This window comes from Bacillus sp. PK6-026, from assembly GCF_054161455.1.
In genome coordinates this window covers 619,045-734,387 of record NZ_CP096418.1, presented here as the reverse complement: position 1 = coordinate 734,387, position 115,343 = coordinate 619,045, and the positions used below count along the sequence as shown (strand labels likewise).

103 protein-coding genes, 4 tRNA genes, 3 rRNA genes, 5 pseudogenes, 2 riboswitches and 1 other annotated feature (1 of these 118 running past the window's edge) are annotated in these 115,343 nt (G+C 46.2%); of the genes and pseudogenes, 30 read left to right on the top strand and 85 right to left on the bottom strand.

All coding sequences use genetic code 11. The features are described from left to right. Positions 1-25: 25 nt before the first annotated feature. Entirely contained in the window at positions 26-256 is a 231-nt protein-coding gene (locus M1D59_RS03700) for a YgaP family membrane protein (protein ID WP_020450448.1), read from the top strand. Between the two features lie 201 nt (positions 257-457). Here the strand turns inward: M1D59_RS03700 and M1D59_RS03695 are convergent. The 3 genes and pseudogenes from M1D59_RS03695 to M1D59_RS03685 form a co-directional block, all read right to left on the bottom strand. Next, a pseudogene (locus M1D59_RS03695) lies at positions 458-707 on the bottom strand (transposase); the annotation flags it as partial. Positions 708-809: 102 nt separating this feature from the next. Next, complete coding sequence (locus tag M1D59_RS03690) at positions 810-1,256, bottom strand: DUF6376 family protein (RefSeq protein WP_105980772.1); 447 nt, start codon at positions 1,254-1,256, stop codon at positions 810-812. Positions 1,257-2,041: 785 nt separating this feature from the next. Continuing rightward, positions 2,042-3,265: a cytochrome P450 gene (locus M1D59_RS03685; protein ID WP_035337035.1), complete on the bottom strand. Its 1,224-nt coding sequence runs from the start codon at positions 3,263-3,265 to the stop codon at positions 2,042-2,044. 137 nt (positions 3,266-3,402) lie between these two features. Between M1D59_RS03685 and M1D59_RS03680 the strand changes: the two genes are divergently transcribed. Beyond that, complete coding sequence (locus M1D59_RS03680) at positions 3,403-3,981, top strand: TetR/AcrR family transcriptional regulator (RefSeq protein WP_035337038.1); 579 nt, start codon at positions 3,403-3,405, stop codon at positions 3,979-3,981. A gap of 49 nt (positions 3,982-4,030) precedes the next feature. Here M1D59_RS03680 and purD read toward each other — a convergent pair whose 3' ends face one another. From purD to M1D59_RS03565, 23 genes are all read right to left on the bottom strand, one after another. Then, positions 4,031-5,299 carry a phosphoribosylamine--glycine ligase gene (gene purD, locus M1D59_RS03675; RefSeq protein WP_035337040.1) on the bottom strand — a complete coding sequence of 423 codons (1,269 nt, stop codon included), beginning with the start codon at positions 5,297-5,299 and terminating at the stop codon, positions 4,031-4,033. 13 nt (positions 5,300-5,312) lie between these two features. Further along, positions 5,313-6,851 carry a bifunctional phosphoribosylaminoimidazolecarboxamide formyltransferase/IMP cyclohydrolase gene (gene purH, locus M1D59_RS03670; protein ID WP_020450442.1) on the bottom strand — a complete coding sequence of 513 codons (1,539 nt, stop codon included), beginning with the start codon at positions 6,849-6,851 and terminating at the stop codon, positions 5,313-5,315. Then, complete coding sequence (purN, locus tag M1D59_RS03665) at positions 6,848-7,435, bottom strand: phosphoribosylglycinamide formyltransferase (protein ID WP_020450441.1); 588 nt, start codon at positions 7,433-7,435, stop codon at positions 6,848-6,850. Before purN ends, purH begins: the two co-directional genes overlap by 4 nt. Next, positions 7,432-8,472, bottom strand: a complete 1,041-nt coding sequence (gene purM, locus M1D59_RS03660; RefSeq protein WP_035337048.1) for a phosphoribosylformylglycinamidine cyclo-ligase — start codon at positions 8,470-8,472, stop codon at positions 7,432-7,434. The genes purN and purM overlap by 4 nt, the downstream gene beginning before the upstream one ends. Before the next feature lie 124 nt (positions 8,473-8,596). Next, positions 8,597-10,027 (bottom strand): amidophosphoribosyltransferase, encoded by a 1,431-nt coding sequence (gene purF / locus M1D59_RS03655; RefSeq protein WP_023855588.1) that lies wholly within the window; start codon positions 10,025-10,027, stop codon positions 8,597-8,599. Continuing rightward, positions 10,003-12,231 (bottom strand): phosphoribosylformylglycinamidine synthase subunit PurL, encoded by a 2,229-nt coding sequence (gene purL, locus M1D59_RS03650; protein ID WP_043054148.1) that lies wholly within the window; start codon positions 12,229-12,231, stop codon positions 10,003-10,005. Before purL ends, purF begins: the two co-directional genes overlap by 25 nt. Further along, positions 12,215-12,898: a phosphoribosylformylglycinamidine synthase subunit PurQ gene (gene purQ, locus M1D59_RS03645; protein ID WP_043054147.1), complete on the bottom strand. Its 684-nt coding sequence runs from the start codon at positions 12,896-12,898 to the stop codon at positions 12,215-12,217. Before purQ ends, purL begins: the two co-directional genes overlap by 17 nt. After that, positions 12,895-13,149: a phosphoribosylformylglycinamidine synthase subunit PurS gene (purS, locus tag M1D59_RS03640; RefSeq protein ID WP_003179532.1), complete on the bottom strand. Its 255-nt coding sequence runs from the start codon at positions 13,147-13,149 to the stop codon at positions 12,895-12,897. The genes purQ and purS overlap by 4 nt, the downstream gene beginning before the upstream one ends. Before the next feature lies 1 nt (position 13,150). Further along, entirely contained in the window at positions 13,151-13,867 is a 717-nt protein-coding gene (gene purC, locus M1D59_RS03635) for a phosphoribosylaminoimidazolesuccinocarboxamide synthase (protein ID WP_035337053.1), read from the bottom strand. 74 nt (positions 13,868-13,941) lie between these two features. Then, a complete protein-coding gene (gene purB / locus M1D59_RS03630; protein WP_020450435.1) occupies positions 13,942-15,237 on the bottom strand; it encodes an adenylosuccinate lyase in 1,296 nt (431 codons plus the stop codon). After that, a complete protein-coding gene (gene purK / locus M1D59_RS03625; RefSeq protein ID WP_080131558.1) occupies positions 15,234-16,376 on the bottom strand; it encodes a 5-(carboxyamino)imidazole ribonucleotide synthase in 1,143 nt (380 codons plus the stop codon). Before purK ends, purB begins: the two co-directional genes overlap by 4 nt. Further along, the gene (gene purE / locus M1D59_RS03620; RefSeq protein WP_020450433.1) at positions 16,369-16,857 is read right to left on the bottom strand and encodes a 5-(carboxyamino)imidazole ribonucleotide mutase; all 489 of its coding nucleotides are present in this window, start codon (positions 16,855-16,857) and stop codon (positions 16,369-16,371) included. Before purE ends, purK begins: the two co-directional genes overlap by 8 nt. 136 nt (positions 16,858-16,993) lie before the next feature. After that, positions 16,994-17,096: riboswitch (purine riboswitch) on the bottom strand. Positions 17,097-17,174: 78 nt separating this feature from the next. Further along, the gene (locus M1D59_RS03615; RefSeq protein WP_020450432.1) at positions 17,175-17,372 is read right to left on the bottom strand and encodes an NETI motif-containing protein; all 198 of its coding nucleotides are present in this window, start codon (positions 17,370-17,372) and stop codon (positions 17,175-17,177) included. Then, complete coding sequence (locus M1D59_RS03610; protein WP_370510518.1) at positions 17,372-17,959, bottom strand: DUF2179 domain-containing protein; 588 nt, start codon at positions 17,957-17,959, stop codon at positions 17,372-17,374. The genes M1D59_RS03615 and M1D59_RS03610 overlap by 1 nt, the downstream gene beginning before the upstream one ends. 153 nt (positions 17,960-18,112) lie before the next feature. Continuing rightward, the gene (locus tag M1D59_RS03605) at positions 18,113-18,301 is read right to left on the bottom strand and encodes a hypothetical protein (RefSeq protein WP_020450431.1); all 189 of its coding nucleotides are present in this window, start codon (positions 18,299-18,301) and stop codon (positions 18,113-18,115) included. Positions 18,302-18,409: 108 nt separating this feature from the next. Beyond that, positions 18,410-19,165: a BAR domain-containing protein gene (locus M1D59_RS03600; protein WP_020450430.1), complete on the bottom strand. Its 756-nt coding sequence runs from the start codon at positions 19,163-19,165 to the stop codon at positions 18,410-18,412. Positions 19,166-19,382: 217 nt separating this feature from the next. Further along, entirely contained in the window at positions 19,383-20,705 is a 1,323-nt protein-coding gene (locus M1D59_RS03595; RefSeq protein ID WP_020450429.1) for an NCS2 family permease, read from the bottom strand. Between the two features lie 133 nt (positions 20,706-20,838). Continuing rightward, positions 20,839-20,940, bottom strand: a riboswitch (purine riboswitch). Between the two features lie 115 nt (positions 20,941-21,055). Continuing rightward, the gene (locus tag M1D59_RS03590) at positions 21,056-21,607 is read right to left on the bottom strand and encodes a hypothetical protein (protein ID WP_020450428.1); all 552 of its coding nucleotides are present in this window, start codon (positions 21,605-21,607) and stop codon (positions 21,056-21,058) included. A 40-nt stretch (positions 21,608-21,647) separates the two neighbouring features. Next, positions 21,648-23,189, bottom strand: a complete 1,542-nt coding sequence (gene guaA, locus M1D59_RS03585; protein WP_020450427.1) for a glutamine-hydrolyzing GMP synthase — start codon at positions 23,187-23,189, stop codon at positions 21,648-21,650. A 188-nt stretch (positions 23,190-23,377) separates the two neighbouring features. Next, positions 23,378-25,603 (bottom strand): DUF4129 domain-containing transglutaminase family protein, encoded by a 2,226-nt coding sequence (locus tag M1D59_RS03580; protein WP_020450426.1) that lies wholly within the window; start codon positions 25,601-25,603, stop codon positions 23,378-23,380. A gap of 4 nt (positions 25,604-25,607) precedes the next feature. Then, positions 25,608-26,819 carry a DUF58 domain-containing protein gene (locus M1D59_RS03575; RefSeq protein ID WP_458117792.1) on the bottom strand — a complete coding sequence of 404 codons (1,212 nt, stop codon included), beginning with the start codon at positions 26,817-26,819 and terminating at the stop codon, positions 25,608-25,610. Further along, positions 26,819-27,781: an AAA family ATPase gene (locus tag M1D59_RS03570; protein ID WP_020450424.1), complete on the bottom strand. Its 963-nt coding sequence runs from the start codon at positions 27,779-27,781 to the stop codon at positions 26,819-26,821. Before M1D59_RS03570 ends, M1D59_RS03575 begins: the two co-directional genes overlap by 1 nt. Positions 27,782-28,192: 411 nt before the next feature. After that, on the bottom strand, positions 28,193-29,065 hold the full coding sequence (locus M1D59_RS03565) for a cation diffusion facilitator family transporter (RefSeq protein ID WP_075755274.1): 873 nt from the start codon (positions 29,063-29,065) through the stop codon (positions 28,193-28,195). 451 nt (positions 29,066-29,516) lie between these two features. Between M1D59_RS03565 and M1D59_RS03560 the strand changes: the two are divergent. After that, positions 29,517-29,861: pseudogene (locus tag M1D59_RS03560) on the top strand (DUF4064 domain-containing protein); the annotation flags it as partial. A gap of 75 nt (positions 29,862-29,936) precedes the next feature. Then, entirely contained in the window at positions 29,937-30,437 is a 501-nt protein-coding gene (locus M1D59_RS03555; RefSeq protein ID WP_025810309.1) for a DUF4352 domain-containing protein, read from the top strand. A gap of 36 nt (positions 30,438-30,473) precedes the next feature. Here the strand turns inward: M1D59_RS03555 and M1D59_RS03550 are convergent, their stop codons facing one another. Continuing rightward, positions 30,474-31,481: an acyltransferase family protein gene (locus M1D59_RS03550; protein ID WP_445604627.1), complete on the bottom strand. Its 1,008-nt coding sequence runs from the start codon at positions 31,479-31,481 to the stop codon at positions 30,474-30,476. Positions 31,482-31,755: 274 nt separating this feature from the next. Between M1D59_RS03550 and M1D59_RS03545 the strand changes: the two genes are divergently transcribed. Continuing rightward, entirely contained in the window at positions 31,756-33,297 is a 1,542-nt protein-coding gene (locus tag M1D59_RS03545; protein ID WP_035337064.1) for a multicopper oxidase family protein, read from the top strand. Between the two features lie 108 nt (positions 33,298-33,405). Beyond that, on the top strand, positions 33,406-34,278 hold the full coding sequence (locus tag M1D59_RS03540) for an AraC family transcriptional regulator (protein ID WP_268490003.1): 873 nt from the start codon (positions 33,406-33,408) through the stop codon (positions 34,276-34,278). A gap of 43 nt (positions 34,279-34,321) precedes the next feature. Here M1D59_RS03540 and M1D59_RS03535 read toward each other — a convergent pair whose 3' ends face one another. Then, the gene (locus M1D59_RS03535; RefSeq protein ID WP_271725897.1) at positions 34,322-34,966 is read right to left on the bottom strand and encodes an SDR family oxidoreductase; all 645 of its coding nucleotides are present in this window, start codon (positions 34,964-34,966) and stop codon (positions 34,322-34,324) included. Between the two features lie 136 nt (positions 34,967-35,102). Then, a complete protein-coding gene (gene lepB, locus M1D59_RS03530) occupies positions 35,103-35,651 on the bottom strand; it encodes a signal peptidase I (RefSeq protein WP_020450416.1) in 549 nt (182 codons plus the stop codon). A gap of 290 nt (positions 35,652-35,941) precedes the next feature. Between lepB and M1D59_RS03525 the strand changes: the two genes are divergently transcribed. From M1D59_RS03525 to M1D59_RS03515, 3 genes are all read left to right on the top strand, one after another. Next, on the top strand, positions 35,942-36,208 hold the full coding sequence (locus M1D59_RS03525; protein WP_026578947.1) for a hypothetical protein: 267 nt from the start codon (positions 35,942-35,944) through the stop codon (positions 36,206-36,208). A gap of 122 nt (positions 36,209-36,330) precedes the next feature. Beyond that, complete coding sequence (locus M1D59_RS03520; protein WP_023855574.1) at positions 36,331-36,633, top strand: small nuclear ribonucleoprotein; 303 nt, start codon at positions 36,331-36,333, stop codon at positions 36,631-36,633. Between the two features lie 94 nt (positions 36,634-36,727). After that, a complete protein-coding gene (locus M1D59_RS03515; RefSeq protein WP_458117791.1) occupies positions 36,728-37,720 on the top strand; it encodes a DUF4003 domain-containing protein in 993 nt (330 codons plus the stop codon). A 44-nt stretch (positions 37,721-37,764) separates the two neighbouring features. On the opposite strand, the gene M1D59_RS03510 is transcribed toward M1D59_RS03515, so the two are convergent. Further along, positions 37,765-38,784 (bottom strand): hypothetical protein, encoded by a 1,020-nt coding sequence (locus tag M1D59_RS03510; RefSeq protein WP_231006307.1) that lies wholly within the window; start codon positions 38,782-38,784, stop codon positions 37,765-37,767. 56 nt (positions 38,785-38,840) lie between these two features. Next, the gene (locus tag M1D59_RS03505; protein ID WP_020450411.1) at positions 38,841-39,221 is read right to left on the bottom strand and encodes an RlpA-like double-psi beta-barrel domain-containing protein; all 381 of its coding nucleotides are present in this window, start codon (positions 39,219-39,221) and stop codon (positions 38,841-38,843) included. 192 nt (positions 39,222-39,413) lie between these two features. On the opposite strand from M1D59_RS03505, the gene M1D59_RS03500 reads away from it, so the two are divergent. The 4 genes from M1D59_RS03500 to tyrS all read left to right on the top strand — a co-directional run bounded on the left by M1D59_RS03500 (position 39,414) and on the right by tyrS (position 42,530). Further along, positions 39,414-39,815 carry a hypothetical protein gene (locus M1D59_RS03500; RefSeq protein WP_458118038.1) on the top strand — a complete coding sequence of 134 codons (402 nt, stop codon included), beginning with the start codon at positions 39,414-39,416 and terminating at the stop codon, positions 39,813-39,815. Then, a complete protein-coding gene (locus M1D59_RS03495; RefSeq protein ID WP_035337074.1) occupies positions 39,812-40,378 on the top strand; it encodes a hypothetical protein in 567 nt (188 codons plus the stop codon). The genes M1D59_RS03500 and M1D59_RS03495 overlap by 4 nt, the downstream gene beginning before the upstream one ends. 197 nt (positions 40,379-40,575) lie before the next feature. Continuing rightward, positions 40,576-41,022 (top strand): MarR family transcriptional regulator, encoded by a 447-nt coding sequence (locus tag M1D59_RS03490; RefSeq protein ID WP_223254891.1) that lies wholly within the window; start codon positions 40,576-40,578, stop codon positions 41,020-41,022. After that, positions 41,017-41,234: a binding site (T-box leader), on the top strand. Its footprint overlaps the gene before it by 6 nt. A gap of 42 nt (positions 41,235-41,276) precedes the next feature. Beyond that, the gene (gene tyrS / locus M1D59_RS03485; RefSeq protein WP_151253334.1) at positions 41,277-42,530 is read left to right on the top strand and encodes a tyrosine--tRNA ligase; all 1,254 of its coding nucleotides are present in this window, start codon (positions 41,277-41,279) and stop codon (positions 42,528-42,530) included. 215 nt (positions 42,531-42,745) lie between these two features. On the opposite strand, the gene pgmB is transcribed toward tyrS, so the two are convergent. From pgmB to M1D59_RS03420, 13 genes are all read right to left on the bottom strand, one after another. After that, positions 42,746-43,426 carry a beta-phosphoglucomutase gene (pgmB, locus tag M1D59_RS03480; RefSeq protein ID WP_144498007.1) on the bottom strand — a complete coding sequence of 227 codons (681 nt, stop codon included), beginning with the start codon at positions 43,424-43,426 and terminating at the stop codon, positions 42,746-42,748. After that, positions 43,423-45,129 (bottom strand): glycoside hydrolase family 13 protein, encoded by a 1,707-nt coding sequence (locus M1D59_RS03475; protein ID WP_458117790.1) that lies wholly within the window; start codon positions 45,127-45,129, stop codon positions 43,423-43,425. Before M1D59_RS03475 ends, pgmB begins: the two co-directional genes overlap by 4 nt. Then, on the bottom strand, positions 45,071-47,407 hold the full coding sequence (locus M1D59_RS03470; RefSeq protein ID WP_458117789.1) for a glycoside hydrolase family 65 protein: 2,337 nt from the start codon (positions 47,405-47,407) through the stop codon (positions 45,071-45,073). The genes M1D59_RS03475 and M1D59_RS03470 overlap by 59 nt, the downstream gene beginning before the upstream one ends. Continuing rightward, a complete protein-coding gene (locus M1D59_RS03465) occupies positions 47,385-48,269 on the bottom strand; it encodes a DUF1189 domain-containing protein (protein WP_105981350.1) in 885 nt (294 codons plus the stop codon). Before M1D59_RS03465 ends, M1D59_RS03470 begins: the two co-directional genes overlap by 23 nt. Positions 48,270-48,273: 4 nt before the next feature. After that, positions 48,274-49,125, bottom strand: coding sequence for a sugar ABC transporter permease (locus tag M1D59_RS03460; protein ID WP_023855564.1), 852 nt, complete (start codon positions 49,123-49,125; stop codon positions 48,274-48,276). Next, positions 49,126-50,433, bottom strand: a complete 1,308-nt coding sequence (locus M1D59_RS03455) for a carbohydrate ABC transporter permease (RefSeq protein WP_458117788.1) — start codon at positions 50,431-50,433, stop codon at positions 49,126-49,128. Positions 50,434-50,474: 41 nt separating this feature from the next. Further along, entirely contained in the window at positions 50,475-51,728 is a 1,254-nt protein-coding gene (locus tag M1D59_RS03450) for an extracellular solute-binding protein (RefSeq protein ID WP_224146534.1), read from the bottom strand. A 94-nt stretch (positions 51,729-51,822) separates the two neighbouring features. Next, on the bottom strand, positions 51,823-53,586 hold the full coding sequence (locus M1D59_RS03445) for a glycoside hydrolase family 13 protein (RefSeq protein WP_458117787.1): 1,764 nt from the start codon (positions 53,584-53,586) through the stop codon (positions 51,823-51,825). Positions 53,587-53,701: 115 nt separating this feature from the next. After that, complete coding sequence (locus M1D59_RS03440) at positions 53,702-54,652, bottom strand: LacI family DNA-binding transcriptional regulator (protein ID WP_020450398.1); 951 nt, start codon at positions 54,650-54,652, stop codon at positions 53,702-53,704. Positions 54,653-54,819: 167 nt separating this feature from the next. After that, a complete protein-coding gene (gene amyS, locus M1D59_RS03435) occupies positions 54,820-56,358 on the bottom strand; it encodes an alpha-amylase (RefSeq protein WP_101561794.1) in 1,539 nt (512 codons plus the stop codon). Between the two features lie 130 nt (positions 56,359-56,488). Then, positions 56,489-57,868: a polysaccharide deacetylase family protein gene (locus M1D59_RS03430; protein ID WP_105979234.1), complete on the bottom strand. Its 1,380-nt coding sequence runs from the start codon at positions 57,866-57,868 to the stop codon at positions 56,489-56,491. 71 nt (positions 57,869-57,939) lie between these two features. Further along, the gene (locus M1D59_RS03425; protein WP_035337087.1) at positions 57,940-58,617 is read right to left on the bottom strand and encodes a DUF3298 and DUF4163 domain-containing protein; all 678 of its coding nucleotides are present in this window, start codon (positions 58,615-58,617) and stop codon (positions 57,940-57,942) included. Between the two features lie 291 nt (positions 58,618-58,908). Then, positions 58,909-59,856, bottom strand: coding sequence for a helix-turn-helix transcriptional regulator (locus tag M1D59_RS03420; protein WP_023855558.1), 948 nt, complete (start codon positions 59,854-59,856; stop codon positions 58,909-58,911). Between the two features lie 94 nt (positions 59,857-59,950). Between M1D59_RS03420 and M1D59_RS03415 the strand changes: the two genes are divergently transcribed. Further along, positions 59,951-60,376, top strand: coding sequence for a VOC family protein (locus M1D59_RS03415; RefSeq protein WP_023855557.1), 426 nt, complete (start codon positions 59,951-59,953; stop codon positions 60,374-60,376). A gap of 260 nt (positions 60,377-60,636) precedes the next feature. Continuing rightward, positions 60,637-60,723: a putative holin-like toxin gene (locus M1D59_RS03410; RefSeq protein WP_003179417.1), complete on the top strand. Its 87-nt coding sequence runs from the start codon at positions 60,637-60,639 to the stop codon at positions 60,721-60,723. Between the two features lie 318 nt (positions 60,724-61,041). Here M1D59_RS03410 and ftsW read toward each other — a convergent pair whose 3' ends face one another. The 4 genes from ftsW to M1D59_RS03390 form a co-directional block, all read right to left on the bottom strand. Continuing rightward, complete coding sequence (gene ftsW / locus M1D59_RS03405) at positions 61,042-62,184, bottom strand: putative lipid II flippase FtsW (RefSeq protein WP_023855556.1); 1,143 nt, start codon at positions 62,182-62,184, stop codon at positions 61,042-61,044. Then, positions 62,181-63,338, bottom strand: a complete 1,158-nt coding sequence (gene rodA, locus M1D59_RS03400) for a rod shape-determining protein RodA (RefSeq protein WP_458117786.1) — start codon at positions 63,336-63,338, stop codon at positions 62,181-62,183. Before rodA ends, ftsW begins: the two co-directional genes overlap by 4 nt. 15 nt (positions 63,339-63,353) lie before the next feature. Next, positions 63,354-63,998, bottom strand: a complete 645-nt coding sequence (locus M1D59_RS03395) for a helix-turn-helix domain-containing protein (RefSeq protein ID WP_458117785.1) — start codon at positions 63,996-63,998, stop codon at positions 63,354-63,356. Positions 63,999-64,191: 193 nt separating this feature from the next. Further along, positions 64,192-64,824: a homoserine/threonine efflux transporter gene (locus M1D59_RS03390; protein ID WP_020450387.1), complete on the bottom strand. Its 633-nt coding sequence runs from the start codon at positions 64,822-64,824 to the stop codon at positions 64,192-64,194. A gap of 146 nt (positions 64,825-64,970) precedes the next feature. Between M1D59_RS03390 and M1D59_RS03385 the strand changes: the two genes are divergently transcribed. Beyond that, positions 64,971-65,798, top strand: coding sequence for a TrmB family transcriptional regulator (locus M1D59_RS03385; protein ID WP_020450386.1), 828 nt, complete (start codon positions 64,971-64,973; stop codon positions 65,796-65,798). 35 nt (positions 65,799-65,833) lie between these two features. Here M1D59_RS03385 and M1D59_RS03380 read toward each other — a convergent pair whose 3' ends face one another. From M1D59_RS03380 to M1D59_RS03360, 5 genes are all read right to left on the bottom strand, one after another. Next, positions 65,834-66,889, bottom strand: coding sequence for an LLM class flavin-dependent oxidoreductase (locus tag M1D59_RS03380; RefSeq protein WP_065643585.1), 1,056 nt, complete (start codon positions 66,887-66,889; stop codon positions 65,834-65,836). A gap of 235 nt (positions 66,890-67,124) precedes the next feature. Beyond that, on the bottom strand, positions 67,125-68,099 hold the full coding sequence (locus M1D59_RS03375; protein WP_101561712.1) for an SPFH domain-containing protein: 975 nt from the start codon (positions 68,097-68,099) through the stop codon (positions 67,125-67,127). A 21-nt stretch (positions 68,100-68,120) separates the two neighbouring features. Then, on the bottom strand, positions 68,121-68,888 hold the full coding sequence (locus M1D59_RS03370; RefSeq protein WP_080131556.1) for a TPM domain-containing protein: 768 nt from the start codon (positions 68,886-68,888) through the stop codon (positions 68,121-68,123). After that, on the bottom strand, positions 68,888-69,913 hold the full coding sequence (locus M1D59_RS03365; protein WP_458117784.1) for a TFIIB-type zinc ribbon-containing protein: 1,026 nt from the start codon (positions 69,911-69,913) through the stop codon (positions 68,888-68,890). The genes M1D59_RS03370 and M1D59_RS03365 overlap by 1 nt, the downstream gene beginning before the upstream one ends. A 35-nt stretch (positions 69,914-69,948) precedes the next feature. Continuing rightward, positions 69,949-70,629 carry a PspA/IM30 family protein gene (locus M1D59_RS03360; RefSeq protein WP_458117783.1) on the bottom strand — a complete coding sequence of 227 codons (681 nt, stop codon included), beginning with the start codon at positions 70,627-70,629 and terminating at the stop codon, positions 69,949-69,951. A gap of 369 nt (positions 70,630-70,998) precedes the next feature. Between M1D59_RS03360 and M1D59_RS03355 the strand changes: the two genes are divergently transcribed. Continuing rightward, a complete protein-coding gene (locus M1D59_RS03355; RefSeq protein ID WP_020450380.1) occupies positions 70,999-72,276 on the top strand; it encodes an MFS transporter in 1,278 nt (425 codons plus the stop codon). Between the two features lie 20 nt (positions 72,277-72,296). On the opposite strand, the gene M1D59_RS03350 is transcribed toward M1D59_RS03355, so the two are convergent. Then, on the bottom strand, positions 72,297-73,772 hold the full coding sequence (locus tag M1D59_RS03350; RefSeq protein ID WP_101561709.1) for a carboxylesterase/lipase family protein: 1,476 nt from the start codon (positions 73,770-73,772) through the stop codon (positions 72,297-72,299). Between the two features lie 153 nt (positions 73,773-73,925). Here M1D59_RS03350 and M1D59_RS03345 point away from each other — a divergent pair, with 153 nt between their 5' ends. The 3 genes from M1D59_RS03345 (at position 73,926) to M1D59_RS03335 (ending at position 75,486) form a co-directional block, all read left to right on the top strand. After that, complete coding sequence (locus M1D59_RS03345; protein WP_023855545.1) at positions 73,926-74,690, top strand: SDR family oxidoreductase; 765 nt, start codon at positions 73,926-73,928, stop codon at positions 74,688-74,690. An 83-nt stretch (positions 74,691-74,773) separates the two neighbouring features. After that, positions 74,774-75,136, top strand: coding sequence for a DUF488 domain-containing protein (locus M1D59_RS03340; RefSeq protein WP_458117782.1), 363 nt, complete (start codon positions 74,774-74,776; stop codon positions 75,134-75,136). Positions 75,137-75,201: 65 nt separating this feature from the next. After that, positions 75,202-75,486, top strand: a complete 285-nt coding sequence (locus M1D59_RS03335) for a hypothetical protein (RefSeq protein WP_020450376.1) — start codon at positions 75,202-75,204, stop codon at positions 75,484-75,486. A gap of 26 nt (positions 75,487-75,512) precedes the next feature. Here the strand turns inward: M1D59_RS03335 and ppsA are convergent, their stop codons facing one another. Both ppsA and M1D59_RS03325 read right to left on the bottom strand, forming a co-directional pair. Next, on the bottom strand, positions 75,513-78,137 hold the full coding sequence (gene ppsA / locus M1D59_RS03330) for a phosphoenolpyruvate synthase (protein ID WP_458117781.1): 2,625 nt from the start codon (positions 78,135-78,137) through the stop codon (positions 75,513-75,515). A gap of 15 nt (positions 78,138-78,152) precedes the next feature. Further along, positions 78,153-78,767, bottom strand: a complete 615-nt coding sequence (locus M1D59_RS03325) for a TetR/AcrR family transcriptional regulator (protein ID WP_080131258.1) — start codon at positions 78,765-78,767, stop codon at positions 78,153-78,155. 160 nt (positions 78,768-78,927) lie between these two features. Between M1D59_RS03325 and M1D59_RS03320 the strand changes: the two genes are divergently transcribed. Beyond that, positions 78,928-79,158: a hypothetical protein gene (locus M1D59_RS03320; protein ID WP_020450373.1), complete on the top strand. Its 231-nt coding sequence runs from the start codon at positions 78,928-78,930 to the stop codon at positions 79,156-79,158. 39 nt (positions 79,159-79,197) lie between these two features. Beyond that, positions 79,198-79,872 carry an SOS response-associated peptidase gene (locus M1D59_RS03315; protein ID WP_035337105.1) on the top strand — a complete coding sequence of 225 codons (675 nt, stop codon included), beginning with the start codon at positions 79,198-79,200 and terminating at the stop codon, positions 79,870-79,872. A gap of 68 nt (positions 79,873-79,940) precedes the next feature. On the opposite strand, the gene M1D59_RS03310 is transcribed toward M1D59_RS03315, so the two are convergent. Further along, the gene (locus M1D59_RS03310; protein ID WP_103750430.1) at positions 79,941-80,402 is read right to left on the bottom strand and encodes a GNAT family N-acetyltransferase; all 462 of its coding nucleotides are present in this window, start codon (positions 80,400-80,402) and stop codon (positions 79,941-79,943) included. Positions 80,403-80,499: 97 nt separating this feature from the next. On the opposite strand from M1D59_RS03310, the gene M1D59_RS03305 reads away from it, so the two are divergent. Further along, on the top strand, positions 80,500-80,766 hold the full coding sequence (locus M1D59_RS03305; protein ID WP_105980748.1) for a hypothetical protein: 267 nt from the start codon (positions 80,500-80,502) through the stop codon (positions 80,764-80,766). Between the two features lie 25 nt (positions 80,767-80,791). Here M1D59_RS03305 and M1D59_RS03300 read toward each other — a convergent pair whose 3' ends face one another. The 5 genes and pseudogenes from M1D59_RS03300 to M1D59_RS03280 all read right to left on the bottom strand — a co-directional run. After that, positions 80,792-81,241 carry a YfmQ family protein gene (locus M1D59_RS03300; RefSeq protein WP_020450370.1) on the bottom strand — a complete coding sequence of 150 codons (450 nt, stop codon included), beginning with the start codon at positions 81,239-81,241 and terminating at the stop codon, positions 80,792-80,794. Between the two features lie 116 nt (positions 81,242-81,357). After that, positions 81,358-82,275, bottom strand: coding sequence for a VanW family protein (locus M1D59_RS03295; protein ID WP_326455579.1), 918 nt, complete (start codon positions 82,273-82,275; stop codon positions 81,358-81,360). A gap of 141 nt (positions 82,276-82,416) precedes the next feature. Further along, the gene (locus M1D59_RS03290; protein WP_458117780.1) at positions 82,417-82,626 is read right to left on the bottom strand and encodes a hypothetical protein; all 210 of its coding nucleotides are present in this window, start codon (positions 82,624-82,626) and stop codon (positions 82,417-82,419) included. Positions 82,627-83,371: 745 nt separating this feature from the next. Next, the gene (locus M1D59_RS03285; protein WP_145654482.1) at positions 83,372-83,836 is read right to left on the bottom strand and encodes an SMI1/KNR4 family protein; all 465 of its coding nucleotides are present in this window, start codon (positions 83,834-83,836) and stop codon (positions 83,372-83,374) included. Between the two features lie 18 nt (positions 83,837-83,854). Then, positions 83,855-84,067, bottom strand: a pseudogene (locus M1D59_RS03280) (HNH/ENDO VII family nuclease); the annotation flags it as partial. On the opposite strand from M1D59_RS03280, the pseudogene M1D59_RS03275 reads away from it, so the two are divergent. Continuing rightward, a pseudogene (locus tag M1D59_RS03275) lies at positions 84,050-84,244 on the top strand (LysR family transcriptional regulator); the annotation flags it as partial. The pseudogenes M1D59_RS03280 and M1D59_RS03275 overlap by 18 nt on opposite strands. A 609-nt stretch (positions 84,245-84,853) precedes the next feature. Here M1D59_RS03275 and M1D59_RS03270 read toward each other — a convergent pair. Further along, positions 84,854-85,276 carry an antibiotic biosynthesis monooxygenase family protein gene (locus M1D59_RS03270; RefSeq protein WP_257007306.1) on the bottom strand — a complete coding sequence of 141 codons (423 nt, stop codon included), beginning with the start codon at positions 85,274-85,276 and terminating at the stop codon, positions 84,854-84,856. A gap of 430 nt (positions 85,277-85,706) precedes the next feature. Here M1D59_RS03270 and M1D59_RS03265 point away from each other — a divergent pair, with 430 nt between their 5' ends. Next, positions 85,707-86,336 (top strand): hypothetical protein, encoded by a 630-nt coding sequence (locus M1D59_RS03265; protein ID WP_458117779.1) that lies wholly within the window; start codon positions 85,707-85,709, stop codon positions 86,334-86,336. A gap of 238 nt (positions 86,337-86,574) precedes the next feature. Further along, complete coding sequence (locus M1D59_RS03260) at positions 86,575-86,919, top strand: tyrosine-type recombinase/integrase (RefSeq protein WP_328056035.1); 345 nt, start codon at positions 86,575-86,577, stop codon at positions 86,917-86,919. Between the two features lie 77 nt (positions 86,920-86,996). Here M1D59_RS03260 and groL read toward each other — a convergent pair whose 3' ends face one another. Together groL and groES are read right to left on the bottom strand one after the other, a co-directional pair. Then, the gene (gene groL / locus M1D59_RS03255; protein ID WP_020450334.1) at positions 86,997-88,631 is read right to left on the bottom strand and encodes a chaperonin GroEL; all 1,635 of its coding nucleotides are present in this window, start codon (positions 88,629-88,631) and stop codon (positions 86,997-86,999) included. 44 nt (positions 88,632-88,675) lie between these two features. Further along, positions 88,676-88,960, bottom strand: a complete 285-nt coding sequence (groES, locus tag M1D59_RS03250) for a co-chaperone GroES (RefSeq protein WP_003179248.1) — start codon at positions 88,958-88,960, stop codon at positions 88,676-88,678. A 225-nt stretch (positions 88,961-89,185) separates the two neighbouring features. Here groES and M1D59_RS03245 point away from each other — a divergent pair, with 225 nt between their 5' ends. Continuing rightward, complete coding sequence (locus M1D59_RS03245; protein WP_020450333.1) at positions 89,186-89,920, top strand: CPBP family intramembrane glutamic endopeptidase; 735 nt, start codon at positions 89,186-89,188, stop codon at positions 89,918-89,920. Next, a complete protein-coding gene (locus M1D59_RS03240; protein ID WP_023855536.1) occupies positions 89,920-90,111 on the top strand; it encodes a YdiK family protein in 192 nt (63 codons plus the stop codon). The genes M1D59_RS03245 and M1D59_RS03240 overlap by 1 nt, the downstream gene beginning before the upstream one ends. 44 nt (positions 90,112-90,155) lie before the next feature. On the opposite strand, the gene tatC is transcribed toward M1D59_RS03240, so the two are convergent. The 4 genes from tatC to moaC are packed head-to-tail and all read right to left on the bottom strand — an operon-like array spanning position 90,156 to position 92,305. Beyond that, positions 90,156-90,932 carry a twin-arginine translocase subunit TatC gene (gene tatC, locus M1D59_RS03235; RefSeq protein ID WP_095293002.1) on the bottom strand — a complete coding sequence of 259 codons (777 nt, stop codon included), beginning with the start codon at positions 90,930-90,932 and terminating at the stop codon, positions 90,156-90,158. 6 nt (positions 90,933-90,938) lie between these two features. After that, positions 90,939-91,112, bottom strand: coding sequence for a twin-arginine translocase TatA/TatE family subunit (locus M1D59_RS03230; RefSeq protein ID WP_020450330.1), 174 nt, complete (start codon positions 91,110-91,112; stop codon positions 90,939-90,941). A 38-nt stretch (positions 91,113-91,150) separates the two neighbouring features. Next, positions 91,151-91,795 (bottom strand): redox-sensing transcriptional repressor Rex, encoded by a 645-nt coding sequence (locus M1D59_RS03225; protein WP_035337111.1) that lies wholly within the window; start codon positions 91,793-91,795, stop codon positions 91,151-91,153. Positions 91,796-91,798: 3 nt separating this feature from the next. After that, positions 91,799-92,305, bottom strand: coding sequence for a cyclic pyranopterin monophosphate synthase MoaC (moaC, locus tag M1D59_RS03220; RefSeq protein ID WP_026578974.1), 507 nt, complete (start codon positions 92,303-92,305; stop codon positions 91,799-91,801). A gap of 146 nt (positions 92,306-92,451) precedes the next feature. On the opposite strand from moaC, the gene M1D59_RS03215 reads away from it, so the two are divergent. Next, positions 92,452-94,377: an ABC-F family ATP-binding cassette domain-containing protein gene (locus tag M1D59_RS03215; protein ID WP_026578975.1), complete on the top strand. Its 1,926-nt coding sequence runs from the start codon at positions 92,452-92,454 to the stop codon at positions 94,375-94,377. Between the two features lie 239 nt (positions 94,378-94,616). Here the strand turns inward: M1D59_RS03215 and tsaD are convergent, their stop codons facing one another. The 16 genes from tsaD to M1D59_RS03135 form a co-directional block, all read right to left on the bottom strand. Then, a complete protein-coding gene (gene tsaD / locus M1D59_RS03210) occupies positions 94,617-95,642 on the bottom strand; it encodes a tRNA (adenosine(37)-N6)-threonylcarbamoyltransferase complex transferase subunit TsaD (protein WP_020450326.1) in 1,026 nt (341 codons plus the stop codon). Then, positions 95,632-96,090, bottom strand: coding sequence for a ribosomal protein S18-alanine N-acetyltransferase (gene rimI, locus M1D59_RS03205; RefSeq protein WP_023855532.1), 459 nt, complete (start codon positions 96,088-96,090; stop codon positions 95,632-95,634). The genes tsaD and rimI overlap by 11 nt, the downstream gene beginning before the upstream one ends. Before the next feature lie 12 nt (positions 96,091-96,102). Next, entirely contained in the window at positions 96,103-96,792 is a 690-nt protein-coding gene (tsaB, locus tag M1D59_RS03200) for a tRNA (adenosine(37)-N6)-threonylcarbamoyltransferase complex dimerization subunit type 1 TsaB (protein ID WP_020450324.1), read from the bottom strand. Then, complete coding sequence (gene tsaE, locus M1D59_RS03195) at positions 96,773-97,249, bottom strand: tRNA (adenosine(37)-N6)-threonylcarbamoyltransferase complex ATPase subunit type 1 TsaE (protein WP_020450323.1); 477 nt, start codon at positions 97,247-97,249, stop codon at positions 96,773-96,775. The genes tsaB and tsaE overlap by 20 nt, the downstream gene beginning before the upstream one ends. A 17-nt stretch (positions 97,250-97,266) precedes the next feature. Beyond that, positions 97,267-98,241 carry a thiamine-phosphate kinase gene (thiL, locus tag M1D59_RS03190; RefSeq protein WP_020450322.1) on the bottom strand — a complete coding sequence of 325 codons (975 nt, stop codon included), beginning with the start codon at positions 98,239-98,241 and terminating at the stop codon, positions 97,267-97,269. A gap of 196 nt (positions 98,242-98,437) precedes the next feature. Next, positions 98,438-98,514, bottom strand: a tRNA-Asp gene (locus tag M1D59_RS03185). Between the two features lie 36 nt (positions 98,515-98,550). Beyond that, positions 98,551-98,627: transfer RNA gene (locus M1D59_RS03180), tRNA-Met, on the bottom strand. A gap of 12 nt (positions 98,628-98,639) precedes the next feature. Continuing rightward, a 5S ribosomal RNA gene (rrf, locus tag M1D59_RS03175) occupies positions 98,640-98,755 on the bottom strand. Positions 98,756-98,887: 132 nt separating this feature from the next. Next, a 23S ribosomal RNA gene (locus M1D59_RS03170) occupies positions 98,888-101,817 on the bottom strand. Positions 101,818-102,049: 232 nt separating this feature from the next. After that, a 16S ribosomal RNA gene (locus M1D59_RS03165) occupies positions 102,050-103,599 on the bottom strand. Together the 16S, 23S and 5S rRNA genes with 4 tRNA genes alongside form the textbook arrangement of a ribosomal RNA operon. A gap of 98 nt (positions 103,600-103,697) precedes the next feature. Continuing rightward, positions 103,698-103,771 (bottom strand) — tRNA-Gly (locus tag M1D59_RS03160). 12 nt (positions 103,772-103,783) lie between these two features. Then, positions 103,784-103,860 (bottom strand) — tRNA-Arg (locus M1D59_RS03155). Positions 103,861-104,467: 607 nt separating this feature from the next. After that, a complete protein-coding gene (locus tag M1D59_RS03150) occupies positions 104,468-105,889 on the bottom strand; it encodes a sugar porter family MFS transporter (protein ID WP_023857810.1) in 1,422 nt (473 codons plus the stop codon). A gap of 569 nt (positions 105,890-106,458) precedes the next feature. Beyond that, the gene (locus M1D59_RS03145) at positions 106,459-107,091 is read right to left on the bottom strand and encodes a class A sortase (protein ID WP_020450319.1); all 633 of its coding nucleotides are present in this window, start codon (positions 107,089-107,091) and stop codon (positions 106,459-106,461) included. A 98-nt stretch (positions 107,092-107,189) separates the two neighbouring features. After that, positions 107,190-113,102: a SpaA isopeptide-forming pilin-related protein gene (locus tag M1D59_RS03140; protein WP_043054089.1), complete on the bottom strand. Its 5,913-nt coding sequence runs from the start codon at positions 113,100-113,102 to the stop codon at positions 107,190-107,192. Positions 113,103-113,388: 286 nt separating this feature from the next. Further along, the gene (locus tag M1D59_RS03135; protein ID WP_023857813.1) at positions 113,389-114,471 is read right to left on the bottom strand and encodes a response regulator; all 1,083 of its coding nucleotides are present in this window, start codon (positions 114,469-114,471) and stop codon (positions 113,389-113,391) included. A gap of 493 nt (positions 114,472-114,964) precedes the next feature. Between M1D59_RS03135 and M1D59_RS03130 the strand changes: the two are divergent. Continuing rightward, a pseudogene (locus tag M1D59_RS03130) lies at positions 114,965-115,343 on the top strand (sensor histidine kinase); its annotated part runs 1,196 nt beyond the window's last position; the annotation flags it as partial.

Here is a 115,343-nt window from a genome sequence, read left to right as displayed (position 1 = left end):
ATTATTTAAATAGGAGGAATGAAGCATGAAGCAAAACATCGGACTGTTTGACGCCGTTTTTCGCATTGCCTGCGGACTGACGATCCTGTCGGCGGCAGCGGCAAAGTTTACGAGAAAACCGTGGTGCAGAATGACGCTTTTCTGCATGTTTATGGGGGCGATGAAGGCCGCTTCCGGCATCTTGCGATTTTGTCCCATGACATATGTTTGCCAAACTTATATGAAGCAGCAGGGAGAAGCTGGCGAACAATCGTAAAAAGCACCTTTTATAGGTGATTTCAGACCGTTGACAAAATAGGTCGGATTTCTAAGGTCCTGCCTATTTTTTGTCCAGTTTATTTTGTTTTTTCGATGAAAAGGCCGGCGGTTAGGGCCTTTCCATGTCCATTCATCTCAGCGAAAACAAGCATCGCCTGCATGGACAATTTTTTCTTTCCCCACAGGGTTGTCCAGCGCAGGCCATGCCGCAAAAAACCCGTTCGATGGTTTCGCGCATGGAGCGATGCCCAAGCACGTATTGAATCAGAACCATTTTGATCAATACAACGGGATCAATGCTTGGACGTCCTTTTGAAGAATAAAGAAGGGCGACCTGAAAAATCCATGGCTTCTTCCATCTTCCTGACCAGATGATCTTCAGGGACAAGTTCGCTTAAGGCAACGACTTCAAGCTGTTCACGTTGATCTTTTGAGTGCTTGGACAACATAACCTAGATTCCACTCACATTTTTTTAAAAAAGCTTTTCGATGAAGCCACTTTTTATGCTTTGTCGACAAGCTGAAAGCATCCCAAACCGGGATGCTTTTTTCTATTCGGTCAATTTTTCAATCTGGCCCATCACATCGCTGATCTGCTGAGCGCTTTGTACCAATTCTGACTGCTCCAGCTTCTCGACTGTTAATTTTCCTTCCTCAACACTTTTCAAAACATCTTCAGCGCTTTTTTGCAGTGTTTTATTATGCTTCTCGATGGTGTTATGAATCTCGGCTGCGGCATCGGGAGGGGTTAATTCATTAAAATCGGCTGCAGCCTGCTGGATAGACTCAAGCTGAGTTTCCAGCTTTTCTTTTGCACCCGTGTCGTTTACAGCCTGTTCAGCCAAGGAAGGCGCCTCCTCCGCAAATGTCTTCACTTCTTGGATATAGCCGGCCGCTTCATTTGTATAGTTCAATCCGTCATTCACCTGATCAAGCATTCCGCATCCGCCTGCACCTAAAAGGCCCATTCCGGCAAGAACTATAAGAATTCTTTTCATTGTTTGCCTCCTTATCGTTTCTTTTTCATTTTTTCTTTCAAAATCGGAATTAATTTTTCTTTCGCCAAAGGCAGACCTTTCTTCACCAATTCACGCTTCAGCCATTTCCCGAGCTTAGACACGGTCAGTCTCCTTTCCCTTTTGATAAAAATGAAAAAACTCCACCGATTTGGTGAAGTGGATAAACAAAAAGACCTTCACCAAATCAGATTTGGCAAAGGTCTCGCTAACAATTAGATTGCCAGCAAAGCCGAGGATCTAGGACATCCCGTAATGACGACTTTACTGTGACAGCTACTCCCCTTTGGAGTATTCATTTTTATTACTTTCATTTTAAGGCACAAGGCTTATCCAGTCAAATTCCTGCTGGCCGGCTTATGAAAGAAATGCCCTGTCCGTAAAAAAACACCTTCTTGGGAATGAAAGTGGCAGATTGTTGACGAAATCCTAAAACGGTTTAAAGTTTTAGGATTTCGTCATCTTTTATAGGGGCTTTTTTTATATTGAATGAGGTCATTTTTGCAAATGCTCTCTTATACAATCTTCACATAAAATCAAGCCGTTGCTCTCCAGAAACCTTTTGACATGGGTGATTCCTGATAATCCGACGGGCTTGTCTATGTAATAAAATGTCTCGTCTTTTGATATTTGTTTTTTACACCTTTTGCAGGTTACATGACTCATATGCTTTCTCCTTCCCTATCACTGTCTTAATAAAATGGTACTAAAGGTTAGGCGATTTTTCCACCAACAACAAAAAAGCACCACTTCAGGCGCTTTTAAAATTAGTATGGCGCCGTTTTCCCCGCTGACTTCACCCGCAGACGGAATTGTTTCAAGCCGTACATGCTGCTGTCCGCCATCGGCGCGATCGCAAGCTTTTCCATCGAGGAATACTGCTTCAGAAGCCCCTCAAGGGCAATCGTTGCTTCCAGCCTCGCGAGCGGAGCGCCTAAGCAGAAATGGATGCCGTGGCCAAATCCGATATGCGGGTTCGGATGACGGTGAATATCAAATTCGTGCGCCCTCTCAAATTTCGCTTCATCACGGTTGGCAGAAGCAAGAAAAGCGACGACGCCTTCTCCTTTTTTCAAACTTACTCCTCTGATCTCGGTATCCTGTTTAACGAAGCGCACGATCATCGGCGCAGGCGCCCGGAAACGGACGGCTTCCTCGACGGCCTGCGGAATCAGTTCAGGATGCCTGGCGAGCTCGTCATACGCACCCGGTGTTTCGAGAATGCTGTAGACCGCATTTGAAATCAAATTGGTCGTCGTTTCATTCCCCGCCATCAAGAGCAGGTTGCAAAACGGAACCAATTCATCAGGAGAAAGCTTGTCCCCTTCTTGTTCGGCTTTGATCAAGAGCGAAATCAAGTCATTGCCGAGGTTTTGTCTTTTCTCTTCGATCATCTTTTCAAAAAACGCGGTCAGCTCTTCTTCCCCTTGATCCCTGATGTTTTTCCACTCGTTCACATCTTCTTGCCGGTCGCTCTTCGGCAGGCTGACCAACACGTCGGACCATTCTTTGAAATGGTGCTTATACATTGAAGGAACGCCGAGCAATTCCGAAATGACGATGACGGGCAACGGATATGAAAAATTCTGTACAAGGTCGATCTCTTCCCTGCCGCGGATTTGAACGAGCAGTTCATTCGTCAGTTCGCGAATGCGCGGCTCCCACTCATTCATGACACGCGGAGTAAAAGCCTTGTTGACGATCGATCTGATTCTCGTGTGTTTCGGCGGATCCATGCTGATCAACGTTTTCGCAAACGTATTGCCGGTTCCAAGCTGATGGAACTGATTTGAAAAAAAGTCTTTGTCGCTGATCACTCTTTTGACATCGTCATAACGGAACACACTCCACACCTTGCTGTCTTCATCATAGTGAATCGGTGATTCGGTGCGCATTTTTTCATACCATGGAAACGGATCATACGGGTCTTGTCTGTTCTTTCCGTTAAGCAGCGCTTTCTGAATAGGGTTCTGCTGTTTTGTTTGACTCATTCGCTTTCACTCCTTCGGTTCTTGTCAGCTGATTCATGAAGTTCAATATGTTAGTTTAAAATTAAAAGAACCCACCGGATCATTCAACCAACAAGTGGAAAAGAAGTGTCGAAAAAGTGTTTGAGGAGGCGGCTGAAGTGGCTGACAGCTATCGCGGGGACAAGCGGATTACAAAATCGAAAACAAATTTAAAAAAAGCCTTGTTTGAACTGCTGGCTGAAAAAGAATGGGGAAAAATCTCTGTACAGGATATTACGCAACGGGCAAACTTGAATCGAACGACATTTTATCAGCATTATCAAGATAAATACGATTTGCTTCATCAAAATATGAGAGACATGTTTGAAGCGATGAAAGAGGATATTTTTTCGCCGCTTGATATAGATTGCAGCGGGGAAAAGCCTGAAGCGTACTGGTATGTGCTGCGCTTTTATCAGCATTTACAACAGAACTGCGATGATTTTGCGATTATCATCAACAGAAGATATGAGCTGAACATTAAGGAGCTGCTCAATGACTTTTGGAATGACAGCTTTTTGACGGGAATCAAAAAAACGGCAGCTTCCGATACTAATCGCTCAGTGCCTCTTGATATCCAGCGGCGATTTGTGATTTCCGCCTTTGCGGGCACAGCCGCATGGTGGCTTGAAAATGGCATGCCTTATCCGCCCGAATTGATGGCTGAATCGTTGATCAAAATGATCCAAAAAAATTGACGGCAAAAAAAGAGACAAAACGGGTGCTCCCGCTCTGTCTCTTCACCGGTTATTTCTGCGCTGCCTTGAGCGCACGCGCGCCGATATCCGTCCGGTAAAACAGCCCCGGTTTTCTTACTCGTTCCACCGCTTGATAGGCTGCTTCCCTGGCCGCTTCAAACGTCTCGGCAAACGCCGTGACATTGGCGACGCGGCCGCCGTTTGTCACAAACTGACCGCCGCTTTTTTTCGTGCCTGCGTGAAAGACGACGGTCTGTTCCATATCAGGCTCAAGCGTGCTGATCGGCGTGCCTTTTTCATAGCTTTCCGGATAGCCGTCAGATGCTAGAACAACGGTGACTGCCGCCGTATCCTTCCACTTCAGCTCCACTTCTTTGTCGGCGAGGAGGTCAAGCAAGACTTGTACAAGGTCTGATTCAAGACGCGGCAGTACGACCTGGGTTTCCGGATCTCCGAATCTCGCGTTGAATTCGATCACTTTTGTTCCTTTTTCGGTTAGCATTAAGCCAGCATACAAGACTCCCGTAAACGAACGGCCTTCTTTAACCATCGCTTCGGCCGCCGGCTCCAAAATCGTTTTAACGGCGTCTTCAACGACCGCATCCGAAATCTGCGGCACCGGGGAATATGCGCCCATTCCCCCTGTATTCGGGCCTTTGTCTCCGTCAAATGCCCGCTTGTGATCTTGCGCGATCACCATCGGATACACTTTTTCACCTTTGACAAAAGCCATCAGCGAAAATTCTTCACCGCTCAAAAATTCCTCGATAACGACAGAGGCGCTTGCATCGCCGAACTTTTCATCTTCTAAAAAGTCATGCAGACACTGAACCGCATCTTCGGCTGTCATCGCGACTGTGACGCCTTTTCCAGCGGCAAGCCCGTCAGCTTTGATGACGATCGGCGCGCCTTTTTCCTCAACATACGCCTTTGCTTTTTCAAAAGATGTAAACGTTTCGTATTCTGCTGTCGGTATTTGATATTTTTTCATCAGATCTTTGGCAAACTGCTTGCTTCCTTCAATCACCGCTGCTTTTTTCGACGGACCGAACACCGGAAGGCCCGCTTCTTCAAATGCATCCACAAGCCCTTCGATTAAAGGGACCTCAGGACCGACAATCGTCAGTCCGATATTGTTTTCCTTTGCGAAAGCGAGAAGCCCTTCGTGATTGCCTTCGTCAAGATCAACGAGTACGGCGGTCCCGGCCATTCCGTCATTGCCGGGCGCCGCATATACAGTGCCGACAAGAGGGCTTTGCGCCGCTTTCCAGGCGAGCGTGTGCTCCCTGCCGCCTCTGCCGATAATCAATACGTTCACGCTGGTCACTCCCTTAATGTTTGAAATGGCGGATTCCGGTGAACACCATCGCGATCCCGTATTCATCCGCTTTTTGAATCGAATCTTCATCACGAACCGATCCGCCCGGCTGAATGATCGCCGTCACACCGGCTTTAGCCGCTTCTTCGACCGTATCAGGCATCGGGAAGAACGCATCTGATCCGAGCGCGCTTCCTTTCGCTTTCCCGCCGGCTTGCTCAATTGCGATTTTCGCGGAGCCGACTCGGTTCATTTGTCCAGCGCCGACGCCGATCGTCATATCGTCTTTTGCCAGGACAATCGCATTCGATTTGACATGCTTCACAACTTTCCAAGCGAGCTTCAAGTCAGCCCATTCCTGTTCGGTCGGCTCTCTTTTCGTCGGAATTGTGATGTCGGCGTCGTCAAAACCGTGCATATCCAGATCCTGAATCAAAAGCCCGCCTTGAACAGATGTCAGCTGCTTTTCGTTTTTCACAGGCTGATTGACATCAAGGGTCAAGAGGCGAAGGTTTTTCTTGGATGTTAAAATATCAAGCGCTTCTTGGCTGAATGCTGGCGCGATGATGATTTCCAAAAAGATTTTGTGAAGCGTTTCAGCCGTCGCTTTATCCACTTCCCGGTTCAAAGCGATGATGCCGCCGAAAATTGACGTTTCGTCAGCGGCGTATGCTTTGTTAAACGCCTCTTCGATCGTGTTGCCCGTCCCGACGCCGCAAGGGTTCATATGCTTGACGGCAACCGCAGCCGGCTCCGTGAACTCGCGGACGATTTGAAGTGCTGCATCCGCGTCTTTGATATTGTTGTAAGAAAGCTCTTTTCCGTGCAGCTGTTCAGCTGAAGCAATTGACCCTTTGACAGGGAGCGCACTTTGATAAAAGACTGCTTCCTGATGCGGATTTTCGCCGTAGCGGAGCGATTGCTTTTTCTCAAAGGTGACGGTGAACTGTTCAGGCTCTTTTTCGCCGGTTACCTTTGTTAAATAGTCAGCGATCAACGCGTCATACGCTGCCGTGTGGCGGAACACCTTCGCTGCCAACTCGCGTTTTTTCTCAAGAGAGACGCTGCCGTTTTCTTTCAAGTCGTTCAGTACAGGGCTGTAGTCGCGGGGATCGACGATGACCGCCACGTCCTGGTGGTTTTTCGCTGCTGCGCGAAGCATGCCTGGACCGCCGATGTCGATATTCTCAATCGCTTCTTCGAATGTGACGTCTTCTTTAGAAACCGTTTCTTTAAACGGATATAAATTAACAACGACAAGGTCGATCGGCTGAATTCCCTGTTCATTGAGCTGCGCCATGTGTTTTTCGTTGCCGCGGACGGCAAGAAGCCCGCCGTGAATATTCGGATGAAGGGTTTTCAGACGGCCGTCCATGATTTCGGGAAAGCCCGTCACTTCAGAAATGCCGATGACGTCAACGCCGTTTTCCTGAAGAAGTTTGCTTGTGCCGCCTGTTGAAATCACTTCTACGCCAAGCTCTGTCAATTCTTTTACAAAAGGGACAATGTTCGTTTTATCTGATACGCTGATTAATGCGCGTTTGATCGTCATTCCTTTTCACCTCTGCCATTTAGTTCAAGAAGCTCTTTGATTACTTCGGGATAAAGCTCATGCTCCAATTTGTGTATCTTTTCTTCAAGAGATGCGAGTGTTTCGCTTTTTTCAAGCTCGACGGCGCGCTGGGCGATAATCGGACCGGTGTCCATGCCTTCGTCAACATAGTGAACCGTGATGCCCGCCACTTTCACACCCGCTCTGTACGCCTGTCCGATCGCGTCGATGCCGGGAAACGCCGGCAGGAGCGACGGATGGATGTTGATGATTTTATTCCGGTAAGCCGACAGAAGCGTATCGCCGATCAGTCTCATGTACCCCGCCAGGACAATCCATTCTGCTCCGTGGAGGCGGAGCTGTTCAACGATCACTTGTTCAAAAGCTGCTTTATTTTCGAACGATTTCGGCTGGAATGCGAACGATGGAATTCCGGCTTTTTCCGCTCTTTCAAGCACTTTCGCATCGGGCTTGTCACAGACGACAAGGACGATTTCGGCATCCCAGTTCTCTTCTCTCATTCTTCTTGCGATCGCTTCAAAGTTCGTTCCGCTTCCTGATGCAAATACCGCGAATTTTCTCATGAAAGACCGGCACCGCCAAACTCAACGCCGCTTCCGGCTTTCACTCTGCCGATGAGATAGGCTTTTTCACCGTTGTTTTCGAGCGTTTGAATCACGTCTGTCATATCCTCTTCTTTCACCGCAAGGACAAACCCGATTCCCATATTGAAAACATTGAACATTTCCTCGGACTTCAGGCCGCCTTTCTCCTGAATGAACGGAAAGACAGGAGGGACGGGCCAGGAGCCGATGTCGATTTCAACACCGAGACCATCAGGCATCATGCGCGGCAGGTTTTCAATAAAACCGCCGCCGGTCACGTGCGCCATGCCTGCGATTTTACCTGATTTCACCGCTTCAAGGACAGGCTTGACATAAATTTTCGTCGGCTCTAAAAGCTCTTCGCCAAGAGGCCGTTCAAAAGGTGTATACGTCTCATCAAGGTTCAGACCGGCATCTTCAAGAAGAACTTTACGAACGAGAGAGAAGCCGTTGCTGTGAAGTCCGCTTGAAGAAAGTCCGATTAAAAGGTGCCCTTCGCTGATGTTTTCGCCCGTGACGATGCCATCTTTTTCAGCGGCTCCGACCGAGAACCCGGCAATATCGTATTCATCCTCTGTATAAAGACCCGGCATTTCCGCCGTTTCTCCGCCGACTAGCGCTGATCCTGACTGTACACAGCCTTCTGCGACGCCTTTTACAATTTCTTCAATTTTAACGGGGTCGGCTTTTCCGACCGCAAGGTAATCGAGGAAGAACAGCGGCTCCGCTCCTTGAGCGAGCACATCGTTGACACACATAGCGACGGCATCGATGCCGATCGTGTCATGCTTGTCCATCGCAAAAGCGAGCTTCAGCTTTGTGCCGACACCGTCCGTTCCCGAAATCAGAACCGGCTGTTTGTACGGCAGTTCTGACAGGTCAAACATGCCGCCAAATCCGCCAAGACCGCCCATTGCGCCGATTCGCTTCGTTCTTTCCACATGTTTTTTCATTCGTTTTACGGCTTCATATCCGGCTTCAATATCAACCCCGGCGTTTTTATAGCTTTCAGACAACACAATCCACTCCTTATTCCGCGCTTGTCCATTCGTAATATTCAAAATCAAAAGAGCAGCCGCATCGCTTCTGCTGCCCTTTATTCATTTCAGGAGGCGCGGCGCTTCAAGAGCGCCGGCCGGTTTATTTTGTCAAAACGGCTTCTTTCACGTGAGGAAGAACCGTATCCTGATAAATCTCGGTCGGGTATTTTCCTGTAAAGCAGGCCATGCACTGCCCGCAGTTTTCGTCTTCATACTGTCTTCCGATCCCGGAAAGGAGTCCTTCAATGCTCAAGAATGACAATGTATCAGCGCCGATTTCCTGACGGATTTCTTCCACTGAATGGGAGGACGCGATCAGTTCTTCATGCGTTGATGTGTCAATTCCGTAAAAGCACGGATGGGCAATAGGCGGGGAACTGATTCTGACGTGCACTTCCGTCGCTCCGGCTTCGCGCAGCATCGTCACAATTCTGCGGCTTGTCGTGCCTCTCACGATGGAATCGTCCACCATGACGACGCGCTTGCCTTCAACGACCCCGCGGACGGCTGACAGCTTCATTCTCACGCCCTGCTCCCTGAGCGACTGTGACGGCTGAATGAACGTTCTGCCGACATAGCGGTTTTTAATCAGTCCGAGTTCGTAAGGAATTCCCGTCGCTTCGGCATAGCCGATGGCCGCTGAAATGCTTGAATCCGGAACCCCTGTCACCACATCTGCTTCAATGCCTGATTCTTCAGCAAGCTTTTTACCGAGATTTTTTCTCGCGCTGTGGACATTAATGCCGTTAATATTACTGTCAGGCCTTGAGAAATAAATGTACTCCATGCTGCAGATCGAACGGTTGATGTTGATGGAGAACCGCTCAGACTTCATGCCTTCATCATTGATGATCAGCATCTCGCCCGGTTCTACATCTCGCAAATATGTCGCGCCGACCACATCAAACGCGCACGTTTCAGAAGCGACGACGTACGCGTCGCCGAGCATTGCGACAGATAGCGGTCTGAGTCCGTTCGGATCAAGCGCCACGATCATTTCCTTTTCCGTCATGATCAGGAAAGCATAAGCGCCTTTCAGCATGGAAAGAGCGTTTTTGATCTGATCTTTCAGCTCGAAGTGGCCGCTTCTTTTAATTAAATGGGCGAGCACTTCCGTATCAGAAGACGTTTGAAAAATGCTGCCCTGGTTTTCAAGCTGCTGTTTCAGCTGAGTGGCATTCACTAAGTTTCCATTGTGCGCAAGCGCAAGGCTGCCGTTGTTTTGCGAATGGAAAAGGAACGGCTGGACGTTTTCGAAGCCGCCGCCGCCCGCCGTTGCATAGCGGACATGGCCGATCGCTCCTTTTCCTGTCACCTTTTTGAGCTCGCCGTTTTGAAAAACTTCAGTAATCAGCCCCTGGCCTTTGTGGGCGGACATTTTTTCGCCGTCTGTCGCCACGATGCCGGCACCCTCCTGGCCTCTGTGCTGAAGGCTGTGAAGGCCGTAGTACGTAATTTGCGGTGCTTCTTCATGCCCCCAAATCCCAAATACGCCGCATTCTTCATTTAAGCCTTTGATTTCAGCAAGCATGGGATAGCTCCTTTCCATGCGCTTTCGAGCTCTTCTATCTGCGCATGAATCCATTGTTGTCCTTCCTGGCTTTGAACAGACAGCGCGCTGTCTGACGTTACTTCGCCGATGAGCTCGGCGTCTTTGACAAGCTTTTCGAACGCTTCTTGATGCTCTTTTTTCACAGAGACGATAAACCGTGATTGTGTTTCGCTGAATAACAATGCAGATTCGCCTGCAAGCGTTACATTGGCGCCGAGTCCTTGAGAAGATATGACGCTTTCCGCCAGCGCCACGCCGATGCCGCCTTCTGAGACGTCATGCGCGGACTGCACGAGCCCTGTGCGGATCGCTTTCAGAAGCGCTTTTTGACGCGCTTGTTCGACTTCCAAGTCGATGGCAGGCGCTTTGCCGTAAATCTTTCCTTCGGACAGTTTTTGCAGCTCGCTTCCGGCGAACTCAGGGAATGTTTCGCCGATGACATAAATCAAATCGCCCGCTGCTTTAAAGTGCTGGGTCGTAATATGGTCTGTATCTTCGATCAGTCCGACCATTCCGATGACAGGCGTCGGGTAGATCGCGCTTCCGTTTGATTCGTTGTAAAGAGAGACGTTTCCACCGATGACCGGTGTGCTGAGCACGTTGCACGCCTCGCTGATCCCGTCTGCCGCTTTTTCGATCTGCCAGAAAATCTCCGGCTTTTCCGGATTCCCAAAGTTGAGGTTATCCGTAACGGCAAGCGGTTCTGCTCCGGAGCAGACGATATTGCGGGCCGCTTCAGCGACAGCGATTTTCCCGCCTTTTTCCGGATCGAGGTACAAGTAGCGGGCATTGCAGTCCGTTGTCATGGCAAGCGCCTTTTTCGTGCCGCGAATCCGCAGGACGGCTGCATCAGAGCCCGGTGCGACAACTGTGTTCGTCCTGACCATGTAGTCATATTGGTCATAAACCCATTCTTTGCTCGCAATAGTCGGCTGCTTTAACAGCTCGAGAAGCGTTTCTTTCGCATCTTCGACTTTTGGTGCAGGAACGTCTATTTCAAGGAACTCTTTATAATAAGCCGGAACTTTTGACGGCTTATGGTAAACCGGCGCTTCCTCTGCAAGCGCATCAACCGGAAGATCGGCAACCATTTCCCCGTTGTGGAAAAGGCGCAGCATCTTGTCGTCTGTCACGTGACCGACAGCCACAGCTTCAAGATCATACTTGTCAAAAATATCGATGATCTCTTGTTCGCGGCCGCGTTCGATGACTAAAAGCATGCGCTCCTGAGATTCGGAAAGCATCATTTCGTACGGCGTCATCCCTGTTTCGCGCTGCGGGATCAAGTCAAGGTTCATCTCGATGCCCGATCCGGCTTTGGATGCCATTTCCGCGCTTGAACTTGTCAGTCCTGCCGCACCCATGTCCTGAATACCGACCAAGGCGTCTGATTTGATGACTTCCAGACACGCTTCAAGAAGCAGCTTTTCCATGAATGGATCGCCGACTTGCACAGCCGAGCGTTTTTCTTCTGATTGGTCAGACATTTCCTCTGAGGCGAACGTGGCGCCGTGGATGCCGTCGCGCCCCGTTTTCGCACCGACGTACATGACCGTATTGCCGACGCCTTTCGCCTGCCCTTTTTTAATATCTTCATGGTTGATCAAACCGACACACATCGCGTTGACAAGCGGATTGCCTTCATAGCAGCTGTCAAACTGAACTTCACCGCCTACGGTCGGAATGCCGATGCAGTTTCCGTATCCGGCAATGCCCGCGACTACTTCTTCAAACAAGTACTTCACACGCGGTGAAGTGAGTTCACCAAACCGGAGAGAGTTCAAAACAGCGATCGGACGCGCGCCCATTGAAAAGACGTCGCGGATGATGCCGCCCACACCTGTTGCAGCTCCCTGATAAGGCTCAATCGCTGACGGATGGTTATGCGATTCGATTTTGAAGACAACCGCCTGATTGTCGCCGATATCGACGATTCCTGCGCCTTCCCCCGGCCCTTGCAGGACGCGTTCGCCTTTTGTCGGGAACTTTTTCAGGATCGGCTTGGAATTTTTGTAGCTGCAGTGCTCTGACCACATGACCGAAAAAATCCCGATTTCCGTATAGTTTGGAAGCCTTCCGAGAATCGATTCAATCATGGCAAACTCGTCATCGCTGACACCCATTTGCTGATAGAGCTTCTCTTCCTTAATTTGTTCTTGACTTGGTTCAAGCAGTAGCGACATGAGTTTCCCTCCAATTTTTCACGATAGATTGAAACAGTTTAAGACCGTCGGCGCTTCCGAGCAGAGAATCGACTGCGCGTTCAGGGTGAGGCATCATGCCTAATACATTGCCTTTTTCATTGACGACGCCTGCAATGCCGGCGACGCTTCCGTTGATATCCGTTCCGTATGTGAAAGCGATTTGGTTATTTTCTTGTAATCCGGCAAGCGTTTCTTCATCACAGTAGAAGTTTCCTTCGCCGTGCGCGACCGGAATCGTGATGGATTCGCCTTTGCTGTAGGAAGATGTAAAAATCGTTTCATTGTTTTGGACGACAAGTTCAACCGGACGGCAAATAAATTTCAAATCTTTGTTGCGTCTCATCGCGCCCGGCAAAAGACCGAGCTCCTGCAAAATTTGAAAGCCGTTGCAGACGCCGAGCACCGGCTTTCCTTCTTTAGCCGCTTTTTTGACGGCCGGCATAATGTTTGCGAAGCGAGCGATCGCGCCGCATCTTAAATAATCCCCATATGAGAATCCCCCCGGAATGAGGATGCCGTCATATTCATCAAGACTTGTTTCTGTATGCCAGACGTATTCAGCTTCTTCGCCAAGCTCATCCTTGATCGCGTGGAACATATCGATATCGCAGTTTGAGCCCGGCAGCACAATCACCGCAAATTTCACTGTGCGACAACCTCCTCGACTTCGTATCTGTAATCTTCAATCACCGTGTTGGCCAAAAGTTTTTCGCACATTTCTTTGACGAGAACGTCAAGGTCTCGGTCCGATTTTTCGATGGTGAGCTCCATGTATTTGCCGATGCGGACGTCCTGAACTTCTTTGTAGGACATGCTGTGCAAAGCATGCTGAACGGCGCTCCCCTGAGGATCTAAAACACTCTCTTTTAAGCTGACATACACTTTCACTTTGTACATATTACATGCCTCCAAGTCTTTTGAATATTTCTTCGTATGCATCCGTCAATCCGCCCAGGTTTCTTCTGAACACATCTTTATCAAGCTTTTCATTCGTTTCTTTATCCCACAGCCGGCACGTATCCGGGGAAATCTCATCGGCCAGCAGGACCTCGCCGTCTTTATCGCGCCCGAACTCAAGCTTGAAATCTATCAATCTGACACCGCAAGCCGCGAAAATCGTCTGCAACTCTTCGTTTACCTGTCTCGTAATCGATTTGATTTTCTCCACCTGTTCAGGCTCAGCCGCGTTTAAAATCCGGATATGGTCTTCTGTGATCAGCGGATCGCCGAGCGCGTCATCCTTGTAGTAAAACTCGATAATCGGCTGCTCCAGCTCCGTGCCTTCCGAAATGCCGAGCCGTTTGGACATGCTTCCCGCAACGACATTGCGGACAACGACTTCAAGCGGGATGATCGTCACTTTTTTAATGAGCTGCTCCGTTTCTGAAATTCGTTCAACAAAGTGGTTGTTGATTCCCTTCTCGTGAAGCCTTGTGAAAATCAGGCTGGAAATTTCGTTATTTAAACGGCCTTTTCCATCAATCTCGGCTTTTTTTTCTCCGTTAAAAGCCGTCGCCGAGTCTTTGTATTCGACAAACAACGTGTTGTCATCATCCGTCAGGTATATCTTTTTCGCTTTTCCTTCATATAAAAGTTCATTTTTCACAATATTCACAGAAGGCCTCCTAACCCGAATGTTGGAAATATTTCATCTTTTAGACCCCCGCCTGTTAAAGCGGGCGGTCGATTCTACGCTAAGCCTAAACGTTCAAAAATGTAGTCGACGTTTTTCAAGTGGTAATTGTAATCAAAGCAGTCGTTAATTTGTTCCGGAGACAGTCGGGACGTAATTTTTTCCTCAGCCTCGACAAGCTGGCGGAACGGCACTTGTTTCTCCCATGCTTCCATCGCTTTCGGCTGAACGGTGTCATACGCTTCTTCACGCGCCATGCCTGTATCAATGAGAGCGAGAAGAACGCGCTGAGAGTAGATCAATCCGAGTGTACGGTCCATGTTGCGCTTCATGTTTTCAGGGAACACGGTCAAGTTTTTCACAATGTTGCCAAAGCGGTTCAGCATGTAGTTCAGCGCGATCGTCGCATCAGGCAGAATGATGCGCTCTGCTGATGAATGCGAAATGTCGCGTTCATGCCAAAGCGGTACATTTTCATAGGCGGTCAGCATGTAGCCGCGGATGACGCGCGCCATTCCCGTCATGTTTTCCGAACCGATCGGATTGCGTTTATGCGGCATGGCAGAAGAACCTTTTTGGCCTTTTGCGAAAAATTCTTCGACTTCGCGGGTTTCGCTTTTTTGGAGGCCGCGGATCTCAACGGCGAATTTCTCGATGCTTGTCGCAACTAGCGCCAGTGCAGCCATATAATCGGCGTGGCGGTCGCGCTGCAGCGTCTGTGTTGAAATCGGCGCCGGTTTTAAGCCGAGCTTCTCACATACGTACTGCTCGACGAATGGATCGATGTTCGCGTACGTTCCGACGGCGCCTGAAATTTTACCGACTTCGATGCCTTCTTTCGCCTGCTTGAAGCGTTCCAGGTTGCGCTTCATTTCTTCATACCAAAGGGCGAGCTTCAAGCCAAATGTCGTCGGTTCTGCATGCACGCCGTGTGTGCGTCCCATCATGACCGTATATTTATGTTCCTTTGCTTTTTCTTTCAAGATGTCAACAAATCTCTCAATGTCCTTGAGCAAAATATCGTTCGCCTGTTTTAATAGATAGGAAAGAGCGGTATCGACCACATCTGTTGATGTCAGTCCGTAGTGCACCCATTTTTTCTCTTCGCCAAGCGTTTCCGATACGGCGCGGGTAAATGCGACGACATCGTGGCGCGTGTCCTGCTCGATTTCAAAGATGCGGTTGATGTCAAACGACGCTTTTTCCCGCAAAACCTTCACATCTTCTTTCGGAATGACGCCGAGCTCAGCCCAAGCTTCACAAGCCAGTATTTCAACCTCCAGCCATGCTTGGAATCTGTTTTCATCCGTCCAAATCGCAGCCATTTCCGGTCTTGAATAACGTTCGATCATTGTTTTCGTCCTCCATCTCTTTCAATCCACTTTTCTGTCATCTTCCCGATCCATTCATTGTCGGGTGTTCTTAAAAATGTGATATGCCCCATTTTGCGGCCCGGTTTGACTTCATGCTTTCCGTATATATAAAGCTTCGCTTCTTTTAATAGTTCGGGATCTTCTTCAGCCATGTACACTTCATCTCCGAGAAGGTTTACCATCATTCCTTCCTTCAGAAGGTCCGTTTTGCCGAGCGGCAGTCCGCAGACAGCACGGATATGCTGTTCAAACTGACTCGTTTCGCAAAGATCAAGGGTGTAATGGCCAGAATTATGCGGCCGCGGCGCTAGCTCATTGACGAGAAGTTCGCCGTCTTCTTTCAAGAAAAGCTCAACGGCCAGTGTTCCGACAAGCTGAAGTTTTTCGGCAAGCCTGAGGGCAAGTGCTGCCGCTTGTTCCTGAACCGCTTCATCGGCCCGTGCCGGGACGATGCTCTGGAATAAAATATTTTGTTTATGGATGTTCTCTGCCGCCGGAAAAACGGTTGTCTCTCCGTGAACCGATCTCGTCACGATCACGGACAATTCCATTTTGAAAGGAACCCAGCTTTCCAAAATGCATGTGCCGTGCTGTAAAAGTGCTGCGGCTTCCCCGATTTGTGCTTGTTGTTTCAGGACGTACTGCCCTTTTCCGTCATACCCGCCGCGGCAAGTTTTCAGCACCGCCGGAAGACCGAGCTCCGCTACGGACGCTTCCAGTTCCGTCCGGTCGTGAATGATTCGGTACGGGGCGACTTTGCAGCCCGCTGATTCAATCGCTTTTTTCTCGGTTTCCCTGTTTTGCGTAAGGAGCAACAGCTCGCTCCCTTGCGGAAGGTAAGCGTGCTCTTTCAGCCAGTTCAGCGCATCATAATCGATGTTTTCGAATTCATAAGTAATCACATCGCTCGCTTCGGCAAGCTTCCGTATCGCTTCGCGATCATTATAAGCAGCCGTAATTTCAAGGTCTGCGACCTGTCCGCACGGTGATGAAGGGACAGGGTCAACAACAGCGATTTTATAGCCCATTTGTTTGGCCGCGACCGCCATCATTTTGCCAAGCTGTCCGCCTCCGATAATGCCGATTGTCGCTCCCGGAAAAATCGTTTGTTTATACAAGCTGATCACTGCTTTCCAACACGGTTTTTCTGATGCTTTCCCTTCGTTCATCCAATCTTCCGGCAAGCTTTTCGTCAAAAGCTGACAAAATCTGCGCCGCAAGCAGTCCGGCGTTGACCGCTCCCGCTTTGCCGATGGCAACGGTCGCAACGGGTACACCGCCCGGCATTTGAACGATTGAAAGCAACGAATCGAGACCGTTCAGCGCTTTTGACTGAACCGGCACACCGATGACGGGCAGCGTCGTTTTGGCTGCGACCATTCCCGGCAGGTGAGCGGCTCCGCCCGCTCCGGCAATGATGACTTTCAAGCCTCTTTCCCGCGCCGTTTCGGCATATTCGAACATTAAATCAGGCGTCCGATGTGCGGAGACGACCTTTTTTTCGTACGGAATTCCCAGTTCATCGAGGATGCCGCAGGCATGTTTCATCGTTTCCCAGTCAGATGTGCTTCCCATGATAACACCAAGAAGAGGCTGCATATCTTTTTGTCCCACCTTTAGCTGTTATTCTTCGCATATAAAAAGCCCGGCATGTATTGCATTTGTAGGAAGCAACACAAACCGGGCATGGCGCGTGTATCGTCAGTTAGTCCGCTTCTCGCGATCTCCATGTCAGTTTATTGTCCACTTTCCTGCATAGTCCGATGATTTACGGTCATCGGGTAGAGACTTATGGGCCATATTCCCAAGATTATATGAGGATGTGTTTTCATGTCATGTTTATCTTAACAACGGACTGTGATAATGTCAACGACATTATCGAACGATAGTATATTTTGTTGTTCTAATGTTCGGGTTTAGAGTAATTTACCTTCGAATATAATTTTTCTTCCGCACGGAACAACCTGAATCGTTCCATTTTCCTTTGTTTCTTTGAAGACCGGCTCCTCCATTCGACGCACCGGTGTATAGCCTTCTTCCTGCATCTTCGTCAACACGGATTCGATCGTTTCGCCTTCCGTTACTTCAAAGCGCTTTTTTTTCGGCTTTGTCATTATTCTTTAATTCTCCTTTTCTTTACGGCTTTCACCCAGAATCCGCCGTGTATCGTCTTCGGTTCATAGGAAATGATAAATGCTTTTGAATCGATTGATTTAATCGTTTCGTACAGCTGCAGTTCGTATTTTCTCGGCGTCAAAATCTGCATCGCCGTTCTGTCTCCCTCAAGTCCGCCGACGACCCAGTGGGTGACGCCGTAGCCTTTTTCCCTGAGCTGTTTCGGCAAATCCAAATCAAGCTCTTTCGTAATGGCGTTAACGGTAATATAGCCCAAAGCGAGCTTTTCTTCAATTTTCGTGCCGACGATGATTCCGATTCCAAATCCGACCGCGTAAGCAATCACGTTTTGGATTTGATTTAAATTATCTAGAACGAGCCCCAGCCCGACGACGTAGACAAGCATTTCGATTGTCCCGATAAAAGCGGCGAGATACCGCTGGCCTTTAAGAGTCAGTATCATTCGAAGGGTTAAAAACGTTACGTATATAATATTGATAACCAGAATAATTCCAACCATGATCACACCATTCAATAGTGCTGAGTGAAGCAATTGAAATCCCTCCTTTAGATGCAAAGCAATCATATTCTACTAGAGAAATTCTCCATACACAATCCTGTAATGGCCCTGCTTCACCACAAAATTTTTCGACATTGCTCACTCCCATCAGTTTACCCTTTTTCTGCCGGTTTCAAAGCATTGAAACACAATTAAAAAAGACGTTCAAATGAACGTCTTTCAGAGCTGGTGCTTATGATCCCGCTGACGATCTCCAACGGATTCGCTCAGTTTGCGGTGCTCCTTTTCCAAATCGCTCAGCGTGTATGACGAGAGGTCTTTCAAATTGTCCAGCCGCCCTGATTTTGCAAGCTGCCTGATTAAATACTCCTTTTTTTGTTTTACAGCTTTTCGAAGAAAGTTAGCCATCGATCACTCCCCCATCTTATTGGTTAAAATATATATTATTCTTATGAGTCAACTCAGAATTAATGCGGAGAAAAAACCGGTTCTTCAAGAAGAACCGGCAATATCTCCTTAAACAGGAATAAGCGACGACAACAAGTATCCGCCTACCAGCTTCCATGTTGCCGCAACGAATACCAATTCAAGCAAAAAGACGGTAAACACACAGTACATCAGGTCAAACCGCGCTTTTTCGCTTTTTTCATAAATCGATTGAATCAGCGTAAAAGTCCCGAATGTCAATCCCATAAAGATGACGATCGAGAGAATCACCGTCGCGGCCGTGAAGTTGATAATCGCGAATATCATCCACAAAGCGGCGGGGACGATAAACGGAACCAATAGAGAACCGTACTTTGCCGTGATATCGAAAAATGAAACTTTATACCTGAGCATAAAATTCGATACAACCCAGCTCGATGCTGCCATCCAAAACATGAAAGCCATGCAATAGATAAACACAACCAAAAACACTTCCAGGAACGGCACTGACACGCCGAACCCGAGAATTCTCCCCCTGCCCGCAAGCAGCTGATAAAAGTTGCCGAGCGAAAAGAAAACGGCTAAAAGCGTCATTGAAATAACGGAATACTTAAAATAAGACCGGTCAAAATCAAGTGCGCTGCGCACCGGGGATTTTAAAATATCGAGCACAAAGCTGAAATAGCGGAACAAAGCGGCAATCACGCTCTCCATCACCGATTTGACTTTCGCCGCAGACGGATTCGTCTCCTTGCTTTTCTTCGCTTTTTTCCGGGAATTCCTCGACATCCTCGAAGCAGGTTCTTCTATATCATCTTCATTTCGTTTGTGATGTTCTTCAATCATATAAGCAACTCCTATTCTATTCAAAAGCTTTACATAAATGAAAAGCACTTTTATAAATTACATAAGCTGTGTGAAACAGTCAAGACAAACCTCTTTTTATCATAGATGCGGCAGCCCTTATATATGACGAAAAACGAAGGCGGAAGGTTCCGTTTTTAATGATTTGAAAATAAAAAAGGCTTGTCCAAATGAACAAGCCTTTTTCGCACAGCACACCTTATTTCAAGAAAATGAAATAAAGAATGAATACAACAGCCAATCCGTACATAATCGGATGGATCTCTTTTGCTTTGCCTTTAAAGATCATCGTGATCGGGTAGAAAATAAATCCGATCGCGATTCCGGTGGCGATGCTGTATGTCAGCGGCATCGCGATCATCGTGAAGAATGCTGGCACCGCAATCTCAAACTTCGTCCAGTCGATTTTGTTGAGATTCGCCACCATCAGCACGCCGACGATGATTAAAGCAGGCGCCGTCACTTGCGAAGTGATAACGCTGAGGACAGGCGAGAAGAACAGCGACAGCAAGAACAAAGCGCCTGTTACGATCGCCGCAAAACCGCTTCTCGCTCCGGCCGCTACCCCGGCACTTGACTCAACATAAGCGGTCGTAGTCGATGTACCAAGGATCGCTCCGGCAACAGTTGCGGAAGAATCGGCAAGCAAAGCCCTGCCAGCGCGCGGCAGTTTGTTATCCTTCATCAAACCGGCTTGTGATGCAACCCCCACCAATGTACCGGCCGTATCAAAAAAGTCGACGAATAAAAACGTTAAAATAACGACAAGCATCTGCACCGAAAAGATATCGTGAAGGTGGATAAAGGCTTGTCCAAATGTCGGTGCAAGGCTGGGAACAGCACCGACAATTTTGTCAGGAACATCAATCTGACCGAAGATCATGCCGACAATCGCCGTGAGCAGCATACCGAAGAAAATGCCGCCGTTCACGCGCAATACCATTAAAATGACAGTAATGATCAGTCCGAAAACAGTCAAAAGAACGGGACCTGAATGAATATTTCCAAACGACACAATGGTATCCGGGTTGGATACGACGATTTTGGAGCCCTGCAAACCGACGAAAGCGATAAACAGACCAATTCCCGCACCGACAGCCATTTTCAGCTCATAAGGAATCGAATTGATAATTTTTTCCCTCAAACCGGACAGCGAAAGAGCGATAAAAATTAGTCCGGAAACCATAACCCCGGAAAGGGCCGTCTGCCATGGAATCTGCATGTTCAGAATAACGGAGAATGCAAAGAATGCGTTAAGCCCCATTCCGGGCGCAAGGGCGATCGGATACTTCGCAAGCAGCCCCATGATAAAACAGCCGACAGCTGCTGAAACCGCTGTTGCCGTAAAGACCGCGCTTTGATCCATTCTCAATGCATCCGGGAAATTTTCCACCGACGCCAGAGAAAGGGTAAGCGGGTTGACGATCAAAATATATGCCATGGACAAAAATGTGGTAAGTCCGCCGATCATTTCTCTCCGGTAGTTTGTACCCAATTCTTCAAACTGAAAGTAACGCTTCAAAATGGTATACTCCTCTCGTTTGTCTGTCGCTTTTATTGTTTCAAAAACCTTTGCTTTTAAACAAAAAACGCCCCAATTGGCGGGACGCTTGACTACGGCATATTTCATACTGAAAAAATGTTTTTTTCACGGACAAAATATTGTATACAAGCGTAGTCAAGCTATTTACGGTAGCTTGGTAGAAACTTATGGGCCATATCCCCATGATTATACGACAAGTCTTTTTTGAATTACTATACTATTGTAGCAATATCTAACGCTGAACACAATACAAAAAAACGAACATTAATGATTTTAATGTTCGCTTCGTTCGTTGTTTTTTCCAGATTCTGACCGTAGTCTGCAGCGGGTTAATTCCCTGTTTTCTTCAATTCAATCAAGTGCACCTTGTGATCATTGAAATAAAATTCAAGCACCACGTCTCTTTTTTTATCCTGATATTGTATTCCGGTTTCATACCCTTCGACAAACCAAAGCTCTTTATATTCTTTTCCATATACTTCGACCACTGTTTGAAGTGTATCGTTGATTTTGATGCCTTTTGCAATAGTCACGGTTTGAGCGGAAGAAATATTGAACAATAGCACAATTTTCTCCTGTTTATCTATTTCTGCTTTTACGCCTGACATATTTTTGGCTTTATATTCCACAACCCCTGTTCCACTTTTTACAAATCGATGGTCATTTTTAACGCTGTCGCCGATTTTTAAGCCTGCAATACTCTCGTTTTCCAGACTGACGGATGTAAAGTTCACCGTTGCAGCAAAATAAAAAATGAACGCAAGTACGGCGAACAGACAGAGGACGCCTGATAAGGCCATTCGGGAAATTATTTTTTTCTTGAGCAGAAACAGAGCTGTTGCGGTGATGAAAGCAATGAATATAACTGATTCCTCTCCCAATAAAAAACGCCCCAGCCTCATAAAGGCTGGGGCATTTGTCTTATTCCCACTCGATTGTTGCAGGCGGCTTGCTCGTAATGTCGTAAACCACACGGTTAATGTGCTTCACTTCATTGACGATCCGTGTCGAGATTGTCTCAAGGACATCCCAAGGAATTCTCGCCCAGTCGGATGTCATGCCGTCAATCGATGTCACGGCGCGAATGCCGATCGTATAGTCATAAGTTCTTGCGTCTCCCATGACGCCGACGCTGCGGATATCAGGAAGAACAGTGAAGTATTGCCAAATATCTTTTTCAAGATCAGCTTTGGCGATTTCTTCGCGGAGAATCGCATCTGATTCGCGGACGATTTCAAGCTTTTCATCCGTCACTTCTCCAAGAACGCGGATGCCGAGGCCTGGCCCCGGGAACGGCTGGCGCCAAACGATTTCGTCGGGGATGCCGAGCTCGGTACCGAGCGCACGCACTTCGTCTTTGAAGAGCGTATTCAGCGGTTCGATCAGTTCAAACTGCATGTCTTCCGGAAGTCCGCCGACATTGTGATGCGATTTGATCGTCTGAGCTGTCGCTGTTCCGCTCTCGATAATGTCGGTGTAAAGCGTTCCCTGTGCAAGGAAGTCAATACCTTTCAGTTTTTCCGCTTCATCGTCAAACACGTAGATAAACTCATTACCGATGATTTTACGTTTTTGCTCAGGGTCTGAGACGCCTTTAAGCTTGTTCAGGAAGCGGTCTTTCGCATCAACTTTGATCACGTTCATGTTGAAGCCTTCACTGAACGTCTTCATCACGCCTTCCGCTTCGCCTTTTCGAAGGAGCCCGTGGTCTACGAAAATACAAGTGAGCTGGTCGCCGATCGCTTTATGGATCAAGACCGCAACGACAGAGGAGTCAACCCCTCCGCTCAAGGCGCACAGCACTTGCTTATCGCCGACTGTTTCGCGGATTTTCTGCATTTCAATCTCAATAAAGTTTTCCATTGACCATTCGCCGGCACATTCACAAACACCGAAAACGAAGTTTTTCAAAAGGTCGTTTCCGTATTCTGAATGGCGGACTTCCGGATGGAATTGTACGCCGTACCATTTCTTATCCTTCTTGCTCATTGCTGAATTCGGGCAATGATGGCTTGTCGCATCAACGGTAAAGCCTTCTGGAACTTCAACAACTAGATCACCATGACTCATCCAGACGACCTGTTCGTTTGGAAGATCTTTAAACAGATCCGGTTCACCCTCGATATGAATGTTCGCTTTTCCGTATTCGCGCTGGCTCGCAGCTTCTACTTTTCCGCCAAGGTAATGCGTCATCAGCTGCATGCCGTAGCAAATGCCAAGAACAGGGATGTCCAGTTCGAAAATCTTTTCGTCGCAGCGGAAAGATCCTTCGTCATAAACGCTGTTCGGACCGCCGGACAAAATAATTCCTTTCGGATTCATTTCTTTAATTTCCTCTGCCGTCAATGTATGAGGATGCAATTCACTGTATACACCAAACTCACGAATGCGGCGGGTAATCAGCTGGTTGTACTGACTTCCAAAATCCAACACAAGAATCATTTCATTTACTAACTTCGTCATGGTGTCACCTCTTTATCAAATTGTCTTTTTGCACAGAAAAAATGGCGGCAGACACACGGCCGTCCTGCCCCCATTCACGGGACAAGGCCCGGCTTGTCCGATAGATAAGCCGCCGAGCCTGCCAGCAAGAATATATAAGGGTTTTTAATATTCACTTATTCTAACAATACGACTGAAAGCGGTCAAGACTATCTCTTTTTAATTAAATTTTCCCATAACTCCGCCGAATCATTCCACAGCTTTGCGGCGTCTTCCTTTCGATACAAAGCCCGTTCATATTGCCGGGTCAAAGCTGTCATTTCACCGTTTTGAAAGCGTTCATCAACCGTCTTCGCAAACTCGCGCAGCGTCTGTCCTTCTTCTTTTTGCATGCCTTGGCGCTTCAGCTGGCGGAGCAGCTCTTCGTAAGCTTTGAAGAAAACCGCGCCATCACGCCGTTTTTTCAGCCTGTTGATGATGATGTGCGGCATCCATTTTGCCCTTGTAAAGTAAAGCACCGCTGTCAACGCCAGCAACAGACCGAGTACAGCCGCACCAGTCAAAAGGGTACGGTCTGCATCCCCGCTGCCGGCATGAGAACCGCCATTGGCATCACGCTTTGTCTGAGGTTCGGGCTTCTCTTTGTTGTCTTGTTCTTTTACATCCTGCGGACGCTGACCTCCGTCGTTTTTCTTATCATCTTCTTTTTTATCAGAAGCCGCGCCAGATTGCCGGCCGCTGGACTCTTCAACGAGCTGCTCCGGATTTAAAAAGCCTTTCGTCGGTTCAAACGTAACCCAGCCTTGTCCTTCAAAGTACACTTCAACCCAGGAATGGGCATTGTTGTTTGTCACCTCGTAAATCGTCCGTTTCCGGTCTGCCGTCGTTCCTGCATATTCACCGGATGTATAGCCTTTCACCCAGCGGGCCGGTATTCCGGCCGACCGCAGCAGCACGATCATGGCTGTGGAAAAATTGTCGCAGTAGCCGATTTTCGTCTCAAATAAGAACTGATCGACATAATCCTGCTCTCCTTTAGGAACAGCCACATCTTCCGTTTCATAAGAAAACTCGGAAGAACCGAGATACTTCTCAATCGCTTTCGCTTTGTCATATATATTATCTTCGTCTTTCGTTAAATCGTGCGCCAATGTTTTCACGCGGTCGGGAAGGGAAGTGGGAAGCTGCAGATACTTCTCATGGCTTCTGCTCCATTTTCCCTCCGACTCAAAGCTGACCTTCCTCAGCTGATCAACATCAAAGACGGGTGATTTATAGGTGGCCGAATAGCTTTCCAGGTTCTGAATGTCCGCGCCTGTCTTGCCGGCCGGTTTTATTTTCTCTGTGTTTAAGTTCATGCGGAGCGGTACAAAGAAATTGTTGAGCTTGATTTCAGTCGTCCCAATCGGATACAGGACGTGATCGTACCGATAAGCCGGATCGATATCAACGATCGCTTTGCGCGTTTCGGTCTTCACGCCTTCGTCGTACCACTGGTAATCCAGCTCACCCTTGTCAAGCTGGATGGACGCGCCCGTTTTTTCGTCTTCAATCCAGCCTTTACCTGTATAGCGGCTTTTCGTTTCCACCCTGAAATAGCTTCGTTCATTTCCCTGCCACGTAAATACCCATGTATCGTCTTTTGAAAATGGCCCGCCCAATGCCTCATCATTCGTTCCATAGCCGACTTTGCTTTTGCCTGAGGAAGCAAAATCGCCTGTCGCAGCCGTCTGCAGAAACGGCACCGGATCAGGCCAGACGGGATCGGCTTTCGGCGAGACCGCGCCGATGCAAACGGCGGCGGCAGTCATCAATAAGAGCGGTGTAAACCATTTGGCAAACCGCGATCTTGAGGATTTTAACGCTTCTGATTCCCTGATCCGTTCCAAATACAGCAGGCCGAGAAGCAAAAAGCCGATCAGCACGATCCGGACGATCGCATATGATGCGTCAAACGGCGTAAATGTATCGATCACGGCGATATAAACAACGGTCATGATAAAAAAGAATAAAATTCTGCGCTGATAGATCACCCAGTAATGCAGCAAGTATACAAGCAGCCAAAGAAGGACGTAAAAGAGCAGCGTCCGAAACAACGGCGACATATCCCGCCACATGCCGGAGAAAATATAGGAGAAATTTTGATTTAAATCCTGAAAAAGCAGGGCAATCCATGAAGGTGAAAACACCGATCCTTCGTAAAAAATCGTGTGCAGCGCAAACAGAACGAAGCCAAGGCTGACCGGAAATCTGATAAACCAAGGGACCTTAAAAAATGTAAGCAAGAATACTAAGGCAATAAACAAAATAAAAAAGACGGTGTGCCCCGTATCGGTAAAATACTGCAAAGGACGCAGCCATTCCCACAGCAGCAAAAAGGTTAGGACATAAAAAAGCAATAAACCGAAACTGTTTCTTTTTCCCCCGGACAACATTTTCTCACCTCGCTTCAGCAAAACCCCGGGAAAAATGTTCCCCGTAAATGACGTTCACTTCAATCCCCCGCGCTTTTAATTGTTGGACAGCGGCGCTTTCCTCACTTGAGAGAGCTCCGCCTTTTTTCTTCACCAAACAAATGACGGGCAGTCCGCCGGAGAGCGGTTTCTTCAAAACCTGCACCAATTCGTTGGTGATGCGGCTTGTCACAATATATTTAACGGCTTTTCTCATATCGGGATGGCCAAATTCCCCCTCCAGCAGACTGTGAAACGGCTGGACCGCATCGCAATCGGCAAGCGCCAAGTAGTAAAACAGCTTTCTCAGATGCTCCTCCCCTTGCCGAACCGGGAAGACATTCCGCTCTTTTCCTGTGGAAACAAGCCCTGCATTCGTCCCGCTCCTCATGGCAGAACGAATGATAGAAGCGGTAAACGCGACGATCTCTTCAAAAGCATCAGAGGGAGACTGATCCATGAAGACGAGCAGGTCATCCCCTTTCGTCTGCTCAAATTCCTTCGTCATCAGCTGGCTGCGCCGTGCTGACGTCTTCCAGTCGACCCATGCAAACCGGTCGCCCGGCTGGTATTCCCTGATACCTGATGCCAGTGTGCTGTCCTTTCGGCGAAGCTCTGAAACGCGGCCTGCATGTTCATCATAAGAGCTTCCGCTGGCGCGGAAAGTAATCTCTTGATAGGAAGGCAGAACGAGAAAGGAGTCTTCCAATTGAATCTCGCATTCTCTTTCCAGCAGTCCGAGCGGATCACCTGTGCGGACCCTGATTTTTGCTAAACGGTGGTCTCCTCTCGGGACCGAATTGATCGTGTACGTCATCTTAATTTCTTTTTTAAACCAAGGAAAGAGAAACTGTTTGGCTTCTGCCGAACGCCCGTTTCTCCCCAGCGAATCAGGCAGACATTCTTCCACGATCATAAACATGATCGGAAAGGGCCATTTTCTCTTTAGCACGACAAAAGCCTCCAATTGATCACCGGCTTTATACTGCCCGCGGCTCAGCCTCCGCTCCGCTGTCATGTTCTTCAGCGGATAAAAGGCAAGCATGAAAGCATAAAGCACAAAGGGAAGAAATGAGTAGAACAAAAACCAGCTGACAAATCCCCCTTGAAACATCGCATAGCAAAACGTTGAAGCAAACAGAAGAAACACGATACACAGCTTCCATCCGTACTTCACAAGACCGATGCGCTCTCTCATCAGTTGCTCATCGGTCTTCTGACCGGAACTTCCGTTTTTGACATAATGTCCTGAAGAACAGCTTCAGGCCGCTTTCCTTCAAATTTCGCCTCTGACCGTAGAATCATTCTGTGTGCAAGGGTAAAAGGTGCCAAATACTGAATATCATCAGGAATGACATAATCACGGTTATATAAAAATGCAAACGCCTGAGCAGCCTTCATCAAGGCGATTGAGCCGCGCGGACTCACGCCGAGATAAACGGCGGAATGACTCCTCGTTTTTTGGGCGATCTCAACAATGTATTCTTTAATCGCAGCGTCTACATACACCTTTTCAGCCTCTTTTTGAAATGCAGCAAGCTCTTCTTTCTCTATGACAGGCTCAACTTCCTCAATCGGGCTGCGGTTTTCCTGAAGATCGAGCACTTGAAGCTCTTCGCGCACTGTCGGATATCCCATTCTCAGCTTGAATAAAAAGCGGTCAAGCTGAGCTTCCGGCAGCGGATATGTCCCTTCATACTCGACGGGGTTTTGCGTGGCCATTACAAAAAAAGGTTTTGAAAGCGGCATTGTCACGCCGTCTACTGTCACACTTCCTTCTTCCATCGCTTCCAGAAGCGCCGACTGCGTTTTCGGCGACGTTCTGTTGATTTCATCTGCGAGAATGATATCTCCCATAATCGGGCCTGAACGGTATTCAAATTCCAGTGTTTTCGGATTATATATGGAAACGCCTGTTACATCTGAAGGCAGTAAATCTGGCGTAAACTGGATTCTCTTAAATTCAGCGCCGGTTGACTTTGCCAGGGCGCGAACCATCATCGTCTTTCCGACGCCTGGAACGTCTTCCAGCAGGACGTGTCCGTTTGCAAGAATGGCAGTCAGGCTTAAAACGGCAATATCTTTCTTTCCTACCATTACTTTGTCAATATTATCAGCTACTTTTCCCAAAACGGGATGCAGCGTTTCTTCGTATGCCATCCTCTTCCTCCTCATTGCTGACGAATCGAATTTATTTAACTTTACCATAAACGATGTACTCTCAGAAAACAACTAACTGGAGGAAAATAGAGTTTTGTCTTTTTTTATTTCGAATTTCAGAGTGAAAAACAAAAAAAGCGGTCAGTGACCGCTTCCAGATTGTTGACAAAATCCCAAAACGGCATTTAGTTTTGGGATTTTGTCATCCTTTCAGCATGATTGAAAACCCTTGCAGTCTAGGAAGGCCGAGCATCGGAAGTGACTTTCACAGGATGTGATGACGGCGGCGTTCAGGCAGGACGCCTGAGCGGTTAGCCGCCGATCCTTCTCCTATTCGTGAGCACCGACGCGCAGGCCTGACAACGAATGCGAGGGTTTGTCTACACGCTGAAAGCGGTCAGTGACCGCTTCTTATTTTTCTCCAGATGGCTCGATGTGAACATGGGAATGAACGATCGAGTGTTCCTCCTGCATTCTTCTCTCAATTTCATCGGCGATATCATGGCTTTCTGCAATGTTGAGGTCGGATCTCACTTCCACGATGATTTCCACGTGGATGGTGCTGCCCAAATAACGCGCTTTAACATCTTTGATTTTGCCGACGCCGGGAACTTTCCGAATCGTTTCTTTATACGTTGAAATATGTTTAATATCGAATCCGTCCGTCAAAGAATGGGCCGCCTCTTTAAAAATCCCCCAAGCCGTTTTGCAGATGATCAATCCGATGATAAATGCGGCTGCCGTATCGACCCAGGCAAGGTTAAATTGCGAAGCAAAGATGCCTGCGAACGTTCCGATGCTGACATAGGCATCTGATTTATTATCGGCGGCGGCTGCATAGAGGGCATGGCTGTTTACCTTTTTTGCCAGCCTTTTATTGTAGAGGAAAACCAAAAACATCACGATGGCACTGCCTGCCGCCGTCCAGGCCGCAATCATGTCCGGTGTCGTTTCTTTCGGATTAAACAGCATTTCACCCGAGCTGTACAGCACTTCAAGACCGACCACCATCATGATAAATGAAGCGATCATCGAGGCGATCGTCTCAGCGCGGAAATGTCCGTACGGATGGTCTTCATCAGGCGGCTTCTGAGAAATCCTGAGGCCGATCAGCACCGCTACTGAGGCAATAATATCTGTTGTATTGTTCAGTCCGTCGGCTCTGAGGGCTTCGGAGTGAAATAGAAGGCCGACGGCCAATTTAACAGCCGACAGTACAATGTAAGCGATGATGCTGACCCATGCCCCGGTTTCACCTTTTTTTAATTCATCATACCGTTCCATAAAAAGCTTCCTTTCCCATCCGTGTTTTCGCTTTTAATCATACAAAGCAAAACTTGAGTGAGTCTATAGAAACATGATTCACTTCTTGCAGAAATATAGTCAGAGTAGAACTTTTTTTATTTAAGGAAACAAATTTCAGTTGGGTCAAAACCGGTAAAACCCGCTCTGTATAAGGATTTTGCGAAAACCTCAATTTATTCACGCTGCATAGGATTAAAAGGTCGGTATCTTCTTTCTGAATATTTTTTCTTTAGTTCCCCTGCATGATTCTTCTAAAAAACATTAAACAAACCCAAAATTTAAACGATATTAAAAAAAGTCGAAAATAGTCCTTAAAACTCTGACAATATAAAATAATAGTAAAATAGTCACGAAAAATATATGGACTCTTTTCCTTTTTTGGATTAATATGTTTTAGACATTATGACATAGCTTATAAGGGGGACATTACATGTCAGAACAAACGAATTTTCAAGCCCCTGTCAAACGTACAGCAGAATTTGTACTGGGGTTACTAGGCGGTATTTTCGGGATTTTTGCAGGATTTTCAGGTTTATTATTCGGAGGATTAGGCGCCGCTTTAGAAGCGGATGGCGCCGGAGAAGTTATCGGATCATCCTGGGCGGTTATTTTGCTGTCTGCACTGGCCATCGTCGGTGCATGTATCGTAAAAAAACATACTAAATTAGCGGGTACTTTTTATATCGCGGCTGCAATAGGAGGAACTGTCGGCGTCAGCCTGGCATATATCGTTCCGCTTATTCTGCTATTAATCGGCGGATGTAAAGCATTGTTCAGCGGCGAGAATAAAGGCCTTGTCTTTAAAAAATGGTGGTTCTATGTCACGATTATTGGATCCATCGTATTCGTCATGATATTCGCTTCAAGCGGCTCTTCTTCTCAAGAAAGCAAATCGTCCGGTAGCAGTGCAAAGACGACAGCCGCAAAAACTAGCGAAGAAAAAAGCAATGACGATGCCAAAGAAGAAAAAACTGAATTTGGTTTAAATGAAACAGCTGATCTGGATGGCACCCAAATCACAGTGACCAACGTTAAAAAATCGATGGGCAATAAATTTATCAAACCAAAAAAAGGTAATGAATATGTGATTGTAACAGTTAACATAGAAAATAAAAGCGATAAAGATATTTCTTACAACCCGCTTGATTTTCAAATTCAAAACGAAGATGGACAAATTACGCATAATACTTATGCACTTTCAGATGATAACCAATTATCATCTGGAAATCTGACAAAAGACGGTAAGGTTTCTGGAACTATCGCTTTTCAGACAAAAAAGAGCAAAACATATAAAGTTATTTTCACTTCTAATTTTTGGAATGATGAAAAAATCACTTTTAACCTTCAATAATTCAAAAAAACTTGCAAAGTCTCCTTTGCAAGTTTTTTAATTGCATTTCTTCCGCCCAAGCACGATCGGATACCGGTTCAATAAAAAGATGCAAGGCACCATAACAAGTAATGTCATACCGGTGTAAAGCGCGCTCCATAACAGGGAACCGTATGTCTCATCAAGGGAAACCTGGGTAAAGTAGTAGACGACGGCTTTCAGCATCCTGATGACCGGGTAGTGCAGTACGAGAATGATCAGCGAGTTTTTGCCGAGGAATTGGAGTAGCTTCATTTTTTCGAGTTTAAAACTGCTGAAAATGACGCCTGCCGTTCCCAGAAATGAGGTCAGATAAAAGACCGCCATGTTTCCATACTCATTGGCCCTCATATCCACTCTGACGTTCAGGGTCTGTAAAAAGCCGACCGCGATGAATAAGAGAAGCGCTGGCAGCAGCGTTCTTCTGTCTCTCATCTCCCTCAGGCTATTTCTCGACAGAAAACCGGCCGAATAAAATACGATGGCGGTCAAGGCCACTTCAATATTCCACGGCAGCTTGATGCCCACAAATTGATCATTCAAATAGCCCAAGGCGGCCGACACCATTACGGCAATGACGATAAACAGCCTTCCTTTCCCCCATCTCTTCACGATAAAAAAAAGCATTTCAACGAGGAATAAGCATGTTAAAAACCAGAGCGCCGGGTTGTGTGTCAGCATGTAGTCATCAGGCATCGAATAAAAAATGCCTTTAAACGGTACAACCGGATCGACATCCGAACTCCCCGTAAACGTAAAATGCCTCTCAACGAGAACCCAGAATAAATAGGCAAGAACGGAAAAAATGAAGTACGGCAAAAGAAGCGTCTTTATTTTTTTAAGAAGAAATGATTTAAAAGTCATCTTCCCATCATGGTAAACGAGGCCGGACAGAAAGAAAAACAGCGGCATATGAAATGCGAAAATGAACGTTTTCAGCCAATCCGGCGTCGGTGTATGGCCCAACACGACCAATATAATTCCCACGCCCTTCGAAACATCAATCCACTCTATTCTTTTCTGCAATACGGGTATCTCCTTTCAGACCGCTTCGCCCCATAAGAAAGGGTTTACACATAATGTATCATCATCCCCGCCTCTCTTCCTCCGCGAAGCATGCCTTAAGGCGATTTTTAATCGTTAGGAAATATTCTGTTCATCTTCTTGTCATGATCGATTCTTTTTTTTAACATTCTCAGCACAAATTACATTTCTTATTCTCATCATGAGGAACCAGACCATGCAACCCGTCTTATAATGTAATGATCTTTTCATTAGAACAAAAGAGGACAGGTGAAACATGAAACTTGAAAAATTCGTTGACAAACTCCCCATTCCGAAAGTGCTTAAACCCCACAGCAAAAGCAAGGAAATGACCTATTATGAAGTCACGATGAAAGAATTTCAGCAGCAGCTCCACCGCGATCTGCCGCCGACCCGGCTGTTTGGATATAACGGGGTCTATCCCGGCCCCACCTTTGAAGTGCAAAAACACGAAAAAGTCGCGGTCAAATGGTTGAATAAGCTTCCGGATCATCATTTTCTCCCCGTCGACCATACAATTCATGACGACGGCCATCATGAACATGAAGTCAAAACGGTCGTTCATTTGCATGGAGGCCGGACACCGCCTGATAGCGACGGTTACCCGGAAGCCTGGTACACTAAAGATTTTCAAGTCAAAGGCCCTTTTTTTGAAAGGGAGGTGTATGAATATCCGAATGAGCAGGATGCTACGGCTCTCTGGTATCACGATCATGCAATGGCCATCACGAGGCTGAATGTATATGCGGGGCTTGTCGGTTTATATTTTATCCGCGACAGGGAAGAGCGGTCATTGAACTTGCCGAAGGGAGAATATGAAATTCCGCTCTTGATTCAGGATAAGTCCTTTCATGAAGATGGTTCATTGTTTTATCCGCGGCAGCCTGACAACCCTTCGCCGGATCTTCCCGACCCGTCGATTGTTCCGGCTTTTTGCGGTGATACCATTTTAGTCAACGGCAAGGTATGGCCTTATGATGAACTGGAACCTCGAAAATACCGTTTTCGGATACTGAACGCCTCCAATACGAGAATCTTTGAGCTGTATTTCGATCATGACATCACATTTCACCAAATCGGCACTGACGGTGGTCTTCTGCAGCATCCGGTTAAAGTCAATGAACTGGTGATCGCACCGGCTGAAAGATGCGATATCATCGTTGATTTTTCACGAGCTGAAGGAAAAACCGTGACATTGAAAAACCGGATCGGCTGCGGCGGACAAGACGCGGATCCCGATACAGATGCCGACATCATGCAATTCCGCATCTCAAAACCATTGAAGCAAAAAGATACAAGTTCATTGCCGAGAATATTGAGAAAACGCCCATTTTACCGGAGACACAAGATCAATACCCTTAGAAATCTGTCGTTGGGCGCGTCCCTTGACCAATATGGAAGACCTGTTCTGCTTTTAAACAACACAAAATGGCATGAACCGGTAACTGAAACTCCCGCCCTCGGCAGCACTGAGATCTGGTCGATCATCAATGCCGGAAGAGCGATCCATCCGATCCATTTACATCTTGTCCAATTTTTGATTCTCGACCACCGGCCGTTTGATATCGAACGGTATCAGGAAAACGGAGAACTAGTCTTTACAGGTCCGGCAGCTCCACCGGCACAGAATGAAAAGGGGCTGAAAGACACCGTCAAAGTACCTCCTGGCTCGGTGACGCGGATTATCGCAACCTTCGCACCGTACAGCGGCAGATATGTTTGGCACTGCCACATTCTGGAGCACGAAGATTACGATATGATGCGCCCTCTTGAAGTAACGGATATTCGTCATCAATAAGAAAAAGCCTCCGCATTTGGAGGCTTTTAAAAAAGCACAAATCATCAAAAAAACCATCGCTTGATCCTGTACAATAGGATCATCAAATCGTAAAGGCTGTGGATGAATATGGATGATTACGAAAGAATTCAAAACGCGGTTCATTTTATCGAAGAACACCTTCAAAACGATTTAAACATTACGGATATTGCGGCTAAATCATGTTTCTCCCCGTTTCATTTTCAAAGGCTTTTTCAGGCGATCTCCGGTTTTTCCGTTTATCAGTACATTCGCAACCGGCGTCTATCTGAAGCTGCGCTTCTGCTTGAGAAAACGGATCGTTCCATTCTCGAGATCGCAATCGATTTCGGCTATGGCTCTCAGGAAGCTTTCGGCAGGGCATTCTCACAGTATTTCGGCATCACTCCGGCCAAGTACCGCAAAGCAAAGGTCAAGCTTGATTTTCAAACCAAAATGAATTTTCTCGAATATAAAGAAAGGATGACTGGAGATATGAACATCCCAAAGCCGCACATCACTCATTTAAACGATATACATATGATCGGATATGAGTACCGGACAAATTTAAACGAGGAAAAGTATTTCGAAGATATCCCGAAATTCTACAACGATTTCGGCAGAAATGGATACTTTATGCAAATCCCTCAAAAAACAGATCCGAATATGTGTTACGGGCTGTCATGCCGCTTCCAGGATGACGGAGGTTTCTCATTTATCATCGGGGAAGCCGTTCGCGAAACAGCAGCCGGAGAAGTGCCGGAGCCGCTTATGTATATGAAAATTCCCGGCGGCAAATACGCCGTATTTCATGTGAACGGATCGACCGAATCCGTGCAGAACACAAGAAGATACATCTATGGATCATGGCTGATGAATACCAATTACGAGAGAACAGAAGGACCGGACTTTGAAGTGACTGATGTGTGCCGTTCGGTGCCGCCCAACGAGATGAAGATGACCATCTATATTCCGCTTCTGTAAAAACGCCGGGGAACCTTCTGACCACAGGTTCCCCGAATCACTTTCATATCGATTTAAGCGCCTCGGCGGGCGTTTGATCACCCGAAACCAAATCGAATGAACGCCGGAATGTATGCTCTTCAGCGAGCGCCGCCAAGATGGTATCAGCCACATCTTCTCGCGGAATCGTTCTGCGCTCAAGGTTTTCCGCCGCTTTCACCCGGCCTGTACCCGGTTCGTTTAACAGGCCTCCCGGACGGATAATCGTGTAGTTTAATCCGCTGCCTTCAAGAATCCGATCCGCATAATGTTTGGCGACATAATACGGCTTTAACGCTTCACTCCAATTTTCACGGCGGTGTGCCTGCAATGTGCTGACCATAATAAAACGGCGGATGCCCGCTTTTTCGGCAGCTTCGATCGTTTTAACCGCCCCATCCAAATCCACCAAAAGCGTTTTATCAGCGCCCGTTTTGCCGCCTGAGCCGGCGGTAAAGACAATCGCGTCGCAGCCTTTCGCCGCTTCTGCGATGCTTTCCACAGTGCCTTCTAAATTAGCGAGCGCGGTTTCTGTTCCCGATTGTTTCAAAGCCTGCGCCTGTTCTTCGTTTCTCACCATTGCTCTGACTTGATGTTCATCGCTCTCATTCAAGCTTTTCGTCAAACGGCGCCCGATTTGTCCGTTCGCCCCCACTACAAACACTTTCATCTGCTCATCCTCCTTGTTGTCCAGTTTCTTTTTTCATTATTTCACTGTACAGACAATGTTTCAAACCGCCCGCTCTCCAAAATGTGCGAATGCTAAAAAGGCTCCCCATACGTATCATGGGAAGCCTTTTTCGTTTCTATTCTATTCCGCCGATCTCATTGAAAGGAAAATAACGGAACTCAACTTTGCCGACAACGGAGTCCATTGTAATAAATCCGAAAAAGCGGCTGTCCTTGCTGTTTTGACGGTTATCACCCATCACGAACAAGTGGTCTTCCGGCACCTTTTGTTTGCCGGTTAATTTCTCCAGTGTGAAATTATCTGTTAAATGTTCATGAAGCGTCAGCTTTTGTTTGTTTTTCTTTAAATAAGGCTCATCATATACTTTTCCGTTAATATAAAGGACATCGTCCTTCATTTCGATCGTATCCCCCGGGAGGCCGATCACCCTTTTCACATAGTTTTCATCTGAATCAGGCGCGTGAAAAATAATTTTATCAAAGCGCTGAATATCGCTGATTTTACTAACCATGACCATGTTGCCGTCCTCTAAAGTCGGATACATTGAATCTCCCAAAACAGTTGACGGCGTAAACAGAAAATAGCGGCAAACCATGACAAGCGCGGCGGCTATGACAAGTGTTTTCACCCACGATAAGATTTCTTTTTTTCTACTATTTTTCATAAGTACTCTCCTTCACTTTCGGATCGTTTCATTGGCATTCCGCTCCTTCTATCCTATCAGACTGTCCGCCTGAATGCTTTCTCGCAAGCATCGGCAGGCGCAGCCGTAAAAAAATAGTTGATACATAATAATATTAGCGGTTGAAACGAAAAATCCTTTTATTCAATGTTGAATTTTGTCAGTTGATCAGCTTATTTACGGCACAACAAACCATTACATATGCACAGGCAAAACGCCCCTCTTTATAATACATTATCATATCATGACCCAAAGGCGGTGATTGCCTCAAAATGAGCAGCTACGAAGAGTACTATGACAATTACGATCCATACAGCCCTGAGCGGGAAAAAGAAAGACAGTCAAGGAAAGCGCTGCGTTCGGCGGATACCGATAAAACGGATAAAACGGATAAAACGGATAAAACAAATAATACGGATAAAACCGTTAAAACGGATAAAACCCGCAGCTCTGACGATGACCGGTTCAAATGCAGAAAAAGAAAGTGTTTTTCTGATGATGACGACGACCGTTTCAAGTGCCGCAGAAAGAAGTGCTGACCATTGATCTTTAAAGCCGATTCATATCGGCTTTTTTACATATACCACGGCTTCACCGTTCCAAGCCGGAACATTCATCCATTAGATGAATACCATAAATCTAAAAGGAGATGGAAATGAATATGAGTGTTCCGAAAGATGCCGTTTGCTCAATGCCCCATGATCATCAAAGGTCTTTGCACGATTTATGCCGCAAATACATGCACTATCACGTCGTGCTGAAAATGAAGGACGGCCGTTCCGTTCACGGGATCCTTGAAGGGGTGAACCGTCAGGAAGCATCTCTCCTCATTCCCGAAGACGTGACAGATGAAAGGCAGTTTTACGGCGGATACGGATATCCGCGCCGGCGATTCCGACGGTTCAGGAGCAGGATCTTCCCGTTTGTTATTATTGCCGCGCTGTATCCTTTTCCATATTATTAAGCAAAAGCCCGGTATGATGCCAAATCCATGAAACTTATTTTCCTTTGCTTCGTATATACAAAAACGACGCAAACCGAGGAAGGAGACAGATAAAATGGCATCTGCTAAACTGCAGCAGCGATTGGATCAATATAAAGCAATTTACTCTGAGTTAAAAAGCGATTTAAAATGGAAAGTCACAGATCAGCGGACATTGATGATGATTGCTTCCATGTATGTCGTCAACAAGCGGCCTTTTAATAAAGAACGGTTTTTAACGCTTAGTGAGGCCGTCAAACAGGCCGCCGGGACATTTTCGCCGTTAAAGTCGGCCCATCGCTATACATTCGCCGCTATGTTTGACGTGCGCTTTGAAGAACCTGAAACGCATATCAGACCTTTTTTCATTATTTACGAAAAACTGACCGGCAACGGATTCAAAAAAAGCATTTTCACCTACTTGTCCGCACTTATCCTTTTGACAAAATATCCTGATGAGCATGATCATGAAGACAAAATCAATCGGGCTTTGTCTATTTACAAAGGAATGAAGGACAAGCACGTCTTTTTAACATCGGCCGGCGATTACCCGCTCGCCGTGCTTTTGGCCGGTTCAGACATGGAAACAGGTGAACTGATCGACTATATCGAAGCGTTTTACCAAAAGCTGAACCAAGCGGGTTTTCGCAAAGGGAACGATTTGCAGTTTCTCAGCCACATCCTCTCGCTTTTGCCGGAGCGGGATGCCGATCAGCTTGTCGCCCGCTCCCTTCGGATATACGATGAATTGACAAAAAAGCATAGAAGACCGAAGCCTGTCCATTACCCGGAAATCGGACTGCTTGCATTGCTTGAGAACGGTGAAAAAGACATAGATGCCATCACAATCATGGCAGGCGCATTGAACAGCGATAAACTGTTCAGGTGGCAGAAAGACATGAATCTGAAAACGGCTGTCAATTTGTACATGAGCGAAAAAACGGAAGATCCGACGCTTCTGGAAACAGGACTTTATCAAACGCTTGAAGCCGTTATTCAAGCACAACAGACGGCAGCAATCGCCATTATGACGAGCTCGGCTGCGGAGTCTCAGGCAAACGGCTCATGATAAAACATCAGCCGGCACAGACTGTTTGTGCCGGCTGATGCTCATTATTCGTCAATAACGGAAAAGGTGTTGATAATCCCGTTTGTTTTTTCCCAGGCTTTGCTCACTTTATTCGTATCCATATCATACGAATAAATCGTTCTCACCCTTGCTTCGCTCCCCGTTTCATCTTCAAGCAGCTTTGCATCTTTTGCTTCAGCGAGAAAGTAAAGTTTTTTCCCGTCTTTCGAGAATTGCGGCTGTGCTGAGTCGACTAATGAAAATGCCCGCTGATCTGAAATGATCGCTTTATATTTTTTCGTTTCGGCATCCATCGCATAAATCGACTTCTGATCATCAGCCGATTCTGTAAAGACGATCGTTTTGCCATCCGGCGAAATTGCCGTGTCATTGATAAATTTTGCGATCGTTTTCACCTGGTGCTGATCTTTCTCATCCGCCAGGGAAATGTTCATATTCGTCGGTTTGGGCGGCACACCTTTGCTGTTGGCCTCATCTGTTTTTTGATAGTCTTCTTTCAATGAATAATGCAGCATAACGAATTGATTGTTCGCTTTGTTGTACTGATAGTAGCTGACGCTCTCGTCCTTGTTGTTTAACGATGGATAAATGACGTGAAACGCCTTTTGTTTTAAATCAAAGGAAGCGAGGTGAAAATTTCTCTCCTCCGCAAGGTTGTATCGCATGAACAGCTTCGAACCATCCGCCGATAAACTGAGTCCGTCGACATATTCATCCCCTGAATATAGGGTTGTTTTTTCGCCCGACTGCAAATCCAGCCTGATCAAATGCTTCATATTGCTGTTATCGGTGTTCGTATAATAAAGAATGCGTTTTTTCCGGTCTAATGCCGCAGCCGGGTAATCCGTCATCTTTTCTTCATACAGCTTATTTTGATTTTCATAGTAAGCGGTCATCAGCTTCTGATCGGTTATCGATACGAGCAGGTCCGAACCGCCGCCCTTTGCCGGCTCCGCTTTTTCCGGGACGAAATAGCGGAAGGCCGCAAATGCGCCTGCGGCTAAAATGACGGCCGCCAACAAAAACACAAAGACTTTTTTCATATTCGCCCCCGCCAATTGAAAGAAGCAAGAAAACGATTTTCCTTGCTTCTTTTCTCCTATTTTTTATATGTATAATGTCCGGCTACCTTTCCTTTGCTTGTCGGAAATCCCAAAGCTCTAAAAGCTTTCGGGCTTACATCCAACACAGCGCCCGGCATTCTGCCGACATCATATTTATAGACTGTAATGACTTTCTTTGGTTTTGCTTTAGAATAGGCTCTTATTTTTGTGCCTTTTCTCGGAACATCGAAGCCCATCTTTGTGGCGCAGTCCCAATGGCCGAGCCTTTTGCCGTCAGCGCCGACTTTGCCCACGCCGTTGTACCAAGTGATGTAGCCGCTGACTTTTTTCGTTTTAGCACTCGCCTCACCGGCAAAATTGAATGCCAATAGCAAGCTGCCTGCCAAAACAAAAACAGAAAAAAGTATCTTCTTCATATAAAAATATCCTCCGTGAATGGGATTTTTTTCTGACATTCAAATTATACCTTTTTTCATAGAAATGGTATTTTACAGTTTGTTTACGTTTAAAATGCAATTATTACGCCCAGTTTTCTACCAAACTATCAAGAACAGATGACACCTTTGCCAGGATCGTTCGTATATAAAAGAGAAACCGAAATGAATAGGATGATCACAGTGAAAAAATCGAAACTGATCTCGTTATCCGCGGCTGCGATGCTTTTCGCCGTTCCCCTATCTGGATGTTCATCATCCGCTTCAGACCGTTCACAGGAGGTCTCAGAAGACCATTCCATTCAAAAATACGATCTCGTATGGTTTGATTACGTGAATGACAGCGAATCCGACAAAGCACCTTTACTGAAAGCATCATACGTGAAAAATGGGAAAGAAAAGACGGAGACTTTCAAAAAATATGTAGAAAATGTGGAAAATGTCGAACAGCCTTATATTAAAATCCGCGATCATGAAGCCTTCATCTACCGTCCCCCATACATCAAATATAACCAGGAGCCGCTTGAGGGCGTCGTCAAAGATAAAGTGGAACAAAAAAGCAGTGATGAACAATGAAGAAAAAAAGCGCTCCTCTTATTTTGATCATGGCGCTGTCTCTCTTGCTGCCTTTTGCTCAAGCAGAGGCAACAGGCAGCAATGGAACATCCGGAACCAAGGCTTCGAGTTCCTCGGCTAATAACAGCTCTTTAAAAACACGTCCGGGTTCAGTCAACCAGAGAATGCGCAGTTATATGAATCAGTCTGCGAGCCGACAATATTTAAACAAGAGCAGTCAGTTCAACGCCATCCAGCGGACATTGCCGTCCAATGCCCTGTACAAAGGGAGCATCAAGCAAACACTCAATCAAAATCCTGCTGGATCAGCCTTTTTGAATTACTACTTTCCATACTGGATGATCTTCCACGCGGGCGGATATACAGCAGAACAAAAAAGCATGCTCCGCACCGCCGGAATCAAAGAAAAAGCGCTCTCTGAACGAAAAGAAAAAAGATATTGGCTGTTGATTGAAGATCAAAACGGAAAAGAACATGCCGTCCTCGTCTCAAAAAAACAGTATGACAACATTCAAAAAGGGGATCGGGTTGAAGTGCGCCGCAAACAGATCACCAAAAAATAGCTGAAACAAGTGCCGGTCATCATCATGATGCCGGCTTTTCTCGTCATATCAAAAAAGGGCTTGCATGGATGAAAACCATCTGTTAAAATTCGTTTCATAGCTAATGATTCTGAAAATAAAAAGGCAGGCGTCACGATTTGGATAGATCCCCCCATCTTCGACAGGAAGAACACGACACACTCATCAAGCTGAAACGCATGCCGATCGAGTCCTTGAATCTTGAAGCCATTTCGGTTGCCACCAACCTTTACCGGTCAGCGCAAAAGCTCCGCGTCAAAATGGAGACCGAGATCCTTTCCTCATATCAATTGTCATGGACGGCTTTTTCGATTCTTTACGATCTATGGGTATGGGGCAGGCTTGAAACGAGAAAACTCGCTGAACTGTCAGGCATTTCAACAGCCACTGCGAGCAATGTCATTAAAACGCTTGAAAAAAAGAACTTTTGCGGAAAAAGCACGGATCCGAGAGACCGCAGACACGTATACGCCGAGATCACCCCTGAAGGAAAAGCCGCTATTGAAGAGCTCTATCCGGCGTTCCACAAAGGGGAAACAATGCTGATCAAAGGCATGACAAAAGAGGAGCAGAATACATTGATCGAGCTCCTTCGAAAAGTGAACGACAATCTTCATAAACCATAAGCAACGACGGGAACAAGTAGCGGGCTGTCTCCCTGTTCCAGAGAGCCGGCGGCTGGTGCGAGCCGGTACAAAGGCAGACGCGAATTACCTCCCTGAGCTTTCTTTGTGAACCTTCAAGTAGCAAAGAACGGGAAACCGTTATCTGAAATAGAGCGGAAGACGGAGGTCTTCAACCAGGGTGGTACCGCGTGCATTTGAGCCACGTCCCTTATCGGGATGAGGCTCTTTTTTTATACAAAAAAGGAGGAGTTATCATGCAGCAACAACAATTTGATCAACTGACAACTGCCGAGAAGCGGGAAGTCGAAAGGCAGCTTCACTTATATATGAACGGAGCGGAGGAGGTCATTCCCCCGGAAGAACTGCGGGCAAAGCTGGCCAAATCGATTTTGACCGGCGAACCGCTGAAAATTAAGCTTGGTCTCGATCCGTCGGCGCCTGACGTTCATTTAGGCCACACTGTCGTCTTGAATAAGCTGCGCCAATTTCAGGAAAACGGGCATATCGTCCAGCTCCTGATCGGAGATTTCACAGGAAAAATCGGCGATCCGACAGGAAAATCCGCCGCAAGGAAACAGCTGACGGACGAAGAAGTCCGCCGCAATGCCGAAACATACTTTCAACAGTTTGGAAAAGTGCTTGATCAGAACAAAGTCGAGCTTCACTACAACTCAAAATGGCTGAAACGATTAACCTTGGAAGACGTCATTGCGCTCGCGGGCAAAATTACCGTCGCCCGTTTAATGGAACGCGATGATTTTGAAGAAAGAATGGCCATGCAAAAGCCGATTTCGCTTCATGAATTCTTTTACCCGTTGATGCAGGGATATGATTCGGTCGTTCTCGACAGCGATATCGAACTGGGCGGAACGGATCAGCATTTTAACGTGCTCATGGGCAGACACTTTCAGGAAAAGTATGGAAAAGAAAAACAGGTCGTCATTCTCATGCCGCTGCTTGAAGGACTTGACGGGGTTGAAAAAATGTCGAAATCAAAGAACAATTACATCGGCATTGATGAAGACCCTCATGAAATGTTCGGAAAAACGATGTCGCTTCCGGACAGTTTGATGAAAAAATATATCCATCTTGCGACCAACCTGGAGGCGGAAGATAAAAAACGACTTGTCAAAGATTTGGAAACGGGGGCCGTTCATCCGCGAGATGCGAAAATGCTTCTCGGGAAAACCATCGTCAACATGTATCATGGAAGCGAGGCAGCCGAAGCGGCCGAACAGCAGTTTAAAAAGGTTTTTCAGCAAAACAGCGCGCCGGACAATATAACGTCTGTACACTGGCAAGGTGACGGAACGGTGCCTGTCACCGATTTATTGGTGACGCTCGGACTCCTCCCTTCCAAAAGCGAAGCCCGCCGAATGATCCAAAACGGCGGCGTTAAAATCAACGGCATCAAAGCAGAATCGATTCATGCGGATGTGGCGGTCGAACACGGTATGATTATCCAAGTCGGCAAACGGAAGTTTGTCAAATTGCAAATGCCTCAATAAACATTCAGCCTAATCATCCTTTTAAAAGGATCGATTAGGCTGTTTTTCATGAAAAGCGCAGGCGTTAGAATTTGCAACAGGTCGGTATTCAATCGCCTGATGGTTTCGATTCGAAAAGCATATCCGAACGGCCTCCCGAACACCTTGATCTTAATTTTGCCTTCACCTCTCTGATTGCAAATAAGGCCGCCAGCGGCGGCCTGCCATTTTACGATTCATTTTTCTTCTCTTATGCAGCAACAGCGCTGCCATCCTTCCTTCAGCAGCTCAAATGTCAGCTCGTTTGTGTCGGGCACGATCAAATCAGCCCCGCTCAGCGATGTCTCATCACCGACTCCCACCGCAAACATCCCTGCGGATTTGATCGCGGCGATCCCGGCTTCAGCGTCTTCGATTGCTGCACACTGAGACGGAGGCACACCGAGCAGCGCTGCGGCCGTCAAAAAGATTTCGGGGTCGGGCTTTCCGCGAGCAAGCGCAGCCGGGTCAACGACAGCATGAAATTCGTCCATGAGCCCGAGCCGTTGCAAAATAGCGGGCGCGTTTCGGCTTGACGAAGCTAACGCGATGCTTACATTTTCCCTTTTCAATTCGGCAAATAGCCCGGCGATTCCCGGCAACAGGTCATGCGGTGTCAAGTTTTGGATCAGCTGTTGGTAGTATTGGTTTTTCCGGCGCATGATCTCTTGTTTCTCCGCCTCCCGATACGTTCCGGCTGCACCGCCGTGAATCAAAATCGTGTTAAGCGACCGCTCTCTGTCGATGCCTTTCAGTCGTTCATTAAAGCTCCGGTCAATCTCAATGCCGATTTGTTCGGCAGTATGTTTCCAAGCGAGATAATGATGCTCGGCCGTATCCGTGATCACGCCGTCCAAGTCAAAAATGACCGCTTTCATAATGTCGAACCCTTTGCCCGACTGATCATCATAAAAGCTTCATAGGGTTCCATGTCCATGCTGCCGCTTATATCAAGCCGCTCGCTGGCGTAATTGGATAACAGCACATCCCACTTGTCTTCAAGCAATTCCGGCGGAGCATGAAACAGCGCCTTTTCTTCTGACAAATTCACGGCGACTAACAGCTTTTCGCCCCGGTATTCACGGATATACGCAAAGATTTGCGGATCATCCTCAAGCAGCAGCTGGTAATCTCCATGTACGATAACTTTATGTTGTTTGCGCAGCCCGATGAGCTTCTGATAATAATAGAAAATCGAATCTTCATCTGAGAGCGATTCCTTCACATTGATTTCTTGATAGCGGGGATTTACCGCCAGCCAAGGCTCTCCAGCTGTGAAGCCCGCGTGTTTTCCGTCATCCCATTGCATCGGCGTTCTCGCGTGATCCCGCCCTTTTTTCGCCACGGCTTTTCGAAAGTCTTCCTCTGTCATCGTTTGATTTTCAATGACAAGTTCTCGGTATGCGTTTTTGATTTCGAGATCATCATACATCTTGAGCGGCATTTCACTGTTTGTCATGCCGATTTCTTCTCCCTGATAAATGAACGGGGTTCCCTTCATCCCGTGCAAGACCGTTGCAAATGCTTTAGCGCATTGTTTGCGCAGTTCGCGGTCATTGCCCCAGCGGGATATGACCCTCGGCTGATCATGATTTTCGAAATAAAGCGTGTTCCAGCCGACATTCATTAAAGCGGCCTGCCACCTCGTCATCGTCTTTTTTAAAGCGATCGGATCAAACGGCTTCATCTGCCATTTCCCATTCGGCGAATGTTGTTTTGTATCGATGTCCATATGTTCAAATGTAAAAATCATGTTCAGCTCATGTCTGCTTGGATCCGTGTATTTTATCGCTTCTTCAACATCTGAGCCGTTTGCTTCGCCGACCGTCATGCAGTCGTAACGGGACAGCACTTCCCGGTTCATCTCTTGTATAAATTCGTGCAGACGGGGGCCGTTTGAATGATAGCGGCCGACGACATAAGGACGGCTGTCATCTGTTTCATAATCGGGAAAGTCGACGTATTTGGAAATGGAACCGATCACATCCATCCGCCAGCCGTCAACGCCTCTGTCCATCCAAAACGTCATCAAATCGTATACTTCCCGGCGAACCGCTTCATTCTCCCAGTTTAAGTCAGGCTGCTTTTTCGAAAAGTAGTGAAGGTAATATTGCCCTGTCCGCTGATCGAATGTCCACGCCGATCCTGAAAAGATCGATCCCCAATTGTTCGGTTTTGAACCGTCCGCCTTTGGATCTTTCCAAAAATAATAATCACGGTAAGGATTGTCCTTTGACTTGCGGCTTTCGGCAAACCAGGCATGTTCATCAGACGTGTGGTTCACGACAAGATCCATGATGATTTTCATTCCGCGTTTATGCACTTCATCAATCAATTGAAACATATCATCGTTCGTCCCGAACTTTTCGTATATGCTTCTGTAGTCGCTGATGTCGTAGCCGTTGTCATCTTGCGGGGAATCAAACACAGGACACAGCCAGATAACATCGGCTCCGAGGCTTTTAATGTAATCGAGCTTTTGAATCATGCCCTGCAAATCACCGAATCCGTCTCCGTTGGAATCATAAAAACTCCGCGGGTAAATTTGATACACGACTGCCTCTTTCCACCATTGGCTCATCGGGCATCCTCCTTTCATACCGTCCGTTCAGTGCGATTTGCTCTCCATAAACTGTCATGGAAAGCGGTTCTCCTTTTACAAGGTTGAAGGCGACGCTGTTTTCCTCTACCTGCACATTGATTAGCCGGTTCCGATAATTGATGTTGAACGCATAACCGTCCCATTCCTTCGGCAAAAACGGAGCAAACGACAGCGTCTCATCTTGGGTCCGCATGCCGGCAAATCCTTGCACGATCGCGAGCCAGCTTCCGGTCATCGATGTAATATGAAGCCCTTCCTCTGTGTCATGATTGTAATTATCCAGATCAAGCCTCGCTGTACGCTTATACAGTTCAAGCGCTTTCTTTTCCATTTTGAGTTCAGCCGCCAGCACCGCATGGACAGACGGCGAAAGGCTCGATTCATGAACCGTCATCGGTTCATAAAATTCAAAGTTGCGCCGTTTTTCTTCCGTCGTAAATCGATGATTAAAGAAATAAATGCCTTGCAGAACATCCGCCTGCTTAATAAAACTGGAGCGGAGAATTTTGTCCCATGACCAATTCTGATAGAGCGGGCGGTCATCCGGTTCAAGCTCATCCGCTGCCTGAAGCTCTTTATCTAGGAATGTATCATGCTGAATAAAAACATTTAATTCCTCACTGTATGGATAGTACATTTTCGCAATGATATCCTTCCACCTCTCGATTTCGGCTTCCCGTATATCAAGCCGGCGGCGTTTTTCCTCCGGGAGGACAGCGAGGTTTTCGAGCGTGTACTCAAGCGTCCACGACGCAATCAAATTCGTATACCAGTTGTTGTTGACATTGTTTTCATATTCATTCGGCCCTGTAACGCCGTGGATCATATATTTGTTGTTACGTTTTGAGAAGTGGACACGGTCAGCCCAAAATCTGCTGATTTCGATGAGAACGTCTATCCCGTATTCTTTCATATAGTCACGGTCGCCTGTGTAATTGACATAATTGTAGATCGCATAACAGATTGCGCCATTGCGGTGAATTTCTTCGAAGGTGATCTCCCATTCATTGTGGCATTCATCGCCTGTGAAGGTCACCATCGGATAAAGGGCTCCCCTCAGCCCCAGTTTGGCCGCATTCCGTTTAGCTGCCTCCAAATGATGATATCGGTATAAAAGCAGATTCTTTGTCACCTCCGGCTCGGCCGTCGCCAAATACACAGGAACGGCGTACGCCTCAGTATCCCAGTAGGCCGCTCCTCCGTATTTCTCGCCCGTGAACCCTTTCGGCCCGATGTTTAAGCGCGAATCGGTTCCGTAGTATGTCGAGAAAAGCTGAAAGAGGTTGTACCGGATGCCCTGCTGAAGCTCATCATCCCCTTTAATTTCAATGTCAGCCTTTGCCCACCTTTCCATCCAATGTTCGGTATGCCTCCGCTTCGCTTCTTCATATCCCTGCTGAAGAACATCAGCCAAAAGCGCCCTGCCCTTTACTAAAAGCTCTGCTTCTTCAAAGTCCCGGGACGTTGTGACAATGATCAATTTTTTTAAAGAAGCCTTTGTTCCCGGCTTCACTTCGTAACAGAAGCGGTTTTCCGCGTACATCGCATCCGTTTGAAAATGCTCGCTGACATATCCTTCTGTCACATTGCACATTGAAGCAGCCACCGTAAAACGCGGCGTTCCAAACGGATTCTCAATCGTTTTCGTCACAAGATGACCGCGATGAGATTCGGCGCCTTTCACTTCTTCCTGCCAAAACCGCTCTTCGAAATTGGCATCCTCATTTGCGACATGGCCATCAAGATAAGGGACAAGTGTAATAACAGCTTCATCGGTCAGGCATTCCGCTTCATAATGAATCGCGCACAGCTGCTGGACATCAAGACTAAGAAAGCGCTCCGACGAAATTTTGACAGCCTTTTGATTCACACGAACGACAACGCTTCTCCGCAGGATGCCTTCCTTCATATTAAGCTCCAATTCAAACGATTCGATGCCGTTTTGATTGAGGTCGACTTTTTCGTCGTCTACATATACATCAATTCCGATGAAATTCATCGCATTGATCACTTTCCCGAAATATTCGGGATAGCCGTTTTTCCACCAGCCGACACGCGTTTTGTCCGGAAACCAAACCCCTGCAATATATGTGCCTTTGAGACTTTCGCCTGAATAGCTTTCTTCAAAATTCCCCCTGATCCCCATATAGCCGTTCGCCAAGGATGTCAGACTTTCCTGAAGCCGCTTATGTTCTTTTTCAAATTGGTTTGTTTTGATTTTCCACTGGTCGATCTCAAATAGCCGCTGATTTACCATGATTTCCTCCTGACTGAAGATTTTCGTTGTGATGGCGGGTTTTGAATATATGCCTGAAGATGAAAGAGACCATCAAAGCGCTTCCGCACGAATGGATGAGCAGCATCATGATGAAGTCAAAGCGGATCATACCAAAAGCCATTGCAGCCGCTGCCGGAAGCGCTGATCCGCACACCGCCGCTGCGGCCGCTTCCTTAAACGACCTTATCCCGGTCATGTTGGATTTTTTGGAGATCCAGATGCCTCCCGTCAGAACGGCCGTTACAAAAAGCGAAATGATGAAAACCGCGGAACAGGCCAGCATGATGATAAGCGGCTTATATTGGGCAAACCACATGGCACCGATAAAATCCCCTACATGATCGGCATCCAGATCATTCAGCCCGGCCTTTGCCGGATAGCGGACAGAAAACCCCGCTCCGCTTTGATCGCTGATGATCAGATGATCTGACTGAAAGATGAGCGCGTTTTGATAGCCGCCTTCCGCCTTTATCCGGCCGTTCTCACCGCTTGTTTTCAATTCATGCTTCAAATCGACCGCCAGCAAGGTTTTCTCTTTCTCCACACGGTACAGCTCGTCTGCGCCTGTCAATCTCCCGTTTGTCAATTGGTAGCCTTTTAATTGTTTGATGAATTGCGCGTCAGCCTTTTGAACAACGTTTGGGAGCAAATTCCCGGCGTTGAAGCGGTCCATTTTCATCAACGCAATCGACACGGGCGCCGTTAAGCAAGCTGTCAAAAACATAAACAGAAAAGAAATTTCGAGCCAGCTGAATGTATGTTTGCAGCGCATGACGCCCGCCGGTGATGCCGCTGCTTTAAGAAAGCGGACGATCAGCTTTTCGTGTCTCATGTCGTTCATCGGTTTATCCCTTCGTTCCGCCGGATGTCAAACCGGACACAAAGTTCTTTTGGAGAAAGAAGAACAAGATGCAAATCGGCAGAGCCGCAAGAATCGCGCCCGCTGCAAACAGCGCGACTTTTTGCTGCTGCGGATTGGAGATGAATGTCTGCAAACCGACGGCGATGGTCAGGCTTTCCGGCGAGCGAAGCAGAAATTTCGCCAGCAGATAGTCGCCGAACGGCCCCATAAACGCCCACAGCGCCTGGACAGCAAGCATCGGTTTCACAAGCGGCAGAACGACCGAAGCAAAGATCCGCAGGTGCCCCGCTCCGTCAATCCGCGCCGCTTCATCGATTTCTCTAGGTACTGTATCAAAGTAGCCCTTCATCAGCCATGTGTTCATCGGAATTCCGCCGCCGATATAGATTGCAGTTAAAAACCAATATTGGTCCAAAGCTCCGATCAGCATGGCCAGGACGTAAAAAGCGGTCAGCGCCGCCATCGTCGGCACCATTTGAATGATCAAAAAGAAAATGAGACTCTTTTTTCGGCCCGCAAACCGGTAGCGGCTGTACGTATAGCCGGCAAGCGTCACAATCGTCACCTGGAACACCATGACAGACAGCGCGATCACAAGCGTATTCCCGTACCAGTTGAGGTAAAGCGTCTCTTCAAACAGCCGCTTAAAGTGGTCCAATGTCCATTGGCCCGAAAAATCGAGTGTAAAAGCCGCTACATTCCCGACCCGAAATGCGGATGATGCCGTGATCAAAAGCGGATAAATAATCACGATGCTTAAAAACGTCAAAAATATATAGGTCAAAACCTTGTTCAGCATCCCGGTGAACCGCGTATTTTTGAAAATCCCTCTCATCTACATGACCTCCTCATTGCCAAAGGCATTCGATTTCTTAAAAGCAATCAGGGAAACCCCGATGACAATGAAAGAAATGAGCAGTGTGACAGCAGCCGCCACGGAATACTGCGGCGACGTTCCCGTCGTCAGCTTATAGATCCAGGATATTAAGATGTCGGTTGACCCAGCTCCGGCCCCCGCACTCCCCGGACCGCCCTCATTAAATAAATAGATGATCGAGAAGTTATTGAAATTAAACGTATACTGGGTAATCATCACCGGTGCGGTCGCAAATAAAATCATCGGCAGCGTAATGTGTTTAAAGCGCTGAATAAATGTCGCGCCGTCAATTTTTGCCGCTTCATAAAGCTCTCCGGGAATCGCCTGAAGCACCCCTGTCACCATGACATAAATGTATGGAAAACCGAGCCACGTCTGAATCATAATCAAAGCCGTCTTCGTCCAGAACGGATCGGTCTTCCATGCGACAGCCGGGATATCGACGAACGGGAGCTGGTTCAAAAGCGGGATCACTTGGACGTTCATCGCGCCCGCCGAGTCATTAAAAATGTTGGCAAAGCTCATAATCGTAATAAATGCCGGAACGGCCCACGGAAGCAGAAAGATGATCCGGAACATCCGCTTGCCTTTAATAAAGTTTTGATTGACGACCAACGCTGTCACGATGCCGAGAACAATTTGCAGCGTTGTCGCACAGACTGTCCAGATGATCGTCCAGCCCAGTACATCGGCGAATGTTTGCCGATATGAGCCAAGGAAAAAGATATTCATGAAATTTTTAAAGCCGACCCAGTCGATGAGACTGTTAGGCGGAATATGATAAAAATCGTAGTTTGTAAACGCGATAAACAGAGTCACCAGCACCGGAAAAATAATTACAAACACCATCATGAGGTATGCCGGCAGCGTAAATAAATACGGAAACCCTTTGTCACCTGCATTTCTGATCATGTCCCCGGCCGTCTCGCTGATTTTCAAACCCGCCGCTTTCATCGCGGCGGTCTTCCGGGCATCATACAGATTAAAGATGTAAAACATCAGAAAAACGAGCGTCAATATCAATTGCAGCGTGCCCTCTATCAACAGAAACAGCGAGTGATCTTCTCCCGGGACAGTCCCCAGCGTCACGAGGCCGATTAGCGCCTGATAACCGAAAACCGCTAACTCACAAATAAACAAGCCTGTGATGACAAGAAAAAGGATCCCCTTTGAAAACTGCCGGTTTGCAATCTGGCCAGCACCGGGAATAATCGATAACAGCGCTGCCTTCCGGCTCCGTTTTGCAAGTGTTTGGTCTTTGTTCATTTTTTTCGCCCTCTATTCTTCCGGACGCTAAAACCGCCGTTTTATTTCACATACTTTTCTTTAATGTTTTCTTTAATTACACGGACGGCATCATCCGCTGATTGCTGTGCCGATTTTTTCCCTGCTGCCGCGTCAAATATCAGGCTTTCTGCACCTGTCCACACCTCGGCCATCTCCGGAATGTTCGGAGTCGGAGTCGCCGTTTCGTATTGTGTGATGACCGCCGACGTCAGCTCGCTTTTTTGCTCCCCTGCTTTTTTTCGTGCGGCGAGGTTGGCCGGAACTTCGTTCGTATCTTCATAAAAACGGTAAGCATTTTCGTCATTTGCGGCATATTGCAGCCACTTTTCAGCAAGCTCTGCCTCTTTCGTATATTTAGAGGCGACCCAGCCTTTTCCGCCTGCAAACGGGGCATATTCTTTTCCGTTTGGCAATGTCGGGATTTTCGCGGCACCGTAGTTCAAACCGGCTTCTTTATAATTGGAAGCCGACCATGGACCTCCGATAACAGCAGCTGCTTTTCCGTCCATAAAGGTCTGCTGGATAAAATCGTCAGCGCTCGTATTGTCCTGCATGCCTTTCGGCCAATATTCACTGAACCATTTCTCGGCGTATTCCACCGCTTCCACGGCCCCGTTGTTGTTCAGACCGATGTCTCCGGAATCCGTGCCGTCAGCTCCGAATACATATCCCCCGTATCCCGCCATTAAACCGTATGACATGTAAAAGTCCGTCCACTTTGCGAGAAAAGCGGTCGATTTTCCTTTTTCCGAAGAAAAAGCGAACCTCTTGTCTTTTGTTAAATCCTCAAGCTCGTTAAAGGTTTTTGGCGGCGCTTTTAACAGGTCTTTGTTGTAATAGAGTACGAGAGTTTCAATAACAAGCGGGATTCCGTAGACTTTTCCGTCAACTGTTACTTGCTGCATTTCTTTGTCGCCGAAGCTTTTAGTCTCAGACGGTTTGACTTCCAGCAAATGCCCTTGCTGTCCTAAGCCGCCGATACGGTCGTATGCCGCAAGCATGACATCGGGCGCATTGCCTGCCGGGCCGTCAAGAGGAAGCGCTTCAAGCTGATCGAACATTGGCTTTTCAACAATTTTGACTGTCACATCATTCTCTTTTTCAAAACCTTCCTTTATGCTTTCAACGTAAGGTTTATAGACCTCTTCTACAGACACGGTCAGCACTTTTTTCCCGCCGTTGCCCCCCGTTTCCTTTGAACTTGAACAGGCGGCAAGACCGAACAGCAGAACTGTCGCCAGCATCGCTAAAAATCCTTTTTTTAAATGTTGCATCTTTTTTCCCCCTTCTATCTTAGAATCTGAGACAATTGTAATCCTCGATAGAAAGCGGTTACAATAGTTTAAATTCTGTTACCGGTAACAGAATTTAAACCGCCCCCAAAATGAAAAACCCGCCTGGCTGTATGTCGACCGCATCATCATGATGGAGCGCTTCTTCCGACCACGCATCATATATTCTTTTGTCGCTTGCAATCTTCAAATCCCGCAATCTGACACGGCGCACCTCGCTGCCCTGGTGGAAGAAGTAGATCAGCTCTTTTCCTTCATCCGTTCGGGAAAAACTGACAAAATCGTTTTCGTCGTCAACCAGCCTCCATTCGAGCGCTCCATACGTCAATACATCATTTTCTTGTTTTCGCAAAGCGATCAGCCGTTTCATAAATGTGAGCATCTCTTGATTCTGTTTCTCTTCTTCCCAAACCATGCACTTCCGGCACAATGGGTCATCCCCGCCGTCCAGCCCGATTTCGGTTCCGTAATAAATGCACGGCGAGCCTGTCTGAGCAAACATAAATGCCAAAAGAGAGCGTACTTTTTTCTCATCTCCTCCGCATCTTGTCAAAATCCGCTTCGTGTCATGGCTGTCCAGCAAATTAAACATCACCTCATTGACCTGCTTCATCCCGCTCATGAGATGCGAATTGATGCGGCTCGCCATTTGCGAAGCTGAAATCGATCCGTCTGCAAAATAGTCAATCATCGGTTCTGTGAACGGGTAGTTCATAACCGAATGAAATTCGTCTCCTCTAAGCCACGGATCAGCCTGATGCCAGATTTCGCCCAATATAAAAATGTCGGGCTTTTCTGCCGTAACGGCTTGACGGAACTTCTTCCAAAACGCATGATCGACTTCATTCGCCACATCCAAACGCCAGCCGTCGATATCAAATTCGCGTATCCAGTACAGCGCGATATCAAGTAAATAAGCCTGAACTTCCGGGTTGGCGGTATTGAGCTTTGGCATCTCGGGCGTAAACGCAAATGTATCGTAGCCGCCTTCTTTAACAGGGAAAGAATGAACATGAAACCAGTCTTTATAACGGGACTTTTCACCGTTTTTGACGACATCCTGCCACTCTCGCGAAGCGCTGCCGATGTGATTAAAAACAGCGTCAAGCATGATCTTCATTCCCCGCTCGTGAAGCCGGCTGACCAGCGTGCGAAAGAGTTCCTCATCGCCAAAATGCGGATCGATCGAGCAATAGTCCAATGTATCGTATTTATGGTTGGAAGGCGCGGCAAAGATCGGCGTCAAATAAATGCCGCCTACCCCCAAGTCTTCCAGATAGTCCAGTTTGTCTATGATCCCCTGCAAATCCCCTCCGAAAAAATCGTCCACCTCGGGGTCCTTGCTTCCCCACGGCAAAGCGTTTTCCGGAGACAAATCCTCTCGGCCGCTGGCAAAGCGCTCCGGAAAAATTTGATACCAGACGGTTGATTTGACCCAGTCGGGTGCATTAAACGTATCTGCCTCATGAACAAATGGAAATTTAAAACAGTACTTGGCCATATCTGCCGCTTTTCCGGCAAACGGACAGGCACCACTGCTTCCGTAAAAAGTGTCTTGACCATCAGCGCCTGTAAGGATAAACCCGTATTGCAGACGCCTGAATGGAGGCGCCACTTCGGCAAACCAGTAATCATGCGTGCTTGTCGCGGCAATTTTCGCCATCGCAAGCTCGTTCGCTTTCCATGTGCCGCCGGTGTATTCGTAAGGATCTCCCCAAATGAAGCGTACGTGATCGGCATCATTCTTTTTTGTACGGATTTTGATGTGCAATGTCCTTCCATCGTAAGAATAGGCATCAGAGCTGAAAGGCTGATGATGAATCGCTGCATATTCCATCATGTTTCCCCCTTTTTGGTTGTCCGGCTGTGATAAACCGGCTTTTATTCTGAAATTATCATGACGGCATAACAGGAACAATCATTTTCAGCTTGTTACCGGTAACAGAATGAGACCCTTACAAAGTCGATTCCCGGACAATAAGTTCCGGCTCAAAAAATTGATTGCCTTGCGACGCTCCGTCTTCATTGATTTTTTTCAGCAGGATTCTGGCGCAAGCCTCTCCCATTTCAACAACAGGCTGTCTGATCGTTGTCAGGCGAGGCGAAGCGATCCGGTCGAGAAACACCCCGTCATAGCCGGTAACTGCGACATCTTCCGGAATTTTTTTGCCGAGCGATTGCGCCGCGCGGATGACCCCGAGCGCGATGCGGTCGGAAGCGCAAACCACGGCTGCCGGTGCATCAAGGGATGCCAGCACTTCCAGTGCGCGTGCTTCACTTTTTTTCGAACTGTTTTCCATCCGGAAAATCGCCGCTTTTTTCAGACTGCCTTCCATCGCCTGAAGGTAGCCTTTTTCCCTTGACCGTTCAAAGGGTTCATCCAAATCGATTCCAAAAAAGACGACATTGCGGACGCCCAGCCCAATGACGTGGCGTGTTGCCATATAGGTACCTTTTTCATTGTTAACATCAATAAAATCATAGCCCATTTCATTTTGGCCAAATACAACGACAGGCTTTTCAAATACTTTAATCAGCCCTTCAAAATCGGCTTTTCTCAACCCCGTCGCTATAATGCCGTCACACTGGCCGATATTGAGAGATTTCCTTGTGACAAGCTGCAAAGCATAATGGTGACGATCCAGCTCGCGGCTGATTCCCGTTAACAGGTTCATATAATAAGGTTCAGTCGTATCCATTTCTTCCAGTATGAGCAGCTTAACGACCTGTGTTCTGTTTTGAACGAGCGCTCTTGCTGCATAGTTCGGTATATAATTGAGCTCCTTCATTGCGGAATGAACAAGCTTTTTCAATTCATCCGTCACAGTCTCAGGATGATTGATCACCCGCGATACCGTCATTTTCGACACATTTGCTTTCTTTGCTACATCAGATAACGTTGCCATTTCATCCCCGCCTTACCTATACGATTCAAACTGTCAGCTAGTCCTTCCTGAGGGCTGATGACACCTTGTTAAAATTAATTATAAGATGGAATCAAAGAAATTTTATAAGAAGGAGAAAATAAAAAAACGGATTTCCTTTAGGAAATCCGTCCTATCACTCTTTTCTTCTATCTTTGAACATAGATCGAAACCGATCCGCCGTTTACGTGAAACTCCCCCCAGCCTTCTGCATTGATGACAACAGAATCGGAACGGTTTCCGGTGATGTCATGCCATGTCTCACCGGCGTTTTGCCGGCCGACATACATTCGCTTTGTCCCGCTGGGTCCGTCTGTTATTAACGCCGCCAAACCAGAATTTGCAACCGAGCTGTCGCCTTCCCTCGTCCAGCCGACAATGTCATGATGATCGAAATAATCATGCTGTGCTCCGTACGCATATTGTTTTCTCGCTTTTAAGATCGGTTCGATTTTGTGTTTCAGGGCAGGAATTTCGCGCTGCGAGGCTCCTTTCGTCCCGTACATATCCCCGTAGAAAATCTGCGGGTAGCCTGCTTCTCTTGTCAAAATAAAAGCGTAAGCCAGCGGCTTAAACCATGTTTGGACAGTCGACTCAAGCGATTGCCCCGGCTGTGTATCATGGTTATCAACAAACGTAACCGCTTTCACAGGATGCTTGGAAACGACTGTTCCGTTCAGCAATTTCCTCATATCATAGCCGCCTCCCTGTGTCGATGCAGCATGGAACTGGTAATGAAGCGGCACGTCAAACACTGAATGATTAAAGTTTGTTTTGTTCAAATAGTTTTCCAGCGCACCTAAGTCATTCTGCCAATATTCGGCTACCGTAAACATTTCCTTTCCTGTTTTTTCCCTGACATGATTGACCCAATCCCGCAAAAAAGAAAATTTAATGTGTTTGACGGCATCAAGGCGGAATCCGTCCAATTGCAGCTCATTGGCATACCACGTTCCCCATCTCTTTATTTCTGCCGTGACATCAGGATGATCATAATCGATGTCGGCATACATCAAGTAATCATAGTTGCCGTTTTCATTGGAAACTTCCCAATCCCATGCCTTTCCTTGAAACTTATAGATGCGGTTCAGCTTTCGGGACTCGTCCCAATCGGTTCCGTCAAAATGGTACCAATGCCATTTGAAATCGCTGTATGTGCTGCCGCGCCCCGGGAATTGAAAATGTGTCCACGCTTTGATTCGCTGTTCTCCTGATGTTACGCGGTTGCGGTCGGCGGGATCGACTTCAACAGCCGTTACATCTTCGGTCGCATCAGCGCCGCCTTTGTGGTTGATGACTACATCGCCGTAAACGTTGATGTCCCGGGAATGAAGACTGTTGATCGCAGATTGCAGTTCTCCCTTTGTGCCGTACTTTGTCCGAACCGTCCCTTTTTGATGAAACTCCCCTAAATCATACAGATCGTAAGCGCCGTAGCCTACATCGTCTTGACTCGTTCCCTTATATGCCGGGGGAATCCAGACGGCAGTAATACCGTGTTCAGCCAAATATGCCGAGTCATTTTGTAAGCGTTTCCAATGTTGGCCGTCATTTGGCATGTACCACTCAAAATATTGCATCAGCGTCCCATTAAGATTTGCCGCCGCAGCTGCAGAGTGAGGCAGCAAGAAGATGAGCGCAAATAACAGCGGCAGCAATCGGGCATAAAGCCGTTTGTGTTGTTTCATGATTTTCCTCTCCCCTTTCAAAGTGAAACACATGCTATTGTATAAATATTTTGAATTTTTAACAAATATCGTTTTCCCTATATTTTCTTGCAACAGAAAAGCGCCGATATGGCGCTTTCTTCTCATTTATTCAATATCCTCTCTGCTTCTTCACTTCTTCAAGCTGAGATACAGTTACCAATTGATAGCCCTTTGCTTTCAGCTTTTTAATAATCTCTTCCGCCGCTTCTGCGGACGTTGCATAAATATCGTGCATTAAGACGATTTTTCCGTCTCCCGCATGACTCATGACATGATTGACAATCTTTTGTTTATTTCTGTACTTCCAATCTTCCGGATCAACATCCCACAACGAGACCTTCAGATTGGAAAGCGAGCGGACGGAATCATTGATTCCGCCATATGGAGGGCGCAAGTGTGCCGGCTGGTGTCCGCTGATTTTTTCGATCATTTCTTGCGTGTCGTTAATTTCCTGATACGCTTTTTCGTTTGACAGCCTTGTCAATAACGGATGGTCCCAGGAATGGTTGCCGACTTCGTTTCCTTCCTTCAGCATCCGTTTTATGGTTTCGGGATAATATTGGGCTCTGCTTCCAAGCACGAAGAAGGTCGCATGCCCTTCATGCTTTTGTAAAGCATTCAATATTTTATTCGTTGTAGCGGGATTCGGGCCGTCATCAAATGTGAGAGCAATCACTTTTTCATCAGGATTTATTTTCGCCTGTTTCGGAAGGGGGACAGGCTCCTGCTCTCGTTTGGCCTGAAGACGGCTCTTTTTCATATCCTGATATTGGTCTTTTAAAATATCTTTTACCCATTCTTTTTTTATTTTTACAGACTGCTCAAGACCGGTTTGTTTTTTCTCAAAATAAAATTCGACTTCGTTTTCCAGGAGCGCGAAGCGGCTGAAATGCTCTTCCTGAGGGCTTGTCCCTTCTTTTAATAAAGCCGTGTCGGCAGACGGATTCCGATTTTTCAATTCCTGATAGGCAATGCTTGAAATCCTGTTCAGAAAATCTGAATTTTCTTCGAACAGGTCTTGAAGGGACAGCAGCTTTTTCTGTTTTAAATCGGCGTTAAACGTCTTGACAGACGTTGTACCCGAAACGCCCCCGGCCTCTATGTATTGATTCAGCACCACACTGGCTGCATCTTTTGTGTAATAGACAACCTTATATTTGATGTTCAGTTCAAAAGGCCCGTCTTCATGCTGAGCCTGGGCCTTTGCATTATCCTCTTTAAAACTGGCCAATTCTTGATTCACATAATCTTTTATTTGTTCATCGATTTCTTTTATGCGAAATACCGGATAGTGGATGGCATACCGCTCTTGTTTGCTGTCGCTGACCATGGATTCGACGCCGAGGCCGGATTGTCCGCCGTCTTTTTTTGGTTGAGGGGGCTCTTGACTGTTGCTTGACACCTTATTGTAAGAGTACCCCGCCAAACCTATTAATATCGTTAAAAAAATCAACATTTTAACCCATCGAAATGATGGTTTGCCAGACATCGCTGCTCACTCTCCTGTTTCATGACTTGCTTTCTCTGTTTCTATTACAAATATTGTTTCTCATACCGGGACTAATATAAAAGCGTCGACGGAAGCTTTATTTCCTGATTTCCGGCCGCATACGGGGCGATATCATACTGCTGAAATACAATTGAAATTCCGCTGCTTGTATAATAGAAAGCCGTGTGTTCATCCAAGCGGATATCGCTCTTTTTAAGATCAGAATAAAACTGTTCCGGATGTTCGTTGATATAGCTGAAAATATAGTTTTTTGCTTTTTCGATTTTTGCCTGATTGTTTAATACGTCAGTCAGCACGACTTGTTTGCGCTTGTCAAAGTCAAAGTTGTAGGATGTAGCGGTGTACATGCCGTGCGCGCCGCCGGAGAACTGATAGTCATAGATTAAAAAGCTCAGTTTGCCTTCCTCGTTGTATTTGACTTTGTAGGACGTTTCATAGACGTTCTCCTCGTCCTTATCCTTCTTTTCGGCATCTTTAACGATTTTTTGAAATTCTTTATAAGAGTTTTTTAAATGATGTTTTACCGCTTCGTTGGCCAGCTGGGCATCTTCTTCCTTCAAATCGCTGAATACCGGAAAAGAAAGCGAACTGATGTCTTTGTAATATTCCGTGTGAATCGCGGCTTTTCTATTTTGTGAAGCGTTTATTTGAGATGTTCCTTTATTGATGATGAATAGCAGCGATGCTGTGAGTACAAGGAATCCTAAAATAGCCATCGCTTTTTTCATAAGCATGCTCCTTTGTCAATCTTCTTTTAAACTCGTAACATATCATTTTCTTTTGTAACACAAATGTAATATTTATTTCATATTTGTAATGATACCCACTTTTAAATCCCCCGTCAACTTTTTTGGGTAAAAATTTCTTCTGACGGCAAAAATAAGACACTCTCAATTCCTGAGAGTGTCGTTAACGGAATGATGAATGAGACGTGCGTCTTCACGCTTTTTTTGAGGGGCTTTAAAGGCGGAAAAACGCAGGCCGCGGTCTTCGTGATCAGTCTGACCGGAGTCTTCATTTTAGCCGTATTGTTTCAGCATGTCGGATAATGTCCGCTTCATCCTTTCGATTAATTCGGAAGGCTTCTGAATAATTGCTTCCCGGCCGAATGAAATGAAATAATCCGCAAAAAAATCAATGTCCTTCGGCGCGATCTCTCCTTTCAGCACGCCGGACCCGTCTTCTTTTACATCCAGCTCAAGGTGCGGCCATTTGAGGGAACCGTGCCGTTCTACTCCTTTTTTTGTCAGCTCCGCGGATAATTCCAATGTCTCCCTTGGCCGGGACACAGCTGAAAAACGGTTCTTTAAATTAAGACCGGTCAAATCAAGCGGGGCCGTATGTTCATCAAGTTCGGCCCGCTTAATCCGGTCGCACCTGAAGATGCGGTAGTCTTGTCTTAAAAAACAGTAAGCCGGGCAATACCACTTCCCTTGATTGGCATAGATTCCGATCGGCTGAATGTTTCTCTTGCTTGCTGCGCCATTTGCTTCATATTCGATGATCAACACCTTTTGCTGAACTGCCGCTTCAAGCAGCACCTTTAAGACCGGAATGTCGTCTTTTTGCTCATAAGGCGTATAAAAAGCAACGCGATCCTTCATACTGTCAATCGCATCCCGGATGTCTCCTGTAAGGTTCAAATAAAATTTCTTTTTGATGGAGTCGTACTGAGCGTCAAACGGCAGGGATATATAATGCTTCAGCGCATCGATCGCAAAGAAGATGGCGATCGCTTCGTTCTCGCTGAAGGCGATGGGAGGAAGAATCCTTTCATTTAACACTTGATACCCTCCGTGGGGGCCGGTTTCAGAATAGAGGGGCACCCCCATTTCGCTGAGCTCTTGCAAATCCCTTAAAACCGTTCTCTTGGAAACGCCGAATTCCTGCGCCAGCTCCCCGACCGTAAATCGTTTTTTCCGGTTTACCATCATGATCATTTCATTCAATCGTTTCGCTTTAGACATGAAAACCTCCAATCATTTTTTAACCATGACATAAGTTGTCACCATTATAATATACAATCTTCTTAGATCAACAAAAAAAGGAGATGTTCGCTCTATGAAAACGCAATTTACACCTTACATCCTGATGAATGGAAGAGCAAAGGAAGCGATTGATTATTATCGTGATGTACTCGAGGCTGAAGTAAAGTTCAGTCAGACGATTGGCGAAGGCCCCGCAGATGAGGCGGCGAATTTTAAGGATGACGAATTGGATTTCATCGCACACGCCGTTTTGACAATCGGCGACGCCGTCATGATGATCGCCGACATCATTCCTGAACTGCCTTTCCAAAGTGGAAACCAATTGTCCATTTGCGTAACGGCAGCTGACGTTTCTTCGGCCAAGCGGCTGTTTGGCAAGCTGAGCGAGCGGGGCGAGGTCAAGCTTGAGCTGAAGGAGACTTATTTCAGTCCCGCTTACGGCATTGTCACCGATCCGTTCGGCGTTACCTTTCAAATTTTTGCCGCGCGTCCCGCATAAATGAACAAATGAGACAGATCAAAAAAGGCCCGGTTTTATGAACCGGCCTTTTTTGCACGGAAAAATTTGCAGGGTTTTTGGCTAAAAAGCGGTATTTGACCGCAAAAATTTAAAAAACTGCGCTTTTTCAAATTCACTTGACAAAGGGCATTTATGGAAACGCCTCTTCTTTTTGGTATAATAAGGGGTAGCAACAGTTCGGTTCTATATAAGGGCGGTCGGCTCACCCTCCGTCTCTTGGAGAGAAAGGGGGTGAGCATGTGACAGTATCAGAGGCGTTGCAACTCATGGTCTCTTTCGGCATTCTTGTCGTGGCAATTCTGTCATCGAACGACAAAAAAAAGTAAGATCGCCCTTGATTCCCACACCAAGACGATCTTACTTTTTAATTGGGATCTAAAAATAGAGCCGACTCCTTTTTACGGAGCCTCTCTGTTGCTTCCGGGAGATGTTGCCGCATCTTCCGGTTTTTTTCAGTTTACGCATTCATCTAAAGATTATTCTGTTTCACACCTTGAATATATCACGATTTCCTTTATTTATCAATATGGATGCGTTTATATAAAAATGGAGTCACGGTCAAATGCGATATGAGAAGATAAATTCCTGATGACAGGATCATCTGGTCAATCGTAACTTCAAAATCGGGAAAATGCCTTTCTACATCAGAAAGGCCCCTCTTTTTTTACTCCCCGCTTCACATGTGAGGAGAGGTTGACCAATATCCCGGCTGACGTCAGCATGAACATTAACGAAGAACCTCCGTAGCTGACGAACGGAAGAGGAATTCCGGTAATGGGAAGAAGGCCGAAAACAGCGCCCAGGTTAAATAATGCCTGAATCATGATCTGGAATGTAATGCCGACCGCCAGCAGCTTTCCAAACGGATCATCGATTTGCGCAGCGATCTTAACACCTCTGAACATGATCAACAGGTAGGCCCCGATGATCATCAACAGCCCGACACCGCCGAGTTCTTCACTGATGACCGCCATGATAAAATCCGTATGGGCTTCAGGAAGAAACCCCAGCTTTTGAACGCTGTTCCCCAATCCATTCCCCCATACCCCGCCCGAATCAATGGCAAGGTAGGAATTGATCAACTGGTAGCCGTCTCCGTTTTCATTTTGAAAAGGATCGCTGAACGATGTCAGCCTTTTTAACCGGTACGACGCTGTCATAGCAAAATATGCGATGCCCGCCCCTGCCATTGTTCCGAGAAGCAGCAAGTGCCGTATTCTGAGACCGGCGCACAACAGAACCGCTCCGCAGCTTAACAGGATCGAAACAGCGGTGCCCAAGTCGGGCTGTTTTAAAATCAAAAAAAACACAGCGGCCAAAATGATCAGCGGCGGCATGACGCCCTTTCCAAAATCGGCGATGTATCTCTGCTTTTTTGCATACACATAGGCGAAATAAATAACCATCACAAGCTTCACAGCCTCGGACGGCTGGATCATGAGCGAACCGAGTTGAATCCACCTTTGAGAATTGTTTTTCTCCATCCCGATTCCCGGCAGCAAAACGAGAATCAGCAGCAAAAAAGAAAGCTTCACCAAAAAACGGATGAGTTTGCTGTAAGCTTTGTAAGGGAAAAAGACGGCAGCCGAAAAAAAGGTCAAACCGATGAGCAGCCACTGCAGCTGCTTCATAAAAAAATAGCTGCCATCATGATACTTCATATATCCGAGGGGGTAGCCGGCACTGTATACCATCAGCAAGCCAAACGAGGATAAAAACAGAACCGAAGCAATCAATACATAATCCAGTTTCTTTAGATGGGAAAGAATCATTTTGCGCACCTTCATCCCCAGTCATTCCCAAACATGTAATGTTTAGATCTGATATTCACACTGAAAACGAGACCTAAGGCGATCATGTTGGTCAGCAGCGCGCTGCCGCCATAGCTGATAAACGGAAGAGCGAGCCCTGTGATCGGCATTAACCCGATCGTCATCCCGATATTTTGGAACACTTGGAATACAATCAACCCCGCAACCCCCGCACATATATAAAGACCGAACAGACTGTTGGACGAGATAGCGATCCTGATGATTCTGTAGATCATCAGAAAATAGAGACAGACTAATGTGACGGCACCTAAAAAGCCGAATTCTTCACCAATCACGGCGAAAATAAAATCGGTATGAGCCTCCGGAATCTTCCCTCCCTGCACTTGGGTTCCATGAGTAAAGCCGCTTCCTGACATCTGGCCCGATCCGATCCCCAATAACGCCTGCGTCAGCTGGTATCCATATGTAGAAGCATGTTCATGAGGACTGAGCCAGCCGTATATCCGGTCAAGCTGGTGAGGCTTAATTATCTTTGAAAAAATCTCAAAGTAATGATTGTGCAAATACGTCAAAAAGGCGACCAATCCCATGAATCCAAGCGACAGGGACATGATCATTCTCCCCGAAATCCCCGAGACAAGCATCAACGTGAATGCGATCGACAAAATCACCAATGCGGACCCTAAATCAGGCTGTACCAATATGAAGAAAAACGGAATCACCGTGTACACCATGATTTTCCCCGTCGGTATGATGCTCTCCGTGAAGGAGAACCTTTTATGCTGAAATTGGTTGAGTATTGAAGCCAACAGAAGAATCAAAATGATCTTCATAAATTCTGAAGGCTGGATTTCGATGACTCCGAAGCTGATCCACCTTTGTGAACCATTTTTATAAGTTCCAAAAAAATGAACGAGAATCAGAAGAAAAACGGCTCCCGCAAATAAACGAAGCGCCAATCGTTCTAGCAGCTCATAGTCGATGTAGGCCGTTCCCGCCATGACGCCAAACCCGACAAGATACCAAAAAACCTGCCGTTTCGCAAAATAAAAAGGGTCCTGTGTTTCATACTGGCCGGACCCGCTGTAAACGGCCAGCAGACTAATGATATACAAACAAAATAGAATGAGCAGAAGGCTGACGTCAATGTTGATAGGCTTTCTTTTCATCTGTAACATGCTCCATCATGATTTATGTGACAGCTGGTTGAAAACGAATTGAACCGCTGCGGCATCATCAATATAGCCGATTGGAAAAATATAATCCGGTATGACATCAACAGAAACGATGAAATACAGCAAAGCGCCGCCCATCAGCAGCAATTCACGCGGCGTCCCTTCCCCTGAGGTAAATCGGCTGTACATATCGTGCAAACGGGTCAGAAAAGGACCAATGCCGGCGACTTTCTCGACTTTGGATTCAAACTCAGCCAGAATGCTACGCTTTCCTTCTTCCGTCTGGGAATATTGTTCGTACTCATTCAATTTGTTTTTCAGTTCTTCCGTGGTAAAGGACCGATCATAGACATTTGAGGTTTGCAAAACATCTTCAATTTCGGCAACTGACGAGTGAATATCCTGACGTTCGCTTTCCCTCGTCTTCTCGATCGCATAGCCGGCCGCTGTCATCATCTCATCAAAAGAAACGCCGAGACTTTCTGAAAACCTTTGCAAATGGTTCAGGTTTGCTTTTCTTTTGCCATTGATGATTCTTGAGATGGTCGCTTTATCGATTTGAGTGCGTTCGCTCAATTCTCTTAAAGATAATGATCTTTTTCGCAAATGCTCTTTCAGCAGCGCCCCCAGCTGATTTTTATTTTGTTCATCCACGAGCCTTTCTCCTCTCACACTAAAAATGTATCAATCTATCAGCCAAAAGGCCAAGTCGGTATAAATATATAGAACCGTTGTCAAAATGTCAACGAATAACCATAGACATCTGTTTTATCTCACTTATTCCACCCTATAATCGTTGACAAATAAACAAAAAAAGAGCGAGTCAAAACTCACTCCTTCACCGATATCAATCCAAACCCGTTTTAACGCCGAACCCGACAAGCACCAGCCCCGCGGCTTTTTGAAAGACCTTCTGGAATTTCACGCTTCTCAGCCATTTTTTTGCGAAATCGATCAAATATACGAGGATGAGGAACCAAAACACAGCAAGAAAGGTAAGGATTAAAGCGAGGATGATCAACTGCTGGTTGACGCTTTCTCTTAAATTAATAAATTGAGGCATAATCGTGATATAAACCAAAACAGTTTTCGGATTCAGAACGTTGCTGAACAATCCTTGCATAAACGAATCCTTATAATGCCGGCTTGATGCGTTTTCGGTTTTGTTCTTCTCGGCTTGTATGTCCTCCAAAGAAAACATTTTTTTCGCGAAAAAGCTTTTAATGCCTAAATATATTAAATAGGCCGCCCCCAAGTATTTGATCGTATTGAACAGAATCACCGATTTCGCAATCACCACCGCTAAGCCGAGAACGGCAATCAGCGTCCAGAAAGAAAGCCCTGTCGCCAAACCGAGAACATTGCAGCGCCCGGCGTTCGGCCCGTAGCGAAGCGTGTTTTTCACCACAAGCATCGTATCTGCTCCTGGTATCACCACCATCATGGCGGCAATCGATATGTATGACAGCAGGCTATCCATCAGATGTCTCCCCCCATACTGGTTTATATAGTGACTACTTTAGTAACCACTTATTAAAAAGTGTATCAGCGGACTTGAAATAAATCAATACATCCAGCAAAATATGAGTGACAAAGGTAGCGACTCTTGTTGAAGCTGGAGGGCTTATGAAGGAAAACATATTAGACGTACTGAAAAACCTGAATTTCACCGAGTATGAGTCGAAAGCATACTTGGCGCTTTTGGAAGAATCGCCGCTGACAGGCTATGCGGTGGCAAAAAAATCGGGTGTTCCCCGGTCGAAAATATACGAAGTGCTGGAGAGCCTCGTGATCCGCGGCGATATCTTTGTCAGCTACGGCGGCACACCGCAGTACATCCCCGTTCCCGCCAAGGAACTGATTAAAAACCGGCGGCTGAAAGCGGAAGAGACTTTTGAACAGGCAGAAAAATATTTCGAGAAGTTTGAGCGCACTGCAAATGACCGGGAAAATATTTGGAACATCACCGGACGAAGCGAGATTATCGATAAAGTAAAGGCTTGTATATCATCAGCCGGAAAAAGGATTCTCCTCGAAATTTGGAAAGAGGATTTTCCTGAATTGGAGCCGGAACTCAAGCAGGCCGCAAAAAAAGGCGTCATCGTCACCATCATTGCGTACGGCGACATTGAAGCTGATTTCGCCAATGTCTATCTCCATGACAGCAGCACGCAAATTACAGAAGAGTACGACGGACGCTGGCTTGTATTCAGCGTCGACGATTCGGAAGTCGTGGCCGGCATTGTCTCGCACGGGAAAGACAGCCGCGCAGCCTGGACGATGCATGTAGGCTTGGTGATGCCGATTACCGAAGTGATGATTCATGATCTGTATCTGATGGAAATCATGAAGAAGCACAGAGAGGTATTGGAGGAAAGTTTCGGCGAAAACCTGATCCATTTGCGCCGAAAATTTTCGATTCATCCGGATTTCAAAAAGCATTATATGAAATAAAAGGCCCGCGCAAAGAAAGCGCGGGCCTTTTATAATTATGATCTTTCGGTTGCCTCCCAGCGGGATACTTCTTCCCTGACGAGCGGCGCCGTTTTTGTTCCAAAAAGTTCAATCGCCTTCATGACATCTTCGTGCGGCATCGAACCGACCGGAACGTGAAGCAAAAAGCGGGTGATCCCGACATTCTTGCGCAGGTGAATAATTTTTTCCGCCACCGTCTCGGGATCGCCTACATAGAGCGCCCCTTCAAAGCTTCTGGCTGCATCGAAGCTCGACCGGCTGTACGGCCCCCAGCCCCGCTCCCTCGCGAGTGTATTCATAGCCTGCTGGGTGGAAGGGAAAAACCGATCGGCGGCCGTCTCGGTATCCTCCGCAATAAAGCCGTGGGAATGGGAAGCGACTGTCAGCTTTGAGGCATCATGCCCTGCATGTTCCGCCGCTTTGTAATAAAGCTCAACAAGCGGGGCGAAATGCTGCGGACTCCCCCCGATAATCGCGAGAACCAGCGGCAGGCCGAGCAGGCCGGCGCGCACGACGGATTCCTGGTTTCCGCCGCTTCCGATCCATACAGGCAGCGGATTCTGCACAGGGCGCGGGTACACGCCTGTATTTTGAATAGCCGGACGATGTTTGCCGCTCCATGTGACCCTTTCCGACTTTTGCAGCTCGAGCAGCAGATCAAGCTTTTCTTCAAAGAGCTCATTATAATCGTCTAAATCATATCCAAACAGCGGAAAGGATTCGATGAAAGACCCTCGGCCCGCCATGATTTCCGCCCTGCCGTTTGAAATCCCATCGAGCGTCGCAAAATCCTGAAAAACACGGACGGGATCAGCCGACGACAGCACGGTGACCGCGCTCGTTAATCTGATGTGCTTCGTCTGTGCAGCCGCTGCGGCCAGGACGACGGCAGGAGAAGAAGCTGCGTAATCTTGACGATGATGCTCTCCAACTCCGAATACATCCAAGCCCACCTGATCGGCAAGGACGATCTCCTCCACTACTTCGCGCAGCCGCTCCGCATGGCTAATGGCTTTTCCGGTTTTGATATCAGGGGTCGTTTCTACAAAGGTGCTGATGCCTAATTCCATGTCGCTTTTCCTCCACATTGTTTCCTTTAATTATTCTGTACATCATTGATTGATGTATGCCGTATTCTTTTCACCCGGCACTCACATTATTATATATAGAATACGGCGGGTGTTCTGATCATGCAATTGATCCGACTTGTGAATCAGGATCAGCTTCTGCTCCATTTGTTTTCCAGCTTGGTCTGCCGCAATCATGCCGGTCTGGTATTCATGCATTCACAAAGAAGATACCAGCTTACACTAGCTTCTGCCCGCAGTTCGGACAGAAGTTGGCTTCACCCGTTTTCGTTCCGCAGTTTGGACAGAAGTTCGGCTTTGCCCCTGCCTGCGGCGTGCTTTGGGGCGTTGGTGTCTGTGCCTGCTGATTTTGGTTCATCTGATTCATCATTTGGTTCGCTACGTTCATTCCCATCATCATGCCGGCCATATCGGATGCGGCACTGCCGCCTGTCATCTTTCCTGACGCCATGCCGTCTGTCATGGAGATCTGCTGATATCTGTTCAGATCGCCGACCATGCCGTGGGAAGCGTTCTTCGTGATCATGTCCTGGATTTCTTTCGGATAATTGAAACTCATGATGTTAAAGCCTGTAATCGTCATGCCGTCGCTGACAATCTCCATATCAAGGTCTTCCTTGATCCCTTTTGCGATATCAAAGGCGTTGGCTTGAAGGTTGAACATATCTTTTCCTTCTTTTGTGATCCACTTCATCAAAAGCTGATCAAGGATAGATGTGATCCGTATTTTGATATCTTCCACAACATACTGATCTTTCACACCGGCAATTTTATCGATTAATGCGACATAATCATTCACCTTAAAATTAAATGTGCCGTTCGCTCTGATCGGCATGCCGCCCGGTAGTCCTGCAGCCGGGATATTGATGGCATTCTTCGTCCCCCATTTGACGGTAAACTCCTTCGTATTGACAAACAGGACTTCGGCGCGCATCCCGCTGTTAAAGCCAAATTTAAAACCTTTTAAAGTAGATAAAAAAGGAATAATTTCAGATTCGATATCATAGTCGCCTTCATCTTGGAATATGCCTTCAATTTTTCCATTGTTTAAAAAGACGGCATCCTGACCGGGACGAATGATCAGCCGGCTCCCCTTTTTGATTTCGCGGTTGTTCCATTTGTAGAAAATCATATCATCGCGAAATTCATCCCACTCTACTACATTTGCAAATTGATTTTTAAAAAACACCATTTGAGCTCTTCCTTTCCCTTTCTAAAAGCTTCCCCGGCTGCCGCTGTGCGAATGTCCTCCGCTCGTCGTTCCGCCGCCTGAGCTTTTATTATTGGACGGTTTTCTTTGTTTTGTGACGGTCGTTCTGATGTACTCGTCATTCTTTCTGATCACTCCGGAAGTATCACCGTTCATATACGTGTTTGCACTTACGGTCACTCTGCCGCCTGAATTGTATTTCATAATGGCGACGGCAATTCCCGCGATGACTGCTGACACAAGCAATTGAAACCATGTCTTAAAAAAGATGCTGTCCGCCCATGGTTTCTTCTCCATATCATCATACGCCGCCTTCATAAACATTTCGAATGCGGCCTCATAATGATTGCCAGATATATCCGGCGTGATTTTTTCTCTAATTTTGTCCAGTCTGGCGTCATTCAAATATTCTTCAGCCTTTTTAAAGCCGGCAAGATAGACTTCTCTATGCTCCATATCAACCGTTAACACAGCTGCGTTTCCATGCTTCTTCTGATAGCCGGGCGCTTTTTCGTCATAGAAGTCCTCCGCATATTTCTTTACATCGCGGCCATTCGTATCATCGGTCGTCACAATGATAAAGTCGGTTTCCCGTTCGGCTCCCAATTTGGCTGCCAGCGTCTCCAGCTTCTCGATTTCCTGTTTGGTCAGAAGCCCGGCTTCATCATAAACATACCGCTTCTGTTCAGAGGCTGCCGCACCGGAGGCTATAGGGATGAAGACAAGGAAAATCATACATAGGATCATTGCGCTTCTCAATAAATTTCTCATCATGCCCCGCCTCCCATCACAGCAGCGATGATTTTCCAGACCGCAAATATGGAGATAGCCAGTCCGCTAAACCACATCTTTTCTTTAAATGAGCTGATCGGCGGCTTGCCGACGACTTTTCCCGTTTGTCCGTTCATCGCAAAAATGTAATCCTTTTGTTTGTAGTTGTAATTGACCATCCAGACGGGCAAAAGCACATAAAAGCTTTTCATTTTTTGCGTATCGACGTGTTTCGTTTTCACATCGACGGAGCTGTATCCGGATAAGGTGGAATCGATATATGACTCGATGTAGCCGCTGATTTTGCTTTTCGCCCGCGGAAAAAGCTCTTCATCATCGTAATTATATTTTTCAGCGATGTAGCCTGCCAAATAGGCCGTTTTAAAATCTTTCAGCTGATCATACGGATAAGGCTCCAATTTGTCCATCAATTCATCGTTCATCTTTTCTGATGCATCCACCGGAACTTTGATGTAGTCGAGATTGATATCGCGAAACGCATCATAATGTTCGGTCTTCGTATAGATGTAGTCGCCCTGTGTATACCTATGTACCTTTGTGCAGCTGGCGCTGACCTGCACTCTGCTGTTTAAATCGTACATCCAGAAAGGAACGTACATGCCTGTGATGCTTTTAATCCGGTCCGCCGACATAAAGCCCTTTGGTGTTAACAGTCCTTTTCTGCACCACTTGCGAAACGCGTCTGCCGCTTCCTCTTTGCTGATCGTAAAAGGAATGACCTTTGCCGGGGCAAGGTTTCCGGACAGGCGGTCGGCGATCACAGCCGCTCCCCCGCAAAAGCTGCAGGAGGTAGCCGTCGTTTCTTTTTCAGTGATCAAAATAGCGCCGCAGTTTTGGCAATGATATTCTGTTGCTTCGTCTTCAGTAAATCTCGCTGTTTTTAATTCTTCCGGAATGTTTTCAATCTTGTCCTGTCTCCCGCAGCTCCGGCAGGCCAGCGTGCCGGATTCAGCGTCAAAGGCCATGTCATCCCCGCAGCCCGGACATTTATAAGAAATCACCATGTCTCTTAACCTCTCACTTTATTCATTTCAAATTGTTATGACTTTTGACCCGCCATTTTCGCTTTCAGTGCGGCAAGCGCATTATCCACACCAGAGGGGCTGTCATATTTAGCTTTCAGGTCTTCTATGTCATCTTGAGGAGCGGAGTTCAGTTCAGCCATCGCATTCGCTTCATCAAGCGCCCGGTTGGCCTTTTCTTCCATTCTGCCGAAAGCGGACATTGAATGGTTGGCATTCGCTGCAGATGCACCGAGTTTATTCATTTTTTCCTGTGTTTTCGCCGCTGTCCATTTCGCTTTGATCGCGGCCCGGCGCGCTTCAAGCTCTCCGATATCGGAAACAAGCTTATCGTGCATTTTTTTCATTTGAAGCGCATTGGATGACGCCGTTTGTACTGCAGTTTCTAATTCGGACGCCTTCGTTTCCAGCACCGCTTTCTTTTCTAAAAATGTTCGGGCATCCGCCTCGCTACCGGCTTCCAAAGCCTTCATTGCATAGCGCTCAAGCTTGTCGATTTCCGCCCGGCAATCCGCCAGTTCTCTTTTTGCCCTTTGCTCGGCCGCCATGACAGACGCCGTTTCCGCCTTTACTTTGTTTAAGTCGCTGTTCAAGTTCCTGACGTACTGATCCACCATTTTTTCCGGGTCCTCCGCTTTATCAAGCAAAGCGTTAATATTGCTGGCCATAATGTCTTTGAACCTGCTTAATATACTCATCTAAAAACTCCTCCTCATAGTAAAATATACTTAGTTTAAATATACTATTTTTCCAGAGGGAAAGTTTCGGTTTTTTAATAAAAAATTGATATAATGGCAGTTTTTCGAGAAAAATTTTCAAACAAAAACAAAAATATTCAGACGGAATATTCTGATTTATATGTTGATTTATTTTTGATTTCGGAATAAAGTAATACTATATGAAAAACATTCGGAACAGCATGCAAGCTGGAACGGATGCAGGGTCGGTATCACCAGAAAATGACAGCGCTTACATATTCGCGTGACTCACGAAAGAAAAATCCAGCATTCAACGCATCAATCCGGCTTCTGTCAGAAAAGAATTCTGATTTGAAAGGGGAGCGAATCATGCCAGGGAGAAAAAAAGGCAGTTTGAAGTCGACGATCACGGTTGCCATGTCCAACTATTTGGAGGCGGGATCAATCGTCGCAGGGGCCGGCGGGCTTTCGTTATGGGTTGAATATTTAGGGTTGGACGACGCCCGGGTCGGGCTTCTCGGCGCCTTAAGCGCAAATGGTTTCGGCGCGGCGATCGGCGCTTTTCTCGGCGGTTTTTTAGTCGACCGTTACGGGAGAAAATTCATATACAAGTACGATCTATTAGTCTATATGCTTGGCGTTTTGCTGATTGCCGTGTCGTTTAATTTTCCGATGCTTTTAACCGGTTACATCGTGACGGGAATTGCGGTGGGCGCAGCGATTCCGGCTGCTTGGACTTATATTGCCGAGGAGGCGCCTGATCACGAACGCGCCGGACGCGTCGGCTGGGGGCAGCTGGCATGGTCGGTCGGACCGGCGCTTACGCTGCTGCTATCGGTTGCCTTGGCACCGCTCGGTTTGCTGGGAAGCCGGTTGATTTTTGCGCAATTATTCGTTGTCGCGGTCATCACGTGGATTTTGCAGCAGCAGATTCACGAATCGTCCATCTGGGAGGAGCAAAAGCGAAAAGAAGCTGAAGACAAAGCAAAAGGAGTTGCAGAAAAGGCATCAATCAAAGAGCTGTTGACCAACAAAGCGAACCTCCACGCCATGATTCTCCTTATCGGAATTTACGCGTTTTGGAACCTTGTTGCCGGAACAATGGGATATTTCATGCCGTATATTTATGAGACGGTCGGCGGTTTAACAGCGGCGCAAGCCAACCTGCTGCAGGCATTTTTATGGATTTTGACAGTGGCGTCCACATACTTCGTCTTTATCCGTCTCGGCGATAAAGTCAATCGGAAAACGCTTTTTGGCATAGGAGCAGCCATGGCAACCGCCGCATGGGTCATCCTCACCTTCGGTACGATGAACATCACGGAGCTTTTATTATTCGTATGCCTGTGGGGCATTTCTGCGGGATTTGGAGCGCAGGCGTTTTACGGGCTGTGGGCGGCAGAACTTTTTCATACGAAATACAGGGCGCTCGCCCAAGGCTTTATGTTCTTCATCGTCCGCATCGGCGTCGGGCTCATCTCATTGATCGTTCCTGCGATGATTACGGGATTGGGCTTTAAAACAGCCGGCGCCGTCATGATTGCATTTCTCGTCATTCATATGATCATCGGGCTCCGTATGGCGCCGGAAACGCGCGGCAAATCGCTTGAAGCCATTCAAAGCGAACGCTACCACCAAAGCGGCTGACCTGTGGTCAGCCGCTTGTTCTAAACCTGCAGGTTTGAGGCTGTCAACAGCTTCCTCTTCTCTGAATACGGGTCGTTTTCAATCGCGATCTCTTGATCAAAAATCAGCGTTTTCCGTGAATCTTCATCATAATCAGGCCAGCTGACATCATCGGTGCTCGGATTTCCGGAGCGGGCAAAAGACACCCAGGCAGCCTGGATCTGTTTAGCAAGCAGATGCGCTTCCTCCCCAGCCTTCGTACCTGTCAGCTGTTCCAAACTGTCCATATTGCCAAATACAAACGGAATCTCTAAGCCGTGCACCGCTTTGTTGAACGGCGGATGCTCCGAATCGGCATGCCAGTCAAACCGGTACATAAAGACAGATGCATGTCGTGATTGAGCCGAAGCGAACACAACGGACGGATGCCAAAAGACTAGATCTGTCATCATATCAACATGGCCTTTCAATGATCTCGGATACAGAGGCGCGGCGGCTTCAGCGGCCTCTTTTCCCATGTATTCTTCTAAAATCTCATTAATCTTCCTCTCAGGCAAAAGTTCCGAATCAGAGGCAAAAAACAAGGCGCCTTCATCGCGGTTTGTTCCGATTAATAGACCGATTCCTTTTGCCGCGCCCTTCGCGACGGCGGCCTCCGGCTTCAGCGGGAGGGTTTTTTCGTCAAGTGCAGGCTGAAAGATCAGTTCAAAAATATTTTCTCCCATTAAAGTACGCAGCTGATCGGCGGCTTGAAGAAGTTCTTGATCAGATACATCGCAAAGGCGCTCCAGATGATGATGATCAATATCGAGAATCGTTAAGAATCTTTCTGCTGCGTCTTTCGCAAGCTTTTCAGACATTGTTGCGGACGCCCCGCTTTCCATAATGGCCTGTTGAAAAAGCCCCTTTGCTTTCGGCATCGCCAAGAGCGAAGCGATGCTCATCGATCCCGCCGATTCTCCAAATACCGTAATATGATGACGGTCTCCGCCAAAGAAAGCGATATTTTCTTTCACCCACTCAAGGGCCGCGATTTGATCCAAGAGGCCAAGGTTGCTTGTGTAGGAATCATCAATTGCAGAAAGATGCAAAAAACCGAACGGACCGAGGCGATAATTGATGGTGACCACGATCACCTTACCCTGCTTTGCGAGCTGAGCCCCGTCATAGAACGGTTCACTGCCGGCTCCGAGATAAAAAGCGCCCCCATGAATCCACACCATAACAGGCAGATCCCCATCCGCCTCTTCAGGTGCGTACACATTTAAATAAAGGCAATCCTCAGACTTTTCAACCCCCGCTGACTCACCAGGCAACCCCCTGTCAGGCTGCGGACAAACCGGACCAAATTGAAAAGCCTCCCGCTCACCTTCCCAGGCTTCCATTCGCTGCGGTTCCCGAAACCTTAACTTGCCGACGGGAGGTTTTGCGAAAGGTACGCCTTTAAAGATACGGACACCGTTTTCCGTTCTGCCTTTCAGCTTTCCAAAGCACGTTTCGACAGTCGTTTCATACATTTTATTCCACCCCTTTCACTTTTCAATGATAATGGAATCGGACGATACCGTCTAATCGGAATACTTGCATTTTGGAAAATGAAGGGTCTAGTATAGGATCAGAAGAGATGTTCAACTTATTGTTTAAAAATTTGACGGAAAAGAGGGATTTCAATGAAACTGTCGGGACACACAGTACTGATCACAGGCGGCGCATCAGGAATCGGCTTTGCTTTTGCTGAACGATTTATGAAATCGGGAAATACGGTCATCGTCTGCGGGAGAAGGGAAAGCAAGTTGAAAGAAGCAAAGGAAAAATATCCGGAGCTGATCACGCGTGTATGCGATGTAACCGATGAAACGGAACGACTGGCATTATTTGAATGGGTCAAAGAACGTCACCCTGGCGTAAACGTACTTGTGAATAATGCGGGTATACAGCAGCGCTACCACATTTTAAAAGCAGATGTCATAGACAATTGGGCTGACTACAAAAAAGAAATCACCGTCAACATGGAGGCGCCGATCCACCTGGCCATGCTCTTTAGCCAATACTTTGCCAAAAAACCGGGGAAAACAGCGATCATCAATGTGACATCAGGCCTGGCGTTTACACCGATGGCGATCGCACCGATCTACTCATCGACAAAAGCCGCTCTCCATTCTTTTACGATGAGTTTAAGACATCAGCTTTCCGAGGCCGGCGTTGAGGTCATAGAGGTCGCTCCTCCCGCGGTCAATACAGATCTGGGCGGTGTCGGACTGCATGATTCCGGAGCTCCTTTGGATGAATTTGCCGATGCGATTTTTAAAGGGCTGGAAGAAGGCCGATTAGAAATCGGCTATGCCAGATCGGAAAAAGCCTTGCGGATGTCAAGAGATGAAATCGATGAAAGCGTCAGCCAAATGTACAGTTCTTTAAAACATTCCATCGAATAAAAGGAATGTTGGCATTGTCATTTCAATAGAGGTTGTTCCTTCCAGACGGCCGTTTTATCATAAAATGAGAAGGAGTGATCCAAATGCCGTTTATTCTCCAGCGCATTTATCAAGAAAACCAGCAAGCAGAAGGACTCCGCATTTTAATCGACCGTGTGTGGCCGCGCGGCATTTCAAAAGAAAAAGCGAACCTTGACTGCTGGATGAAAGAAATCGCTCCAAGTCCTGATTTAAGAAAATGGTTCGGTCATGACCCGAAAAAATTCGAATCGTTTAAAGAAGCCTATCAAAATGAAATCAAACAACAGCCTGAAAAACAGAGAAGCTTCAAGGAATTAAAAGAAATGGCTGCGGACGAAACCGTTATTCTGCTTTACGGTGCAAAGGATGAGCGCCATAACCATGCCGTCGTTCTTTATGAGATGCTGAACCGGCAAAGCCTTTGACCTTGAAACTTTTTTCAACGCTTTTCGTATGACAGATAAAGCAATATGCGAAAAGGATGGTAAACATGGAAATGAACCTGTTTTGGATCGGGCTTGGTTTAGCGGCTTTAGGCTATTTTATCGGTGACGGCTTGAAAAACTTTAAAAACCCAAAAGGGAGTTATTCAGGCTATCCCTATTTAGTCAAAGAAGGCGATTTACATTATTATTTAGGTTTAAGTAAAGTAGAAACGAAAGAAATGCTGAGTAAATATCCTGACATACCTAAAATTGAATTAAATGGCACAACCTATTATCCGTATCAGCATTTGATGGATTGGATGTTGTCCGCCGACCTTTATAAACAGTAAAGCGCAGCTTGAAGCTGCGCTCACTTTTATGATTCGAGTATTTCAACATAGCCTTCCGATCCGTTAATCCTGATCTTCTGTCCGTCTTTAATTTCTTTCGTAGCATGCTCAACCCCTACCACCGCCGGAAGCCCGTATTCCCGCGCAATGACGGCGCCATGTGTCATGAGGCCGCCCACTTCCGTCACCAAACCTTTGATTGAGACAAACAGCGGTGTCCAGCTCGGATCTGTAAAAGGCGTGACAAGGATATCCCCCTCTTCGATATCGGCTTCTTCCAATTTCAGAATCACTCTTGCCCTACCTTCGATGACTCCCGATGAAACAGGAACGCCCACCAATGCTCCCGCCGGAATGTGGTCTCCCAGAACTTCTCCCGTGATGACCTCGCCTTCTGAAGTCATCATTCGCGGAGGCGTTAATTTTTCATAATGCTGATATTCTGCTTTTCTTTCCTCGATCTTCTTCACATCGAGACGATTAGCGCAAACGGCCTCTCTCAATTCATCAAAAGACAGATAATAAATATCCTCCTTCGCTTGAATCAGCTTCTTTCGCTGCAAAACGGCGGCTTCTTTCATCAACGCTTCCTTATATATAAAATAGCGTTTGATCAGAGCATATTTGGGATATTCCCGATAACCGATAAAATTCCGCAAAACGCTGATCATCTTCTTTGTCTTTTTTGCCTTTTGTCTGCCTCCCTTTAGTTGTTGCAGACGGCTTAACAGATCCCTCTCCTTTTGCTCCGCTTCCAATCGCCCCTGTTCAAACTTGACCGTTCGCGCACCAGGTTCAAAGTTTTTGATGTTGCTCAAAATCACTGGAGCAAGAATGGAAGGGCGTTCGCTCCAGCGCGTCTTGGTCATATCGATCTCACCGGTGCAGCGCATGCCGTATTTCTCAAGGAATGCCCGCAATGCGCTGATAAAAGCGGGACCGCCGTTAAGCTGTTTGAGATCTTCGAAAAAGGTTTCATCATTGGCATGCGCTAAATATTTCTGAACCTCGGGGTATCCTCTGGCAGCATCGGAAACATCCAAAAGCGCCAATCCCATTTCAGATGTGACATTGTGCAATACCGATTGAGAAAGGGTATCGGCGACATTTTTTTCGCCAAGCCATTTCTCCATTTTTCGATTGAGCCAGTATACCGCATATAAACCAACCATAATCACAGCCATGCTCTCTGAATCATAGAGAACTTTTTTCAAGTTTTTTTGATCCTCTTCTATCTGTGCAAATAACGTTTCACCCGATGCATTTTTCAATCGCTGTTCAGCCTCATGGATGGATGCTTCCGCTTTGGACATGAGCCGTTTGACTACACCTGTGTCGTTTTTCCGGTAAATCTTCAGCGCATGACCAGGCAGCGACCATGACAGCCCCTCAGCCCCTAATCTAAACATCCGCTTCCCTTTAGGCAGGGTTTTGACAAGCTCCTTTCTTTTCAAAAAATTCACAAGAGCGCTATGCATGAAAGGATCATTTTTCCCCGCCGTGCTGAGGACGACTTTCCGACCAGCAAAAGATGCCAAATTGTGTGATAAATCAATAAAAAGCCTTCCGCCGGCACAGGTCAGCTCATAACCCGAGATCAACCCGAAAAACGATATCCCAAGCGGATTGATCGGCTCTGTCATCATTTGCTGATGCCCGACAGACATATAGACGCGCAGCTTGTCATCGCTCTGTTTCGGGAGAGGAAACAATGTCGTTACAGGCCTGCTCTGGACAAAGAAAAATTCGCCATCAGCCAGACACCATTCAATATCCTGCGGAAAACCGAAATGAGCTTCGATTCTCCCTCCCAGTGCTTCAAGCTGTATGATCTGTTCATCTGTTAATGTTTGCTTTTTCCGGCGTTCCGCTTCGACTTCGCGCGCCTCAGTGCCGCCGCTTTCCAAAGAATAGACTGCCGTCTTTTTCTCGGAAATCGTTTTTTGAACGATCTCTCCTTCGCGAACCTTGTAGTTGTCTGCCGAAACCGTACCAGATACAAGCGCCTCCCCCAAAGCAAAGCTCGCATCAATCGAGGTGACCTTCCGGTTGGATGTAACGGGATCTGCCGTAAACATAATGCCGGACGCATCCGAAAACACCATCTGCTGGATGACGACCGATAATTGAACTTTACGGTGGTCAAAACCGTTTTGAATCCGGTAGATCACGGCCCGCTCTGTAAACAATGAAGCCCAGCATTTGCTGATATGCTTCAAGATCGCCTCTATTCCTTTTATATTTAAATACGTATCTTGCTGCCCGGCGAAAGAGGCATGAGGCAAATCTTCCGCCGTAGCGCTTGATCGGACGGCATATGCACCGCCGCCAGCATTTGAGTGAGCGCTTTTAACCGCTTCTTTGATCTCTTCGGCGATTTCGGCCCTTTCAATACCATTGCGGATCTGGAGGGCGAGTTCGTTAATCTGCTCTCTATCCTTCACTTTTAAAAGTGACAGCTGATCAATCAGTTCACTGACTCTGCCGTTTTCGCCGATCATCCTTTCATATGCCTTTGTGGTTACACAAAAACCAGGAGGCACTTGAATGCCGCCCATTTTCGACAACTCGCCCAAGTTCATCCCTTTCCCGCCGACAAGCGGCAAATCGGCTCGATCGACCTCATGAAAGCCCAATACATAGCGTCCCATCAGAAATCCCCCTTTTTATTCGCCTTCAATACCGAAACGAATCATATCCAAAAACCGTTTTCGTTCTTCAAGAAGACGTCTGCTCCAGGCTGGATCATAATCGTTCTCAGCCGTTACTTTCGCTAGAAACTTTTGTTCAAAATGCCCCATCATGACCATGATGAGTTCGAACGCCTCTTCACGATCGACTCCTTTCCTCAACGGAACGTTCGCAAAAAGCTGTTTTAGAATACGATTTCTAACGGCAAATTGCTCCCCATACTTTGCGGCGATTTCTTCTTTTAATTCGGAAGGCGGCGAAAAAAAGGCTTCTTTCGTGAGCTTATATACATTTGGATAATCCGCGAAAAACTCAAGCTTAGCCAAACTTATTTTTTCTTTCGCTTCAAAAAAATCATGATAAGACGACAGGTCATCAAGGGAAAGGCGCGACTTTACCTTTTCAATACAATAATCGAGCACAGTTAAGTACAGAATTTTTTTGCTTTTAAAGTGATGAAAAATCAGCGCCTTTGAAATACCGGCCGCTTCCGCCAGCATTCCGGTCGAAGTCTTTGCATAGCCGTGCCGGGCAAAAACCTCCAAACAGGCATCGAGTATTTGTTCTTTTTCATAAAGCTGTAAAGGCATTGATCATCATTCCTTTTCGTTATTGACCAATCGGTTAGTATAAATTGTAGCGCTTGCTGACCAGTCGGTCAATAAAATAAAACAAGAATATGGTTTTAACATATGAATTTATTGGTAAAATGAAGGTGGATCTTACAAAATATTCCGGGGTGAAAAGCCAATGCTGATGTTGGTGGTAAAGTTTATTTTGCTCTTTATTTTATGTTCCATTTCGTTTTCTTTATTTAAAGCATGTGTTTACACAGCGGGTAAAAAGCTGATTGACCGGACCGCAGAAGGATCGGCGCTCAACTGGACCTGCAGCGTATTCATCAAAAACGGCGTGGCCATGACGGGCGATGACTGCTTTGTCATGGCTGTTTCAGCGGCCTTGTTGGCCATTTATATATAAAAGCCTCAAACTTTCAATAAACAAACAAGGGTGACTAAGATGTGCGGCAGGTTTACGCTCTTTTCTGAATTTGATGAGATTATTGACCGTTTCGAGATTGATCAAATGACGGTTGAAGATTACAGCCCCAGTTATAACATCGCGCCTTCCCAGCGCATTCTCGCCGTCATCAGCGACGGTTCCCATAACCGGTTAGGGCGGCTGCGGTGGGGATTGATTCCGCCGTGGTCAAAGGATGAGAAAATCGGTTATAAAATGATCAATGCGCGCGCTGAGACTTTGGCTGAGAAGCCGAGCTTTCGAAAGCCGCTGATCAGACAAAGGTGTCTCATTCCGGCAGACAGTTTTTATGAGTGGAAGCGGACCGATGCAAAGACAAAGCGGCCGATGAGGATCAAGCTCAAAACAAATGGACTGTTTTCGTTTGCGGGGCTTTGGGAGAAGTGGCAGCCTGCCGGCGGCAAGCCCGTCTATACATGCACAATCATTACGACAATGCCCAACGATTTAATGAAAGATATTCATGATCGCATGCCCGTCATTCTTGATCGTCAAGCTGAAAAAGAATGGCTGAATCCGAAAAATCAAGACCTTGCATACTTAGAAAGCCTTTTAAAACCATATGCGTCAAAAGAGATGGAAGCGTATGAAGTCGCGCCTCTCGTCAATTCACCGCATCATAATTCTCCTGAGCTCATCAAAAAAGCCCCTTAAAAGGGGCTTTTTAGCGAGGCGGCCGGGTCATAATGGTGAGGGCACCGCCTCAATGATTCTAAAAATATTTATTGTGTCAAAAGATAAAATTCACTGCTGAAGCCGATGCCTTCCCAAAAACGCAGCGCCGATTGATTATCGATATCAACCGATACTTGAACGTGAGACACTTGATGCCTTTCAAACCAATCCATCATACGATCTGCAACAAGCTTTCCCAGCTTGTTTCTTCGATAGACCGGGGCTATGTACACTTCATCGATGTGCCCGCTCAGACAATCGCTGACCAAATCTTTCTTAATAGAGGCCAGCCCGTATCCGACCGCTTCTTGCCTCTCATTCACGACGGCAAAAACCGCTCCGTATGCAGATTGAACATATTGTTTCAGCTGCTGCTGTATCATTTGTCTATCTTGATCATCCAATGTGCAATCAGCCGTTTCCAATGCATTATCATTCCACAAATTAATCAGTTCAGCAACAAACTCAGGCTTCAGAGGGGCATCAAGCTGTTGAATATGTATGGTCATGGCGTTTCTCCCTGTGCAAGACTTTTCATCAATCACATTTTAAATTAGAATAATATGCAATACAAGGATTTTACTGCTAAAGAAAGGTGATGGTGAAATGGACAGCCGTACAGCGCGGGAAAAAGAACCGCCGCTTGTCAAAGCGTTCCATTATATTACGCTTGCCGGGATATTTCTTCTCATCATTCCATCCGGGTTCAATCCCGTTTATTTGAATGGGGGATTCATCCTGTTTGGACTGAACATCGGTGTGCGTTCATTCGTTCTTTTGAAGAAGAATAAAAAAGGAGAATTTATCTTTACGATCGCTACTTGTTTATTTTTGATCGGTTACAGCGCTGTCAGGCTTTATTTCATATCATAATAAAAAAGCAGGTTTCCCCTGCTTTTTAAACCAAATCCGCCGTTTTGAGCCCCCTGCATTTTTGCAGACCGTCAGAACGCAGACAATAAGCGGCCGTCTTTTTCTTATATTGTTTAACGACGTCTATATGATCATCGTATCTGTAAACCAACAGCTTCACAGCGTTTTTCCCTCTTTTTGTTTCGATAACAAACGGTGTCCCGGCGTTTTTCGGATTTACAAAAAGCGGCTCGTCTCCCGGGTAGATGTAATACCGCTCCATAAATACAGCCTCATTAAAGTTTTGAATAAATTGACTCTTGTCAGATCCCTCTAAACGCTCTCCTCCGAACGTCACTGTAACATTCGCTTCCTCAAGCTTAACATGAACTTGAAATTTGCCGGTCAGCCACTCTACGACACCGCTCGGAAGGCAAGTGACCAATATTTTAAAAAGACTGAAGATAACCAAAAAGGTTACAAAAAGCCATGTCACTCGATCATCTCCTCTTGTCTGAATTTTAAAGATGTCCTTGATTCATCCTATCATACAGGCAAAAGGATTTTATTGTACATTGTGTGAACAAGTGCAGCCCAGGTGAACATTCACCTTTAGTGATCCCCGCTCTGATGCTCTTCTTTTGGGATTTCAGAAGGAGCCTTCGGAACTTTCCGCAGCTGATGATTGACCACATCAGAGGAATAAAGTGTAACAATCATCGTTCCTCCATGCCGTTTCGCCCTGATCAAGACCGGTTGGTTATATTTATTTTGAAAGCGCAAATCAGGCCCGCCCCAGCTGACCGTCGCGTCGCGCCCCGGCGGAACATAAGGGACACGCCGGCTGTGGGAATAACGCTGGACGATTTCCAGTCCTGCCCGGTCAACCGCATTAAACAATGTTGACGAAACCTGGCAAATGCCTCCGCCAACCCCTTCAGACAATTCGCCTCTCACGATCACCGGAGCCTTCATATACCCCTTGTCCGGCGTCCTCATACCGACAACTTTGTTAAATGAAAACGTCTCATTAGGAAACACAACATGATTGTCGATCGCTTTTGCCGCGAGTGAAATGTTGTGCGTCCTGCTTTTATTCCCGGAATTAAAATACGTCACATACTGACCGATCCGCTGTGTCCGGATATGGGAAAGCAGTTCGCTGTCCACTTTCGGGTAAATGTTCAATTCAGGCACTTCTATCGTGGACGGACCATCCCCATAAAAATACGCATAAAACTGCTCTCTAACCCCCTTCCTGGAAAGGCTGTAGCCAACCTTGCCGGGAACGATCCTTCCCTGATCATTGATCACGGCGTTGACGGGATCCTTGTGTACTTTCCGCTCAAGCCTGTCAACGAACTCGGCGTATTTTTTATCATCAATCAACGGTGTCCCGGGAAGCGGCATTGTAAAATCTTCACGGTTCACCACGGCCACTTTCTTCCCTTGCTGGGTGATCGTTAAGCTGTCAGAATGTCCCGCAGGCTGCGCTAATAATAAAAGTCCAGTCATCCAAATTTTCAGCATAAGTCGATGTACCTCCCGCTATTAGTATGAACAGGAGATGATATTTGATGTACTGGACGTATGATGCTTTCATGATGATCTATATTTTCGGATTGAAAAGGTACACTAATGGAAAGAAGCTAAAATAAGTAAAAGCATGCATTAAGCCTGTTTATTTTCATTGATTCCTTTTCTTTTTTGCATGAATAACATTACGGTGGTTGCGATCAGAACTGTCAAAAAAATGATACCTGAGTACAGGAACCCAATCAGCTCTACGCCATTAAATTTATACGTAAAATAACTGCCGATAAAAAAGATTGTCCCTAGCAGGGAAAATGAATTCAATCGATTCACAATTTTTTTGACCATTTTTAAAACCCCCATGGTCTTGCGATTTTAATGCCATTTGCACATTTGCCCCAATATCAGATGCAGAATTAGAGGGACATTTATTAAGGCTACTCTTACCAGAGTTCATTCTTCTAGTAATATAAAGTATATGCCCTTCTCTTTGAGAAGGGCATACAATTACTTGTTCTGTTGATTTTCTTTTAAAGTGAGATTTAAAAATAGAAGGGCCAATAAAATGAAAGCAATGTTCACCAACCAGGACTTCCAGCTGGACGCAGGGTCAGAAATTGTACCGAGCAGATGTATAATAGATGAAAATGATAAAAGCAAAAACATTAGTTTGTTGTGCGACATCAGTTGTTTAACCTTTCTGTTAAAAGTTCAGAACCCATTATACCTTAATTAACCAAAATTCAACAAATTATCTTTCGATCAATTTACAACATCGCTTTTAAAGAATGATGTTTGATGAACAACTTAATTTCTTATTTTTTGGGGTCACTTCAAATAATGGAAAGTGCATCTACCATTCTGGCCAATAAAAAATCGGCCTCCAATCAACTGCACAACATCCGTGTGCAAAAGATCAATGTCCGCAGGCTCTCCTTCTTGGACTCGATATCACGTTCGTTTTTCTTATCTCTATCGTATGACAAAATGGAGTAGAGAAAGTCCCCCATTTTATCCCACTTTTTGTCGGATTTTTCTCGGATTGGAACATAAAAAAAGCACTCAATCAGAGATCGCTGCGTGATATATGCAATTATTCTTCATCGTCCCACTCTTCGTCTTCTTCCCAGTTTTCTTTAGACTCCTTCAGGTCTTCCATGAAAAACTCTAGAAAATTATTTGCAACAACATCTCCGTAACTTGCGTCATTAGCCCATACAATTACAGGACACTCTCCGTCTTCCATTTTATTTGTATCGAGACAATAGGAGAACTCGTCAACATACTCTATTACAACTATCCCATCGGGTAAATCATAATATTTCCTATAGTCCTCAGTTTGCTCTACAACATAGGCCCCCTCAAGGTCATATCCGATTATTTCCACACCGGAAATTCCACCTGAGCCATAGTTTTTTAAAAACCATTTATAACTTTCGGGAAGAACAACATTGAGGTGATGCTCGATATAAGCTATCTTATCTTCACTCACGTCACCTGTAAAATCATCCTCTTCTGCATATTTTTCAATGAAATTTTGAACTTTAGAGTAATCCATTTTATACACCTACCAAATTCAATTTTCAAACTGTTCTGCTCTCCATTTCCAATAACTTTTTCTAAAGTTGTTATATTGTAGCCGGAGTTCTTTATCGTTCCTAAAACTCTCGCCACCTTTTTTCAGACCGTGTAGAACTTTAAAATTATTCTGATGTACTGAGGAAGGGATTTCAACCATTGGACCTAGTTCTTCTTGAATTAAATGATGGAGGTTGATGAGGGCATAGGGTATGAGATAGCCCTTGACAAAATAGTGAATACATCTAGTGATAGTAACCTTTGTTTTCGACCACTAGAGCCTAGACTCGAATCTGGCCTAAATATTATTTGGAAAAAGCATCAAGTTTTTTCCGCAGCTGCTGATATGTTTTTAAAAGCAATTATAGAGAAAACCTCCCCAAAATAAAGGGAGGTTTGTTAGATTAAGTAACGATTTTTAAAAATCCGGTCAAATTTTTCAAACCCTGTTATATCAAGGGTTAGGGCGCTATCACATCATGCCGCCCATAGAACAACCACTTTCACGAGTGTATATTCTGATAAGCAAACTAATTTTTCTTGGCATAGGTTGTCTCTTGCTGTAAATCAATTCCAGATAAATACACCTTCAATTTCCAAAAAAGTGACCGATTTTATGACCAAAATAGCTAAAACACTGTTTAGACAATTAAAAAATGCAAACTTAATAAGGGGTAGCGTAAGGTCAGGAAAATGCTAATATTTAAAAGCCCAATTTCTCAGTATTGAATTTGAAAAATTGGGCTTTTTTCGCTCCGCAATCGCGCCCTTTTGCTGAACAAAGTTGCGATCTTCATATAGTGCTTATAGACAAGGGGGTATTCCAACAGAGGTATCCAATGGAGTTATCAGTTGATTAGCTTGGTGAAGATGATGAAAGAACCAATGAAGGACATATTAGAAAACATCCTTCAAGTTGAAAGCACCTTAAAAAAACAGTGACTAAAACAGTTTTTCTTCCTATTACACCTGCCTAAAGATAACTGGCCAAGTTAAATCAGCGACTGACATTCGTTAAATTACTTCCCCATTCTCCTTTTGGGGTTAAATAACTTATTATTCTATCCTCAAGGAGATCACCAAGAACTTCTTCATATTTTTTTCGATAAGGCTTTGGCAATTCTTCCTGTAACCAACTGTCTTTTGTACCTTGCCAGATTTCATAAATTACAATATCATCTGGTTTTTCAATATCGTCACTTATAATAGCATTTATAAAGGTAGGTTCGTTTGACATCACTTCAACAAGTGAATAAAGTGATTTTCGAAAAGCTTCTTTTTTGCCTGCTTTAACTTTGAAACGAATGTTTAAAACAACTTGATTGGCATTGCTAGTCATAGTAATATGCAACCCCTCAAAAAGTTTATTTAAGAATATTCCCGTTAAACCTAGTGTAATAGAATGCGCTTCCTTATTCAACAAAAGTGCCTATTTGTTCCAGAAATATGCGCCCCATTTTAACGATTAGCCTTCTTCCATTCCCTCGCAATTATTCAGCCTTTATTCTCCTTCAGTGATCCTCCACAATATGGCCCTTTAATGGAATAAAGAAGAATCTTCACTGATAAAGCTAAAAAAATCTTAAATGATCCAAAAACCTTCATCGCTGCCCGTGAAGAAGAAATAACACAGGAGATTTTAGATGCTGCCCTCGAAATCATTTCGGAGCAACTAAAAGAAGGGCGCAAAAAAAGTCAGACTAAACAAAAGTATTGCAATGCGAGAAAGGGCAACGTCATACTTTATAAAACGGTGAAACTTTTTACAAAAATGGTAATTACATGTTGAATTTCCATGAATTTTGTCCTAAGATAAAAGATGTACATATAAATGAACTGGGGGGCTTTACTTGAAGAAATTTTTGATTTTATCCCTTGTGCTCTGTTTGGGGATTATTTTAGGGGCTTGTGGTGCTACAGACACCGCAAAAAAAGATGATAACAAAAAAGAAACAACAGCAAGCGAGAACAAAAAATCTGATAGTAAAAAAGAAAATAAAGATGTTCAGGAAGACGGGGACATGAAAGCAACAACCGTCTTCACTAATAAAAATGTAAATATTAAAGGCTCAACCGGCCCTATGAAATATGAGATCAGTGCCATTCAATTAAAGGAATTGGAGCCAAAAAACGAAGAAACCGCCTCGCTTCTTGATGCGAAGGTCGGAGATAAAATCAACGCAATAACAATTGAAATGGAAGGCGAAAATACTTCTGATAAAGACGTAAGCTTTTTTTTAGGGCAAGCGAAAATCATAACTGATACTAAGGAACAGCTTGAACCCGAGGTATTACTTTCTGAACATATCGAAGGTGAGTATTTAGGTAAAGTTAAAAATAAAGGCCATAATGTTTACATCTTGAAAAATTCATCTGTTAAAGACTTGAAATCAATCGAAATTCGGGTCGATGCTCCAATAGATGATAAAGCTGATAGTCTCGGAAAAGATGTAAAACATACAATTGAAGTCAATAATTAAAAATTGCCCTTTTTAGGGCTTTTCTTTAACACTAAAAACAGAACTATATTCTTATCAAGGTGGACTACATGCCTTTTTAAGCAATGCTCGAATTTAAAAGTTACAAGACATTGTATTGCCCAACAACAAAGCATCTGATTAAAATTTATTGCATCCTAACGCCAGCAACTGTAAGAGAAGTACCCGCTTTCCGATTTTAGTGGCGCTCTTAAAAAGGCTTAAATTTAAATAGGCAAAGATAGCATATGCCAACGGGCGAAAATATAGCGATGATGATTTCATTTTTTCCCGTCCGGATGGTAATCCTGAAAACATAAAGAAAATGGATACGAGAATGAGAAGAATTTTAAAACGAATGTACCTGAACAAAAAAATCACTCAACATACTTTCCGTCACACCTTTACATCCCTTGCAGCCGAAGCCGGTGTTCCTTTAGAAGAAATCCAGAAAATTTTAGGCCACGAAAAAGACGAAGTGACAAGAAAAGTTTATCTGCATACCACCAGAAAAAGTAAGGAAAAAACTTCTCAACAATTCAATTCATTTGTAAATGATTTATCGATGAAAATCCAATCCTCATGATGGATGTGACCATTTCGTGACCAATTTAATGAACAAAACAAAAAACCCCTTGATTTTCAAGGGGTTTTAAGTGGGCTTTACATCATGCCGCCCATACCACCCATGCCGCCCATGTCAGGCATTCCTGCGCCGCCTTTGTTTTCTTCAGGCTTGTCGGCAACAACTGCTTCAGTTGTCAGGAACATAGCCGCTACAGATGCTGCGTTTTGCAGAGCTGAGCGTGTTACTTTTGTAGGGTCAACGATACCTTTGTCGATCATGTTCACCCATTCGCCTGTTGCAGCGTTGTAGCCTACACCAATAGCTTCGCCTTTCAGGCGCTCAACGATGACAGATCCTTCAAGACCCGCATTGTGCGCGATTTGACGGATTGGTTCTTCAAGAGCGCGAAGAACGATGTTGATACCAGTCAGTTCGTCGCCTTCAGCTTCAAGGGCAGCTACTTTATTGTAAACATTGACAAGAGCTGTACCACCGCCTGATACGATTCCTTCTTCTACCGCAGCGCGAGTAGAGTTCAGGGCGTCTTCGATGCGAAGCTTGCGTTCTTTCAATTCTGTTTCAGTCGCAGCGCCGACTTTGATGACAGCTACGCCGCCTGCAAGCTTAGCTAGGCGCTCTTGTAATTTTTCTTTATCGAACTCAGAAGTTGTTTCTTCAACTTGAGCGCGGATTTGGTTGACGCGTGCCGCGATTTGCTCTGTATCTCCCGCACCTTCAACGATTGTTGTGTTTTCTTTTGTCACAACAACTTTAGAAGCGCGTCCCAATTGGTTGATTTGAGTTGATTTAAGGTCAAGACCTAAATCTTCTGTGATCACTTCGGCACCTGTCAGGATCGAGATGTCTTCGAGCATCGCTTTGCGGCGGTCTCCGAATCCAGGCGCTTTAACAGCCACTGCGTTGAATGTTCCGCGAAGCTTGTTGACAACCAATGTTGCAAGAGCTTCACCTTCAACGTCTTCAGCAATCAGAAGCAACGGTTTGCCTTGCTGAACAACTTGCTCAAGCACCGGCAGGATTTCTTGAATGTTTGTGATTTTTTTGTCTGTTACTAAGATGTACGGGTTCTCAAGAACCGCTTCCATCTTATCGGAATCTGTCACCATGTAAGGAGACGCATATCCGCGGTCAAACTGCATACCTTCAACCACTTCAAGCTCTGTTGTGAATCCTTTTGATTCTTCGATCGTGATGACACCGTCGTTGCCGACGCGCTCCATCGCTTCAGCGATCAGGCTTCCGACTTCTTCGTCAGCAGCGGAGATTGAAGCAACTTGTGCGATTGATTCTTTGCCTTCGATTGGTTTGGAGATTTCTTTCAGGCTTTCAACCGCTACAGCCACAGCCTGCTCGATACCTTTGCGCACGCCTACAGGGTTAGCGCCGGCAGTTACGTTTTTAAGACCTTCGCGAATCATCGCTTGAGCTAGAACTGTCGCTGTTGTTGTACCGTCACCGGCAACATCGTTTGTTTTGCTCGCAACTTCAGCAACAAGCTTTGCGCCCATGTTTTCGAACGCGTCTTCAAGCTCGATTTCTTTCGCGATGGTAACACCGTCGTTTGTGATTAATGGAGAACCGAATTTTTTCTCAAGAACGACGTTGCGTCCTTTAGGTCCCAAAGTTACCTTTACAGCATCCGCCAATGCATCTACACCGCGCAGCATTGAACGGCGGGCTTCTTCGCTAAACTTAATATCTTTTGCCATGTTATTCGAACCTCCTATATAATTGTCTCGTTTTTATTTATGACTTAGCCGATAACAGCTAAAATGTCGCTTTCACGCAAGATTAAGTAGTCAGTACCTTCATATTTCACTTCGGTACCTGCATATTTTGAGAAGATGATGCGGTCGCCTGTTTTCACTTCTAATGCAACGCGCTCTCCGCTCTCTAACACACGGCCTGAACCGGCTGCAACCACTTTACCCTCTTGTGGTTTTTCTTTTGCGGAGTCAGGAAGTACGATTCCGCTGGCAGTTTTTTCTTCAGACTCAACGAGCTCAATGACAACGCGATCACCTAATGGCTTTAACAATGAAACAACCTCCTCAATATTTTCATATGTAATTTTAGCACTCGCACTCGGTGAGTGCTAACACAATTCTTATAATAAAGAATCTCCCAGGCAATTTCAAGTGATAAGGTCAAATTTTTTTGCGCTTACATTTCTCCGCATGTCCTTATCATCCTATAATTTAAAAAGAGTGTGTTACAATAAACATAGTCTGAATTAGATTTTTAGAAAAGGAGTACATAAAGCTTGAGAAAACAATACTGGTTTATTATATTGGCATACGTTCTCATGCAATTGTCGGCCGCTGTCGGCTTGCCTCTTCTTTACTTTTTGGGAGTGGGCAAAGGACAGCCAAAGGCTGAAGCCCAGCTTACATTGACAGGCGTCTGGTCTGTCATCGCGTTTACCCTCTGTCTCGTTATCGTGCTGCTGATTTTGCGGACGGTGCCGAAGACGACGCTTCGCAACCGCCCGAAAGCATCGGTTGGAGCGTCAATCGGATGGGCGGTAGCCGGCGTTTTTCTCGCTTTGTTTTCGCAGTCAATTGCCGCTTCGATCGAAATGTACTTGTTCGGGGTCAACCCGGAATCGGAAAATACGCAGCGGATCATGGAAATCATCACCGCATTGCCGCTGATGGTGTTTGTCTCTTCTGTATTCGGACCGATTCTTGAAGAAATCATTTTCAGAAAGATCATTTTCGGTGCAATCTATGAGAAAACGAATTTTTTCATTGCCGCTTTGTTCAGTTCGGTGCTCTTCTCGGTCGTCCATTTGGATTTCAGCCATCTGCTCATTTATACAGCAATGGGATTCACATTCTCCTTTTTATATGTCAGAACCAACCGGATTATCGTGCCTATTTTCGCCCATGTCGCCATGAATACGCTCGTCGTCTTACTGCAGACATTCCGGGAGCCTATTGAAGAATATTTGAAACACGTCGAGAAAATGCAAATGATTATTGGAGGATTTCTATGATGAGAAGCCCTAAATTCTGGGGAGCGATTTATTTATTAACGGGTGTGCTGTTTACATATCTGGCGGCAACCTCGCCCGGAAGCATGTGGTCTTTTTACACGATCCTGCTGATGCTTTTCGCAGCCTATAATATCAGCATTTCCTTTAAAATGTTCGCCCTGGCCGGCAAGATGAAACGAAAAGATCAATAGCCTTTTTTGTGAAGGAAAAGAGCCATTCTGAAAAAGAATGGCTCTTATTTAGTATGGTCGTTCAAAAACGCTTGATTTTCCTCTTGAATCATTGTTTTTTGCGCCTGCCTGTAGGATATTCTTGAAATCACGATACTGATTTCATAAAGAATGAGCAATGGCACTGAGACCATTAAATGCGACAAAAGCTCAGGCGGTGTAATGAGGGCCGCGATGACGAACAACACAAAATATGCGTATTTTCTGATTTTCGCCAAAAACATCGGCGTCACGAGGCCGAGCCTTGTGATAAACATGATGACCACAGGCATCTGAAACAATAAGCCAAAAGGAAGCGTCAACTGAAGCAGAAACTGAAAATATTCGTGTATTCCGATGACCTGGTTGACATTCAGATCATCTGAGACTCTCGTCATAAAGTCCACGACAAACGGAAATAAAATAAAGTAAGAAAAGGCAATGCCGCCTAAAAAAAGAATAATCGATATCGGAATATAGCTGAGCGTCACTTTTCGTTCCTTTTCATACAGCCCCGGGCTAATGAAAGCCCACAGCTGGTATAAAACAAGCGGCGAAGTCAAGACGGCGCCGATGATGAACGCGAACTGCACGTACACAAATAAAGGATCGGTCAGCTTGAACGCGTTGAGCGTCAGCAGCTTTGCTTCATCCGTCTGCTGCAGATAGATAATCAGCGGCTTTGCCAATAAAAAGCCTGCCACAACAAATAAAACAAAAAAGAAAAAAGTGATCACAAGCCGTCTGCGTAGTTCTGTGATATGTTCTATCAGCGACATTTCTCTTTCCTTCATAAATGTCATCCTATCCTACTGATCTTCTTTCTTTTTATCGGAATCGTCGTCAGCCAAACCTTTTGTCGCATTCTTAAACTCCCTCAGCGTGTTTCCCGCCGCTCTTCCCAGCTCGGGAAGTTTTTTCGGGCCGAATATCAAAAGCGCCACCACGACAATTAAAATAAAGCTTCCAGGACCGATTGGCATAAAGCCTGCCCCCTTTCCTTTATTTTTCGTTTTCCGTTTTACTTTTCCTGCATTGAATAATGTTTCATGAAATACACCAGCGACTGAAGTTCAACCGCCAAATCTATATGATGAATGCGAATGTGTTCCGGCACATTCAAGCGGGCCGGCGTGAAATTAAGAATGCCTTTAATGCCAAGCGCCACCAGCCTGTCTGTAATCGACTGTGCGGCTTGAGCCGGTACCGTCAAAATGGCGACGGGGATATCATCCGTCATATGCTCTTCAAGTCTATTCAGATCATAGACGGGAACACCGCCGACCTCGGTTCCGATTTTTTCCTCATTGATGTCAAACGCCATGGCGATTTTTGTATTATTATTTTTGATAAAATTGTAATGGAGAAAGGCTGTCCCCAAATTCCCCACGCCAATGAGCGTTACGTTCGTCATTTCATCCTGATCAAGCGTCTTTCTGAAAAAGGACAGCAAATAATTGACATTGTAGCCGTATCCTTTTTTTCCGAGCGCGCCGAAGTACGAGAAGTCCCTGCGGATGGTCGCAGAATCGACTTTGACGGCATCGCTCAGCTCAGCGGAAGATACACGCTGTTTTCCGGATGCATGAAGGTTTTTTAAAAAACGATAATATAATGGCAACCGTTTCGCTGTCGCTTGCGGAATTTTTGAATGATCCATGTTCATAAACTAATCCTCCATGTCTACATCAGCTTTTTCCCTTTTATAGTCACCGTTTTTCCCACCTGTCTTTTCGAGAAGAAAGGTCGGTCCTATCACCATTCCCTTATCCGCCGCTTTGCACATGTCATATACGGTCAGCGCACATACGGAGGCCGAAGTTAACGCTTCCATTTCCACACCTGTGCTCCCTTTGGTCTTCACTTTAGATTGAATATGCAGGATGCTCTTCTGTTCTTTCTCCTCCCAGCGAAAGGCGATGTCGACTCCTTTCAGAGCGATCGGATGGCACATCGGGATGATGGCGGATGTCTGTTTTGCGGCCATGATTCCGGCCACTTGCGCCACCGCCAATACATCGCCCTTTCCGATTTCCCGGTTTTTGATTTTTTCATGTACTGTTCGATTCATAGACACGCTTGAAACAGCCGCAGCTGTGCGTACTGAAGCTTCCTTTTCGCTTATATCAACCATCTTGGCTCTGCCTTGTTCATTAAAATGTGTAAACTCATTCATGTTCTGAACTCTCCTTATAACGATCATACACTATTTTTTTCATTCTGTCTTTTTCTTTGGCTAAAATCTTCCAGACTTCACTTAATTGTTTGCTGACTGCGCAGTGATAGGCTACACTTAAAATAGCAGACAAGAGGTGAAAGATCATGATGATTTTACAAGTGAACCAACTTTCAAAATCGTTTGGAGCCGATACGATTTTAACGAATATAAAACTCGAAGTCAGATCTCGGGACCGGATTGCGATCGTCGGACGCAACGGCGCCGGAAAATCGACTCTTCTAAAGATTATCGCAGGAAAACTTTCATATGAAAAGGGGGACATCATCAAGCCGAAAGATTTGACGATGGGCTACCTTGACCAGCATTCCGGCCTCGATTCCAAGCTGACGCTCAAAGAGGAATTGCTGTCGGTATTTGATTTTCTAAAAAAAATGGAAAAAGAAATGCGCGCGATCGAGGAAAAGATGGCGCAGGCCGGACCGGACATGCTTGAATCATTGATGAAGACGTATGACAGGCTTCAGCAGGAGTTCAAGGACAAAGGCGGCTACCAATATGAGGCAGAGGTCAGATCCGTCATGCACGGGCTCGGCTTTGCGGGATTTGACGACTCCGTCCGCGTCCAGGACTTAAGCGGAGGTCAAAAAACAAGACTTGCCCTCGGAAAAATGCTTTTGACAAAACCCGACCTCCTCATTTTGGACGAACCGACAAACCACTTGGATATCGATACCCTGACATGGCTTGAACAATATTTGCAAAATTACAGCGGAGCGATTTTAATCGTTTCCCATGACAGGTACTTTCTTGACAAAGTGGTTACCCAAGTTTACGAGATCAGCCGGTCCCAAAGCAAAAAATATACCGGGAACTACAGCTCTTATCTCCAATTAAAAGCCGAACAGCTGGAAAAGGAAACAAAGCTTTATGAAAAGCAGCAGGACGAAATCGCCAAGCTGCAGGAGTTCGTCGACCGGAATCTGGCTAGAGCTTCGACGACGAAACGGGCGCAGAGCAGACGAAAGCAGCTTGAACGGATGGAGATCATGGACAAACCGCTCGGAGATGAAAAGTCGGCGTCTTTCCGCTTTGAAATTACAAGGCAAAGCGGAAACGATGTACTGCGGGTGGAAGACTTGACAGTAAGCTATCAGGAGCAGCCCCCGCTTCTCCGTTCATTGAACTTTCACATCACCCGCGGGGAAAGCGTTGCACTGGTCGGACCGAACGGAATCGGCAAGTCAACCCTTTTAAAAGCATTGATTCAAAAGCTGCAGCCGGTATCGGGAACAATCGCGACAGGCTCCCATGTCTCAATCGGCTACTATGACCAGGAACAGGCTGAATTGACGTCGTCAAAACGCGTGCTTGACGAGCTTTGGGACGATTATCCGGAAATGAATGAAAAGGATATCCGGACCTGCCTCGGCAACTTCCTGTTTTCGGGAGAAGACGTATTAAAACCTGTACACGCGTTAAGCGGCGGCGAAAAAGCAAGGCTTGCCCTCGCCAAGCTGATGCTCCAAAAAGCGAACTTCCTTATTCTTGATGAGCCGACAAACCATCTCGACCTGGACAGCAAGGAAGTCTTGGAGAACGCTTTGATCGATTACCCGGGAACGATATTATTTGTGTCCCATGACCGCTATTTTATCAACCGGATCGCGACAAAAGTACTGGAGCTTTCCCGCGACAAAGCAGAAGAATATTTAGGCGACTACGATTATTACACAGAAAAAAAAGCGCAGCAGCTTGAACTGAAAGAACTAGAAAAACAGACGGAAGAGCATCAGAAAAACGCTTCCGAAAAACCTGGCGCAAAAAAGAGCTATGAAGAAGAAAAAGAGCTGAAAAGAAAAGAACGCCAGCGGCAGCGCAGGATTGAAGAAATCGAAACAAGAATTACGGACATTGAAGAACAGATCGAAAAAAATGAAGAGCTCCTGTGTGACCCCGCCGTCTTCCAAGACCATGAGAAGGTCCAGGAAATCCACTCTGAAAATGAACGGCTAAATGAGGAGCTTGAACAACTGTTAACAGAATGGGAAACACTCTCTACAAATGAATAAAGGATGAACCGCTCCAAGCCGGAGCGGTTTTTTTGTCCACAATTAAAATCCTTTATTTAAAAGAAAGAAAGCGATTTACCCACAATATCCACAAAAAATATAATATTTATACACATTATTAACAGGTAAAAAAGGTCTGTAAATTAAGGTTTTTAACATTATACACAAGACTGTGGATATATGTTAATAACCTGTTAATAACTATTCCCGGGCAAAAAAACCTCACAGAGCGTGAGGTTTTAATAAGACGTCAGATCTAAGCCAGGCTGACCGTTCATATCATATTTTCCTCTGATTCCTTTTTCAAAAGCAACCGTACCTGCGGCGGCAATCATCGCGGCATTGTCCGTACACAGCGAAAGCGGCGGGATCAAAAGCTCAATCTCCGGATGGCTGCTGAACGTTTTTTCAAGCGCCGCTCTCAACCCTTTGTTTGCAGCAACTCCTCCGGCAAGCAGCACCTGTTTGACGCCATAAGCTTTCGCAGCGCGTTCCGTTTTTGTGACGAGGACATCAATGACGCTTTCCTGAAAGCTGGCTGACAAATCTTCCGGAGCTATCGTTTCACCTTTTTGTGAAGCGTTGTGAAGCGTGTTGATGACTGCAGATTTCAATCCGCTGAAGCTGAAATGATAAGAGCCTTCTTCAAGCCATGCGCGCGGCAGCGGCACATTTGCCTCGCCTTTTTGCGCAAGTTTGTCAATGTGAGGTCCTCCCGGATAAGGAAGCCCCATCGTTCTCGCCACTTTGTCATAGGCTTCACCTGCCGCATCGTCGAGCGTCTCTCCGATGACTTCAAATGAGCCGTGCTCTTTCATATACACGAGTTCGGTGTGGCCGCCTGAGACGACAAGGGCAATCGCCGGAAATTGAATGTCCTGAACAAGTCTGTTGGCATAGATGTGACCGGCAATGTGATGGACGCCTACGAGCGGTATGCCCCGGGCAAAACTGAGCGCTTTCGCGGCATTCACGCCGATCAATAAAGCGCCGACAAGCCCCGGTCCTTCCGTTACTGCGATGGCATCAATGTCATCAAATGTCATGTCCGCTTGTGCAAAGGCTTCCTCAAGCACGATCGTCATCTGTTCCACGTGATGCCTTGATGCGATCTCGGGAACAACGCCGCCAAACCGTTTATGACTTTCGATTTGCGACGCTACGACATTTGAAATGATATCCGTTCCGTTTTTGACAATCGCGGCGGCCGTCTCATCACAGCTTGTTTCGATTCCTAATACATACAGATCTTTTTTATGATTCATTTAGTCTCACCCACATTAATAATGCATCTTCCCCATTATCGGTATAATAATTTTTACGAATTCCTCCCGGCTCAAAGCCGAGCTTTTTATATAAGCTTTGTGCAATATGATTCGATACCCTTACCTCTAAAGAAAGCTGAACCGCCTTTTTCATCCGGCAAAGCTTCATCGCGGCTTTCAAAAGAGCTTCTCCTAAACGGCGGCCCCGATATGCAGGTGAAACGGCAATGTTGGTGATCTGGGCATCATCCATGACGATCCAAATCCCGCAGTAGCCGACAACTTGCTCCTCAACTTCGAGAACGAGGTAATGAGCATACATATTGTGAAAAAGCTCATGATGAAAAGATTCTTTTTTCCACGGAGAAGAAAAAGAGCTTTTTTCAATTTCAAAAACCTGGTCCAAATCTTTTGGATTCATATCGCGTATGACCATTTGCGTGTTCATGGCTTCACCCGTTTACTTTTGTTTTTCAAGCCAGACGGCCTCGGCTTCGGCCAGACGAATATAGTTTGGAACAACGCTGTGCACAGGCTCGGCCTCTTTAAGTTCTCCGATTAAAGCCAATTCTGAAGGTCGTGGAAGCTGCAGGGCAGGGCCAGCAATGACCGCTTGTTCACCGAGAATCTGTTCGATCATCTCCTGATGAATCTCTGTGTCACTTCCTATGAAAAGGACTTGCTGATCCATGGCTTTCAGTTTTTTAAGCCAATCCTCAAGCAGAATGTTTTGGTCCTCTTCCAAGCCATGCAGTTTGCCGTCCCTATACTGGTATAGTCCCGTATAAACCTGACCGCGTCTGGCATCAAACAACGGACAAATCAAGCCTTGGAAAAAACGGCCGTTTGCCGCCAGCACTTCAAGGCTTGAAACGGTTTTAATCGGAATATTTAATGACCATGCAAGCGTTTTTGCAATCGTAACACCGATCCGCACGCCTGTATATGAACCCGGACCTTTGGCAACTGCAATTTGGGTCAGGTCATTCGGCTCTAAACCGCACTCTTTAAGGAGTTCGTCGATCGCCGGCATAGCTCTGACTGAATGGTTTTTCTTTAAGTGGGATATATGCTCGGCTATCACTTTTCCGTCTTTAACTAATGCCACGCCGAGCGTTAAATTGGATGTATCAATCGCAAGTATCGTCATGTTTGCTGATCTCCTCGCAAAGATTTTCGTAGCGGCTGCCTTTAGGGGTAAAGGTCAGCTTTCGTTCATCATCGCCAAGCCGCTTAATGACCACCTCTAGGCGCTCTTTCGGAAGCTGCTCCTCAATCAAATGCGCCCATTCCACAAGGCAGACGCCGTCTCCCTCAAAATATTCATCTAATCCGAGATCTTCCGTTTCATCTTCCATTCTGTAAACATCCATATGAAACAGCGGAAGAGAGCCGTCCCGGTATTCTTTGATAATGGTAAAAGTCGGGCTGCTGACAACCCGCTTGATTCCGAGCCCTTCGGCAAATCCTTTTGTAAAAGTCGTTTTGCCTGCTCCAAGGTCGCCCTCCAATGTGATGACATCACCGGGCAGAACATACTTTGCTGCCAGTCTGGCAATGTTTTTCGTCTCTTCAGGCTCTGTCGTTTTCCACTCTAACGTTTTCACTTTACTTGTCACCTGTCTTATTTAAAATGGTTATATCCTTTTTTTTCGAGAAGAACGCGGTCCTGTCCATTATGATAAAACACGTCCGCCTGCCCTTGTTGTGTGACGCGGCCGATTTGATAAACCGGCACATGACGTTCAGAGCATTCCTGACTAAAACGTTCCCATTGATCATTAGAAATCGTACCGACGAGTTCAAAATCCTCGCCGCCGAAAAGGACCCACTCTTCCCATTTTGTGTGCAGTGTATGTAAATCCGAATGGACCGGAATCATCTCTTTATATATGTCAATGGAAACACGGCTCGCTTCGGCAATTTCATTTAATTCGCTGGCAAGCCCGTCGCTGATATCATTAAGTGCCACATGATGATAGCCTGAACAGAGCAAACCTGCCTCAACCCTCGGCAAAGGCCTCTTGTGCCGCTCTATAAAATATTGAGACTGCTTCTCGTCTTTCATCTCTGCTTGGCCCAATATAAAAGCCAGACCGGCAGCAGATGAGCCAAGTTCTCCCGTCACAAAAACGACATCCCCGGGTTCGGCATGGCTTCTTAAACAAGTTCTGCCCTTTTCAATCTCGCCGATTACTGTTACGGTCAAAACGAGCGGCCCGTTGGCAGATACGGTGTCACCGCCGATTAAGTCCATTTGATATAGTGTCGCCAGTTTATTCATTTCTTCATACATGGCTTCAATATCCACCGCGTGCCAGCCGGAAGGAACAGCAATGGACACAAGATAATACTTGGGGCTGCCTCCCATCGCGGCAATATCACTAATATTCACAGCCAATGCTTTATATCCGATATCGGCAGGCGATGAATGGGATGATAAAAAATGAATACCGTCGACCATCGTATCGACCGCAACAATCTCCTGATAACCGTTCTTTGTATGATAAACAGCGGCATCGTCCCCAATACCGATCTCTATTTCTCGGTGAAAAAGCGAACGGGGCGTAATCCTTTGAATCAATTCAAATTCGTCCATAAGATCATTTGCTCCTTTGCTGTTGCAACCAATCAAAACACTATCATTAGTTTATCGAATTCTCACCAATTATCCAAGAAATAAAGAAACTCGGCAAACATTGTGAAAAACGCCGATGAAGCCAAGTTTTCAGCATAGACCTGAAAGAAGACATAAAAAAAAACGAAAACCTCAAAGATTTCGTTTGTGTACAACATGGCGGTCCGGACGGGACTCGAACCCGCGACCTCCTGCGTGACAGGCAGGCATTCTAACCAACTGAACTACCGGACCACTTTTTATTTATTTTCTTTGTATGGAAATTAGATTTGGTTGCGGGGGCAGGATTTGAACCTGCGACCTTCGGGTTATGAGCCCGACGAGCTACCGAACTGCTCCACCCCGCGATAATATAAACAGCTTGGCGGCGTCCTACTCTCACAGGGGGAATCCCCCAACTACCATCGGCGCTGAAGAGCTTAACTTCCGTGTTCGGCATGGGAACGGGTGTGACCTCTTCGCTATCGCCACCAAACTATTTGCCTTCAGGACGAAGGTACTGAGCGTTCCTCACAGGATGTGAGGGCCTTTAGCCGAGTTTCCTTGCCTTTGGCTTTCTGAGAGCATTCTCTCAAAACTAGATAACGGTCAGACATTCACAAATATTTAGGTTAAGTCCTCGATCGATTAGTATCTGTCAGCTCCATGTGTCGCCACACTTCCACCTCAGACCTATCAACCTGATCATCTTTCAGGGATCTTACTTCCTTGCGGAATGGGAAATCTCATCTTGAGGGGGGCTTCATGCTTAGATGCTTTCAGCACTTATCCCGTCCGCACATAGCTACCCAGCGATGCCCTTGGCAGAACAACTGGTACACCAGCGGTGCGTCCATCCCGGTCCTCTCGTACTAAGGACAGCTCCTCTCAAATTTCCTGCGCCCGCGACGGATAGGGACCGAACTGTCTCACGACGTTCTGAACCCAGCTCGCGTACCGCTTTAATGGGCGAACAGCCCAACCCTTGGGACCGACTACAGCCCCAGGATGCGATGAGCCGACATCGAGGTGCCAAACCTCCCCGTCGATGTGGACTCTTGGGGGAGATAAGCCTGTTATCCCCGGGGTAGCTTTTATCCGTTGAGCGATGGCCCTTCCATGCGGAACCACCGGATCACTAAGCCCGACTTTCGTCCCTGCTCGACTTGTAGGTCTCGCAGTCAAGCTCCCTTGTGCCTTTACACTCTGCGAATGATTTCCAACCATTCTGAGGGAACCTTTGGGCGCCTCCGTTACCTTTTAGGAGGCGACCGCCCCAGTCAAACTGCCCACCTGACACTGTCTCCCCGCCCGATAAGGGCGGCGGGTTAGAAGGTCAATACAGCCAGGGTAGTATCCCACCGATGCCTCCACCGAAGCTGGCGCTCCGGTTTCCAAGGCTCCTACCTATCCTGTACAAGCTGTACCAACATTCAATATCAGGCTGCAGTAAAGCTCCACGGGGTCTTTCCGTCCTGTCGCGGGTAACCTGCATCTTCACAGGTACTATAATTTCACCGAGTCTCTCGTTGAGACAGTGCCCAGATCGTTGCGCCTTTCGTGCGGGTCGGAACTTACCCGACAAGGAATTTCGCTACCTTAGGACCGTTATAGTTACGGCCGCCGTTTACTGGGGCTTCAATTCGCACCTTCGCTTACGCTAAGCGCTCCTCTTAACCTTCCAGCACCGGGCAGGCGTCAGCCCCTATACTTCGCCTTACGGCTTCGCAGAGACCTGTGTTTTTGCTAAACAGTCGCCTGGGCCTATTCACTGCGGCTCTCTCGGGCTTGCACCCTAACAGAGCACCCCTTCTCCCGAAGTTACGGGGTCATTTTGCCGAGTTCCTTAACGAGAGTTCTCTCGATCACCTTAGGATTCTCTCCTCGCCTACCTGTGTCGGTTTGCGGTACGGGCACCTCTCACCTCGCTAGAGGCTTTTCTTGGCAGTGTGGAATCAGGAACTTCGCTACTATATTTCGCTCGCCATCACAGCTCAGCCTTACGGGAAACGGATTTGCCTATTTCCCAGCCTAACTGCTTGGACGCGGATATCCAATACCGCGCTTACCCTATCCTCCTGCGTCCCCCCATTGCTCAAATGGTGAGGAGGTGGTACAGGAATATCAACCTGTTGTCCATCGCCTACGCCTTTCGGCCTCGGCTTAGGTCCCGACTAACCCTGAGCGGACGAGCCTTCCTCAGGAAACCTTAGGCATTCGGTGGAGGGGATTCTCACCCCTCTTTCGCTACTCATACCGGCATTCTCACTTCTAAGCGCTCCACGAGTCCTTCCGGTCTCGCTTCACAGCCCTTAGAACGCTCTCCTACCACTGTTCGTAAGAACAGTCCGCAGCTTCGGTGATACGTTTAGCCCCGGTACATTTTCGGCGCAGAGTCACTCGACCAGTGAGCTATTACGCACTCTTTAAATGGTGGCTGCTTCTAAGCCAACATCCTGGTTGTCTAAGCAACTCCACATCCTTTTCCACTTAACGTATACTTTGGGACCTTAGCTGGCGGTCTGGGCTGTTTCCCTTTCGACTACGGATCTTATCACTCGCAGTCTGACTCCCAAGGATAAGTCTTTGGCATTCGGAGTTTGACTGAATTCGGTAACCCGGTAGGGGCCCCTAGTCCAATCAGTGCTCTACCTCCAAGACTCTTACCTTGAGGCTAGCCCTAAAGCTATTTCGGAGAGAACCAGCTATCTCCAGGTTCGATTGGCATTTCACCCCTACCCACACCTCATCCCCGCACTTTTCAACGTGCGTGGGTTCGGGCCTCCATTCAGTGTTACCTGAACTTCACCCTGGACATGGGTAGATCACCTGGTTTCGGGTCTACGACCACGTACTCATGCGCCCTATTCAGACTCGCTTTCGCTGCGGCTCCGTCTTTTCAAACTTAACCTTGCACGGGATCGTAACTCGCCGGTTCATTCTACAAAAGGCACGCCATCACCCGTTAACGGGCTCTGACTACTTGTAGGCACACGGTTTCAGGATCTCTTTCACTCCCCTTCCGGGGTGCTTTTCACCTTTCCCTCACGGTACTGGTTCACTATCGGTCACTAGGGAGTATTTAGCCTTGGGAGATGGTCCTCCCGGATTCCGACGGAATTTCACGTGTTCCGCCGTACTCAGGATCCACTCAGGAGAGAACGAAGTTTTGACTACAGGGCTGTTACCTCCTATGGCGGGCCTTTCCAGACCTCTTCATCTACCTCGTTCCTTTGTAACTCCGTACAGAGTGTCCTACAACCCCAAGAGGCAAGCCTCTTGGTTTGGGCTGTTCCCGTTTCGCTCGCCGCTACTCAGGGAATCGCATTTGCTTTCTCTTCCTCCGGGTACTTAGATGTTTCAGTTCCCCGGGTCTGCCTTCTCATATCCTATGAATTCAGATATGGATACTGCTCCATTACGAGCAGTGGGTTTCCCCATTCGGAAATCTCCGGATCAAAGCTTGCTTACAGCTCCCCGAAGCATATCGGTGTTCGTCCCGTCCTTCATCGGCTCCTAGTGCCAAGGCATCCACCGTGCGCCCTTTCTAACTTAACCGTTAAAAAGAATCACTACGTGATATCTTGCTTACTAATTGAATGTGATGTCTACTGTTATCTAGTTTTCAAAGAACAACGCATAGGATGTGCTAACACATGCGTTGCCACAGGATGTGGCGCATTTAGCAGGTGCTCCTATGTCTGAAGGAATGATCCTTCAAAACTAAACAAGATCTAAACGCACCTGTCTATAAGACCGCAAGGTCTTATATTCCGTATAATATCCTTAGAAAGGAGGTGATCCAGCCGCACCTTCCGATACGGCTACCTTGTTACGACTTCACCCCAATCATCTGTCCCACCTTCGGCGGCTGGCTCCAAAAGGTTACCTCACCGACTTCGGGTGTTACAAACTCTCGTGGTGTGACGGGCGGTGTGTACAAGGCCCGGGAACGTATTCACCGCGGCATGCTGATCCGCGATTACTAGCGATTCCAGCTTCACGCAGTCGAGTTGCAGACTGCGATCCGAACTGAGAACAGATTTGTGGGATTGGCTTAGCCTCGCGGCTTCGCTGCCCTTTGTTCTGCCCATTGTAGCACGTGTGTAGCCCAGGTCATAAGGGGCATGATGATTTGACGTCATCCCCACCTTCCTCCGGTTTGTCACCGGCAGTCACCTTAGAGTGCCCAACTGAATGCTGGCAACTAAGATCAAGGGTTGCGCTCGTTGCGGGACTTAACCCAACATCTCACGACACGAGCTGACGACAACCATGCACCACCTGTCACTCTGCCCCCGAAGGGGAAGCCCTATCTCTAGGGTTGTCAGAGGATGTCAAGACCTGGTAAGGTTCTTCGCGTTGCTTCGAATTAAACCACATGCTCCACCGCTTGTGCGGGCCCCCGTCAATTCCTTTGAGTTTCAGTCTTGCGACCGTACTCCCCAGGCGGAGTGCTTAATGCGTTTGCTGCAGCACTAAAGGGCGGAAACCCTCTAACACTTAGCACTCATCGTTTACGGCGTGGACTACCAGGGTATCTAATCCTGTTCGCTCCCCACGCTTTCGCGCCTCAGCGTCAGTTACAGACCAGAGAGTCGCCTTCGCCACTGGTGTTCCTCCACATCTCTACGCATTTCACCGCTACACGTGGAATTCCACTCTCCTCTTCTGCACTCAAGTTCCCCAGTTTCCAATGACCCTCCCCGGTTGAGCCGGGGGCTTTCACATCAGACTTAAGAAACCGCCTGCGCGCGCTTTACGCCCAATAATTCCGGACAACGCTTGCCACCTACGTATTACCGCGGCTGCTGGCACGTAGTTAGCCGTGGCTTTCTGGTTAGGTACCGTCAAGGTACCGCCCTATTCGAACGGTACTTGTTCTTCCCTAACAACAGAGTTTTACGATCCGAAAACCTTCATCACTCACGCGGCGTTGCTCCGTCAGACTTTCGTCCATTGCGGAAGATTCCCTACTGCTGCCTCCCGTAGGAGTCTGGGCCGTGTCTCAGTCCCAGTGTGGCCGATCACCCTCTCAGGTCGGCTACGCATCGTTGCCTTGGTGAGCCGTTACCTCACCAACTAGCTAATGCGCCGCGGGTCCATTTGTAAGTGGTAGCTAAAAGCCACCTTTTATAATTGAACCATGCGGTTCAATCAAGCATCCGGTATTAGCCCCGGTTTCCCGGAGTTATCCCAGTCTTACAGGCAGGTTACCCACGTGTTACTCACCCGTCCGCCGCTAACATCAGGGAGCAAGCTCCCATCTGTCCGCTCGACTTGCATGTATTAGGCACGCCGCCAGCGTTCGTCCTGAGCCAGGATCAAACTCTCCGATAAAGTAGTTTGACTGACTACGCACATCGCTGTGCGATTTATAAAAAATGAATTAACAGGTACGTTTTGTCTTGTTTAGTTTTCAAAGATCATTCTAAAATTGGAGCGGGTGATGAGAATCGAACTCACGACATCAGCTTGGAAGGCTGAGGTTTTACCACTAAACTACACCCGCATTGCGAATATATGGCGCGCCCGAGAGGAGTCGAACCCCTAACCTTTTGATCCGTAGTCAAACGCTCTATCCAATTGAGCTACGGGCGCTTCATCAGGCGACTTAACTATAATACTATGAATATCAGTTAAAGTCAAGAAGTTTTTTTGGAGTTTTTCTACCGAAAGGATGAAGCTTTTTTGTTTCGACTTTATCCATTATACACATTTTAAGGTTTTTGTACACCCTTTAAATGATGAATATTATATCGGCATTTCGAAGTTGTAACTTCGTTGTCTTAGCGACGAATAATAATATATCATGCCTTCAATTCATCCGTCAACACTTTTTTCGTTTTTTTATACTTCTAAAAAAATTATGCTTACAGCCATTCATAATAGATGACGTTTTACCTGCCCTTTTCATCTTATGTGATGTTTTATTGAATGTTCCCCGCTTCATCAAGTTATATACGGAACCGAAGCTGTAAATCGTTAACTTCGACATCACTCTTGCACGATCATTTAATGAAGCTTTTATTTTACGAACGTCTTTTAAGATATTCTAAAGGCGCCTCCAATAGGCTGCTTTTCCGCATCGTATACAAAAATACAGGCAGAAATCTTGTTATAGGAAGATTTCTGCCTGCAAACTTCAAATCCTTCATCTATATTCTCCACCGATGGGACTCGACCTGTATGTCCCTCAACAAAATTGTCATCCGCTGATTTTAGCGCTCGCGTCGCTTGGTGCTTTTTCCGATTTGTAGTTGCGGAAATTATGCTCAAGCTGTTCAAGTGTGAGACCTTTTGTTTCAGGAAGGAATTTTTTCACGAATGCAATGGAAAGAAGTCCAAGTCCGACAAAAATGTAGAATGTCGATGACAGTCCAATCGCATCAAGCAATATCGGGAATGAAAATCCGACAAAGAAATTGACGATCCACAAACAAAACACGGTGACGCCCATCCCTAGACCGCGAACGCGAAGCGGGAATATTTCAGAAAGCATGAGCCATGTTACAGGAGAAATAGCACCTTGCTGGAATGCAAGAAAGGTTACTGTCAGCGTAAGTACGACATACGGAAGAGCAGCTGAACCTTGAAGGGCATTTGAGAAGATGCCGATCAGCAGCAAAGCTGAGGTCGTCCCTATTAAACCGGTCAAAAGCATCGGTCTGCGCCCGACCTTCCCTAAAAGCCAAATCCCCACGAATGTCGCCAAAACTGAAATGACACCGTTTGCAATATTTCCGATAAGTGCAGCTTTTGTTTCAAATCCGGCATTTTTGAGTATTTCTGTACCGTAATACATGATAGAGTTTACGCCGGTAATCTGCTGAACGACAGCGATCCCGATTCCGAGAAATACGATTCGGCGCACCCATGGAACAGCCAGATCCTTATAATTCGCTTTTTTCATTTCAGATTCTTTCATGACCGCAGCTTCGATTTCAGCAACTTCCGAATGCGCCCTTTTTTCCTCGCGGATTCTTTTCAGAACGCCCAGCGCCGCTTCATTTTTCCCTTTAGAGACAAGCCAGCGCGGACTTTCGGGCATTCTCAGCATACCAAAGAACAAGAACACAGCCGGGACTGCGGCAATGGCCAGCATGTAACGCCAAACATGGGAACTATCCCCCATTGTGGTTCCGAGGATGGCATTGAAAGTAAATGCCAAGAGCTGTCCGGAGACAATCATTAATTCATTTTGGGTAACCATTCGTCCCCTTTTCTCTGAAGGAGACATTTCAGCCAAATAAGTCGGTACCGTAACAGATGCTCCCCCTACAGCAACTCCAAGCAGGAACCGAGAGATGACCATAATCGTCACATCAGGCGCAAGCGTACATCCGAGCGTCGAGAAAAAGAAAAGCACAGCTAGAAAAATGATGTTTTTGCGGCGCCCGATATAATCGGAGAGCCTTCCGCCGAATACCGCCCCCAATGCCGCTCCCAGGAGAAGCGAACTTGCGACCAACCCTTCTGTAAAGGCAGTCAGGTTCAGCTGATCTCCTTCAGACATATAAGGCAAAGCTCCGTTGATCACTCCGGTGTCATATCCGAATAGAAGTCCGCCGAACGTCGAGACTAAAATAACAGTACGCAAAAATGATTTCTGATTTCCCTGTTCATTCATATTGATTTCCCCCGCCTTTGTTTTTAAAAATTGATTTATTTCCAAAGGTTTTCGAAAACATCCTTAAAAGGAGCTCATTTCTTTTCCCAAAAGACTCATTCCCAACTTTCGAAAGTTTCGCCAACCACCCCCTTAACAGAAAATTGAAAATTTTATTTTGATGGAAGCCGGAGCTTCCGCACAACCAATTGCCTACCACGGAATATTTTGGAATCGCTTTCATTTATATGCCGTTTAAATACATTGTTAGATTATAGTTATGTTTTTGGTATATCTTTGTTATGTCTGATATTATCATAATTTTAAAAGCGCTTTCAGTCAACATAAATTTCAGAAAATTTATCTTTTTTTCATTTTAAAAAGCCTAATTAAGGGCGTTATGATAGGAATTTCATCCAACTCACATAATTCCATTTCTTTTTTTATTATTTATCAGCATTTTTTCACTATTGTCATTTCATAGTGATCTTTTTGTCACTTTTTTGTGATGTGTAGAATTTTAGTCCCAATAAAAAAATACCAAGGGGCTTTCCCTCAGTATTTTTTCCTGCCTGCAGCGGACATTTCAATTATCTGTGAACAGCAACATGAATCAGCTTTCCTTTAACCGCAAGGCGCCCTTCGGTTCTCACGGCTTTGTCACATGTCATCAGCGTAATTTCTTTTTCTTTCGTCTCTTGAATCACATCTGTGTCCGTTTCAGAAATGAATTGTTTGGATGTCACAGTGTATATATAGTCTTTTTTAAAGTCTGTGATTTTAACGGTGTCCCCTTTTTTAATGTGGATAAGAGGGCCGAATAAGAGGTTCTCCCGCTTCATATGATGTCCGGCCAACGGGTAGTTGCCCTCGCCCATTTTCTGATCGGGACGCATTGTTGTCGCTCCGTAGAGAAGATTTTGATTGGTTGTGCCTTTCAATATCGGCAGCTTGATATTGACGCTGCTTATGGTGATCCGGCCGATGACCGCTTTCGATTCACGATCGAGGCCGGCTTTTACTGCTTCCATAAAAGAAGGCGGCTGAATCGCTTCAAAATCAAATGACGCCTTTTGCGTATTGTTTTGTTCCGCCTGTTCAGCAGTCAATTCAAAACTTTTATTCTTGCTGAGATTGATGATGATGCTTTCTTTAATAAAAGGAGACAAGACGAATAGTATACCTGATATGACAAGTACGGCAACGATCATTTTTTTATACATGTCCCACAGTCCTTTCTAACCTTTATGTCAATTGAACGAATGCCGTTTTTCAAAAAAGCACCTGACCGGTTTCATGATCAGGTGCATAAATGATTCGTTTACGCCTTTCTTTGTTTCTTTCTTGTGTAGAAAGCGAAGACTCCTCCAGACAGAATCAGCAGGATGCCGATCATGATCGGAATGATGCTGTCTCTATCACCGGTTTTCGGAAGCGTATCTTTCAAATGACCTTTAGGATCTCCGTTCGAATTTCGGTCCGGTGTGCCTTTGTTATCTGTTTTAGGGTCTCCCGAATTCGGGTTCGATGTGCCTTTGTCAACAGCCGGCGTTTTCAGCTTTTCATTGGATGCTGTGATCTCGACCGGTTTTGACTGTCCTTTTTTAATTTCAAAAGGAATCGGCGTTTCATCCAACTTATAACCGTCAGGCGCCTTCGTTTCGACAAATTGATAGCGCCCAGGTGCCAAACCTTCCGCAATAAATTGACCGTTTTGATCTGTAGTCCAGACTGCCGGCAGCTTTTTCCCGTTGCCTGCGGCTTTAACAGGCTTTCCATCGGCATCGAGCAGCTTGAATTCTGCTCCTTTCAACACAGCTTTTTTATCGTTGCGGTCCACTTTCGTCAGTTTCGCATCGCCCGGTGTCAATTGATTCTCTGCAGTCATTTCAATTGGCTTTGTATCAGTATTTTTGACTGTGAACGATATTGGCGTCTTATCCAATTGATAATGCTTAGGCGCTTTTGTTTCGACAAATTGGTAGTTACCGGGCTTAAGACCGTACACTGTGATCCGGCCGTCTGCGTCTGTTGCCAAACCGGTTTTCAGCACCTTGCCGGTTTCATCTGTCAAATCGAACTGCGCTCCCTGAAGTCCGGCGCTCTTGTCATCCTGGCCGACTTTTGTGAGCACAACGCTGTTTTTCTTGTTGAGAGCCGTCAGTTTAACCTGTTTCGGCTCACCTTCGTGTTTCCCGGTAATGGAAAATGGGATCGGATCTGTTGACAGCAGGTAACCGTCAGGCGCATGTTTTTCAACAAATTGATAGCTTCCCGGCGCCAAATCGCCAGCCTCGATTTTGCCGCCTTCTTTAGAGATCAAATCGTCTTTGACCGTTTTGCCTTCGCTGTCAATGATTTTAAACACGGCTCCTTCTAATCCATTGCCGTCTTCATCTTCTTTCTGCAAATAAACCGAACCTTTGTAGTTGATGGCTTTACCCGCATCTACATGGGCAGGTTTTCCTTCAGCGGCATCCGGGATGACAAACTCTATTTTCCCGCTGTTCAATACAAATCCATCAGGCGCTTTCGTTTCTACGAAAGCATAGCGCCCAGGCGCCAGGCCTGAAGCCGTAACAGTTCCATTTCGATCTGAGACCAGTTCCTCCTGTACGGTATTCCCGTTTTGATCTGCGATCTTAAAAACGGCTCCTTCAAGCTTGTGGCCTTCCGCATCTTCTTTTGTTAAATGAACCGAGCCTTTATAATTAACAGCGGCGCCTGCATCAACCGGCTCCGGTTTCCCTTCAGCTGAGCCCGGGATGGTGAATTCTATTTGATCGTTGTTTAACATAAAGCCCTCGGGCGCCTTCGTTTCCACGAAAGCATAGCGCCCAGGCGCCAGGCCTGAAACTGCGATTTTTCCGTCTTCATCGGAAGTGAGCTTTTCATGAACGGTTTTGCCTTCATGATCAACGATCTTAAACTCAGCGCCCTTCAGCGTACGGCCTTCCGCATCCTCTTTTGTCAAATAAACCGAACCTTTATAGTTGACGGCTTTGCCTGCGTCCACGGATTCCGGTTTTTCTTTTGCCGATTCAGATATGGTAAACTCGATTGCCTTGCTGTTTATCACATAGCCCTCGGGGGCTTTGGTTTCAACAAAGGCATAGCGGCCAGGCGCAAGATCAGATACCGCGATTTTCCCGTCTTGATCTGAGGTGAGCTTTTCATGAACGATTTTGCCTTCATGATCAATGAGCTTGAATTCAGCCCCCTCTAATTGACGGCCTTCTGCATCTTCTTTCGTTAAATGTGCTCTGCCTTTATAGTTGATCAATGTTCCTAAATCAACGTCAGGTACTTGATTCTTATCATTCGTTTTGACGGAGAAGCTGATTTCTTTTGTATTTAAGAGATATCCTTCTGGAGCTTTCGTTTCCAGCAAACGATAATTGCCGGGCGGTAAACCGTTGATTTCTACTTTTCCGTTTTCATTGCTCTTAATACTCGTACGTATTGTTGTAAAGGTGCCATCGCCGGATTTTTTCTCCAGCTTGAACACGGCTCCTTCCAAAGGATTCTTTTGTTCGTCTTGTTTGATAAGCGTCACCTTATTCTTTTCATTCACGACTTTGTAAAGCGCTCCGGCACTGGAAGAGCTGCTGTTAATCTCAACGGAGACCCCGTCTGCATAAGCGTCGCTGATCGTATATCCGTCAGGCGGCTTGATTTCTTTTAAAATGTAAGTCCCGTAGCGGATATTACCGAATGTCAGCTTGCCGTCGTCGTCAGTCGTTCCTGTCCGCAGAAGCCGCTCATTATCTTTTGTCCGCAATTGAAAATCTGCTCCAGAAAGCGGTGTGCCGCCTTCCCCCGTTTTAAGGATTGTCAAGCTGCCTCTTTCACCTGAGCCTGAACCGCCGCCGCTTGAAACGGCAACAAAGACCGAGCTGTTGTTTTCCTGGGTTTGTTCCTGAACATTCGTTCCCGAAATCGACACTTTGTTGTGAACATGACCGCTCGTGCCGGCAATATTGATTAATGATTGGTATTGAATCACATAGGCGCGGTCGATTTTTTTGTAATCACCTGTAAATTTCAGGACAAATGATTGTTCACCGGTTGCATTGTCGGTCTTGATGTCCAGTGTATAGTCTTCGCCTTTTTGAAGCTGAACATCATCCGGGACAAGATTTCCTCCGCTGTCTTTGACTGCACCTTTTTCATCGTATTTAGCTTGATAAACTTTAAAAGAATCTTCAGCTAAAATTTGGTTGGTATCCGGAGTATCGGTGACTTTTACATCCTCCAATACCGACTGGCTCGCATTGACATTAATACTCCAATCGACATAACCTCCGTTTTGTTTGCCTCCTTTGAAAACGAGGCTTCCTCCGTCGGCGACCGAAACGGATGCCGTCAACTCACGCTCTGAGTATCCGGCATTATAATACGTCGCCTTGTTGGTGTAAGGGTCACGCTTAATGACCTGCCCTTTAAGCGAAGTTTTAAATACAATAAGATACGGGACGGAATCGTCCGTTTTCAAATGGACAGTCAGCGTTTGTTTATTGTCAGCCGACGGCTCCTCCACATCATATTGTGAAGCGGGCAGGATGTCTCCTTCTGTGATGGAACCGTCTTTATTGACTGCATAGCTCTTGACGACCACTGAACCTTTAACAAATTGCTGGTCATCTGCTAAAGCATCTTTAATATAAGGATTCTTTGACGGCTCACCATTATAGTTGATCCCGATTTTCCACGTGATTTCTTTTGAAACCGCGTTATATGAGCCGTTTTTGAAACCGTTGTGGGATGTCTGGCGATTCGGTGTAAAACTGCTCGTTTCCTTATTTTTGCGTTCAGTGCTGCTGTGATCTGTCCAGGTTGATTCAGCCGTGTTTTTGACATTTTCGTTTGAAAAGTCGGCATTCATATTCGTCGTATAAGTGATCTTAAATTGGCTGTTTGTTGTTGCATAATCTCCGATGAGTTCCAGAAGAAAACCTTCATGATCCGGTTTTATTGTCAATGTATAGTCTTTGCCTTCTTGAAGCGTTTTGTTATTCGTCACATCCTGAAGACGGAATGATCCGTCGAGGAGCGCGAGCCCGCCGCTTTCGAAATTATCATCCAACTTCCAATTGTTCATCGTGTAGTTGTTTTTGTTGATTGCGATCGTCCAATCGACCGTTTTATTCTTGTAATCAATGTTTGAATAGCCTTTTATCAAATTCTGTTGAATGGCTGTACCGGAAGCTTTCTTTGATTCCCCTGTTCCGGTCACTGCGGTGTTCGTATACGTTGTCGATTTATCGATGATCACTCCGCTGTTGACCTCGGTTTGATATGTGATTTTGTAAGCTCCGGTAACATTTTGGTTAAATTTGATTTCAAACCCGCTTCCATTATCGGAGAGCGTATAGTCTTTGCCTTCCGTTAGAGGCGTTCCCGCCTGTTCACTTCCGTTCTGATTGAAGGTAATCGGAATCACCTTCAAGGAATCTGAAACAAGCTGCAAATCAGCGGAACCAAACGAGTCTGTTATGCTCGCCTTGGATTCGTCAATCTTCTTCTCACCATAGTTATATAAAATCGTCCAGCTGAAAGTCTGTGAATCGCTTTTATAACCTGTCGACGATTTTTCGATCATTTTCCCGTATTTGGCTGTGACAGAGGCCTCTGCAGAAGCCGGTTCCAGATTGTCTCCGCCGAATGTCGCCTTGTTCGTAAATGCAGCATTTCCGCCTTCGTCCGGCTTTGCGGAGTCATCGATGTCCGTCACATAGATCAGGCGATAAGCCGAATCTATCTCACCGTCAAATGTGACATTCCCATTTGCGTCTACAGTGTAGCCTGAAAGAACTTCATCTCCCTGGCTGACTGAACCATCTATGTTGACATCGAGTTGATAAACTTTGACAGAACGATAGATCAGCCCCTCCGGAAAGTTCTCGGTCAACTTGGCATTTTTGACTTGATCCAATTTTTTGTTGAGGTCGACTGTCCATGTGACTTGCCCCGGATTGATGCCTTTATCAAAAATTCCTGATTTATCGATGGTTTTGCTTACGTTTGGTTTAAAATAAACCGTTACCTCCGGAGTGTCTGATTTCACCGGGAAGGGAATCTTTTGAGTCGTCGATCCTTTTATTTTTTGCGCGTTGAACTGCGTATTGACAAACAACGTGCCTTTGACCTTCGAATCTGTTTTCACTTCACCATTAAACGTCATCACAACATGGCCTTTTGTATCAATTGAAAAATAGCCGTACGTGATACCGCCTGAGCTTAATGGCTGATTCGTAATATCGTTGTACATAATGAAAGCTTCAGGCAGATCAAATTCGTAGCGATCGCCGTCATTTATCGTCTTTCCGAGCTCATCCGGGATGTCCCAAGTGATTGAAATTTTTGCCGGAGAATTCGTGTCGGCCCGGTTGCTTTTGTCATAAGGCTTTCCGTGTTCATCTGTCAGCGTCACGCCGGTTAAAATATTTTGGGTGATTTGATTACCTCCGGACGCAAGGCTCCCGGCTGCCGCTAGTCTTGAAGATGCTGGCGGTTTTGAATCGCTGCTCTCAGTGTCAGCAGCTTTTGTCTTCGTTTCCTCTTCGTCCTGCTCCCCTGAAGATTTTGATTGATCGTCAGCTGCTGCCTGATCATCCTCAGATGACGGAGAATCGTTTTTCGCCGTTTCCGATTCGGATCCTGTATTTACAGGGATGACTGCTTGCTGCGTCTTGCCTGCTCCGAGTTGAAAGAGAGCGGTGACCGTTTTTGTACCGCTTTTCACGGCAGCGGCAAACTTTGCTTCCAGAGTGATGGACCCTTTTGCCTCTGCAGTGCTGTTCAAGGTTACGGTCAAAATGTTGCTGTCCGCTTTCACCTCATAGCTGCCGATGATCTGCTGATCTGCCGATTTCACATCTCCCTTGGCATCCTGAGCGAATTCGAAGCTTTTAGGCACCTCTACAGTGAAGCTTTTTTCGGTGCCGGCTTCTTCATCGTTTTTTAACGCCCACTCGTATGTGAGTGTCACTTTGTCACCCGGTTTTAATGCCGGGTCGTCTCCCTTTGACCCGTCAACCGTTTGATCTTCGCTGTTTTTGATTGTCACTGAATTAAAAAACACGCTGCTCCCTGTTGATGTGCCGGCAGCCACTGCCGTCAGCGTAAAGCCGACAACTTGACTGAAGATCAAATACAATGCCAGGCAAGTGATCAAAAATGGTTTCAGCCCTCTTTTTTTGCTGAGGCTGAACGAATATTTTTTCGATCTCAAATTGTGATTCCTCCCCTTTTATCATGTTTTTGTGTACGGATCGATTGAGCCTGGAAAATGAATCCCTGAAAATACTTTTCTATTTGAAGAATGACAGGCTTTTAAATTCGCTGCTGTATGTTTAGCGGCGGTAATCAAGATATCGCGGCTATGAATTTTGCTTTATGTCAGCTGAGATCATCCGAACCAAACTACATTGTATGAGATGGAACTATACAATTTCTGAACATCGGCATGTAAGCTGAAAATGGCATAAAAAAAAGACCGGCTGATCCGGTCCTCGTGTTTACATTTCATTCATTTTGTCCTTGATGAGTTTGTAGCGCTCATACTCCTTGATCGCTTCTTCTACATTCCCGGTTTTATTAAACAGCTGCATCTTGTATTGGATGATTTTATGATCGTACGGTTCGAATTTCTCGACCTGCAGACATATATCAAGCGCCCGGCGGTAGTCTTTTTCACGAATAAGGCAATCGACCAGTTCATAAGCTTTTCCAAGCCATATCCGGGCAAGCCGTGTCTTTTCGGGTTCGGCCCACAAATAACCGTGTTCCATAAAGTAATGGTTTTCGTATGCAAGCAGCAATTCCATGTGCCGGTTGATCGTCGCCATATGAATTGGAGGAGCCTCTTTCAGCGACTTTTCCCATTCGTCAGCATCCACTTTCACACCGGAAATCCGGAGGACATATCCGGTGTCAGTCTTCTCGATGGATTGGCTAAAAGGAAGCCTTTCGATTAATTTTCTGATTTGATAAATCGCCGTATACAGCTGGGTGCTCGCTTTAGAGACATCATGGTCAGGCCAGAACAGGTCGATCAACACGTCTTTGCTGATCACATGGCCGTGATGATGAAGCAAATACGCGTAAATTTCGCGTGCTTTGGACGTTCTCCACTTTACGGGTATATATGTTTTGACATCCTTCTCCGTTTTGTAAAATTGCAAACTCCCAAAACATTGAATGAAATAGTCTCCTCCGCCGTTTTCCGCGGAAGCCTTCAGCAAGCTGTTTTCTCTGATCCGTTCAACCGTCTTCACGAGCCGGACGTAATCGACGGGTTTAAGCAAATAATCCATCGCATTTAATTCAAATGCTTTTATGGCAAAATCGTTATAGGCCGTGATAAAAACAACCTGAATGTTTTCATTCATCGATTGAATCGCTTCAGCGAGCTCAATCCCGTTGATCCCCGGCATTTCAATGTCAAGAAACACCGTGTCTATATCCTGAATATCCGGATACTCCATAACATCAGCCGGATCTTGAAACATTTCAATGGATCGAAAACAATTTGTTCGTTCAAGCATATTTTTAAAATGAAGCAATGCCAATTCCTCATCATCCACAATTAACGCTTTCACGACACCCACCCCAATTTCATCGAGTCATCTGGAAATTATTATAATGATTATATCATGTCAATGGCCCTACTTAGTTGGATTCATTTTCTTATTCTTGTCGTTTATTAACATTTAAGAGTACAATATTCATATGGATTCGACAACACTGCAGCAGGCTGAATGAGGAGTGCTGATATTGAAAAAGCTATTTGTTTTCCTTTCGATTATTCTCGGCTATGCCGGCTTCTTTTTTATTTTCTTATTCATTAACAATCAACTGTCCGATCAGAATTACCCTGAAGCAAAGCAAGGAATCATCAATCTGGAAACATGGGATTTTCAGAAAGATGGGAACATCGCGCTCACCGGGGAATGGACACTCTATCGAAACCAGCTTCTCTCGCCAAAGGCGATCCATTCAGGCATTGGAAAAGCCCCCATTTATTCCGCTGTGCCTAACAATGTCAAACTTACCGATTCAGGGGAAAACGTGGATTACGGTACATACAGACTGATGATCCGGTCAAAACAGGACAATGAGATGTTCGGAATCAGCACCTCTTTTATTAACAGCGCAAACCGAATTTATTTCAACGGCAAATTGATCGGGCAGAGCGGAACTCCTTCAAGTAAAGCGAATTTCAGGGCTCAAAACAGGCCTTATACGAGTTTTTTCGACATTCACCGCGGGGACAACGAGCTGATTGTACAATTTTCGAACTTCAAAAAAACACCTTCATGGGGAATAGAAAAACCGATTACCTTCGGAACGCAGCAGAACATTTTACACCAAAGCAAAATTTCTTTCTTTAATGAAACCAGCATGATCACGGCATTCTTCATTACCGGTTTATACTTTCTCGGCTTTTTCCTGCATCGAAAAAAGGATAAGC

Coding starts and splice junctions, on each gene's coding strand:
- M1D59_RS03700 (WP_020450448.1), top strand. CDS start 26: ATGAAGCAAAACATCGGACTGTTTGACGCCGTTTTTCGCATTGCCTGC.
- M1D59_RS03690 (WP_105980772.1), bottom strand. CDS start 1,256: ATGAAAAGAATTCTTATAGTTCTTGCCGGAATGGGCCTTTTAGGTGCA.
- M1D59_RS03685 (WP_035337035.1), bottom strand. CDS start 3,265: ATGAGTCAAACAAAACAGCAGAACCCTATTCAGAAAGCGCTGCTTAAC.
- purH (WP_020450442.1), bottom strand. CDS start 6,851: ATGACGATCAAACGCGCATTAATCAGCGTATCAGATAAAACGAACATT.
- purN (WP_020450441.1), bottom strand. CDS start 7,435: ATGAGAAAATTCGCGGTATTTGCATCAGGAAGCGGAACGAACTTTGAA.
- purF (WP_023855588.1), bottom strand. CDS start 10,027: ATGCTTGCTGAAATCAAAGGCTTAAATGAAGAATGCGGCGTATTTGGG.
- purL (WP_043054148.1), bottom strand. CDS start 12,231: ATGTCGCTACTGCTTGAACCAAGTCAAGAACAAATTAAGGAAGAGAAG.
- purS (WP_003179532.1), bottom strand. CDS start 13,149: ATGTACAAAGTGAAAGTGTATGTCAGCTTAAAAGAGAGTGTTTTAGAT.
- purB (WP_020450435.1), bottom strand. CDS start 15,237: ATGATCGAACGTTATTCAAGACCGGAAATGGCTGCGATTTGGACGGAT.
- purE (WP_020450433.1), bottom strand. CDS start 16,857: ATGCAGCCTCTTCTTGGTGTTATCATGGGAAGCACATCTGACTGGGAA.
- M1D59_RS03615 (WP_020450432.1), bottom strand. CDS start 17,372: ATGACAAAGCCGAAAAAAAAGCGCTTTGAAGTAACGGAAGGCGAAACG.
- M1D59_RS03610 (WP_370510518.1), bottom strand. CDS start 17,959: ATGATTGCTTTGCATCTAAAGGAGGGATTTCAATTGCTTCACTCAGCA.
- M1D59_RS03605 (WP_020450431.1), bottom strand. CDS start 18,301: ATGGCTAACTTTCTTCGAAAAGCTGTAAAACAAAAAAAGGAGTATTTA.
- M1D59_RS03600 (WP_020450430.1), bottom strand. CDS start 19,165: ATGATTGAAGAACATCACAAACGAAATGAAGATGATATAGAAGAACCT.
- guaA (WP_020450427.1), bottom strand. CDS start 23,189: ATGACGAAGTTAGTAAATGAAATGATTCTTGTGTTGGATTTTGGAAGT.
- M1D59_RS03580 (WP_020450426.1), bottom strand. CDS start 25,603: ATGTTGTCCGGGGGAAAAAGAAACAGTTTCGGTTTATTGCTTTTTTAT.
- M1D59_RS03575 (WP_458117792.1), bottom strand. CDS start 26,819: ATGAGAGAGCGCATCGGTCTTGTGAAGTACGGATGGAAGCTGTGTATC.
- M1D59_RS03570 (WP_020450424.1), bottom strand. CDS start 27,781: ATGGCATACGAAGAAACGCTGCATCCCGTTTTGGGAAAAGTAGCTGAT.
- M1D59_RS03565 (WP_075755274.1), bottom strand. CDS start 29,065: ATGGAACGGTATGATGAATTAAAAAAAGGTGAAACCGGGGCATGGGTC.
- M1D59_RS03555 (WP_025810309.1), top strand. CDS start 29,937: ATGATATTCGCTTCAAGCGGCTCTTCTTCTCAAGAAAGCAAATCGTCC.
- M1D59_RS03545 (WP_035337064.1), top strand. CDS start 31,756: ATGAAACTTGAAAAATTCGTTGACAAACTCCCCATTCCGAAAGTGCTT.
- M1D59_RS03540 (WP_268490003.1), top strand. CDS start 33,406: ATGGATGATTACGAAAGAATTCAAAACGCGGTTCATTTTATCGAAGAA.
- M1D59_RS03535 (WP_271725897.1), bottom strand. CDS start 34,966: ATGAAAGTGTTTGTAGTGGGGGCGAACGGACAAATCGGGCGCCGTTTG.
- lepB (WP_020450416.1), bottom strand. CDS start 35,651: ATGAAAAATAGTAGAAAAAAAGAAATCTTATCGTGGGTGAAAACACTT.
- M1D59_RS03525 (WP_026578947.1), top strand. CDS start 35,942: ATGAGCAGCTACGAAGAGTACTATGACAATTACGATCCATACAGCCCT.
- M1D59_RS03520 (WP_023855574.1), top strand. CDS start 36,331: ATGAGTGTTCCGAAAGATGCCGTTTGCTCAATGCCCCATGATCATCAA.
- M1D59_RS03515 (WP_458117791.1), top strand. CDS start 36,728: ATGGCATCTGCTAAACTGCAGCAGCGATTGGATCAATATAAAGCAATT.
- M1D59_RS03510 (WP_231006307.1), bottom strand. CDS start 38,784: ATGAAAAAAGTCTTTGTGTTTTTGTTGGCGGCCGTCATTTTAGCCGCA.
- M1D59_RS03505 (WP_020450411.1), bottom strand. CDS start 39,221: ATGAAGAAGATACTTTTTTCTGTTTTTGTTTTGGCAGGCAGCTTGCTA.
- M1D59_RS03500 (WP_458118038.1), top strand. CDS start 39,414: ATGATCACAGTGAAAAAATCGAAACTGATCTCGTTATCCGCGGCTGCG.
- M1D59_RS03495 (WP_035337074.1), top strand. CDS start 39,812: ATGAAGAAAAAAAGCGCTCCTCTTATTTTGATCATGGCGCTGTCTCTC.
- M1D59_RS03490 (WP_223254891.1), top strand. CDS start 40,576: ATGCCGATCGAGTCCTTGAATCTTGAAGCCATTTCGGTTGCCACCAAC.
- tyrS (WP_151253334.1), top strand. CDS start 41,277: ATGCAGCAACAACAATTTGATCAACTGACAACTGCCGAGAAGCGGGAA.
- pgmB (WP_144498007.1), bottom strand. CDS start 43,426: ATGAAAGCGGTCATTTTTGACTTGGACGGCGTGATCACGGATACGGCC.
- M1D59_RS03475 (WP_458117790.1), bottom strand. CDS start 45,129: ATGAGCCAATGGTGGAAAGAGGCAGTCGTGTATCAAATTTACCCGCGG.
- M1D59_RS03470 (WP_458117789.1), bottom strand. CDS start 47,407: ATGGTAAATCAGCGGCTATTTGAGATCGACCAGTGGAAAATCAAAACA.
- M1D59_RS03465 (WP_105981350.1), bottom strand. CDS start 48,269: ATGAACGACATGAGACACGAAAAGCTGATCGTCCGCTTTCTTAAAGCA.
- M1D59_RS03460 (WP_023855564.1), bottom strand. CDS start 49,125: ATGAGAGGGATTTTCAAAAATACGCGGTTCACCGGGATGCTGAACAAG.
- M1D59_RS03455 (WP_458117788.1), bottom strand. CDS start 50,433: ATGAACAAAGACCAAACACTTGCAAAACGGAGCCGGAAGGCAGCGCTG.
- M1D59_RS03450 (WP_224146534.1), bottom strand. CDS start 51,728: ATGCAACATTTAAAAAAAGGATTTTTAGCGATGCTGGCGACAGTTCTG.
- M1D59_RS03445 (WP_458117787.1), bottom strand. CDS start 53,586: ATGATGGAATATGCAGCGATTCATCATCAGCCTTTCAGCTCTGATGCC.
- M1D59_RS03440 (WP_020450398.1), bottom strand. CDS start 54,652: ATGGCAACGTTATCTGATGTAGCAAAGAAAGCAAATGTGTCGAAAATG.
- amyS (WP_101561794.1), bottom strand. CDS start 56,358: ATGAAACAACACAAACGGCTTTATGCCCGATTGCTGCCGCTGTTATTT.
- M1D59_RS03430 (WP_105979234.1), bottom strand. CDS start 57,868: ATGTCTGGCAAACCATCATTTCGATGGGTTAAAATGTTGATTTTTTTA.
- M1D59_RS03425 (WP_035337087.1), bottom strand. CDS start 58,617: ATGAAAAAAGCGATGGCTATTTTAGGATTCCTTGTACTCACAGCATCG.
- M1D59_RS03420 (WP_023855558.1), bottom strand. CDS start 59,856: ATGTCTAAAGCGAAACGATTGAATGAAATGATCATGATGGTAAACCGG.
- M1D59_RS03415 (WP_023855557.1), top strand. CDS start 59,951: ATGAAAACGCAATTTACACCTTACATCCTGATGAATGGAAGAGCAAAG.
- ftsW (WP_023855556.1), bottom strand. CDS start 62,184: ATGAAGGTGCGCAAAATGATTCTTTCCCATCTAAAGAAACTGGATTAT.
- rodA (WP_458117786.1), bottom strand. CDS start 63,338: ATGAAAAGAAAGCCTATCAACATTGACGTCAGCCTTCTGCTCATTCTA.
- M1D59_RS03390 (WP_020450387.1), bottom strand. CDS start 64,824: ATGGATAGCCTGCTGTCATACATATCGATTGCCGCCATGATGGTGGTG.
- M1D59_RS03385 (WP_020450386.1), top strand. CDS start 64,971: ATGAAGGAAAACATATTAGACGTACTGAAAAACCTGAATTTCACCGAG.
- M1D59_RS03380 (WP_065643585.1), bottom strand. CDS start 66,889: ATGGAATTAGGCATCAGCACCTTTGTAGAAACGACCCCTGATATCAAA.
- M1D59_RS03375 (WP_101561712.1), bottom strand. CDS start 68,099: ATGGTGTTTTTTAAAAATCAATTTGCAAATGTAGTAGAGTGGGATGAA.
- M1D59_RS03370 (WP_080131556.1), bottom strand. CDS start 68,888: ATGAGAAATTTATTGAGAAGCGCAATGATCCTATGTATGATTTTCCTT.
- M1D59_RS03365 (WP_458117784.1), bottom strand. CDS start 69,913: ATGGTGATTTCTTATAAATGTCCGGGCTGCGGGGATGACATGGCCTTT.
- M1D59_RS03360 (WP_458117783.1), bottom strand. CDS start 70,629: ATGAGTATATTAAGCAGGTTCAAAGACATTATGGCCAGCAATATTAAC.
- M1D59_RS03355 (WP_020450380.1), top strand. CDS start 70,999: ATGCCAGGGAGAAAAAAAGGCAGTTTGAAGTCGACGATCACGGTTGCC.
- M1D59_RS03350 (WP_101561709.1), bottom strand. CDS start 73,772: ATGTATGAAACGACTGTCGAAACGTGCTTTGGAAAGCTGAAAGGCAGA.
- M1D59_RS03345 (WP_023855545.1), top strand. CDS start 73,926: ATGAAACTGTCGGGACACACAGTACTGATCACAGGCGGCGCATCAGGA.
- M1D59_RS03340 (WP_458117782.1), top strand. CDS start 74,774: ATGCCGTTTATTCTCCAGCGCATTTATCAAGAAAACCAGCAAGCAGAA.
- M1D59_RS03335 (WP_020450376.1), top strand. CDS start 75,202: ATGGAAATGAACCTGTTTTGGATCGGGCTTGGTTTAGCGGCTTTAGGC.
- ppsA (WP_458117781.1), bottom strand. CDS start 78,137: ATGGGACGCTATGTATTGGGCTTTCATGAGGTCGATCGAGCCGATTTG.
- M1D59_RS03325 (WP_080131258.1), bottom strand. CDS start 78,767: ATGCCTTTACAGCTTTATGAAAAAGAACAAATACTCGATGCCTGTTTG.
- M1D59_RS03320 (WP_020450373.1), top strand. CDS start 78,928: ATGCTGATGTTGGTGGTAAAGTTTATTTTGCTCTTTATTTTATGTTCC.
- M1D59_RS03315 (WP_035337105.1), top strand. CDS start 79,198: ATGTGCGGCAGGTTTACGCTCTTTTCTGAATTTGATGAGATTATTGAC.
- M1D59_RS03310 (WP_103750430.1), bottom strand. CDS start 80,402: ATGACCATACATATTCAACAGCTTGATGCCCCTCTGAAGCCTGAGTTT.
- M1D59_RS03305 (WP_105980748.1), top strand. CDS start 80,500: ATGGACAGCCGTACAGCGCGGGAAAAAGAACCGCCGCTTGTCAAAGCG.
- M1D59_RS03295 (WP_326455579.1), bottom strand. CDS start 82,275: ATGCTGAAAATTTGGATGACTGGACTTTTATTATTAGCGCAGCCTGCG.
- M1D59_RS03290 (WP_458117780.1), bottom strand. CDS start 82,626: ATGGTCAAAAAAATTGTGAATCGATTGAATTCATTTTCCCTGCTAGGG.
- M1D59_RS03285 (WP_145654482.1), bottom strand. CDS start 83,836: ATGGATTACTCTAAAGTTCAAAATTTCATTGAAAAATATGCAGAAGAG.
- groL (WP_020450334.1), bottom strand. CDS start 88,631: ATGGCAAAAGATATTAAGTTTAGCGAAGAAGCCCGCCGTTCAATGCTG.
- M1D59_RS03240 (WP_023855536.1), top strand. CDS start 89,920: ATGAGAAGCCCTAAATTCTGGGGAGCGATTTATTTATTAACGGGTGTG.
- tatC (WP_095293002.1), bottom strand. CDS start 90,932: ATGACATTTATGAAGGAAAGAGAAATGTCGCTGATAGAACATATCACA.
- M1D59_RS03230 (WP_020450330.1), bottom strand. CDS start 91,112: ATGCCAATCGGTCCTGGAAGCTTTATTTTAATTGTCGTGGTGGCGCTT.
- M1D59_RS03225 (WP_035337111.1), bottom strand. CDS start 91,795: ATGAACATGGATCATTCAAAAATTCCGCAAGCGACAGCGAAACGGTTG.
- moaC (WP_026578974.1), bottom strand. CDS start 92,305: ATGAATGAGTTTACACATTTTAATGAACAAGGCAGAGCCAAGATGGTT.
- M1D59_RS03215 (WP_026578975.1), top strand. CDS start 92,452: ATGATGATTTTACAAGTGAACCAACTTTCAAAATCGTTTGGAGCCGAT.
- tsaD (WP_020450326.1), bottom strand. CDS start 95,642: ATGAATCATAAAAAAGATCTGTATGTATTAGGAATCGAAACAAGCTGT.
- rimI (WP_023855532.1), bottom strand. CDS start 96,090: ATGAACACGCAAATGGTCATACGCGATATGAATCCAAAAGATTTGGAC.
- tsaB (WP_020450324.1), bottom strand. CDS start 96,792: ATGACGATACTTGCGATTGATACATCCAATTTAACGCTCGGCGTGGCA.
- thiL (WP_020450322.1), bottom strand. CDS start 98,241: ATGGACGAATTTGAATTGATTCAAAGGATTACGCCCCGTTCGCTTTTT.
- M1D59_RS03150 (WP_023857810.1), bottom strand. CDS start 105,889: ATGAATGAACAGGGAAATCAGAAATCATTTTTGCGTACTGTTATTTTA.
- M1D59_RS03145 (WP_020450319.1), bottom strand. CDS start 107,091: ATGTATAAAAAAATGATCGTTGCCGTACTTGTCATATCAGGTATACTA.